The organism is Nonomuraea sp. NPDC050404 (assembly GCF_040655495.1).
Taxonomy (GTDB): Bacteria; Actinomycetota; Actinomycetes; order Streptosporangiales; family Streptosporangiaceae; genus Nonomuraea.
Map to the genome: position 1 here is coordinate 452,737 of NZ_JBFAKB010000007.1, position 98,352 is coordinate 551,088.

The 98,352-nt window shown below is 69.8% G+C and carries 174 protein-coding genes, 3 pseudogenes and 1 riboswitch (2 of these 178 cut by a window edge); of the genes and pseudogenes, 155 read left to right on the forward strand and 22 right to left on the reverse strand.

Translation table 11 applies throughout. The annotated features are described in order from the left end of the window. On the forward strand, positions 1-542 hold the 3' portion of the coding sequence (locus tag AB0I81_RS22280; RefSeq protein ID WP_360659437.1) for an oxygenase MpaB family protein. 268 nt of this gene lie to the left of the window's left edge; 542 of the gene's 810 nt are visible here — the last part of the coding sequence; its start codon lies beyond the left edge, outside the window; it ends in the stop codon at positions 540-542. Between the two features lie 87 nt (positions 543-629). Continuing rightward, positions 630-760: riboswitch (FMN riboswitch) on the forward strand. 109 nt (positions 761-869) lie between these two features. Further along, positions 870-1,520: pseudogene (ribD, locus tag AB0I81_RS22285) on the forward strand (bifunctional diaminohydroxyphosphoribosylaminopyrimidine deaminase/5-amino-6-(5-phosphoribosylamino)uracil reductase RibD); the annotation flags it as partial. A 57-nt stretch (positions 1,521-1,577) separates the two neighbouring features. Here the strand turns inward: ribD and AB0I81_RS22290 are convergent. After that, a pseudogene (locus tag AB0I81_RS22290) lies at positions 1,578-1,700 on the reverse strand (pentapeptide repeat-containing protein); the annotation flags it as partial. A gap of 222 nt (positions 1,701-1,922) precedes the next feature. On the opposite strand from AB0I81_RS22290, the pseudogene AB0I81_RS22295 reads away from it, so the two are divergent. The 6 genes and pseudogenes from AB0I81_RS22295 to AB0I81_RS22320 all read left to right on the forward strand — a co-directional run. Further along, positions 1,923-2,354: pseudogene (locus AB0I81_RS22295) on the forward strand (RibD family protein); the annotation flags it as partial. Continuing rightward, positions 2,354-2,944, forward strand: a complete 591-nt coding sequence (locus AB0I81_RS22300; protein WP_360659439.1) for a riboflavin synthase — start codon at positions 2,354-2,356, stop codon at positions 2,942-2,944. The pseudogene AB0I81_RS22295 and the gene AB0I81_RS22300, both read left to right, overlap by 1 nt. Further along, positions 2,941-3,600: a nicotinamide riboside transporter PnuC gene (gene pnuC, locus AB0I81_RS22305; RefSeq protein ID WP_360659441.1), complete on the forward strand. Its 660-nt coding sequence runs from the start codon at positions 2,941-2,943 to the stop codon at positions 3,598-3,600. Before AB0I81_RS22300 ends, pnuC begins: the two co-directional genes overlap by 4 nt. Positions 3,601-3,710: 110 nt before the next feature. Next, positions 3,711-4,934, forward strand: a complete 1,224-nt coding sequence (locus AB0I81_RS22310) for a bifunctional 3,4-dihydroxy-2-butanone-4-phosphate synthase/GTP cyclohydrolase II (RefSeq protein ID WP_360659805.1) — start codon at positions 3,711-3,713, stop codon at positions 4,932-4,934. Positions 4,935-5,065: 131 nt separating this feature from the next. Continuing rightward, on the forward strand, positions 5,066-5,533 hold the full coding sequence (gene ribH / locus AB0I81_RS22315; protein WP_360659442.1) for a 6,7-dimethyl-8-ribityllumazine synthase: 468 nt from the start codon (positions 5,066-5,068) through the stop codon (positions 5,531-5,533). Between the two features lie 19 nt (positions 5,534-5,552). Continuing rightward, the gene (locus AB0I81_RS22320) at positions 5,553-6,020 is read left to right on the forward strand and encodes a PH domain-containing protein (RefSeq protein ID WP_360659444.1); all 468 of its coding nucleotides are present in this window, start codon (positions 5,553-5,555) and stop codon (positions 6,018-6,020) included. 19 nt (positions 6,021-6,039) lie between these two features. Here the strand turns inward: AB0I81_RS22320 and AB0I81_RS22325 are convergent, their stop codons facing one another. Continuing rightward, positions 6,040-6,288, reverse strand: coding sequence for a hypothetical protein (locus tag AB0I81_RS22325; protein ID WP_360659446.1), 249 nt, complete (start codon positions 6,286-6,288; stop codon positions 6,040-6,042). 124 nt (positions 6,289-6,412) lie between these two features. Here AB0I81_RS22325 and AB0I81_RS22330 point away from each other — a divergent pair, with 124 nt between their 5' ends. The 4 genes from AB0I81_RS22330 to AB0I81_RS22345 are packed head-to-tail and all read left to right on the forward strand — an operon-like array spanning position 6,413 to position 10,013. Further along, a complete protein-coding gene (locus tag AB0I81_RS22330) occupies positions 6,413-7,279 on the forward strand; it encodes a MoxR family ATPase (protein WP_360659448.1) in 867 nt (288 codons plus the stop codon). Next, on the forward strand, positions 7,272-8,348 hold the full coding sequence (locus AB0I81_RS22335; protein WP_360659450.1) for a VWA domain-containing protein: 1,077 nt from the start codon (positions 7,272-7,274) through the stop codon (positions 8,346-8,348). The genes AB0I81_RS22330 and AB0I81_RS22335 overlap by 8 nt, the downstream gene beginning before the upstream one ends. Continuing rightward, complete coding sequence (locus AB0I81_RS22340; protein ID WP_360659452.1) at positions 8,341-9,447, forward strand: XdhC/CoxI family protein; 1,107 nt, start codon at positions 8,341-8,343, stop codon at positions 9,445-9,447. The genes AB0I81_RS22335 and AB0I81_RS22340 overlap by 8 nt, the downstream gene beginning before the upstream one ends. After that, positions 9,444-10,013 carry a nucleotidyltransferase family protein gene (locus AB0I81_RS22345; protein WP_360659454.1) on the forward strand — a complete coding sequence of 190 codons (570 nt, stop codon included), beginning with the start codon at positions 9,444-9,446 and terminating at the stop codon, positions 10,011-10,013. The genes AB0I81_RS22340 and AB0I81_RS22345 overlap by 4 nt, the downstream gene beginning before the upstream one ends. Here AB0I81_RS22345 and AB0I81_RS22350 read toward each other — a convergent pair. Beyond that, positions 9,999-10,886: an endonuclease/exonuclease/phosphatase family protein gene (locus AB0I81_RS22350; protein WP_360659456.1), complete on the reverse strand. Its 888-nt coding sequence runs from the start codon at positions 10,884-10,886 to the stop codon at positions 9,999-10,001. The two genes, AB0I81_RS22345 and AB0I81_RS22350, sit on opposite strands and share 15 nt — an antisense overlap. Before the next feature lie 90 nt (positions 10,887-10,976). On the opposite strand from AB0I81_RS22350, the gene AB0I81_RS22355 reads away from it, so the two are divergent. The 3 genes from AB0I81_RS22355 to AB0I81_RS22365 all read left to right on the forward strand — a co-directional run bounded on the left by AB0I81_RS22355 (position 10,977) and on the right by AB0I81_RS22365 (position 15,131). Then, complete coding sequence (locus AB0I81_RS22355) at positions 10,977-12,020, forward strand: LLM class F420-dependent oxidoreductase (RefSeq protein ID WP_360659458.1); 1,044 nt, start codon at positions 10,977-10,979, stop codon at positions 12,018-12,020. Positions 12,021-12,236: 216 nt separating this feature from the next. Continuing rightward, positions 12,237-13,523 carry a dicarboxylate/amino acid:cation symporter gene (locus tag AB0I81_RS22360; RefSeq protein ID WP_360659460.1) on the forward strand — a complete coding sequence of 429 codons (1,287 nt, stop codon included), beginning with the start codon at positions 12,237-12,239 and terminating at the stop codon, positions 13,521-13,523. 60 nt (positions 13,524-13,583) lie between these two features. Beyond that, positions 13,584-15,131: a recombinase family protein gene (locus AB0I81_RS22365; protein WP_360659462.1), complete on the forward strand. Its 1,548-nt coding sequence runs from the start codon at positions 13,584-13,586 to the stop codon at positions 15,129-15,131. On the opposite strand, the gene AB0I81_RS22370 is transcribed toward AB0I81_RS22365, so the two are convergent. The 3 genes from AB0I81_RS22370 to AB0I81_RS22380 form a co-directional block, all read right to left on the reverse strand. Further along, the gene (locus AB0I81_RS22370; protein WP_360659464.1) at positions 15,066-15,893 is read right to left on the reverse strand and encodes a hypothetical protein; all 828 of its coding nucleotides are present in this window, start codon (positions 15,891-15,893) and stop codon (positions 15,066-15,068) included. The genes AB0I81_RS22365 and AB0I81_RS22370 overlap by 66 nt on opposite strands. Next, on the reverse strand, positions 15,890-16,312 hold the full coding sequence (locus AB0I81_RS22375) for a hypothetical protein (protein ID WP_360659466.1): 423 nt from the start codon (positions 16,310-16,312) through the stop codon (positions 15,890-15,892). The genes AB0I81_RS22370 and AB0I81_RS22375 overlap by 4 nt, the downstream gene beginning before the upstream one ends. Positions 16,313-16,420: 108 nt before the next feature. Next, a complete protein-coding gene (locus tag AB0I81_RS22380; RefSeq protein ID WP_360659468.1) occupies positions 16,421-17,113 on the reverse strand; it encodes a helix-turn-helix transcriptional regulator in 693 nt (230 codons plus the stop codon). A 191-nt stretch (positions 17,114-17,304) separates the two neighbouring features. Here AB0I81_RS22380 and AB0I81_RS22385 point away from each other — a divergent pair, with 191 nt between their 5' ends. The 92 genes from AB0I81_RS22385 to AB0I81_RS22840 all read left to right on the forward strand — a co-directional run bounded on the left by AB0I81_RS22385 (position 17,305) and on the right by AB0I81_RS22840 (position 56,454). Beyond that, a complete protein-coding gene (locus AB0I81_RS22385; RefSeq protein WP_360659470.1) occupies positions 17,305-17,574 on the forward strand; it encodes a helix-turn-helix transcriptional regulator in 270 nt (89 codons plus the stop codon). Between the two features lie 1,401 nt (positions 17,575-18,975). Continuing rightward, positions 18,976-19,596 (forward strand): hypothetical protein, encoded by a 621-nt coding sequence (locus AB0I81_RS22390; RefSeq protein WP_360659472.1) that lies wholly within the window; start codon positions 18,976-18,978, stop codon positions 19,594-19,596. Between the two features lie 124 nt (positions 19,597-19,720). Next, positions 19,721-20,149 carry a hypothetical protein gene (locus AB0I81_RS22395; RefSeq protein WP_360659474.1) on the forward strand — a complete coding sequence of 143 codons (429 nt, stop codon included), beginning with the start codon at positions 19,721-19,723 and terminating at the stop codon, positions 20,147-20,149. Beyond that, positions 20,146-20,313 (forward strand): hypothetical protein, encoded by a 168-nt coding sequence (locus AB0I81_RS22400; RefSeq protein WP_360659476.1) that lies wholly within the window; start codon positions 20,146-20,148, stop codon positions 20,311-20,313. Before AB0I81_RS22395 ends, AB0I81_RS22400 begins: the two co-directional genes overlap by 4 nt. Before the next feature lie 11 nt (positions 20,314-20,324). Further along, entirely contained in the window at positions 20,325-20,525 is a 201-nt protein-coding gene (locus tag AB0I81_RS22405; RefSeq protein ID WP_360659478.1) for a hypothetical protein, read from the forward strand. 83 nt (positions 20,526-20,608) lie between these two features. Beyond that, the gene (locus AB0I81_RS22410) at positions 20,609-21,154 is read left to right on the forward strand and encodes a hypothetical protein (protein WP_360659480.1); all 546 of its coding nucleotides are present in this window, start codon (positions 20,609-20,611) and stop codon (positions 21,152-21,154) included. A 96-nt stretch (positions 21,155-21,250) separates the two neighbouring features. Beyond that, complete coding sequence (locus AB0I81_RS22415; protein ID WP_360659482.1) at positions 21,251-21,472, forward strand: BldC family transcriptional regulator; 222 nt, start codon at positions 21,251-21,253, stop codon at positions 21,470-21,472. Between the two features lie 29 nt (positions 21,473-21,501). After that, positions 21,502-22,128 (forward strand): hypothetical protein, encoded by a 627-nt coding sequence (locus tag AB0I81_RS22420; protein ID WP_360659484.1) that lies wholly within the window; start codon positions 21,502-21,504, stop codon positions 22,126-22,128. Continuing rightward, a complete protein-coding gene (locus AB0I81_RS22425; RefSeq protein ID WP_360659486.1) occupies positions 22,128-22,496 on the forward strand; it encodes a hypothetical protein in 369 nt (122 codons plus the stop codon). The genes AB0I81_RS22420 and AB0I81_RS22425 overlap by 1 nt, the downstream gene beginning before the upstream one ends. Further along, the gene (locus tag AB0I81_RS22430) at positions 22,496-22,888 is read left to right on the forward strand and encodes a hypothetical protein (RefSeq protein ID WP_360659488.1); all 393 of its coding nucleotides are present in this window, start codon (positions 22,496-22,498) and stop codon (positions 22,886-22,888) included. Before AB0I81_RS22425 ends, AB0I81_RS22430 begins: the two co-directional genes overlap by 1 nt. Next, the gene (locus AB0I81_RS22435; protein WP_360659490.1) at positions 22,885-23,250 is read left to right on the forward strand and encodes a hypothetical protein; all 366 of its coding nucleotides are present in this window, start codon (positions 22,885-22,887) and stop codon (positions 23,248-23,250) included. The genes AB0I81_RS22430 and AB0I81_RS22435 overlap by 4 nt, the downstream gene beginning before the upstream one ends. Further along, complete coding sequence (locus AB0I81_RS22440; protein ID WP_360659492.1) at positions 23,247-23,714, forward strand: hypothetical protein; 468 nt, start codon at positions 23,247-23,249, stop codon at positions 23,712-23,714. The genes AB0I81_RS22435 and AB0I81_RS22440 overlap by 4 nt, the downstream gene beginning before the upstream one ends. Beyond that, positions 23,714-23,887 (forward strand): hypothetical protein, encoded by a 174-nt coding sequence (locus AB0I81_RS22445; protein ID WP_360659494.1) that lies wholly within the window; start codon positions 23,714-23,716, stop codon positions 23,885-23,887. Before AB0I81_RS22440 ends, AB0I81_RS22445 begins: the two co-directional genes overlap by 1 nt. Positions 23,888-24,319: 432 nt before the next feature. Beyond that, positions 24,320-24,715 carry a hypothetical protein gene (locus AB0I81_RS22450; RefSeq protein ID WP_360659496.1) on the forward strand — a complete coding sequence of 132 codons (396 nt, stop codon included), beginning with the start codon at positions 24,320-24,322 and terminating at the stop codon, positions 24,713-24,715. Then, complete coding sequence (locus AB0I81_RS22455) at positions 24,715-25,023, forward strand: hypothetical protein (RefSeq protein ID WP_360659498.1); 309 nt, start codon at positions 24,715-24,717, stop codon at positions 25,021-25,023. Before AB0I81_RS22450 ends, AB0I81_RS22455 begins: the two co-directional genes overlap by 1 nt. Further along, positions 25,020-25,421 (forward strand): hypothetical protein, encoded by a 402-nt coding sequence (locus AB0I81_RS22460; protein ID WP_360659500.1) that lies wholly within the window; start codon positions 25,020-25,022, stop codon positions 25,419-25,421. Before AB0I81_RS22455 ends, AB0I81_RS22460 begins: the two co-directional genes overlap by 4 nt. Next, on the forward strand, positions 25,418-25,789 hold the full coding sequence (locus AB0I81_RS22465; RefSeq protein ID WP_360659502.1) for a VVA0879 family protein: 372 nt from the start codon (positions 25,418-25,420) through the stop codon (positions 25,787-25,789). Before AB0I81_RS22460 ends, AB0I81_RS22465 begins: the two co-directional genes overlap by 4 nt. Then, positions 25,786-26,079 (forward strand): hypothetical protein, encoded by a 294-nt coding sequence (locus AB0I81_RS22470; RefSeq protein ID WP_360659504.1) that lies wholly within the window; start codon positions 25,786-25,788, stop codon positions 26,077-26,079. The genes AB0I81_RS22465 and AB0I81_RS22470 overlap by 4 nt, the downstream gene beginning before the upstream one ends. Next, positions 26,076-26,654 (forward strand): hypothetical protein, encoded by a 579-nt coding sequence (locus AB0I81_RS22475; protein WP_360659507.1) that lies wholly within the window; start codon positions 26,076-26,078, stop codon positions 26,652-26,654. Before AB0I81_RS22470 ends, AB0I81_RS22475 begins: the two co-directional genes overlap by 4 nt. Continuing rightward, the gene (locus tag AB0I81_RS22480; RefSeq protein WP_360659509.1) at positions 26,651-27,526 is read left to right on the forward strand and encodes a PD-(D/E)XK nuclease-like domain-containing protein; all 876 of its coding nucleotides are present in this window, start codon (positions 26,651-26,653) and stop codon (positions 27,524-27,526) included. Before AB0I81_RS22475 ends, AB0I81_RS22480 begins: the two co-directional genes overlap by 4 nt. Next, on the forward strand, positions 27,523-28,467 hold the full coding sequence (locus AB0I81_RS22485) for a hypothetical protein (RefSeq protein WP_360659511.1): 945 nt from the start codon (positions 27,523-27,525) through the stop codon (positions 28,465-28,467). Before AB0I81_RS22480 ends, AB0I81_RS22485 begins: the two co-directional genes overlap by 4 nt. Then, on the forward strand, positions 28,467-28,745 hold the full coding sequence (locus tag AB0I81_RS22490; protein WP_360659513.1) for a hypothetical protein: 279 nt from the start codon (positions 28,467-28,469) through the stop codon (positions 28,743-28,745). Before AB0I81_RS22485 ends, AB0I81_RS22490 begins: the two co-directional genes overlap by 1 nt. Beyond that, positions 28,735-28,899, forward strand: a complete 165-nt coding sequence (locus tag AB0I81_RS22495; protein ID WP_360659515.1) for a hypothetical protein — start codon at positions 28,735-28,737, stop codon at positions 28,897-28,899. Before AB0I81_RS22490 ends, AB0I81_RS22495 begins: the two co-directional genes overlap by 11 nt. Continuing rightward, positions 28,883-29,110 carry a hypothetical protein gene (locus tag AB0I81_RS22500; protein WP_360659517.1) on the forward strand — a complete coding sequence of 76 codons (228 nt, stop codon included), beginning with the start codon at positions 28,883-28,885 and terminating at the stop codon, positions 29,108-29,110. Before AB0I81_RS22495 ends, AB0I81_RS22500 begins: the two co-directional genes overlap by 17 nt. Further along, entirely contained in the window at positions 29,103-29,318 is a 216-nt protein-coding gene (locus tag AB0I81_RS22505) for a hypothetical protein (RefSeq protein WP_360659519.1), read from the forward strand. The genes AB0I81_RS22500 and AB0I81_RS22505 overlap by 8 nt, the downstream gene beginning before the upstream one ends. After that, on the forward strand, positions 29,315-29,839 hold the full coding sequence (locus AB0I81_RS22510; RefSeq protein ID WP_360659521.1) for a hypothetical protein: 525 nt from the start codon (positions 29,315-29,317) through the stop codon (positions 29,837-29,839). The genes AB0I81_RS22505 and AB0I81_RS22510 overlap by 4 nt, the downstream gene beginning before the upstream one ends. Continuing rightward, the gene (locus AB0I81_RS22515; protein ID WP_360659523.1) at positions 29,836-30,300 is read left to right on the forward strand and encodes a hypothetical protein; all 465 of its coding nucleotides are present in this window, start codon (positions 29,836-29,838) and stop codon (positions 30,298-30,300) included. Before AB0I81_RS22510 ends, AB0I81_RS22515 begins: the two co-directional genes overlap by 4 nt. A gap of 178 nt (positions 30,301-30,478) precedes the next feature. Continuing rightward, positions 30,479-30,952 carry a hypothetical protein gene (locus tag AB0I81_RS22520; RefSeq protein WP_360659525.1) on the forward strand — a complete coding sequence of 158 codons (474 nt, stop codon included), beginning with the start codon at positions 30,479-30,481 and terminating at the stop codon, positions 30,950-30,952. Beyond that, entirely contained in the window at positions 30,949-31,503 is a 555-nt protein-coding gene (locus tag AB0I81_RS22525; RefSeq protein WP_360659527.1) for a hypothetical protein, read from the forward strand. Before AB0I81_RS22520 ends, AB0I81_RS22525 begins: the two co-directional genes overlap by 4 nt. Beyond that, positions 31,500-31,721 carry a hypothetical protein gene (locus AB0I81_RS22530; protein WP_360659529.1) on the forward strand — a complete coding sequence of 74 codons (222 nt, stop codon included), beginning with the start codon at positions 31,500-31,502 and terminating at the stop codon, positions 31,719-31,721. The genes AB0I81_RS22525 and AB0I81_RS22530 overlap by 4 nt, the downstream gene beginning before the upstream one ends. Beyond that, a complete protein-coding gene (locus AB0I81_RS22535; protein ID WP_360659531.1) occupies positions 31,718-32,056 on the forward strand; it encodes a helix-turn-helix transcriptional regulator in 339 nt (112 codons plus the stop codon). The genes AB0I81_RS22530 and AB0I81_RS22535 overlap by 4 nt, the downstream gene beginning before the upstream one ends. A 332-nt stretch (positions 32,057-32,388) precedes the next feature. Further along, positions 32,389-32,670, forward strand: a complete 282-nt coding sequence (locus tag AB0I81_RS22540) for a WhiB family transcriptional regulator (RefSeq protein WP_360659533.1) — start codon at positions 32,389-32,391, stop codon at positions 32,668-32,670. Then, complete coding sequence (locus tag AB0I81_RS22545; RefSeq protein ID WP_360659535.1) at positions 32,670-33,008, forward strand: hypothetical protein; 339 nt, start codon at positions 32,670-32,672, stop codon at positions 33,006-33,008. Before AB0I81_RS22540 ends, AB0I81_RS22545 begins: the two co-directional genes overlap by 1 nt. Next, positions 33,005-34,219, forward strand: a complete 1,215-nt coding sequence (locus AB0I81_RS22550) for an HNH endonuclease (RefSeq protein ID WP_360659537.1) — start codon at positions 33,005-33,007, stop codon at positions 34,217-34,219. The genes AB0I81_RS22545 and AB0I81_RS22550 overlap by 4 nt, the downstream gene beginning before the upstream one ends. Next, positions 34,219-34,800, forward strand: coding sequence for a GIY-YIG nuclease family protein (locus AB0I81_RS22555; protein ID WP_360659539.1), 582 nt, complete (start codon positions 34,219-34,221; stop codon positions 34,798-34,800). The genes AB0I81_RS22550 and AB0I81_RS22555 overlap by 1 nt, the downstream gene beginning before the upstream one ends. Next, positions 34,797-35,090 carry a hypothetical protein gene (locus AB0I81_RS22560; RefSeq protein WP_360659541.1) on the forward strand — a complete coding sequence of 98 codons (294 nt, stop codon included), beginning with the start codon at positions 34,797-34,799 and terminating at the stop codon, positions 35,088-35,090. Before AB0I81_RS22555 ends, AB0I81_RS22560 begins: the two co-directional genes overlap by 4 nt. Then, positions 35,077-35,331, forward strand: coding sequence for a hypothetical protein (locus tag AB0I81_RS22565; protein WP_360659543.1), 255 nt, complete (start codon positions 35,077-35,079; stop codon positions 35,329-35,331). The genes AB0I81_RS22560 and AB0I81_RS22565 overlap by 14 nt, the downstream gene beginning before the upstream one ends. Continuing rightward, positions 35,331-35,966, forward strand: coding sequence for a hypothetical protein (locus tag AB0I81_RS22570; protein ID WP_360659545.1), 636 nt, complete (start codon positions 35,331-35,333; stop codon positions 35,964-35,966). Before AB0I81_RS22565 ends, AB0I81_RS22570 begins: the two co-directional genes overlap by 1 nt. Continuing rightward, the gene (locus AB0I81_RS22575) at positions 35,966-36,337 is read left to right on the forward strand and encodes a hypothetical protein (RefSeq protein ID WP_360659547.1); all 372 of its coding nucleotides are present in this window, start codon (positions 35,966-35,968) and stop codon (positions 36,335-36,337) included. Before AB0I81_RS22570 ends, AB0I81_RS22575 begins: the two co-directional genes overlap by 1 nt. Next, positions 36,337-36,543 (forward strand): hypothetical protein, encoded by a 207-nt coding sequence (locus AB0I81_RS22580; RefSeq protein WP_360659549.1) that lies wholly within the window; start codon positions 36,337-36,339, stop codon positions 36,541-36,543. Before AB0I81_RS22575 ends, AB0I81_RS22580 begins: the two co-directional genes overlap by 1 nt. Further along, on the forward strand, positions 36,536-36,928 hold the full coding sequence (locus AB0I81_RS22585) for a DNA-directed RNA polymerase subunit alpha C-terminal domain-containing protein (protein WP_360659551.1): 393 nt from the start codon (positions 36,536-36,538) through the stop codon (positions 36,926-36,928). Before AB0I81_RS22580 ends, AB0I81_RS22585 begins: the two co-directional genes overlap by 8 nt. Further along, entirely contained in the window at positions 36,925-37,470 is a 546-nt protein-coding gene (locus AB0I81_RS22590) for a hypothetical protein (RefSeq protein ID WP_360659553.1), read from the forward strand. The genes AB0I81_RS22585 and AB0I81_RS22590 overlap by 4 nt, the downstream gene beginning before the upstream one ends. Beyond that, a complete protein-coding gene (locus AB0I81_RS22595) occupies positions 37,463-38,737 on the forward strand; it encodes a DNA methyltransferase (RefSeq protein ID WP_360659555.1) in 1,275 nt (424 codons plus the stop codon). Before AB0I81_RS22590 ends, AB0I81_RS22595 begins: the two co-directional genes overlap by 8 nt. After that, positions 38,734-39,225, forward strand: a complete 492-nt coding sequence (locus AB0I81_RS22600; protein ID WP_360659557.1) for a RusA family crossover junction endodeoxyribonuclease — start codon at positions 38,734-38,736, stop codon at positions 39,223-39,225. Before AB0I81_RS22595 ends, AB0I81_RS22600 begins: the two co-directional genes overlap by 4 nt. Beyond that, on the forward strand, positions 39,222-39,926 hold the full coding sequence (locus AB0I81_RS22605; protein WP_360659559.1) for a hypothetical protein: 705 nt from the start codon (positions 39,222-39,224) through the stop codon (positions 39,924-39,926). Before AB0I81_RS22600 ends, AB0I81_RS22605 begins: the two co-directional genes overlap by 4 nt. Then, the gene (locus AB0I81_RS22610) at positions 39,926-41,020 is read left to right on the forward strand and encodes a hypothetical protein (RefSeq protein WP_360659561.1); all 1,095 of its coding nucleotides are present in this window, start codon (positions 39,926-39,928) and stop codon (positions 41,018-41,020) included. Before AB0I81_RS22605 ends, AB0I81_RS22610 begins: the two co-directional genes overlap by 1 nt. Continuing rightward, positions 41,017-41,277 carry a hypothetical protein gene (locus tag AB0I81_RS22615; RefSeq protein WP_360659563.1) on the forward strand — a complete coding sequence of 87 codons (261 nt, stop codon included), beginning with the start codon at positions 41,017-41,019 and terminating at the stop codon, positions 41,275-41,277. The genes AB0I81_RS22610 and AB0I81_RS22615 overlap by 4 nt, the downstream gene beginning before the upstream one ends. Next, positions 41,277-41,591: a hypothetical protein gene (locus AB0I81_RS22620; protein WP_360659565.1), complete on the forward strand. Its 315-nt coding sequence runs from the start codon at positions 41,277-41,279 to the stop codon at positions 41,589-41,591. Before AB0I81_RS22615 ends, AB0I81_RS22620 begins: the two co-directional genes overlap by 1 nt. Then, on the forward strand, positions 41,588-42,031 hold the full coding sequence (locus tag AB0I81_RS22625; RefSeq protein ID WP_360659567.1) for a helix-turn-helix transcriptional regulator: 444 nt from the start codon (positions 41,588-41,590) through the stop codon (positions 42,029-42,031). Before AB0I81_RS22620 ends, AB0I81_RS22625 begins: the two co-directional genes overlap by 4 nt. Beyond that, entirely contained in the window at positions 42,028-42,195 is a 168-nt protein-coding gene (locus AB0I81_RS22630; protein ID WP_360659569.1) for a hypothetical protein, read from the forward strand. Before AB0I81_RS22625 ends, AB0I81_RS22630 begins: the two co-directional genes overlap by 4 nt. Then, entirely contained in the window at positions 42,192-42,695 is a 504-nt protein-coding gene (locus tag AB0I81_RS22635) for an HAD domain-containing protein (protein ID WP_360659571.1), read from the forward strand. Before AB0I81_RS22630 ends, AB0I81_RS22635 begins: the two co-directional genes overlap by 4 nt. After that, complete coding sequence (locus AB0I81_RS22640) at positions 42,695-43,156, forward strand: hypothetical protein (RefSeq protein ID WP_360659573.1); 462 nt, start codon at positions 42,695-42,697, stop codon at positions 43,154-43,156. The genes AB0I81_RS22635 and AB0I81_RS22640 overlap by 1 nt, the downstream gene beginning before the upstream one ends. 3 nt (positions 43,157-43,159) lie before the next feature. Then, the gene (locus tag AB0I81_RS22645) at positions 43,160-43,687 is read left to right on the forward strand and encodes a hypothetical protein (RefSeq protein ID WP_360659575.1); all 528 of its coding nucleotides are present in this window, start codon (positions 43,160-43,162) and stop codon (positions 43,685-43,687) included. Continuing rightward, entirely contained in the window at positions 43,684-43,881 is a 198-nt protein-coding gene (locus AB0I81_RS22650) for a DUF397 domain-containing protein (RefSeq protein WP_360659577.1), read from the forward strand. The genes AB0I81_RS22645 and AB0I81_RS22650 overlap by 4 nt, the downstream gene beginning before the upstream one ends. 16 nt (positions 43,882-43,897) lie before the next feature. Further along, positions 43,898-44,251: a hypothetical protein gene (locus AB0I81_RS22655; RefSeq protein ID WP_360659579.1), complete on the forward strand. Its 354-nt coding sequence runs from the start codon at positions 43,898-43,900 to the stop codon at positions 44,249-44,251. Then, positions 44,244-44,591, forward strand: coding sequence for a hypothetical protein (locus AB0I81_RS22660; protein WP_360659581.1), 348 nt, complete (start codon positions 44,244-44,246; stop codon positions 44,589-44,591). Before AB0I81_RS22655 ends, AB0I81_RS22660 begins: the two co-directional genes overlap by 8 nt. Then, positions 44,584-44,862, forward strand: a complete 279-nt coding sequence (locus AB0I81_RS22665; protein ID WP_360659583.1) for a hypothetical protein — start codon at positions 44,584-44,586, stop codon at positions 44,860-44,862. Before AB0I81_RS22660 ends, AB0I81_RS22665 begins: the two co-directional genes overlap by 8 nt. After that, a complete protein-coding gene (locus AB0I81_RS22670) occupies positions 44,855-45,109 on the forward strand; it encodes a hypothetical protein (protein ID WP_360659585.1) in 255 nt (84 codons plus the stop codon). The genes AB0I81_RS22665 and AB0I81_RS22670 overlap by 8 nt, the downstream gene beginning before the upstream one ends. 82 nt (positions 45,110-45,191) lie before the next feature. After that, positions 45,192-45,326 carry a hypothetical protein gene (locus AB0I81_RS22675; RefSeq protein WP_360659587.1) on the forward strand — a complete coding sequence of 45 codons (135 nt, stop codon included), beginning with the start codon at positions 45,192-45,194 and terminating at the stop codon, positions 45,324-45,326. After that, positions 45,319-45,726: a hypothetical protein gene (locus AB0I81_RS22680; protein ID WP_360659589.1), complete on the forward strand. Its 408-nt coding sequence runs from the start codon at positions 45,319-45,321 to the stop codon at positions 45,724-45,726. Before AB0I81_RS22675 ends, AB0I81_RS22680 begins: the two co-directional genes overlap by 8 nt. Continuing rightward, positions 45,719-45,952: a hypothetical protein gene (locus AB0I81_RS22685; RefSeq protein WP_360659591.1), complete on the forward strand. Its 234-nt coding sequence runs from the start codon at positions 45,719-45,721 to the stop codon at positions 45,950-45,952. The genes AB0I81_RS22680 and AB0I81_RS22685 overlap by 8 nt, the downstream gene beginning before the upstream one ends. Then, entirely contained in the window at positions 45,952-46,128 is a 177-nt protein-coding gene (locus AB0I81_RS22690) for a hypothetical protein (protein WP_360659593.1), read from the forward strand. Before AB0I81_RS22685 ends, AB0I81_RS22690 begins: the two co-directional genes overlap by 1 nt. Continuing rightward, a complete protein-coding gene (locus tag AB0I81_RS22695) occupies positions 46,121-46,333 on the forward strand; it encodes a hypothetical protein (protein WP_360659595.1) in 213 nt (70 codons plus the stop codon). The genes AB0I81_RS22690 and AB0I81_RS22695 overlap by 8 nt, the downstream gene beginning before the upstream one ends. Then, a complete protein-coding gene (locus tag AB0I81_RS22700; protein WP_360659597.1) occupies positions 46,323-46,841 on the forward strand; it encodes a winged helix-turn-helix domain-containing protein in 519 nt (172 codons plus the stop codon). Before AB0I81_RS22695 ends, AB0I81_RS22700 begins: the two co-directional genes overlap by 11 nt. Next, positions 46,838-47,293 (forward strand): hypothetical protein, encoded by a 456-nt coding sequence (locus AB0I81_RS22705; RefSeq protein WP_360659599.1) that lies wholly within the window; start codon positions 46,838-46,840, stop codon positions 47,291-47,293. The genes AB0I81_RS22700 and AB0I81_RS22705 overlap by 4 nt, the downstream gene beginning before the upstream one ends. After that, entirely contained in the window at positions 47,290-47,463 is a 174-nt protein-coding gene (locus AB0I81_RS22710; RefSeq protein WP_360659601.1) for a hypothetical protein, read from the forward strand. The genes AB0I81_RS22705 and AB0I81_RS22710 overlap by 4 nt, the downstream gene beginning before the upstream one ends. Next, on the forward strand, positions 47,460-47,873 hold the full coding sequence (locus AB0I81_RS22715; protein ID WP_360659603.1) for a hypothetical protein: 414 nt from the start codon (positions 47,460-47,462) through the stop codon (positions 47,871-47,873). The genes AB0I81_RS22710 and AB0I81_RS22715 overlap by 4 nt, the downstream gene beginning before the upstream one ends. Further along, positions 47,870-48,073, forward strand: a complete 204-nt coding sequence (locus tag AB0I81_RS22720) for a hypothetical protein (RefSeq protein ID WP_360659605.1) — start codon at positions 47,870-47,872, stop codon at positions 48,071-48,073. The genes AB0I81_RS22715 and AB0I81_RS22720 overlap by 4 nt, the downstream gene beginning before the upstream one ends. Beyond that, on the forward strand, positions 48,070-48,282 hold the full coding sequence (locus AB0I81_RS22725; RefSeq protein WP_360659607.1) for a hypothetical protein: 213 nt from the start codon (positions 48,070-48,072) through the stop codon (positions 48,280-48,282). The genes AB0I81_RS22720 and AB0I81_RS22725 overlap by 4 nt, the downstream gene beginning before the upstream one ends. Beyond that, on the forward strand, positions 48,279-48,521 hold the full coding sequence (locus tag AB0I81_RS22730; RefSeq protein ID WP_360659609.1) for a hypothetical protein: 243 nt from the start codon (positions 48,279-48,281) through the stop codon (positions 48,519-48,521). The genes AB0I81_RS22725 and AB0I81_RS22730 overlap by 4 nt, the downstream gene beginning before the upstream one ends. Further along, positions 48,518-48,757: a hypothetical protein gene (locus AB0I81_RS22735; protein WP_360659611.1), complete on the forward strand. Its 240-nt coding sequence runs from the start codon at positions 48,518-48,520 to the stop codon at positions 48,755-48,757. The genes AB0I81_RS22730 and AB0I81_RS22735 overlap by 4 nt, the downstream gene beginning before the upstream one ends. Next, positions 48,754-49,050 carry a hypothetical protein gene (locus tag AB0I81_RS22740; protein ID WP_360659613.1) on the forward strand — a complete coding sequence of 99 codons (297 nt, stop codon included), beginning with the start codon at positions 48,754-48,756 and terminating at the stop codon, positions 49,048-49,050. Before AB0I81_RS22735 ends, AB0I81_RS22740 begins: the two co-directional genes overlap by 4 nt. Then, positions 49,047-49,238, forward strand: coding sequence for a hypothetical protein (locus AB0I81_RS22745; RefSeq protein WP_360659615.1), 192 nt, complete (start codon positions 49,047-49,049; stop codon positions 49,236-49,238). Before AB0I81_RS22740 ends, AB0I81_RS22745 begins: the two co-directional genes overlap by 4 nt. Continuing rightward, a complete protein-coding gene (locus AB0I81_RS22750; protein WP_360659617.1) occupies positions 49,235-49,546 on the forward strand; it encodes a hypothetical protein in 312 nt (103 codons plus the stop codon). The genes AB0I81_RS22745 and AB0I81_RS22750 overlap by 4 nt, the downstream gene beginning before the upstream one ends. Next, on the forward strand, positions 49,543-49,743 hold the full coding sequence (locus tag AB0I81_RS22755) for a hypothetical protein (RefSeq protein WP_360659619.1): 201 nt from the start codon (positions 49,543-49,545) through the stop codon (positions 49,741-49,743). The genes AB0I81_RS22750 and AB0I81_RS22755 overlap by 4 nt, the downstream gene beginning before the upstream one ends. A gap of 95 nt (positions 49,744-49,838) precedes the next feature. Beyond that, complete coding sequence (locus tag AB0I81_RS22760; RefSeq protein ID WP_360659621.1) at positions 49,839-50,459, forward strand: hypothetical protein; 621 nt, start codon at positions 49,839-49,841, stop codon at positions 50,457-50,459. Next, positions 50,456-51,238, forward strand: a complete 783-nt coding sequence (locus tag AB0I81_RS22765) for a hypothetical protein (RefSeq protein WP_360659623.1) — start codon at positions 50,456-50,458, stop codon at positions 51,236-51,238. The genes AB0I81_RS22760 and AB0I81_RS22765 overlap by 4 nt, the downstream gene beginning before the upstream one ends. After that, positions 51,235-51,399, forward strand: a complete 165-nt coding sequence (locus AB0I81_RS22770) for a hypothetical protein (RefSeq protein WP_360659624.1) — start codon at positions 51,235-51,237, stop codon at positions 51,397-51,399. The genes AB0I81_RS22765 and AB0I81_RS22770 overlap by 4 nt, the downstream gene beginning before the upstream one ends. Next, positions 51,396-51,533, forward strand: a complete 138-nt coding sequence (locus AB0I81_RS22775; RefSeq protein ID WP_360659626.1) for a hypothetical protein — start codon at positions 51,396-51,398, stop codon at positions 51,531-51,533. Before AB0I81_RS22770 ends, AB0I81_RS22775 begins: the two co-directional genes overlap by 4 nt. A 1-nt stretch (position 51,534) precedes the next feature. Continuing rightward, positions 51,535-52,164, forward strand: coding sequence for a hypothetical protein (locus AB0I81_RS22780; protein WP_360659628.1), 630 nt, complete (start codon positions 51,535-51,537; stop codon positions 52,162-52,164). Continuing rightward, positions 52,161-52,355 carry a hypothetical protein gene (locus tag AB0I81_RS22785; protein ID WP_360659630.1) on the forward strand — a complete coding sequence of 65 codons (195 nt, stop codon included), beginning with the start codon at positions 52,161-52,163 and terminating at the stop codon, positions 52,353-52,355. Before AB0I81_RS22780 ends, AB0I81_RS22785 begins: the two co-directional genes overlap by 4 nt. Next, entirely contained in the window at positions 52,352-53,167 is an 816-nt protein-coding gene (locus tag AB0I81_RS22790) for a tRNA(His) guanylyltransferase Thg1 family protein (RefSeq protein WP_360659632.1), read from the forward strand. Before AB0I81_RS22785 ends, AB0I81_RS22790 begins: the two co-directional genes overlap by 4 nt. Beyond that, positions 53,164-53,463, forward strand: a complete 300-nt coding sequence (locus tag AB0I81_RS22795) for a hypothetical protein (protein ID WP_360659634.1) — start codon at positions 53,164-53,166, stop codon at positions 53,461-53,463. The genes AB0I81_RS22790 and AB0I81_RS22795 overlap by 4 nt, the downstream gene beginning before the upstream one ends. After that, complete coding sequence (locus tag AB0I81_RS22800) at positions 53,460-53,693, forward strand: hypothetical protein (RefSeq protein ID WP_360659636.1); 234 nt, start codon at positions 53,460-53,462, stop codon at positions 53,691-53,693. Before AB0I81_RS22795 ends, AB0I81_RS22800 begins: the two co-directional genes overlap by 4 nt. After that, a complete protein-coding gene (locus AB0I81_RS22805) occupies positions 53,690-53,917 on the forward strand; it encodes a hypothetical protein (protein WP_360659637.1) in 228 nt (75 codons plus the stop codon). The genes AB0I81_RS22800 and AB0I81_RS22805 overlap by 4 nt, the downstream gene beginning before the upstream one ends. Continuing rightward, positions 53,914-54,519, forward strand: a complete 606-nt coding sequence (locus AB0I81_RS22810; RefSeq protein ID WP_360659639.1) for a hypothetical protein — start codon at positions 53,914-53,916, stop codon at positions 54,517-54,519. The genes AB0I81_RS22805 and AB0I81_RS22810 overlap by 4 nt, the downstream gene beginning before the upstream one ends. After that, complete coding sequence (locus AB0I81_RS22815; protein WP_360659641.1) at positions 54,512-54,793, forward strand: hypothetical protein; 282 nt, start codon at positions 54,512-54,514, stop codon at positions 54,791-54,793. Before AB0I81_RS22810 ends, AB0I81_RS22815 begins: the two co-directional genes overlap by 8 nt. Then, complete coding sequence (locus AB0I81_RS22820; protein ID WP_360659643.1) at positions 54,786-55,046, forward strand: hypothetical protein; 261 nt, start codon at positions 54,786-54,788, stop codon at positions 55,044-55,046. Before AB0I81_RS22815 ends, AB0I81_RS22820 begins: the two co-directional genes overlap by 8 nt. Continuing rightward, a complete protein-coding gene (locus tag AB0I81_RS22825) occupies positions 55,039-55,398 on the forward strand; it encodes a DUF6221 family protein (protein ID WP_360659645.1) in 360 nt (119 codons plus the stop codon). Before AB0I81_RS22820 ends, AB0I81_RS22825 begins: the two co-directional genes overlap by 8 nt. Continuing rightward, a complete protein-coding gene (locus AB0I81_RS22830; protein ID WP_360659647.1) occupies positions 55,395-55,793 on the forward strand; it encodes a DUF6221 family protein in 399 nt (132 codons plus the stop codon). Before AB0I81_RS22825 ends, AB0I81_RS22830 begins: the two co-directional genes overlap by 4 nt. After that, complete coding sequence (locus tag AB0I81_RS22835) at positions 55,790-56,149, forward strand: hypothetical protein (RefSeq protein ID WP_360659649.1); 360 nt, start codon at positions 55,790-55,792, stop codon at positions 56,147-56,149. The genes AB0I81_RS22830 and AB0I81_RS22835 overlap by 4 nt, the downstream gene beginning before the upstream one ends. Then, positions 56,143-56,454: a hypothetical protein gene (locus AB0I81_RS22840; protein WP_360659651.1), complete on the forward strand. Its 312-nt coding sequence runs from the start codon at positions 56,143-56,145 to the stop codon at positions 56,452-56,454. Before AB0I81_RS22835 ends, AB0I81_RS22840 begins: the two co-directional genes overlap by 7 nt. Positions 56,455-56,461: 7 nt before the next feature. Here AB0I81_RS22840 and AB0I81_RS22845 read toward each other — a convergent pair whose 3' ends face one another. Next, on the reverse strand, positions 56,462-57,031 hold the full coding sequence (locus AB0I81_RS22845) for a helix-turn-helix transcriptional regulator (protein WP_360659653.1): 570 nt from the start codon (positions 57,029-57,031) through the stop codon (positions 56,462-56,464). Positions 57,032-57,187: 156 nt separating this feature from the next. Between AB0I81_RS22845 and AB0I81_RS22850 the strand changes: the two genes are divergently transcribed. The 8 genes from AB0I81_RS22850 (at position 57,188) to AB0I81_RS22885 (ending at position 60,492) form a co-directional block, all read left to right on the forward strand. Beyond that, complete coding sequence (locus AB0I81_RS22850) at positions 57,188-57,592, forward strand: hypothetical protein (protein WP_360659655.1); 405 nt, start codon at positions 57,188-57,190, stop codon at positions 57,590-57,592. Between the two features lie 184 nt (positions 57,593-57,776). After that, positions 57,777-58,112, forward strand: coding sequence for a hypothetical protein (locus AB0I81_RS22855; protein WP_360659657.1), 336 nt, complete (start codon positions 57,777-57,779; stop codon positions 58,110-58,112). A gap of 26 nt (positions 58,113-58,138) precedes the next feature. Continuing rightward, a complete protein-coding gene (locus AB0I81_RS22860; RefSeq protein ID WP_360659659.1) occupies positions 58,139-58,405 on the forward strand; it encodes a hypothetical protein in 267 nt (88 codons plus the stop codon). Further along, the gene (locus tag AB0I81_RS22865) at positions 58,402-58,668 is read left to right on the forward strand and encodes a hypothetical protein (protein ID WP_360659661.1); all 267 of its coding nucleotides are present in this window, start codon (positions 58,402-58,404) and stop codon (positions 58,666-58,668) included. The genes AB0I81_RS22860 and AB0I81_RS22865 overlap by 4 nt, the downstream gene beginning before the upstream one ends. A 308-nt stretch (positions 58,669-58,976) precedes the next feature. Further along, entirely contained in the window at positions 58,977-59,537 is a 561-nt protein-coding gene (locus AB0I81_RS22870) for a hypothetical protein (protein WP_360659663.1), read from the forward strand. Then, positions 59,534-59,773, forward strand: coding sequence for a hypothetical protein (locus AB0I81_RS22875; RefSeq protein WP_360659665.1), 240 nt, complete (start codon positions 59,534-59,536; stop codon positions 59,771-59,773). Before AB0I81_RS22870 ends, AB0I81_RS22875 begins: the two co-directional genes overlap by 4 nt. Positions 59,774-59,788: 15 nt before the next feature. Continuing rightward, on the forward strand, positions 59,789-60,067 hold the full coding sequence (locus tag AB0I81_RS22880) for a hypothetical protein (RefSeq protein ID WP_360659667.1): 279 nt from the start codon (positions 59,789-59,791) through the stop codon (positions 60,065-60,067). After that, the gene (locus tag AB0I81_RS22885; protein WP_360659669.1) at positions 60,064-60,492 is read left to right on the forward strand and encodes a hypothetical protein; all 429 of its coding nucleotides are present in this window, start codon (positions 60,064-60,066) and stop codon (positions 60,490-60,492) included. Before AB0I81_RS22880 ends, AB0I81_RS22885 begins: the two co-directional genes overlap by 4 nt. On the opposite strand, the gene AB0I81_RS22890 is transcribed toward AB0I81_RS22885, so the two are convergent. Continuing rightward, a complete protein-coding gene (locus AB0I81_RS22890) occupies positions 60,493-60,933 on the reverse strand; it encodes a hypothetical protein (RefSeq protein WP_360659671.1) in 441 nt (146 codons plus the stop codon). It abuts the gene before it with no gap. A gap of 51 nt (positions 60,934-60,984) precedes the next feature. On the opposite strand from AB0I81_RS22890, the gene AB0I81_RS22895 reads away from it, so the two are divergent. The 30 genes from AB0I81_RS22895 to AB0I81_RS23040 all read left to right on the forward strand — a co-directional run bounded on the left by AB0I81_RS22895 (position 60,985) and on the right by AB0I81_RS23040 (position 84,411). Continuing rightward, on the forward strand, positions 60,985-61,278 hold the full coding sequence (locus AB0I81_RS22895) for a hypothetical protein (protein ID WP_360659673.1): 294 nt from the start codon (positions 60,985-60,987) through the stop codon (positions 61,276-61,278). A gap of 36 nt (positions 61,279-61,314) precedes the next feature. Further along, on the forward strand, positions 61,315-61,818 hold the full coding sequence (locus AB0I81_RS22900) for an AAA family ATPase (protein ID WP_360659675.1): 504 nt from the start codon (positions 61,315-61,317) through the stop codon (positions 61,816-61,818). Between the two features lie 290 nt (positions 61,819-62,108). Further along, positions 62,109-62,378, forward strand: coding sequence for a hypothetical protein (locus tag AB0I81_RS22905; protein WP_360659677.1), 270 nt, complete (start codon positions 62,109-62,111; stop codon positions 62,376-62,378). After that, a complete protein-coding gene (locus AB0I81_RS22910) occupies positions 62,317-63,777 on the forward strand; it encodes a terminase family protein (protein ID WP_360659679.1) in 1,461 nt (486 codons plus the stop codon). Before AB0I81_RS22905 ends, AB0I81_RS22910 begins: the two co-directional genes overlap by 62 nt. A gap of 8 nt (positions 63,778-63,785) precedes the next feature. Continuing rightward, a complete protein-coding gene (locus AB0I81_RS22915; protein ID WP_360659681.1) occupies positions 63,786-64,019 on the forward strand; it encodes a hypothetical protein in 234 nt (77 codons plus the stop codon). Next, positions 64,012-64,410, forward strand: a complete 399-nt coding sequence (locus tag AB0I81_RS22920) for a hypothetical protein (protein WP_360659683.1) — start codon at positions 64,012-64,014, stop codon at positions 64,408-64,410. Before AB0I81_RS22915 ends, AB0I81_RS22920 begins: the two co-directional genes overlap by 8 nt. Next, a complete protein-coding gene (locus AB0I81_RS22925; protein WP_360659685.1) occupies positions 64,410-65,807 on the forward strand; it encodes a phage portal protein in 1,398 nt (465 codons plus the stop codon). The genes AB0I81_RS22920 and AB0I81_RS22925 overlap by 1 nt, the downstream gene beginning before the upstream one ends. Positions 65,808-65,810: 3 nt before the next feature. Continuing rightward, a complete protein-coding gene (locus AB0I81_RS22930; protein ID WP_360659687.1) occupies positions 65,811-66,896 on the forward strand; it encodes an HK97 family phage prohead protease in 1,086 nt (361 codons plus the stop codon). A 7-nt stretch (positions 66,897-66,903) separates the two neighbouring features. Next, positions 66,904-68,172 (forward strand): phage major capsid protein, encoded by a 1,269-nt coding sequence (locus AB0I81_RS22935; protein ID WP_360659689.1) that lies wholly within the window; start codon positions 66,904-66,906, stop codon positions 68,170-68,172. A 131-nt stretch (positions 68,173-68,303) separates the two neighbouring features. Then, positions 68,304-68,717 (forward strand): hypothetical protein, encoded by a 414-nt coding sequence (locus AB0I81_RS22940; protein WP_360659691.1) that lies wholly within the window; start codon positions 68,304-68,306, stop codon positions 68,715-68,717. An 11-nt stretch (positions 68,718-68,728) separates the two neighbouring features. Beyond that, positions 68,729-69,052 (forward strand): hypothetical protein, encoded by a 324-nt coding sequence (locus AB0I81_RS22945; protein WP_360659693.1) that lies wholly within the window; start codon positions 68,729-68,731, stop codon positions 69,050-69,052. Continuing rightward, positions 69,049-69,291 (forward strand): hypothetical protein, encoded by a 243-nt coding sequence (locus tag AB0I81_RS22950; RefSeq protein ID WP_360659695.1) that lies wholly within the window; start codon positions 69,049-69,051, stop codon positions 69,289-69,291. The genes AB0I81_RS22945 and AB0I81_RS22950 overlap by 4 nt, the downstream gene beginning before the upstream one ends. A gap of 8 nt (positions 69,292-69,299) precedes the next feature. Beyond that, positions 69,300-69,962, forward strand: coding sequence for a hypothetical protein (locus AB0I81_RS22955; protein ID WP_360659697.1), 663 nt, complete (start codon positions 69,300-69,302; stop codon positions 69,960-69,962). Continuing rightward, complete coding sequence (locus AB0I81_RS22960; RefSeq protein WP_360659699.1) at positions 69,962-70,222, forward strand: hypothetical protein; 261 nt, start codon at positions 69,962-69,964, stop codon at positions 70,220-70,222. Before AB0I81_RS22955 ends, AB0I81_RS22960 begins: the two co-directional genes overlap by 1 nt. Further along, positions 70,222-70,725 (forward strand): hypothetical protein, encoded by a 504-nt coding sequence (locus tag AB0I81_RS22965; protein ID WP_360659701.1) that lies wholly within the window; start codon positions 70,222-70,224, stop codon positions 70,723-70,725. Before AB0I81_RS22960 ends, AB0I81_RS22965 begins: the two co-directional genes overlap by 1 nt. Positions 70,726-70,727: 2 nt before the next feature. Beyond that, positions 70,728-71,858 carry a LamG-like jellyroll fold domain-containing protein gene (locus AB0I81_RS22970; protein ID WP_360659702.1) on the forward strand — a complete coding sequence of 377 codons (1,131 nt, stop codon included), beginning with the start codon at positions 70,728-70,730 and terminating at the stop codon, positions 71,856-71,858. After that, positions 71,855-72,697: a hypothetical protein gene (locus tag AB0I81_RS22975; protein WP_360659704.1), complete on the forward strand. Its 843-nt coding sequence runs from the start codon at positions 71,855-71,857 to the stop codon at positions 72,695-72,697. The genes AB0I81_RS22970 and AB0I81_RS22975 overlap by 4 nt, the downstream gene beginning before the upstream one ends. Positions 72,698-72,774: 77 nt before the next feature. Next, on the forward strand, positions 72,775-73,239 hold the full coding sequence (locus AB0I81_RS22980; protein ID WP_360659706.1) for a hypothetical protein: 465 nt from the start codon (positions 72,775-72,777) through the stop codon (positions 73,237-73,239). Further along, complete coding sequence (locus AB0I81_RS22985; protein ID WP_360659708.1) at positions 73,239-73,679, forward strand: HK97 gp10 family phage protein; 441 nt, start codon at positions 73,239-73,241, stop codon at positions 73,677-73,679. The genes AB0I81_RS22980 and AB0I81_RS22985 overlap by 1 nt, the downstream gene beginning before the upstream one ends. Before the next feature lie 13 nt (positions 73,680-73,692). Next, entirely contained in the window at positions 73,693-74,196 is a 504-nt protein-coding gene (locus AB0I81_RS22990; protein WP_360659710.1) for a hypothetical protein, read from the forward strand. Between the two features lie 323 nt (positions 74,197-74,519). After that, a complete protein-coding gene (locus tag AB0I81_RS22995) occupies positions 74,520-75,005 on the forward strand; it encodes a hypothetical protein (RefSeq protein WP_360659712.1) in 486 nt (161 codons plus the stop codon). Further along, positions 75,002-75,499, forward strand: coding sequence for a hypothetical protein (locus AB0I81_RS23000; protein WP_360659714.1), 498 nt, complete (start codon positions 75,002-75,004; stop codon positions 75,497-75,499). The genes AB0I81_RS22995 and AB0I81_RS23000 overlap by 4 nt, the downstream gene beginning before the upstream one ends. Beyond that, positions 75,472-75,807 (forward strand): hypothetical protein, encoded by a 336-nt coding sequence (locus AB0I81_RS23005; protein ID WP_360659716.1) that lies wholly within the window; start codon positions 75,472-75,474, stop codon positions 75,805-75,807. The genes AB0I81_RS23000 and AB0I81_RS23005 overlap by 28 nt, the downstream gene beginning before the upstream one ends. After that, the gene (locus AB0I81_RS23010; RefSeq protein ID WP_360659718.1) at positions 75,794-79,339 is read left to right on the forward strand and encodes a hypothetical protein; all 3,546 of its coding nucleotides are present in this window, start codon (positions 75,794-75,796) and stop codon (positions 79,337-79,339) included. Before AB0I81_RS23005 ends, AB0I81_RS23010 begins: the two co-directional genes overlap by 14 nt. Continuing rightward, positions 79,321-81,174 (forward strand): hypothetical protein, encoded by a 1,854-nt coding sequence (locus tag AB0I81_RS23015; protein ID WP_360659720.1) that lies wholly within the window; start codon positions 79,321-79,323, stop codon positions 81,172-81,174. Before AB0I81_RS23010 ends, AB0I81_RS23015 begins: the two co-directional genes overlap by 19 nt. Positions 81,175-81,182: 8 nt before the next feature. Further along, positions 81,183-81,617 (forward strand): hypothetical protein, encoded by a 435-nt coding sequence (locus AB0I81_RS23020; RefSeq protein WP_360659722.1) that lies wholly within the window; start codon positions 81,183-81,185, stop codon positions 81,615-81,617. A 1-nt stretch (position 81,618) separates the two neighbouring features. After that, positions 81,619-82,134: a hypothetical protein gene (locus AB0I81_RS23025; protein ID WP_360659724.1), complete on the forward strand. Its 516-nt coding sequence runs from the start codon at positions 81,619-81,621 to the stop codon at positions 82,132-82,134. A gap of 64 nt (positions 82,135-82,198) precedes the next feature. After that, a complete protein-coding gene (locus AB0I81_RS23030; protein ID WP_360659726.1) occupies positions 82,199-82,555 on the forward strand; it encodes a hypothetical protein in 357 nt (118 codons plus the stop codon). A 761-nt stretch (positions 82,556-83,316) separates the two neighbouring features. After that, entirely contained in the window at positions 83,317-84,087 is a 771-nt protein-coding gene (locus AB0I81_RS23035) for an N-acetylmuramoyl-L-alanine amidase (protein WP_360659728.1), read from the forward strand. A gap of 84 nt (positions 84,088-84,171) precedes the next feature. Then, on the forward strand, positions 84,172-84,411 hold the full coding sequence (locus AB0I81_RS23040) for a hypothetical protein (RefSeq protein WP_360659730.1): 240 nt from the start codon (positions 84,172-84,174) through the stop codon (positions 84,409-84,411). A 196-nt stretch (positions 84,412-84,607) separates the two neighbouring features. On the opposite strand, the gene AB0I81_RS23045 is transcribed toward AB0I81_RS23040, so the two are convergent. Together AB0I81_RS23045 and AB0I81_RS23050 are read right to left on the reverse strand one after the other, a co-directional pair. Then, positions 84,608-85,150, reverse strand: coding sequence for an endonuclease VII domain-containing protein (locus AB0I81_RS23045; RefSeq protein ID WP_360659732.1), 543 nt, complete (start codon positions 85,148-85,150; stop codon positions 84,608-84,610). 124 nt (positions 85,151-85,274) lie between these two features. Further along, positions 85,275-85,589 (reverse strand): hypothetical protein, encoded by a 315-nt coding sequence (locus AB0I81_RS23050; RefSeq protein ID WP_360659734.1) that lies wholly within the window; start codon positions 85,587-85,589, stop codon positions 85,275-85,277. A 237-nt stretch (positions 85,590-85,826) separates the two neighbouring features. Between AB0I81_RS23050 and AB0I81_RS23055 the strand changes: the two genes are divergently transcribed. Further along, complete coding sequence (locus AB0I81_RS23055) at positions 85,827-86,069, forward strand: winged helix-turn-helix domain-containing protein (RefSeq protein WP_360659736.1); 243 nt, start codon at positions 85,827-85,829, stop codon at positions 86,067-86,069. 446 nt (positions 86,070-86,515) lie between these two features. Here the strand turns inward: AB0I81_RS23055 and AB0I81_RS23060 are convergent, their stop codons facing one another. The 4 genes from AB0I81_RS23060 to AB0I81_RS23075 all read right to left on the reverse strand — a co-directional run bounded on the left by AB0I81_RS23060 (position 86,516) and on the right by AB0I81_RS23075 (position 88,163). Next, entirely contained in the window at positions 86,516-87,178 is a 663-nt protein-coding gene (locus tag AB0I81_RS23060) for a hypothetical protein (RefSeq protein ID WP_360659738.1), read from the reverse strand. Further along, the gene (locus AB0I81_RS23065) at positions 87,179-87,427 is read right to left on the reverse strand and encodes a hypothetical protein (protein WP_360659740.1); all 249 of its coding nucleotides are present in this window, start codon (positions 87,425-87,427) and stop codon (positions 87,179-87,181) included. It lies immediately after the preceding gene. A 152-nt stretch (positions 87,428-87,579) separates the two neighbouring features. After that, the gene (locus AB0I81_RS23070; RefSeq protein WP_360659742.1) at positions 87,580-87,873 is read right to left on the reverse strand and encodes a hypothetical protein; all 294 of its coding nucleotides are present in this window, start codon (positions 87,871-87,873) and stop codon (positions 87,580-87,582) included. Next, positions 87,870-88,163 carry a hypothetical protein gene (locus tag AB0I81_RS23075; protein ID WP_360659744.1) on the reverse strand — a complete coding sequence of 98 codons (294 nt, stop codon included), beginning with the start codon at positions 88,161-88,163 and terminating at the stop codon, positions 87,870-87,872. Before AB0I81_RS23075 ends, AB0I81_RS23070 begins: the two co-directional genes overlap by 4 nt. Positions 88,164-88,251: 88 nt before the next feature. Here AB0I81_RS23075 and AB0I81_RS23080 point away from each other — a divergent pair, with 88 nt between their 5' ends. Continuing rightward, a complete protein-coding gene (locus tag AB0I81_RS23080) occupies positions 88,252-88,506 on the forward strand; it encodes a winged helix-turn-helix domain-containing protein (protein WP_360659746.1) in 255 nt (84 codons plus the stop codon). 23 nt (positions 88,507-88,529) lie between these two features. On the opposite strand, the gene AB0I81_RS23085 is transcribed toward AB0I81_RS23080, so the two are convergent. The 6 genes from AB0I81_RS23085 to AB0I81_RS23110 all read right to left on the reverse strand — a co-directional run bounded on the left by AB0I81_RS23085 (position 88,530) and on the right by AB0I81_RS23110 (position 91,455). Beyond that, on the reverse strand, positions 88,530-88,928 hold the full coding sequence (locus tag AB0I81_RS23085) for a hypothetical protein (protein ID WP_360659748.1): 399 nt from the start codon (positions 88,926-88,928) through the stop codon (positions 88,530-88,532). After that, complete coding sequence (locus tag AB0I81_RS23090) at positions 88,925-89,497, reverse strand: hypothetical protein (RefSeq protein ID WP_360659750.1); 573 nt, start codon at positions 89,495-89,497, stop codon at positions 88,925-88,927. Before AB0I81_RS23090 ends, AB0I81_RS23085 begins: the two co-directional genes overlap by 4 nt. Positions 89,498-89,523: 26 nt before the next feature. Then, the gene (locus tag AB0I81_RS23095) at positions 89,524-90,177 is read right to left on the reverse strand and encodes a helix-turn-helix transcriptional regulator (protein ID WP_360659752.1); all 654 of its coding nucleotides are present in this window, start codon (positions 90,175-90,177) and stop codon (positions 89,524-89,526) included. 74 nt (positions 90,178-90,251) lie between these two features. Beyond that, positions 90,252-90,629 carry a hypothetical protein gene (locus AB0I81_RS23100; protein WP_360659754.1) on the reverse strand — a complete coding sequence of 126 codons (378 nt, stop codon included), beginning with the start codon at positions 90,627-90,629 and terminating at the stop codon, positions 90,252-90,254. Further along, a complete protein-coding gene (locus tag AB0I81_RS23105) occupies positions 90,626-90,928 on the reverse strand; it encodes a hypothetical protein (protein WP_360659756.1) in 303 nt (100 codons plus the stop codon). Before AB0I81_RS23105 ends, AB0I81_RS23100 begins: the two co-directional genes overlap by 4 nt. Then, the gene (locus AB0I81_RS23110) at positions 90,925-91,455 is read right to left on the reverse strand and encodes a hypothetical protein (RefSeq protein ID WP_360659758.1); all 531 of its coding nucleotides are present in this window, start codon (positions 91,453-91,455) and stop codon (positions 90,925-90,927) included. Before AB0I81_RS23110 ends, AB0I81_RS23105 begins: the two co-directional genes overlap by 4 nt. Before the next feature lie 93 nt (positions 91,456-91,548). Here AB0I81_RS23110 and AB0I81_RS23115 point away from each other — a divergent pair, with 93 nt between their 5' ends. Next, complete coding sequence (locus AB0I81_RS23115; protein ID WP_360659760.1) at positions 91,549-91,707, forward strand: hypothetical protein; 159 nt, start codon at positions 91,549-91,551, stop codon at positions 91,705-91,707. A 37-nt stretch (positions 91,708-91,744) separates the two neighbouring features. Here the strand turns inward: AB0I81_RS23115 and AB0I81_RS23120 are convergent, their stop codons facing one another. Both AB0I81_RS23120 and AB0I81_RS23125 read right to left on the reverse strand, forming a co-directional pair. Further along, positions 91,745-91,954 carry a helix-turn-helix transcriptional regulator gene (locus AB0I81_RS23120; protein ID WP_360659762.1) on the reverse strand — a complete coding sequence of 70 codons (210 nt, stop codon included), beginning with the start codon at positions 91,952-91,954 and terminating at the stop codon, positions 91,745-91,747. Next, positions 91,954-92,559: a hypothetical protein gene (locus AB0I81_RS23125; RefSeq protein ID WP_360659764.1), complete on the reverse strand. Its 606-nt coding sequence runs from the start codon at positions 92,557-92,559 to the stop codon at positions 91,954-91,956. Before AB0I81_RS23125 ends, AB0I81_RS23120 begins: the two co-directional genes overlap by 1 nt. A gap of 109 nt (positions 92,560-92,668) precedes the next feature. Between AB0I81_RS23125 and AB0I81_RS23130 the strand changes: the two genes are divergently transcribed. The 7 genes from AB0I81_RS23130 to dinB all read left to right on the forward strand — a co-directional run. After that, complete coding sequence (locus tag AB0I81_RS23130) at positions 92,669-94,414, forward strand: protein kinase (protein ID WP_360659766.1); 1,746 nt, start codon at positions 92,669-92,671, stop codon at positions 94,412-94,414. Positions 94,415-94,563: 149 nt separating this feature from the next. Beyond that, positions 94,564-95,601: a Xaa-Pro peptidase family protein gene (locus AB0I81_RS23135; RefSeq protein ID WP_360659768.1), complete on the forward strand. Its 1,038-nt coding sequence runs from the start codon at positions 94,564-94,566 to the stop codon at positions 95,599-95,601. Positions 95,602-95,627: 26 nt separating this feature from the next. Continuing rightward, complete coding sequence (gene efp / locus AB0I81_RS23140) at positions 95,628-96,188, forward strand: elongation factor P (RefSeq protein ID WP_360659770.1); 561 nt, start codon at positions 95,628-95,630, stop codon at positions 96,186-96,188. 1 nt (position 96,189) lies between these two features. After that, positions 96,190-96,600, forward strand: a complete 411-nt coding sequence (gene nusB, locus AB0I81_RS23145; protein WP_360659772.1) for a transcription antitermination factor NusB — start codon at positions 96,190-96,192, stop codon at positions 96,598-96,600. A 249-nt stretch (positions 96,601-96,849) separates the two neighbouring features. Continuing rightward, complete coding sequence (locus tag AB0I81_RS23150; RefSeq protein ID WP_360659774.1) at positions 96,850-97,188, forward strand: MmcQ/YjbR family DNA-binding protein; 339 nt, start codon at positions 96,850-96,852, stop codon at positions 97,186-97,188. Positions 97,189-97,553: 365 nt separating this feature from the next. Continuing rightward, on the forward strand, positions 97,554-98,273 hold the full coding sequence (locus AB0I81_RS23155) for a methyltransferase domain-containing protein (protein WP_360659776.1): 720 nt from the start codon (positions 97,554-97,556) through the stop codon (positions 98,271-98,273). 70 nt (positions 98,274-98,343) lie between these two features. After that, positions 98,344-98,352: the beginning of a DNA polymerase IV gene (gene dinB, locus AB0I81_RS23160; protein WP_360659778.1), read on the forward strand. Its footprint extends 1,233 nt past the window's final position; the window shows 9 of its 1,242 coding nt (coding positions 1-9); the start codon lies at positions 98,344-98,346; its stop codon lies off the right edge, out of view.

Consider the following 98,352-nt stretch of genomic DNA (forward strand, 5'->3'; position numbering starts at 1 on the left):
TGCTGACCGCGCACGACCCCGACACCGGCCTCACCTTCCGCCTCGACGAGCCCGACGCGCTGCGCTGGGTGCATGTGGGCGAGGTCGACTCCTACCTGTCGGTGGCCCGCCGTGCGGGGGTGCGGCTGAGCGACGAGGAGGCGGACACGTTCGTGGCCGAATGGCAGCGGGCGGCCGAGGTTGTGGGGCTGGTGCCGCAGGACGTGCCCGGCTCGGTGGCCGAACTGCGCGACTACATCGAGGCCGAACGCCCGGGGCTGCGTTTCGTACCAGAGGCGGCCCATCCGTTGCGCTTGTCGCTGAACGCCCCGCTCCCGCGCCTGCTGACGCCGCTCAAACCGGCCATGCCCGCACTGACGCTGCTGGCCTTCGCCACGCTGCCGCGCTGGGCCAGACGCCTGTACGGGCTGCCCGCCACGCCGGTCGGCGACCTGTGGGCCACCGCGACGCTGCGTACCCTGCACACCGGGATCGGCCTGGTTCCCGGGCAGGTCCGGTACAGTCCGGCGGCGCGTCGCGCGCACCGGCTCATGGCCGCGTGAAGCTGATTAGAAGCGAGCGCTTGGTCAAATAAGGAGGGGTGGTCGCGCGCTCCGTTGTCGGCATGGCAGACTGGTAATGAAGAGAGCTAGCGTGCTCCGGGGTCGGTGAAAGTCCGAACCGGCGGTTACAGTCCGCGACCCGGCCGATGCCATCGGCCGGTTGACCTGGTGAAATTCCAGGACCGACGGTTAAAGTCCGGATGGGAGGAAGCGCGCGAGGTGTCCGGTGTCCCAGCCGGGCGCCTGCCGTGGTGCATGAGTATGCGCCATGGCGAGATTCCCCGGGGCCCGCCGTGGCTTGCAGCTACTGGCGAGTAGGAGACCCGGGTGGAGATACCCCCGCAGGACGCCGCCCACATGGCGCGCGCCGTCGAGCTGGCCGGGCACGGTCATGGCACCACCAGCCCCAACCCCGTCGTGGGCTGTGTCGTGCTCGACGCCGCCGGGCAGGTCGCGGGCGAGGGCTTCCACGCGTACGCGGGCGGGCCGCACGCCGAGGTCGTCGCGTTGGCACAGGCGGGGGAGCGGGCCAGGGGCGGCACCGCGTACGTGACACTCGAACCCTGCGACCACACCGGCAGGACGGGGCCGTGCAGCCTCGCGTTGCTGGAGGCCGGGGTGGCGCGCGTGGTGATCGCCGTGTCCGATCCCAACCCGAAGGCTGCCGGGGGCGCCCGGCGGCTGCGGGCCCATGGCGTCGCGGTCACCTCCGGGGTGCTGAGCGAGGCGGCGGAGCGGGTCAACGAGGAGTGGCTGACCTGCGCGCGGCTCGGGCGGTCCCACGTGACATGGAAGTTCGCCGCCACTCTCGATGGCAGGTCGGCCGCCGAGGACGGCACCAGCCAGTGGATCACCTCGCCGGAGGCGCGGGCCGACGTGCACCGGATGCGGGCCGCCGCCGACGCGATCCTGGCCGGCATCGGCACGGTCCTGGCCGACGACCCCCACCTCACGGCCCGCCCCGCTGCCGCCACGGCCCCTCACGCCCCACAGGCTGGCGTCCCAGAAGTCGGCATCTCGCAGGCGGGCGTCGCACAGGCGGGTGTCCCAGAGGCGGGTGTTCCGCAAACGGGCGTCCCGCAAACGGGCGTCCCGCAAACGGGCGTCCCGCAAACGGGCGTCCCGCAAACGGGCGTCCCGCAAACGGGCGTCCCGCAAACGGGCGTCCCAGGGGCGGGCCTCCCACAGGTCGGCTCCGAGGCCGTGCCTGCCCGGCCCGGCTTCCTGGGTGCTGGCTTCGGCAGCGGTGCGCGGTCCGGGGCGGAAGACCGTGGCGGTGCTGGGGTGGAAGGCTACGGCGGTGCTGGGGCCGGGGTGGAGGGCCGCGGTGAGGCTGGGGTGCGGGGTGGTGGGGTGGGTGGAGGTGCGCGGGTGCCGGTGCGGGTTGTGGTGGATGCCGAGGGTAGGACGCCGCAGGAGGCCCGGGTTCTCGATGAGTTGGCGCCCACGATCGTCGCCGTGGCCGAAGACGCCGAGACCGCGCTCAAGGCCGACCTCCTGCGCCTGCCCCGCCGCGACGGCGGCCTCGACCTGGACGTCCTGCTCCGTGAGCTGGCCGCGCGCGGGATTGTCAGCGTGTTCCTGGAGGGCGGGCCGACGCTGGCCGGCGCGTTCGTCAGGCAGGGGCTGGTCGATCGGGTGGTCGCGTACCTGGCCCCGGCCCTGCTCGGCTCGGGGCGGACCGCGCTCGGCGCGGCGGGTGTGGGCACGATCGGCGAGTTGCATCGCCTGACCTTTGACGAGATTTCCCCCATCGGGCCGGATGTACGGCTGATCGCCCGGCCCGCGATCCAACCAGGCAGGGAGAAGTGATGTTCACCGGAATCATTGAGGAAAAAGGCGGAGTGGTGGCCATCGAGCGGGCGGGCGGCGGAGCCCTGCTGTCGGTGCGCGGGCCGGTCGTCACCTCCGACGCGCGGCACGGCGACTCGATCGCGGTCAACGGCGTGTGCCTCACGGTCGTGGAGGTCAAGGACGAGGTGTTCACCGTGGACGTGATCAGGGAGTCGCTGGACCGCAGCTCCCTGGGCGGCCTGGCCGAGGGCTCGGCGGTGAACCTGGAGCGCGCCGTACGCGCCGACCAGCGCCTTGGCGGCCACATCGTACAGGGCCATGTGGACGGCACGGCCGTGCTGCTGTCCCGCGACCCCGGCGAGAGCTGGGACGACCTGCGCTTCTCGATGCCGGAGGCGCTGGCCCCCTACATCGCGGAGAAGGGCTCGATCGCCATCGACGGAATCAGTCTGACGGTCACGACGGTTGACGACGAAAGCTTCGGCGTGAGCCTCATCCCGACCACGCTGAAGCTCACCACGATGGGTGAGCGTCAGGTGGGCGACGTGGTGAACATCGAGGTCGACGTGATCGCGAAGTATGTGGAGAGACTGGTGGTCAGACAATGAACTGGGCAGAGGCCGGATTCGCGGTGTTCGGCACCCACGTGCTCTGGACCGACCTGGTGGGCAACATCGCCGCGCTGGCCACGGTACTGCTGGCCATGCGCAAGTCGATGTGGACGTGGCCGGTGCAGTTCACCGGGGCGGTGTTGTTGTTCATCGCCTCGATCAGCGCGCACATCACCGGCAACGCGCTCAAGCAGGCGTTGTTCGCCGGACTGGCGATCTACGGCTGGTGGGCGTGGCGGCGCGGCACGCAGGGCGGCAAGCAACTGGCCATCAGGCCCGCCGCGATGGGGGAGCGGCTGACGCTGATCGGCGTCATGCTGCTGGGCACCGTCGTGATCGCGTTGTTGTTCTACGCCACCGGGCTGTCGTGGGGCGCGAGCGTGCCGCTGCCGGAGGGCGCGTTCCTGGTGGCGGCCGACGCCTACATCTTCGTCGGCAGTGCCATAGCGACCTGGGCACAGGGGAGGGCCTTGGTGGACTTCTGGATCATATGGGTGGCCGTGGACCTGGTGGGGGTGCCGCTGGCGTTCAGTTCGGGGCTGGTGGTCTCCGGGGCCGTGTACGGGGTGTTCCTGGTGCTGGTCCTGATCGGGTTCGCCAAGTGGCTGCGGGAGTACCGCGCCACGGGCGTGGGAGTGGCGGTGGCGCAGTGAGCGACGACAACATCAAGGCAGCAGTGAGCAACGGCATCAAAGCAGACGACATCAAAGCAGACGACATCAAAGCAAACGGCATCACATCAGACGGCATCAAGGCAGACGGCATCGAAGCAGACGACATCAAGCTCGATCCGATCGAGCGCGCGATCGAGGACATCCGTGCCGGCAAGGCCGTGGTGGTCGTGGACGACGAGAGCAGGGAGAACGAGGGCGACCTCATCTTCGCCGCGGCCAAGGCCACGCCGGACCTGTGCACGTTCACGATCAGGCACACCAGCGGCATGATCTGCGTGGCCATGGAGGGCAAGGAGCTCGACCGGCTCGGCCTGCCGCTCATGGTCTTCAACAACAAGGAGCGCATGCGCACGGCGTACACGATCACCGTGGACGCCCGCGACGGCGTCTCCACGGGCATCTCCGCGGCCGACCGGGCCCAGACCATCCGCACGCTGGCCGACTCGGCCACCGAGCCCAACGAGCTGGTACGCCCCGGGCACGTCTTCCCGCTGCGCTACCACGAAGGAGGCGTGCTGGCCCGGCGCGGTCACACCGAGGCGGCCGTGGACCTGGCCAAGCTGGCCGGGTTGTCGGGGGCGGGCGCGCTGGCCGAGGTGGTCAACGACGACGGCACGATGTCCCGGCTGCCCGAGTTGCGCAAGTTCGCCGATGAGCACGATCTCGCGCTGGTCTCCATCGAGCAGCTGGTCAACTACCGGCGGCGGGCCGAGAGCATGGTCACCAGGGTCGCCGAGACCCGGCTGCCGAACACGTACGGGATGTGGCGGGTCTACGGCTACGCCAGCGCCCTGGACGGCGGCGAGCACGTCGCGCTCGTCTTCGGCGACCTGGACGACGGCGAGAACATCCTGGTCAGGGCGCATTCCGAGTGCCTGACCGGCGACGTGTTCGGCTCGCTGCGCTGCGACTGCGGAGTGCAGCTCGATCACGCCATGTCGGCCATCGCGCAGGAGGGCCGCGGCGTGGTCGTGTACCTGCGCGGGCACGAGGGCCGGGGGATCGGCCTGCTGGCCAAGCTCAAGGCCTACAGCCTGCAGGACAACGGCAGCGACACCGTGGACGCCAACGTGGAGCTCGGGCTGCCGGTGGACGCGCGGGAGTTCTCCAACGCGGGCCAGATCCTGGCCGACCTCGGGGTCAAGTCGGTCCGGCTGCTCACCAACAACCCGGCCAAGCTCAAGGGCATGGACGGGTACGGCATCAAGGTGCTCGGCCGCGAGCCCATGCCCGTCGCCATGAACCCCTACAACGAGCGTTACCTGAAGGCCAAGCGCGAGCGCCTCGGCCACGACATCTCGGAGGCTTCATGAAAGCGCGATGCGGGGAGACCGCATGAGCGGCATGGAAGCCCGATGCGGGGAGACCGCATGAGCGGCATGGAAGCCCGATGCGGGGAGAGCGAGCGCGTGAGCGGCATGGAAGTGCGATGCGGGGAGAGCGCATGAGCGGCGAAGGACGGCCGGGCGTCACGGCGCCCGACGCGGCGGGGCTGACGGTGGGAGTGGTGGCGGCGAGCTGGCACGCCAAGATCACCGACCAGCTCGTCTCCCGCGCCGTGCAGGCGTGCGACGACAGCGGCGCCACCGCGACCGTGGTAAGGGTGCCGGGCTCGCTGGAGATCCCGGTCGTCGCCCAGGCCCTGGCCCGCAGGTGTGACGCGGTGGTCGCGCTGGGCGCGGTGATCCGCGGCGAGACGGCGCACTTCGAGTACGTGTGCGACTCGGTGACGGCCGGCCTGACCCGGATCTCGCTGGACGAGCGCACGCCGGTCGGCAACGGCGTGCTCACGTGCGAGACGATGGATCAGGCACTCGACCGCTCGGGCCTGCCGGGGAGCAAGGAAGACAAGGGTTACGAGTCGGCCGTCGCCGCGCTCGAGACCGCACTCCTCCTGAGAGACCTCCCCTGACCTACGGTAGGTTTCCCTCGTGTCAGAGCCTGTGTCCCCTCCGCCCACCGCCGCGTCCCTGCCCATCGTCTGGCGTCCGCGCCGGGGAAGGATCGTCGCCTACGGTTTCGCCGTCGTGCTCGTACTCGGGGCGGTGGTGATGGCGATCTACATCGCCGAGCCGTTCAAGCTGCCCGACCGGGTGGCGATCGTGGCGTTCGGCTGCGCGCTGGCGTGGATCCTGCACCGGCTGGGACGGGTGCGGGTGGAGGCGGACGAGAGTGGCCTCACGATCGTCAACGTCGGCCGCACCCACCAGGTCACCTGGCCGGAGGTCATGGACGTGACGCTGCTGGTGGGGGATCCGTGGCCGCGGATCGACCTGTCGGACGGGAGCACCGTGGGGGCGATGGGCATCCAGGGAGCCGAGCGGGAGCGCGCCCGCCAGGCCACGGACGAACTGGAGGCACTGATCCGTGAGCGCGGCGAGGCCCACCAGGAGGGCTAGAAGAGGCCCGCCAAGAGGGCTAGACCGGCTCGATGAAAAGGTCGTCCACTGTGTCGACCGTGAGGATGCGGATCAGCCACTGCTGGAGAAGTTCGAGGTCGTCGCAGGTGGAGATGGCTTCGCGCTTCTCCTGGCTGATCCACAGGAAGCGCGTCTGCAGGGCGATGTCGATCGCTCTGCGGGCCGCGGTGATCTTGCGCTGCTGTCTGGCCTCCGGGGACACGTGGTGGTCGTCCCAGGATTCCGGCATGCCGGGGGGAATGGGCATCAGTCCTCTCGCCTTCTCATTGGGTGAGCAGGATCTTACATGGCGTGACGGTCACTCCGGGTGAATATCGCCGAAGCGGGTGTCGACGTAGCCTGAAGGCGTGCTGCGGCGGACAATCAGGGCAATGGACATCGAGTCGCCGGACAAGCTCATCGAGCTCCTCGACCGGCACACCTACCTGGCCGACGAGGGGCTGGCCACGGCCGCCTTCCTGGCGCTGCGGATGGGGCGGCCGCTCTTCCTCGAAGGCGAGGCGGGTGTCGGCAAGACCGAGCTGGCCAAGGCGCTGGCCGCGCTGCTGAAGGCGCCCCTCATCAGGCTCCAGTGCTACGAGGGGCTGGACGCCGCCCAGGCCCTGTACGACTGGGACTTCGCCCGCCAGCTCCTGCACCTCAAAGCCGCCGAGGCCGCCGGGATCACCGACGTGAACCGGCTCGAAGGGGAGATCTACGACCGGCGGTTCCTGATCGCCAGGCCGCTGCTGAAGGCGATCGAGACGCAGCCCAGCGTGCTGCTGGTGGACGAGATCGATCGCGCCGACGACGAGTTCGAGGCGTTCCTGCTGGAGGTGCTGTCCGACTTCACGATCTCCATCCCCGAGCTGGGCACGATCAAGGCCAGGAGGCCGCCGGTGGTCGTGGTGACCTCCAACAGGACGCGCGAGGTGCACGACGCGCTCAAGCGGCGCTGCCTGTACCACTGGCTGGAACACCCGAGCTTCGACCGCGAGGTGGCGATCCTGCTGCGCCGCCTGCCCGGCTGCACCGAGACGCTGGCCACGCAGGTGGCGCGGGCGGCCGAGCGGCTGCGGCAGGCCGGCCTGGTCAAGCCGCCGGGCGTGGCCGAGACGCTGGACTGGACCGAGGCGCTGCTGACGCTGGGCGCGAAGGAGCTCGACCCCGGCAGGGCCGCCGCCACGCTCGGCGCGGCGCTGAAGTACCGGGAGGACGTGGCGGCGGTGATCGGCAACGGGCTGCTGACCCATGGATGAGCTGGCCGCCACCATGACGGGATTCGCCAGGACGCTGCGCGCGGCGGGCGTCGCGGCCGACCACGAGCGCACGCAGAACCTGATGCGGGCCCTGGACCACCTCGACGTGACCGACTCCGGCGAGGTGTACTGGGCCGGGCGGCTGACGTTGTGCGCCACCCCCGACGACCTGCCCCGGTACGACCGCTGCTTCGCCGCCTACTTCGGCGGCATGAAGGCGGCCAGGGCCCCCGCGGCGACCACGAACGTCACCCGCCACCTGGCCGAACGCGACGGCGACGGCGACGCGGGCGAGGACGACGGGACGCCGGCCCCGGCCACCGCGAGCCGGATGGAGGTGCTGCGCCACCGGGACGTGGCCCGGCTGACCGAGGCCGAGCGGGCCGAGGTGCACCGCATGCTGGCCCTGCTGAGCGGCGGCCGGGCGCGGCGGCGGTCGAGGCGGTTCGAGAGCGGCCACCGGGGGCGGCTGGACCAGCGCCGCACCATCCGCGACGCGCTCAGGAAGGGCGAGGTGGCCAGGCTGCGCCACCGCAGGCACACCACCAGGCCGCGCGCGGTCGTGCTGTTCGTGGACGTCAGCGGTTCGATGGCGCCGTACGCCGAGACCCTGCTGCGCTTCGCCCACGCGCTGGTCAGGAGCGAGCCCAGGGCCACCAGGGTGTACTCGGTCGGCACCAGGCTCACCCCGATCACCGCCGAGCTGCGCCACCGCGACCCGGGAACCGCGCTGAACGAGGTGTCCAAGGCCATCCCCGACTGGAGCGGCGGGACCCGGCTGGGTGAGGAACTGCGGGAGTTCCTCACCCGTTACAGCGCAAGGGGCGCGATAGCGTTGATCGCCTCGGACGGGTGGGAACGCGGCGACCCCGGGCTGCTTGGCCGGCAGATGGCCAGGCTGGCACGGCAGGCGTACCGCGTGATCTGGGTCAACCCGCACAAGGGGTATGACGACTACCAGCCGCTGACCGGCGGCATGCGGGCCGCCCTGCCCTATCTGGACGACCTGGTGGCGGGCCACAGCCTCGCCGCCTTCGAGCGACTCACTGAAAGGCTGGCCCATGCGTGACGTGCTGCCGGAGATCATGAAGTGGTGGCGGTCGGGGCTCAGGTTCGGGCTGGCCACCGTGGTCGGCACCTGGAGCAGCGCCCCCAGGCAACCGGGCGCGGCCATGGCGGTGCGCGGCGACGAGGTGGTCGGCAGCGTCTCCGGCGGCTGCGTCGAGGGCGCGGTGTTCGAGCTGGCCGCCGAGACCGACAAGCCCGTCCTGCAGCGGTACGGCGTGAGCGACGACGACGCCTTCTCCGTCGGCCTCACCTGCGGCGGCATCATCGACATCCTGGTCGAGCCCGTCTCGATCGAGACCTTCCCCGAACTGGGGGAGATCGCGGCCTCGGTGGAGGCGCACGAGCCGGTCGCCGTGGCCACGATCATCTCGGGGCCCGGCCAGATCGGCGCCCGGCGCATCATCTGGCCCGATGGCCGCGCCACCGGCAGCCTCGGCCTCGAACGCCTCGACGACGCCGTGGACGACGACGTCCGCGGCATGCTCGCCCAGGGCCTGACCGGCATCCGGCACTACGGGGAGCAGGGGGAGCGGCGGCTGGACGACCTGGCGGTGTTCGTGCACTCCTTCACGCCGCCGCCGCGGATGCTGGTGTTCGGGGCGATCGACTTCGCCGCGGCGGTGGCCAGGGTGGGCAAGTTCCTCGGCTACCACGTCACGGTGTGCGACGCGCGGCCGGTCTTCGCCACCGCCAAACGTTTCCCCGACGCCGACGAGGTCGTGGTCAAGTGGCCGCACGACTACCTGTCGACGGTGCAGGTGGACGAGCGTACGGTGATCTGCGTGCTGACTCACGACCCCAAGTTCGACGTGCCGCTGCTGGAGGTGGCGCTGCGCACCGACGCCGGCTACGTGGGCGCCATGGGCTCGCGCCGCACCCACGACGACCGCGTCGCCCGGCTGCGCGAGTGCGGCCTCAGCGAGGAGGAGCTGGCCCGGCTGAGGTCGCCGATCGGCCTCGACCTGGGCGCGCGCACCCCCGAGGAGACGGCCGTGTCGATCGCCGCCGAGCTGATCCAGCTGCGCTGGGGCGGCTCGGGACGCCCGCTGTCGGTGACCGAGGGCCGCATCCACCACGAGTCTCACCACGGGGCGATATGAGGGCGTCCAAGGTGGCGGGGCTGCTGCTGGCCGCGGGCGAGGGCTCGCGGCTGGGCAGGCCCAAGGCGCTGGTCGAGTACGCGGGCGAGCGGCTGGTGGACCGGGGCGTGCGCCTGCTGGAGGAGGGCGGCTGCCACCCGGTCGTGGTCGTGCTCGGCGCGGCCACGCTGCAGGTGCGCGGCGCGGTGACCGTGCGCAATCCCGACTGGGCCTCCGGCATGGGCTCCTCCCTGCGCCTGGGGCTGGCCGCGCTGCCCGAGGCGGCCGAGTCCGTCGTGGTGGCGCTGGTCGACCAGCCGCTGATCGAACCCGGCGCGGTCCGCGCGCTGATCGGCTCGGGCGCCGCCGGGCTGGCGGTCGCGACCTACGGCGGGCTGCGCAGGAACCCGGTGCTGATCTCCCGCGCGCACTTCGCCGGGGTGGCCGGGCTGGCCGTGGGGGACGTGGGGGCGCGGCCGTACCTGAAGGCGCATCCTGAGCTGGTCACGGAGGTGCCGTGCGATGGGCACGGTGACCCCTCCGACGTGGACACCCCCGAAGACCTGGCCCGGCTACAGGCGCAGTGAGGCGATGGCGGCCCGGTGGTCGCTGCCGGTCGCCGGGGCCACGCCCGCCTTGGTCGCCGTCATCCCCCTGTACAGGATGTGGTCGGGGCGGGTGACCGGGAACTCGGCCGGCCAGGTGAAGCCGAACCCGTCGCCCGCCGCGCTCTGCGCGTCGGTCAGCGGCGGGGTCAGCCCGCGCATGCCGCGGTCGGTGGTGGCCGTGTTGAGGTCGCCGAGCAGCAGGATGCGCTTGCTGGAGTCGTCGTCGATGAGGCTGCGCGCCCGCGCCAGCGACGCGTCGCGCGAGGTGGTGTGCCCCGGCCTGGCCGAGGCCAGGTGCATGACGTAGACGGTCACCTTGCCCTTGGGGGTGCTGACGACCGCGCGCAGCGCCCGCGGCCAGCCCATGCCGACGTCGAGGGGCTCGGTCTTGCTGATCGGATAGCGGCTCCACAGGCCGACCGTGCTGACCGGGTAGTGGTAGCGGAACATCTTGTTGAGCTGCTTGGCCGCGGGCCCGCCCGCGGTCAGCTCCTGGGCGGCCAGCACGTCGAGGTCCTTGGCGATCGCGCGTACGGCCTCGCCCGAGGCGCTGTTGCGCACTCCCACGTTGACGGTGCCGACGGCCAGGTCGCTGGCGCCGCCCGGCGGCGTGCGGAACAACGTGGAGCCGAACATGAGCGCCCACACCAGCCCCGGCACCAGCGCTGCCACGGCGGCGGCGGTGGAGCGTGCCATCGCTGCGGCGGCCAGCAGCAGCGGTACGACCAGGCCCATCCACGGCAGCAGGCTCTCGTAGACGGGGGTGAACCCGCCGAGCGCCGGGATCAGCCCGTGCCCCGCCAGGGCCAAGGCGACCACGGCTGAGAAGATGATGACGACCCGGCTCAGCACCTGAACCAGGCTAGCGGCTCCCGGCCTCCGCACCGGCGCGATAGCATGTTCCCGAACTAACAGAACATCATTCGGTCGGTGGGAGCCCGCATGCGCATCGGTATGGCACTCAACTACTCGGGTGGCTTCAAGGAGTCGGTGGCCGAGCTGGCCGACTTCGAGAAGACCGGTCTCGACATCGTGTTCGTCGCCGAGGCCTACTCGTTCGACGCCGTCAGCCAGATGGGTTACATCGCGGCGAAGACCGAGCGGCTGCAGATCGCCTCCGGCATCCTGCCGATCTACTCGCGCACGCCGACGCTGATGGCCATGACCGCCGCGGGGCTCGACTATGTCTCCGACGGGCGCTTCACGCTCGGCATCGGCGCCTCGGGGCCGCAGGTGATCGAGGGGTTCCACGGGGTGCCGTACACCGCTCCGCTGGGGCGTACCAGGGAGGTCATCGAGATCTGCCGCCAGGTCTGGCGGCGTGAGCGCGTGACATTCGAGGGCCGGCACTACACGGTGCCGCTCCCGCCGGACCAGGGGACCGGCCTGGGCAAGCCACTCAAGCTCATCAACCATCCGGTACGCCCCCGCATCCCGATCGTGGTGGCCGCCATCGGGCCCAAGAACGTCGAGCTGACCGCCGAGCTGGCCGAGGGCTGGGAGCCGATCTTCTACGTGCCGGAGAAGGCCGCCGACGTCTGGGGCCCCTCGCTGGCCGCGGGCAGGGCCAGGCGGGATCCCGAGCTGGGCGAGCTGGACGTGATAGCCCAGGCCACGCTGGCGATCGGCGACGACGTGGCGGGGCTGCTGGAGTTCGGGCGGCCGATGGCGGCCCTGTACATCGGCGGCATGGGCGCCAAGGGCAGGAACTTCTACAACGACCTGGCCAGGCGTTACGGCTACGAGAAGGAGGCCGAGCGGATCCAGGACCTCTACCTGGAGGGCAAGAAGGACGAGGCCGCCGCCCTGGTGCCCGCCGAGTTGCTGGAGCGGATGTCGCTGGTCGGCAGCGAGGGGTTCGTGCGCGATCGCGTACAGGCGATGAAGGAGTCGGGCGTCACCACCCTGAACGTCACCCCGCTCGGCAGGACGCACGAGGAGCGGGTGCGGCTGATCGAGAAGATTAAGGAAATCGCCTCAGAGTGATGTAAAGCACACTTCGGTGGGGAATGTTCCTTTCGGCGCGGCTGTTGACGGAGCTCGTGAGGTTCTCCCTGGTGGTCGTGTGGCTCGTCGAGCGGCTGCACATCGATCTGTGCCGGTTGCACGGATCGCTGTGTAGCTGACGGTCGTGTCCGCGTTCGTCCATTCCCCCCACTAGGTGTGCCTCCGGCATGCCCTTCTTGCGAAGGGTCTTCTTCCGTGAAGAGATTCTCCTTTTCCCTGCAGCTCCTGCTGGGACTCGTCGCCGGCGTCGCGCTCGGTTTCGTGGCCAGGATCTGGGACGTCACCTGGCTGACCGAGACGCTGACCCAGGTCGGCGCGATCTTCGTGCAGCTGCTCAAGCTCGCCGTGCCGCCGCTGGTCTTCACCGCGATCCTGGTCAGCGTGGCCAACCTGCGCAACGTCAACGGCGCGGCCCGGCTGGCCTCCAAGACGTTGTTGTGGTTCCTGGTCACCGCGCTGGCCTCGGTGGTCCTGGCGATCGGGCTCGGCCTGCTGATCAACCCCGGTCAGGGCGTCACCCTGGACACCGGCGCGGCCAAGGCATCCGAGACGCAGGGCACCTGGCTCGACTTCGTCACCGGCATCCTGCCGACCAACGTCGTCACCGCCTTCACCGAGGTCAACGTCCTGCAGATCGTCTTCCTCGGCATCGTGGCCGGTGCGGCCGCCATGGCGGTGGGGGAGAAGGCCGAGCCGTTCCTGACCCTCGCCCGCTCCGTGCTGGAGCTGGTGCAGAAGGCGCTGTGGTGGGTCATCCGCCTGGCCCCCATCGGCACGGCGGGGCTGATCGGCAAGTCCGTGGCCACGTACGGGTGGGACCTGCTGGCGCCGCTGGCCAAGTTCAGCGCCGGGGTGTACATCGGCTGCTTCATCGTGCTGCTGGTCATCTACCCGACGCTGCTGGCCGTGTGGGGCAAGGTCAGCCCGGTCAAGTTCTTCCGCAACGCCTGGCCCGCGATCGAGCTGGCGTTCGTCTCGCGTTCCTCGGTCGGCACACTGCCGCTGACCCAGCGGGTCACGATCGAGCGCAACGGCGTGAACCGCGACTACGCCTCCTTCGCGGTGCCGTTCGGGGCCACCACCAAGATGGACGGCTGCGCCTCGGTGTACCCGGCGCTGGCCGCGATCTTCGTGGCACAGGTGTTCGGGGTGCCGCTCGGGCTGGGCGACTACCTGCTGATCGCGTTCGTCTCGGTGGTCGGGTCGGCCGCCACGGCGGGCCTGACCGGCGCGACGGTCATGCTGACGCTGACGCTCAGCACGCTGGGCCTGCCGCTGGAGGGCGTCGGGCTGCTGCTGGCGATCGACCCGATTCTCGACATGATCCGCACCGCGACCAACGTTGCCGGACAACTGACAGTATGTGTCTTGGTGGCCGCCAGCGAAAGGCGTTTGGACCGAGAAGTTTTCAACGCGCCGCCCCAGCCGCTCGACAACGAGCCGGTCGGGACGCTGCGGGCACCGGAGCCGGCCACAGCCTGACCTCCGGAGGCGGGGCGGGAAGCGGACGGCTTCCCGCCCTCGTGCTGTCTGGAGGACCTCGTGCCGACCGCCTGGATCTACGCCCGCAAGTCGAAGTACCGTCGCCGTAAGAAGGACCCCGAGCATCTCGGGTCGTCGGTAACTGCTCAGCTGGAATGGGCGCGGGGGCAGGCAGCCGAGCACGGCTGGCCAGTGGGCGACCAGTACGTGGACGACTCCCAGTCCGCCTCGCGCTACCGCACTGACGACCGCGAGGACTTCGAGCGCCTGGTGGCCGATATCGAGCGCGGCCGGGTGCGCCGCGGCGACGTCGTCATCTGCCGCGAGTCGTCCCGGCTCCAGCGCGACCTGGCCGTCTACGTGCGACTCCGAGACACCTGCTGGGCGGGCGGGGTGCTGTGGTGCTGGGGCGGCCGCGTCTACGACCTGTCCCGGCGCGAGGACCGGCTGATGACCGGCCTCGACGCGCTACTCGGCGAAGACCAGGTCGCCCAGAACCGCGAGGGTGTCCTGATCACCATGCAGACCACCGCGATGAAGGGCAGGCCGCACAGCAACGGCACCTACGGGTACAAGCGGCTCTACCACCCGGAGACCGGCGAGCTGCAGACGGTGGCGGCCGTTGAGGAGGAGGCTGCCATCGTCCGGGAGATCGTGCGCCGGGTCGCGGCCGGCCAGACCCTGACCGAGATCGCCAGGGACCTCACAGGCCGGGGCATCCCGTCGCAGAGTGGCGGACGCTGGCACCGGTCAGGCGTGCGCCGGGTGGCCACCAACCGCGCCTACATCGGCGAGCGCAAGCACGAGCCGAAGGGCGGCGACACGGTCAGCTACTACCCGGCCATCTGGGAGCCGATCATCGCGAGCGACGCAGACCGTACGGCGTGGAACCGCGCCCAGGTGATCCTCACGGACCCGAAACGCAAGTCGTACAAGGACGGCGCGGTCAAGCATCTCAACAGCGGGATCGCGATCTGCGACGTGTGCGAGTGCACCGTCAAGACTCTCAAGAACGGCGGCTACCACCTGTATGCGTGCGCCGCCCCCGGGGACGACGGCACGAAGGGCTTCCATGTCGGCCGGGCCACCTGGAAGGTTGACGAGGTGGTCGAGAAGGTCCTGTTCTACCGGCTCTCGCAACCAGATGCCCGCCAGTGGGCCGGATCCGAAGATGTGGCCCTGGCCGAGCTGGAGCAGCTCCACGGCGAGCTGGCGGAGAAGAACCGGCACCTCAACGAGCACTACGAGCAGGCAGCCCAGCAGAAGCTGAGCGCCCGCGGCCTGGCCGCCGTGGAGGCTCGCATGCTGCCGGACATCCAAGCCCTGGAGCGACGCATCGAGAACATGAGGGTGCCGCCGTCCGTGGCCCGGCTGATCCGGGAGACGCCCGAGGAGGTCGAGGAAGCGTGGAGGGAACTGTCGATTCCTGAGCAGCGGGACATTGTCCGCGGGCTTCTTGAGGTCCGGATCCTCCGCGTCGGCAAGGGCCAGAGGGCCGTGGCGCCGCAGGACTCGGTGATCGTGCGGCGCCGGGCCCGTCCGTCAGCCGAGCAGGCAGAGGTCAACGCCGATGAGCTCACCGACCCCGAGGCCCAGGTCGATCCCTGAGCAGTCGTCCGCGGCAGCCGGTGGCGGGTCGCTCGTGGGCGGCGGCTCGTCAGGCTCGCTCGTGTCTGGCTCCTCCTCTGGCGGCTCGTCGGTCGTCGCCAGGTCATCGGCGGAGGGCGGCGAGCTCGTCGGCTCGTCAGCGATCTCAGCGACGTTCGTCGAGGGTGCTGGCGTGTCTGCCGCAGGCGCGCTGGACTGCGTGCGCCGGGGCGTCCGGGAAGGCCGCGCGGTGGGGGTGCGGTCCGCTTGTGGCGGGGCCGCGGTGCGCGTCGGCCGGGCGGGGGTCTCTCCGACGACGTCTTCACGGCTTGGCGGCGGCGTGGGTGGCCGGGTGCGGGTAACGCGCTCCGAGGGGGTGGGGGAGCGGGTACTCGATGCGACAGGCGGCGGTGCCTCCCGGACCGTGACCACTGTCGGTGGCGCGGCGGCAGGAGGCTCTTCGCGCCTGGCCTCGCTGACGCCGTACACGACCGCGCCTGTCATGGCGCTGGCGGCGACGGCGGCTCCAATGGGCGTGCGGGCCCATCCGCGTACCCGCTCGGTCGCCCAGGCCGCGGCGCCGGTGAGCAGTAAGAGCACTCCAGCTGTCATGCCACGGCGGCGGCGCGCCTCAGCGAAGGCGGCCTTTCTGGCCCTTCTGCGGCCCGGCTCGTCGAGCGCGGCGCTGACGATGATGAGCGGCTGGTCGTCTTCCTCGGTCAGGGACCAGGGCTGCCCCTCGGGCAGGTCCCGGTAGACGATCCGAGGTAACCGGGCGATCATGCGGTGACCGCGCCGGCGCGCGCCTCACGCACGGCCGTCACGAGCATCTGCCAGCAGGAGAGTTCGCGCAGCGGATCTGGTGCCGCCTCGGCGTGCGAGCTCAATCCCACACTCCAGTCCTGGCCGTCGATCTCGACGACGATGCTCCGGTACGGTTCGCGCTGGGCGGTGCGGAGCGCCTCGACGTACGCCGCCGGCGGCGTCTCGCCGGGTTCGAGGCCAGCCGTACTGGCCGCCCATCGCCGCCAGTAGGTCACCTCCTCTTGGAGCGCGGCGCACTCGGTGAGGAGATGCCGGATCTGCTCGGCGGAACGCTCCACCCAGGCCGCGGCGGTGCTGGCACGCCGCGTTCCGGCGATGGCGATGAGGTCTGCTGCTGCGGGCTCGCCCCCTGCGAGCTCTTGGTGCGTGTCGTGCATGAGACAGAGCGCCTCCCCGTTGAGGTGTGTGCGTCCCAGGCGTCGGCATCCATAGCACGCTCCACGGGCGTCACTTTCCAGCCCTCACATGCAGTTGTGACGCGTTTGTTACCCCGTGCGACGCTCCTCCGTTTGTGCGGGTTTACCTGCCGTTTCTGGGGATTGGCTGAGAAGCTGCTCCAGCACGCCGACCACAGAGTTCTTTTGCCACTGTTGCAGTCGCGGCCAGGCGTCGATGATCTGGCGGAGCTGGGGGTCGTCCGCGACGGCCGACGTCGGTTCGGTCAGCGTTGCACTGACGGTGGCATCCCTAAAGATCCGGGCCGCCTGCGTCTGTCCAGCGTTGGCGAGTTGTTCGGCCGTGATGCCGAGGTAAATGGCGACGCGGGCCAATTCGGCTGCCAGGGAAGCTTCCTCACGGCGTGCCTCGGCGATCGTGGCTGAGCCATCAGTGAGCCTCGCCCAGGCATACTCGCCGATGCCCGCGAAGCTGCGGACCTGCTCGGGGGTGATGTTACGTCGTCGCAGGGCGTCGTCGATCAGTTCTGCGCGGGTGGGGAACTGGTATCCGGTCTCCCTCTCAGGGCCTTCGGTGAAGGCTTCGAGGCTGCCCATGGTCCAGCCGAGCGCCTTTTCGATCTTTGCGCGCGTCCCTGCCTGAGGCCAGCGCTCGCCCGACTCCAGGTTGTAGATCGTCTTGATATCAACTTCGGCTGTCATGGCGAGCTCTCGCTGAGTCATCCCGAGTTCACCTCGACGCGCGACTACCTGCGCTGCCGCTCGTTCGCGCCCTTGACTCATGGCCCCATCATGCCGGGAACATCTGGGAACATCCAAGCCACCTTCCCGAAAGTTCCATAACGAGTTATACGACGCTGGCAAGCAGGTCAGGGCACATGTGTTCGGTTGGACCGATTGAAGTTACGGATTCTTCCAGGTAATTGCATGTTCCTCCCTTGATTTCTTCCCTACTCTTCCCTACTCTTGCCGCTATGACAGACAGCGCGGAACTCGACCCCGAGGCCGTCCGAATTGGGGCGACCATCCGGGCCCTGCGCGAGGCGCTCGGGTGGAAACGAGGCCCGCTGGCGGAGGTGGTCGGCAAGTCGTACGCCTACCTCTGCAACATCGAGGCCGGCCGCAAGCGCTGTACCCCGCAGCTTGCCCGCCAGATCGCCGATGCCCTCGGCGTACCCGTGGGCGCCATTGTGAGCCCCGCCTACGACACCGAGGCACTCATGGAGGAGGCGAGGTCGGCATGATGACTCGCTCCCCGCAACCGCCACGTGAGCCGATGCTGAGTTGCCCGCATTGCGGATCGCAGAATGAGCCGCATCGGATGGTGTGTCGCAACTGTCACAAAGCCATGTCGGGTCGTCTCCTGGCCTCCGGCTCCGCAGACTTCCAGGGCTCGGCATGGCTGGGCGCGGCAGGTCTAGGCGCGTCCTGGTGTGGCATGGTCCGGCAGGTAAGGCTGGGCAAGGCGAGTCCCGGTTCCGCATGGCTCGGCTCGGCAGGCGTGGCAAGGCTGGGCAAGTCCCGGCAGGTCACGGCTTGGCCCGGCACGGCAGTCCCGGTTTGGCGGGTTCAGGTTGGGCGCGGCTCGGCTTGGCAGGTGTGTCTCGGCACGGCGGGTTCCGTCCAAGCATGGCGCGGCACGGCAGGCATGGCTTCGCAGGGCTCGTCGCGGCGCGGCTGGTCATGGCTTGGTGAGGCAGTCTCGGCACGGCGGGGCAGGGCTCGGCACGGTGCGGTCTGGCATGGCCCGGCCAGGCCAGGCAGTCAAGGTTTGGCAGGTCGAGGCGGGTCACGGCTCGTCTTGGCAGGTCGGGGCCAGGCAGGCAAGGCAGGTCGCGGCGCGGTCTGGCTGGGTGAGGCAGGCGGGGCGTGGCGCTTCAAGGCTGGGCACGGCGTGGCATGGCAGGTGGGCCAGGTTTGGCGTGTCAGGGCTAGTCACCGCATGGTGCGGTACGGCCAGGTTTCGCAGTCATGGTACGGCGCGGCATGTCTCGGAGCGACAGGTCTAGTCGCGGCGCGGCAAGGCCGGGTGTGGCAGGCCAGGTGTGGCGAGTCTCGGCTTGACGGGGTGCGGCACGGCTTGGCAGGCGTGGCGAGTCGAGGTCCGGCGAGGCGCGGCCAGGTTTGTCCAGGTCCGGCAGGCCCGGTTAGGCGTGGCAATGCTCGGCACGGTTCCGCATGGCGTGGCCCGGCACGGCAGTCCTGGCATGGTCGGGTGCGTCTAGGCGCCGCATGGCCCGTTTGGGCATGGCAGTCGGGGCATGGCAGGGCAAGGTCAGGCGCGGTGCGCCAAGGCTGCACTCGGTGCGGCTGGGCAGGCGCGGTAAGTCTAGGCGCTGCATGGCCCGTCCCTGTTCGGTGCGGCTGGGCTGGGCGAGGCGTGGCAGTCGAGGCTCGTTTCGGCATGGCGCGTTCAGGCGCGGTGCCGCAAGGCGCGGCACGGCAGGCCAGGCGGGGCTGGGTCCGTTTGGGCCAGGTCAGGTGTGTCCCGGCACGGCATGGTTTGGCAGGCGCGGCTGGGCATGTCCCGGCTCGGCGAGGCACGGCGTGGCTTGCCTTGGCAGGCACCGCCCACATGAAGAAGGGCCCGGTCGTCTGCAGAACGCCGGACCCCATCACTCACTTCTCATCGAAAGGTTAGCGCAATGTGTGCTGCCAAAAAGTCGGACGACGCGATCGTCCAGATTGACCGAATCGCGGCGGAAACGATCTCTGTCCCGATCGTGGGCACGACGCCCCTGATCGTCCACAGATTCTCCGAAAAGGCCAAGCGGCAAATGCTCGACGCGATGCAAGGCCGCAAGACCCCGAAGGAGCCGAAGAACCCCGAGGCGGAGTACGAGGCCGCCTACTACCGGCTCAAGGACGGCTCGCCCGGCTTCCCCTCCATCGCCTTCAAGGCGGCGACGATCGGCGGCGCCCGCTTCTACTCCGGCGTCACCATGACCGCCCTCAAGCAGTTCCTGTTCTTCGGCGGCGACGACGGCCGCGCCCTCACCCGCATCGACGGTGAGGCCCAGTTGCGCGAGGACGTCGTCACCGTCGGCCGGGGCGGCACCGACCTGAGGTACCGGCCCGAGTTTCGCGAGTGGTCCGCCCTCCTGGAGGTCACCTACGTCACCTCCGCCCTCACCCGTGGCTCGGTTCTGTCGCTGATCGACGCGGGCGGCATGGGCGTCGGGGTGGGGGAGTGGCGACCCGAGCGTGACGGCGACTTCGGAACTTTCAAGATCGACAGCACGCGTGATGTCGAGGTGATCAAGTGAGCAAGACGGGCATGGTGTGGTGCGGATGGGCACGGCAGGTTAGGGCGAGGCGGGTTGCGGCAGGCCAGGCTCGGCAAGGTCGGTCTTGCCTGGGCAGGGCGGGGCTGGGTCTGGCAGGTGCGGCATGAGCAGCAGCCTGCGCGAGTCCCTGCAGCGGGTCTACGACCAGCACGGGCAGCTCACGCCCAAGCTGGTCGTGGACATCGCCCGCGACCCGGCCCACGAGCTGCACCGGTTCTTCGAGTGGGACGACGCCACGGCCGGCGAGGCGTGGCGGCGCGAGCAGGCGCACCGGCTGATCCAGAAGGTCAAGGTCGTCTACCGCGAGGCTGACGAGAAGAACCCCGAGCAGAGCGTGCGAGCCTGGCACGCCGTCCGGTCGGAGCAGGGCCACGTGTACGAGCCGGTGGCGAAGGTTGCTGCCGACCCGTTCACGCGCCAGCTGGTCCTCAAGGACATGGAGCGCGACTGGAAGGCACTCAAGCGCCGGTACGCCGACTTCGCCGAGTTCCTCGACCTGGTTCGCAGTGACCTCGACCAGGACGCCGCGTGACCTGGGCCGAGGCGGTGGACGCCTACGCCCGCCAGGTGGCCGAGGAGTGGGGCCCGTGGTCGGCCGAGGAGATCGAGTTGCTCAACCGCGTCATGGCTCCTGCGATTCGCGCGGTTCGCCAGCGGCGCGCCCAGAACGCCGGCCCCGTTCAAGAAGCCGCCTGAGAGGACTCCCGATGCTCGACGACATCGCCCGCGTCACCAACTACTTCGAGCAGACCGGCCGCTCCCGGCTGACCGCTCGTCAGCACCGCCGGGTGAACCGGAAGCGCGCCCATCAGTCGCAGGAGGCGCAGGACCGCCGCGACAGCGTGACGCGGGCCCGCATCGCTGCCGCGCTGGCCGGTGCCCGCCGCCGCGACCCCTTGCCCGCGTGATGGGCCGCCACAGACGTCCGTCCCGCGCATGGGGCGGCACACCCGGCGGGGTCACCCGCCGCAACTCCAACAGAAAGATCAAGATGAAGAGAACCATTCTCGCCCTCGCGGGCGTCCTGGCCCTGATGCTCGGCGGCATCGCATCCGCCGTGCCGGCCTCGGCCGCTGCGCCGGACAACAACGATCTCAAGATCGTGCAGGTCGGCACCGACGCCATGGGTGCGGACAGCTTCAGCAACCGCAACCGCGAGTTCGTGAAGTTCGAGAACGTGTCCAGCGCCGACCTCGACATCGCGAACGTGATCGTCGAGGACAACTGGGCGCGCACCAACAGCTCGCACACCTGCAACACGTACAAGATCACGGACCTGCCGGGTAACGACACCACCGTGATCGCGGCGGGCGCGACCGTGACCGTCTACAACGGCAGCCGCTGGGGTGGCGACCGCAGGGACGGCAACGCCTATCACCTGTACGCCAAGAGCGACGTGGACTGCGGCACCTTCGGCCACTTCTTCAACAACGACGCCGACACGGCCTGGGTCGTGCACGGCAACACCGTGCTGGCCAAGAAGTCGTGGGACTGGAACGGCGGTTACCACGTCGCCGGGTCCGACCCGCTGCCGTAGCACGTAAATGCCCGGAGCTGCGCGAACAGCTCCGGGCCGCCGGAAGGACACCGGCGCTTCAACCCTATCCCTCACCTCTCATTTGGAAGGACACCAATGGCCAGCAAGAGGGAGCACGAGAAGCTCCTCACCCCTGGCGAGGTCGCCACGATCTTCAGGGTTGACCCGAAGACTGTCACCCGCTGGGCCAAGGCGGGCAAGATCGGCTGCATCTGGACCGTCGGCGGCGTGCGACGCTACCGCGAGTCGGAAGTCATGGCGCTGCTACGTCGTGGCGAGCAGCTCGCGCGGCCCGTCCAGTCGAAGGCGGGTGCGTGATGCCCTGCCAGACCGTGACCGATGAGGCAGTGGCTAGGCCCACGCCCAACGCCGTGCTGCTCCGCGAGGTGCTGCACCAGATCGAGACGCACCCCGAGATGTGGGTTCAGAAGGAATGGCGCTGTCGGACCGGCATGTGCTTCGCGGGCTGGGCCGCTGACCTGTCCGGCGGCCGGTGGCTGACCCACGCCACCCACTACCTGAGCACCAACCTGGCGCCTGAGTCTGGTGACGATCCGGCCGACGTCCATGAGCGTGACGGCATCGGGCCCTCCGTCGATGTGGAGGTCCGGGCAACACGGGTTCTCGGTCTCAGCATGGTGCAGGCCGACGAACTGTTCTCGGGCGGCAACGACCTCGACGAGATCCGCCAGATGGTCACAGAGCTGATCGGCCAGGTCCGCCACGTCACCATCAGGATCGTCCCTGAGAGTGAGCTGCTCATCGGTGAGGCGCTGCCGGACGGTCGCGCGCCACTGGAGGTCATGGAGTGGCGGCCCGACGAGCCCGCCATGTTCCACGGCGGCGAGCGGGGGATCGCGACCAAGCGGCTGCGGCAGCACGCCCGCGTGGTCGCGGACCGGCTCGGCGTCCCGTACGTGGACCCGATCGATCCGGCCGCGATGGAGCGCCTGGTCAGGGCGGAGGCCGCGTGATGCCCAACGTGACCTTGCTGAAGAGCACCTTCGCCCACGTGGTGCAGCACCCGGAACGCTGGGACCAGGGCGACTGGCGGGCGTGCATGGCCGCTCACGTCGTGATGGCGTCCGGCGGCCGGTGGGTGACCACCGACGCCACCGAGGAGACGAGCCTCGCCGTCCTGGCCACCGCCGATGAGCGCGAGATGTGCCAGGGGCGGGCGATGCGCCTGCCCGCCGGAACGGTCGTCGAGGGCGTGTGGGTGTGGGAGCGCGCCGTGCGCCTGCTCGACATCACGCCGCGCCAGGGTCGGCAGCTCTTCGCTCCGACCAACACGCTGGACGACCTCCGCCAGATCATCCACGACCTGTGCGAGGCGGCGTGATGGCGATCAACACCGAGCTGCTGACCGGAACGCTCCAGCACATCGACGCGAACCGTGGCGACTGGTACCAGGGCTGCTGGCGGAGCTGCATCGCAGGGCACGCCGTCGCCCTCGCGGGCGGCAAGTGGGCGACCGACGCCGTGCACCCGCTGCACTTCGTGCTCGTGCCGGAGGACGACGACCTCACGAAGGATGTGCGCACGTACGGGCCGGCCGACGGCTGGGACGGCGAGCCGCTCCAGGCGGTGCCGGTGCAGGCGCGGGCCAAGCGGGTGCTGGGCCTCGACGACGACCAGGCGTTCCGCCTCTTCGCCTCGACGAACGACCTGCCCCGCCTCTACACGATCGTCAGCGACCTGTGCGAGCAGGCCGACCGGGAGGCAGCGGCATGACGATCAACGTGGCGCTGCTCAAGCAGACCCTCGCCCACATCGAGGCCCACCCGGACGAGTGGAACCAGGCCGACTACCGGTGCGGCTCGGGCATGTGCGTCGCCGGATGGGCCGCTCAGTTCGCGGGCGGCAAGTGGTACGCCGACGATCCGGACGCGGGCTTCGGTGATGCGCTGATCGCCGAGCCGGACGAGCCGAATAGCTTCCGGATGGACGACGTGCGGCTCGTCTACGCCGACCACCGCGCCCAGCGGGTGCTCGGCCTCGATGGCGAGCAGGCTGACCGGCTGTTCGAGGGCAGCAACTCTCTGCCTGACCTCCGTCGTATCGTCGCCGAGCTGGTCGAGGAGGCGGCGGCATGAGCGTTCTCCTGACCCGCTCCCAGGCCGGGTATCTACTCGGCACCGGCAAGCGCGGCATCACGAACCTGGCCCGCGCTGGGCGACTGCCGTCGGTTCAGTGCGTGCACGGCCACCGCTCCTACCCGCTCGCTGCCGTCGTCGCCCTTGCGGTGCGGCGGCGGCCGGGCGGCCCGATCACCACCTGGAAGGCCGGGCGGATCGTCGTCGGCGTCGCCGAGACGTACCGGGTCGAGTACGTCGGCCACCGGCCCGGCGGCGGCATCGACGTAGTGCTGTCGGCCACCCCGCACGACCACCGCTCGCCCGCCTACCTGGCGTTCCGCTGGGACGGCGTGTGGCGTCCGCTGGCCGGCCTCGACCGCGACCTGGAGTCCGCCGTTCACCGCGCCGAGCACGAGCACCGGTACGCGGGCTGGGACAGCGCCGAGCTGGCCGCCGTGCTCGGCACGCTGGGGGTGGCGTGATGTTCATGCGCATCCTCGCCACCATGTGCGCTGTGCTCGCGGCGGTCGCTGCGACGGCCGCCATGGCGGCCGTGCTGACCGGCACGGACTGGCGCTACCTGGTGCTCGACGCGATCGGGTTCGGTGCCGCTGCGCTCGTGCTCACGCACTTCATCCGGCGGGGTGAATCGTGAGCCGCCGCTTCTGGATATTGACGGCCTTGTACGTGGCCGCGCTCGCTGCGGCTCTGGCGGGCACCGCGTTCACCGAGAGGCCGTGGTCCCTCGTGGCCGCCTGGGGCGGCGTCGCGGTCCTCGCGGTCCTGTACATCGCGATCGTGCGCACTGGTCGGCGTGACCAGGCCGCGCGGGAAGCGACTGTCGAAGCGCAGTCGGACCCGTGGGCAGTGATCTCCGCGAACGCTCGCGAGCTGTCCACTGACGAACTGCTCGCCATGCACGACGACATGACCGCGTACGCCAACGCAGGCACCCGGGTCCAGCTCCACAACGTGCTCACGCCCGTCATCGAGTCGGAGCTGATCGACCGCAAGATCCCTCTCTGCCGTCGCTGCGGCGCGCCCCTCCCGCACGGCCTTCACACTCTTCGATTGCCAGGAGTCCTGAATGGACCAGCCCATAGCACTGCCCCTCACGGGCCACACGTACCACTCGATCACGCCCGACCAGGTCAACCACAAGCTCACCGACGACGGCTGGTCCAGCTTCGACTATGGGCCCCTCCGCGTCTCCGTTCGCGCCGCCGACCTGACCAAGATCCGCGCTGCCCGGCAGCTCGCCGCCAAGATCTCGGCGGCGGCCGGCTTCTGGGACGGCGACCTGAAGATCCTCGAAGAGCGGCTGACCGCCGAGGAGAACGAGCGCATCGCAGACCCTCCGGCGCCGGAGCCCACCCTCGCCGAGCAGATCGCCGCGCCCGACCCGGCTATGGACAGGTCCGTCGCCCGCGTCGCCGATCTCGCTGAGGCGCACCGCGACCCCGAAGAGGAGGGCGACCTCTGATGGCTGGTAAGCACCGTGCAACTGGCGCTGTCACCGAGCCCATGCAGCCCGTCCGCCGGGACACCCCACCGGTCAACCCTGAGCCGGAGACGGCCACCATGCCCGCGATCACCAGCGACTGGGACGACTGGGACCCCAAGCGGGAGACCGATCCCGACCGCCACATGGAGCCGCTCCGCCACGGTGGTCGGCGCGTCGAGGCCCGCATGCGCCAGACGTTCCGCCAGCGCGGCCTGATCCTGGCCAAGCGCGTCGGACGCCAGGCGCTGAGGCTGCGCCAGGCCCTCGCGAAGGGCGGCGACCGATGAAGCGGCACATCCTCCCGCTGGTGCTCTGGCTCGTGGGCTTGGCCACTGGCCTGGCGACGATCGTCCAGGGCATCACCGGATGGTCTGGTGGCAACGGCTGGGACATCGCGATGGGTGCCGGGTTCGTCCTCATCTACGGCCGTTGGTTCGTCCGCGAGCTGCGTGATGCCCGTGCCGCAGGCGAGCCGCGCCCCATCGTGCTGGACCGGCCCGAAGAGGTGGGCCTGCAGTACGACGATGGTGGCGACCTGCTGGTCATGGCCGCTGGCGGCGTGCTCTTCGTGGCGCGCGGTTGCGACCAGTACTGGATGGATGCCAATGAGGCCCGCGATTGGGCCGCCCAACTCGCCGCCATGGCCGACGCCCTGGATGCCGCAGAGAAGGGCGGCCGGTCATGAGCGAGCACCGCAAGCTGACCCAGGCCGAGCTGCTGGCCGAGGCCCAGGAGCGCTTCGGCGATGACCCGCTCGACTTCGCCTTCAAGTGCCCGCACTGCGGCGACGTCGCCACCATTCGCGACTTCCCCGAGGACAAGCGCGAAGCGGCCGGACAAGAGTGCATCGGCCGGTCCCTCGGCGCCACCCGAGGCGAGCGGCACTGGGACTCCAAGGGGGTCCAGCGCGGCCAGGCTAAGCGCGGCTGCGACTGGGCCGCCTACGGCCTCCTTCGGGGTCCGTGGGAGGTCGTCATGGAGGACGGGCGCAGCGTGTGGGGCTTCCCCCTCGCCGACGCCCCCGCCGCTCAGCCCGCAGGCGGTGCGGAATGACGTACGCGCCGCCCTGGCCCGGTTGGGCCGACCTTACTCACACCGCGATCGCCGAGGCGCTCGCCGACCTCGACCCGGACCAGGCCAAGCTCGCACGCACCGTTGGGGCGATCATCGGCGACGACCTGCGCGGCGAGTTCGTCGACGTCGACCCCGACATCGTCGCGTGGGTCGCCATGCGCACCGCCACCCACCTCGGCGGCATCGCCCGCGAGGCGGACGCCGACGGCCCCACCCTCGCACTCGTCGGCATGCTCGCCGGCCAGCACGTACAGGCAGGTGAAGCATGACGTACCAACCTGGCGAGATCATCGACATCGCCATCAGCCACGCCCGCGTCACCGAGTGCCAGGACGGCGTGCTCGCCTACGCCTACTCCGAGGGCGAGGGCGTGGTCCTGCCCAAAGGGGACGGCGTCAGGATCACGCGGCTCGTGCCCGCCGATGGTCCGCCCCAGGCCGGCGAGCTGTGGGAAGACGCCCACGGCGTCCGCTACCTTGCGGTCGAGTGCGCCGGGGGAGTCCGCCTGCACTCTGGGACGCCGGGAGGGTCTGGCTACGACGCGGCATACGTCCACCACAACTACGGGCCAATCAAGCGCATCCTCGCCGCCCGCGACGACGAACTCGGCACCGAGGAGATCACGCCGACGATCGCCCACCACGTGCTGTGGCACTACGGCGAGCCCGGCATGGAGCCAGGGTCGTTCACCAAGGACCTGATCGCGCTCATCGCCCGCGCCGACCCGCACAACCGGCGCAGGCTCGCCGCCGAGTATCCCGGCTACGTCGCCGCCTGCAACTGGGCCGAAGCCGCGGACAGCGGCATCGCCGACCTCCAGCAGATCGCGGAGCGTGCGACGTGAGCGGGACCTGGCCCGAATGGGCGGAGAAGGTCAGCGAGGCCGGCCTCTACGACATGCCCGACGAGCTGTACCACCTCGACCCTGTCGAAGGCGGCTCACTGTCGTCCAGCGGCGCCCGCAAGCTCCTGCCGCCCCACTGCCCCGCCATCTACAAGCACGAGCGCGACAACCCGCCCGCGCCCAAGAAGCAGTTCGACCTCGGGCACGCTGCACACAAGCTCGTGCTCGGCAGCGGCCCGGAGCTCGTGCGCATCGACGCGGAACGGTGGGACACCAAGAAGGTCAAGGAGGCGGTGGCCACCGTCCGTGCCGACGGCGGCATCCCACTGAAGCCGGGCGAGTACCAGCAGGTGCACGACATGGCCGACGCCATCCGCCGCCACCGCATCGCCAGCGCCCTCTTCGATCCCGAGCACGGCCAGCCCGAGCAGACCCTCATCTGGCAAGACCGGCCGACTGGCGTGTGGCGGCGCGCCCGCCTCGACTGGCTGCCGAACCGCAGCGACGGCCGGCTCATCATCCCCGACTACAAGACCAGCCACTCCGCTGACCCGGGCGCCATCGCCCGCACCGTCTACCAGTTCGGCTACTACCAGCAGGCCGACTGGTACATGGACGGCGGCGAGACCCTCGGACTCGGCGAAGACCCGGCGTTCCTGTTCGTCGTGCAGGCGAAGGACGCCCCCTACCTGATCACCGTCGTCGAGCTGACGCGCAGCGCCATCCACATCGGCCGCGAGCGCAACCGGCAGGCCCTGGAGGTCTACGCCGAGTGCACCGCGGCCGGCCACTGGCCCGGCTACAGCGACGACATCGAACTCATCTCCCTGCCCGGATGGGTGGAGAACCAGCACCTCCAGGAGGTTTCGTGAGCGCCACGCGCGACATCGCCCCCATGCAGCAGCGCCTCGCCGCGCCCGGCCGCGTCGGGCAGGGTACGGCGGTTGAGCAGTCCCGGGCTGTTGCCGAGGTTCAGGCCGCGGTGGTCGTCGCCCAGCAGTGCCCGCGCGACATTCAGGCCGCGCAGCGCGAGATGCGCCAGTCCTGCGCGCAGAAGGGCCTCGCTGACCGGGCGTTCTACAGCTACCGGCGCGGCGGCAGCACCGTGAACGGCCCGAGCGTGCACATGGCCCGGGAGCTGGCCCGCTGCTGGGGCAACGTCCAGTACGGGATTGTCGAGCTCCGCCGCGACGACGAGTACCACCAGAGCGAGATGCAGGCGTGGGCGTGGGACGTCCAGACCAATTCGCGCAGCTCGACGACGTTCATCGTTCCGCACAAGCGCGACGTGTCCGGCGGCCCCAAGGCGCTCACCGACATGCGGGACATCTACGAGAACAACGCCAACATGGGCGCCCGCCGCCTGCGTGAGGTCATCTTCAGCATCCTGCCGCCCTGGTTTGTTGAGGAGGCCAAGGAACTCACCCACAAGACGCTCACCGACGGCGGCGGCAAGGCGCTCCCGCAGCGGATCGCCGACGCGGTCGCGATGTTCGAGGGCCTCGGCGTCACCGCCGACCAGCTCGTCACCCGCGTCGGGCGGCCGGCCGCGAAGTGGACCGAGTACGACGTCGCTCAGCTCGGCATCACATTCAACAGCCTGCGCCGCGGCGAGCTGCGCGTCGAGGAGGAGTTCCCGCCGCCGCGCGTGAGCACTGAGGAGATCGTCGGCAAGACGGCGAAGACCAAGGCGAGCAAGGGCGACCAGGCCCCGGCGGCGCCTCCCGCCGCACCGGAGCCGCCTGCCGACGCCCCGCCCACCGAGGGCGACGACGGCTGGCCGGAGGTCGCGCGCCCGGGTGGGGGCTCCTGATGGCCGTGGACGTGCGCGCCAAGGCGTGCTCCTACCTCCGGGCTGGCGCGGTCAAGGTCCACGTGGCCATGCCGCCGGCGGGCGCCAGGCTGGCGACCCACATTGAGGCCGATGTGGAGGGCCACAGCTCCACGTACGTCGTGCGCCTGACCGAGAACGGCTGGACGTGCACGTGCGGTCGCGCGGAGGAGTGCGCCCATGCCGCCGCCGTTCAGATCTGCACTGGCTGGCCGTCGCTGGCCCGCAAGGAGCCGAAGGGGGCCCGTCGTGCCGCGTAAGAACCGCCGTGAGCAGACCGACCGGCTGATCCGCGACGCCCGCAAGGCGGATAACCGCGAAGACCTGATCGACACCCTGTGCCACATCGCTGAGGAGATCGCGCCCGAGGTGGCCGAGGACCTGAAGGGCGGCGGCGATGGCGACCGGACCTGAGCACTACTGCGAAGCCGAACGCCTCATCACCGAGGCCAACCACGTCGCCCACCGCGACGCGCAGCGCGGCGACGGCATGCTCGCCGCCGCCCACGTCCACGCCACGTTGGCCTTGGCCGCCGCGACCGCGCTCAACAGCCACATGGCCGTTCATCACGACGACCCGGAGATCGCGGCGTGGCGCGAGGCTGCGGGGGTGGCCGATGTCTGAGATCGGCCGCGTCCTGGCCTTCCTGTTCATGTGCGGCGTGGTGGGTCTGCTGGAGTACGCCGTGATCAAGGCGTTCGCGGGTGCCTTCCGCGCTGTCCGCCGGGATGCCCGCGCCTGGCGTGAGCGGCGGCGGGACCAGCGTGCGCTCCGCGAGTACGAGTCCGACTTCGCCCACATCGACGAGCGCGCCTGGCGAGGTGAGCCGTGAGCGTCATCGGCCAGACCGAAGGGATCAAGCACGGCACGTGGGGCGGCTACAAGCAACACCTCCACCGCAAGGTCCCGATGTGCGACGAATGCCGCGAGGCGAACCGCGTGCGCAAGGCCGCAGCGAGGAAAGCGAAGGCGGCCAACCGCCCTGCCACCGAGGGTCAGAAGGCGTGGAACGCCAGCCCCCTCACCTCAGAGCAGATGGAGACGGCCCACCGGCAGCGCCACGCGAAGAAGGCGCCGGCGCCGATGCCGCGCATGTACACGCGGCAGTACCCGCCGTACCCGCCCGGCTGGCAGGACCCCGCGTGGGGTGTGCCGGTCAAGGGCCGGGACCTGGCCGTCGGAGACACGATCGTCCACCTCGGCAAGTGCTACAAGATCGACCGCTTCGAGCCGTACAAGGGCTCACTCGACGCCGAGCTCGGCAAGGGAGCCCGCACCGCCTACTCCGGCACGTGGGACATGGCCGTCGGCCCCGACCGCACCATCCGCATCCGGCCCCGGGAGGGGAGATGACCTACACCTACACCGACGTTCAGGGCCGTGGCCTCACGATCGAACCCGCTCACGCGAGGGCGAACACGGTCTTCGTCGAAGCTGGAGTCGGTGCCAATGTGCACGCCCGCGACCTTCCGAAGATCGTTCGTGAGCTCTATATGGGCACCGGGCAGGAACCGCCCATCGTCCTGTCTCGCTACGTGCCACAGGACGCCATGACGCGGGCTGGCAAGGTGCGCGCGGGGATCCGGCCCGACGGCAAGGACCTGGACCCCGCTGGCGCTCGCCACATCGCCGCGTGGTACGCCACCGCCGCCGACCTGGCCGAAGCAGAGACGGAGGCTGAACGCGCCCGCGAACGAGAGCAGGTCGACCAGCTCACCGCAGTCGTCAAGCGCGCTGACCCCCGGATGGCGGCGAGTGCGGAGGCCATCGCCCGCGCCGTCCTGGCCGCCGGATACACCCGGAGCGAGTCATGAGACCGCAGGACGCGCGCGTGTGGCGGAAGGCCCACCGGGTCGCCCTCAAGGGTGTGCCGACCGGCCGCCGCGCTACGCACCGCGTTGAGACGCAGGACCCCATCCCAGGGTCCTCTTGGTGCCGCCGCCACCCCGGCGAGTGGCCGCCCCACCTGCGCTACCTGATCGGAGGCCAGCCATGACCCGGCACGTCATCATCGACCTCGACGGCGAGCTGCACGTCGCGATCGGCGATTGGAAGGCCCGGTTCCGGCCGCACGCTCCCGGCCGCGTCACCATCCCCACCCTCGGCGCGCTCGGCGAGTGGGCCGGATGGATCAACGACGACAGCCACCCGCTCGGCCTGCCGCGCAACCCGATCGGCGGCCTGGTCCTCACCGGCCTCGGCGCGAACGTCATCCCGTACGCCGGGCCGATCGTCATCACCGGCTGGAACCCCCACGGGCCGACCGAGGTGTGCGACCTCACCGAGGCCCAGATCGCCACCATCGCCGACTGCCACACCGACGCCCGCGCCGCCATGAACGGCGAGGAGGGCGCGCTCTACGACCGGGGCCGGGCGGTCGCCGAGCAGATGCGTACCGCACCCACACCCACCGTCCAACTCCTCACGGGCGAGGAACTCCTCGCCAGGATGCGAGGCCGGTCGTGAGGGGAAAGAAGGCGGCCGGGGCCGCCATCCGGAAGGACCGCGCCGAACTGGAGGCGCGGGCGGTCCGCGCCGAGCACGCCGAAAGGCGACTGACGGGCGAGCTCGCCGAGCTGAAGGCCAGCAGCGAGCGGGAGATCCACGCCCTTCGCACCGCGCTCGCCGAAGCGAAGAAGCAGCGCGACGACACGGTCAACCCGCTCCTCCTTGACGCAGAGGAGCGCATCCGCCGCCTGTCCGCCGAACTGCTGGAGCTGAAGGCAGCCCACGAACGCACCGAGCAGGCATACCACGCGCTGTGCAGCGGCATCATGCAGGGCGCGCTCAAGGACGGGCTCACCCCCGCCGAAGGCACCCGGCGCATCGCGAACCTCTCCGGCGAGAACTTCCACGTCCAGCCCACTGAGGAGGCGGAGAGCGACCCGCAGCGAGCCGCGTTCGAGCACGCCATGCACGCCAAAACGATCAACACCAACCGGCGGCTCCTGGCCAGCGGCGGCAAGGTCCGCACCAGGGCCACGATCAGCGACGCGCCTGCGGACGGTGACGCATGACCCGCGAAGAGGTCGTCCGCCGACTGCGTGAGATGGCAGACAAGCCACCCACCTACATCACGCATGCGGTGCTCCGGCTCGCTCAGGACCTCGAACAGGGTCCCTGGCCGCTGCCGGAGACGGTCCCGGTCGCTGACCTGGAGGCGCTCGTGCGCGCCACACAGCCGCCCACCCGGCGGCCCGGCCTGATCGGCGCCCTCCTCAGGAGGCTCGGATGAGACTCACCGTGACGTTCGAGCTCGGCGTGACGTCCGTAGAAGCGGCCATGAAAGCCATCGACGAATGGGCCGCCAGCCGCTTCAACGGGCGCGGCCTGCACGTCCTCAAGGTCGAAGCCGCGGGCGACGGAGACCCGCACATCCGCGCCCTCACCGCCGGCCACCGGCTCGCCGAACGGCGCCGCCGGCTCGGCATCAGTCAGCACGACCTCGCCAAGCAGGCCCGCGTCCCCAAGGCGTCCATCAGCCGCGTCGAACTCGGCTACCGAGGGCCGCACAGCGCGACCGCGATCGCCATGGAGCGTGCCCTCGACGCTGCGGAGGCATCCCGATGACCACCAGACTCGCCGCCGCCGTCGAGCGCCCCACGGGCAGCTCCGGCCGCGGCGAAGCCCGCGCACCGCACTTCCCCGCGGTGGCGTGGGCACCCGGCAGCCCATGGCGGCGGGCTGCCGGACAACCGGACGGTGATGCACCACCGTCCGGCGGCCCGTCCTGCCCCGGCTGGGGGGTGGGGGCAGGACGGGCCACAGACGCCCGGGCCAGGGAGCTGGGGGGTGCCCTGGCCCGGGTCCACACGCCTCTCTCCGCCCGGGAGCGGAGAGGGGCCATGGCCCCGGCCGGGAAGCGCGAGCCCGGCCGGGGCCACCCGACACGGAGGTGCACCATGCCCCGCAGCGACCACGGACTCGACACCCCGCGCGCCGGCCACTGGACCGACCGCGCCTACTGCCGAGAGCTCGTGCGGCGCGGCGTCGACCCGGATACCTGGTGGCCCATCGGCCAGGACGCCGACGGCCCCGAGGTCACGAAGGCGAAGCGGTACTGCGTCGCGTGCCCCGCCCGGCAGGAGTGCCTCGACTACGCGCTGCGGACCGGTCAGGACCACGGGGTCTGGGGCGGGCTCACGGCGCGCGAGCGGCGCGACCTGGCCAAGGCGGTGGCGTGATGCCCATCAGGCCAGAGGAGCGGCACAGGTACCCCGCGGACTGGAAGCAGATCAGCCATCGGATCCGGTTCGAGCGCGCCGGCGGCCAGTGCGAGTGCGTCGGCGAGTGCGGCCACGACCACGGGATCCGGTGCCAGGCACGCCACGGCGAGCCACACCCGACCAACGGCAAGACGACCGTGCTCACCACCGGCCACCGCGACCACCAGCCGGAGAACTGCGCCGACGACAACCTCGCGGCCTGGTGTGCCCCCTGCCATTTGTCGCACGACGCCGAGCACCACCGGCAGAACGTGGCCCGCACCCGCGAGGCGCGAAGACGGGCGGGTGCGGCATGACCATGACGATCGAGAGGCTGGGGGAACAGTTGGCACGAATCCGCACGATCAAGCCCGACTTCTGGGACGACGATGCCGTCGGAGCTCTCAGTCGGGACGCCCGACTCATGTTCATCGCGACGTGGAACCTGGCTGATGACGAGGGCCTCGTGCGGTGGACGGCCGCGTACCTCAAGGCGCACGTGTTCATGTACGACGACGACATCACGACCGCCGACGTCGAGGCCCTCATGCAGGAGCTCGTCGAGCGGGACATGGTGTTCCCGTACGTCGCCGGTAAGGCCCGCCAGAAGCTCGCCTATGTTGTCAACTTCCGCAAGCACCAGCGGATCAACCGGCCGCAACCCTCGAAGCTGGCGCCACCGTCGATCCAGAGCGGCGATGTCCTCCAGATGTACGTGCGGCGCGACAAGGGCGTCTGCCACCTGTGCAAGTTCGAGGTGACCACCGAACACGATCAGCCGCGCCTGTGGCCGTCGCTCGACCATCTGACGCCTCGCGTGCAGGGCGGTAGCGACTACCCGAGCAACATTGCCTTGTCGCACACCTCGTGCAACAAGTCCCGCCGCGACCGGCCCACTGAGGACTTCAAGAGCTCGCCTGGAAGCCGTTCACTGAGCGATTCACTGAATGGCGCAGTGAACGATGTGGTGAATGAGTCCGGAAATGGAGCAAGGAGCGATTCACTGCCGGAAGGGAAAGGAAGGGAAGGGAAAGGGAAGGTAGATCTTCCCGCCGTAGGCGGGCTTACGGACCGTAACGCGCGCACGAGCGGTGAGGCGCCTCCGGCGCAAGCAGGACGATCTTCCACGGCTACCTCGCTGACGGCCCGTTCCCTGATCGCCGCGATCCCGCGCTACCGCGACCCCGCGCTCAAGCCGTGGTTCCGGCGGCACCTCATCGAGATGGCCGACGTGGCGCTCGCCGCCGGCTTCCACCGTGACGCCATCGCGTACTACGCCGGGATGGTCATCGACGAGCGGAGCTTCGCCGAACACCAGCACATCCGCGAATTCCGGCATGCCCTCCGGCGCCTGAGCCAGGACGTCGGCAACGGTCACGCCTGCCGAAGATGCGCGGGCGATCCCACGGCGGGCCTGTGCTGCGTGCCGGACACCGACCGGGCCTGGACCGATGACGACCAGGCCGCGCTGGAACGCGCCCTCGACGCGCTGAGACCCACCGACGACGAACTCGCGCAGGAGGCGTGATGGGCGACTCCAGCGCCTACGACGACACGCTGTTCCACCTGGACCTGATTCGACGGAAGCTTGAAAAGCTCCAGGCGGCCCAGCTTGATGCTGAACGGCAGGTGCTGCACCGGATCGGCCGCGACTATGTGGCCGGCCTGCTCACCGAAGACGATCTCCACGGGCTCTGCCAGCGCTATCGGGAGACGGTTGTTCACCTCAAGAGGCCCGGGTGGTCGAAGCTGTGGGATGAGGCGGTCCCCTTCAAGAGCTCGACGCTCACGAACTTCTGGGTTATCAGGCGCTACCGGCAGAACGAGGACGGCGCCTGGTCCGGGGAGGGGCACCTGGATCAGCGCGCCCCTCGGCCACGGGACGGGCAAGCCGTGGTCTACGTCCTCTTCGATGACGAGAACGTGCCCTGTTACGTCGGCAGCACCGAGAAGTTCAAGCAGCGCATCGGCACCCACCGTCGCGACGATGGCAAGTCCTTCGTTCGCTGGATTGCGTACCCCTGTCCTGACCGTGAGGCCGCCTACGTCCTTGAGGATCGGCTGCTCAAGGAGCACAAGCCGTACCTGAACCGAAGGGCGGCGCGATGAGCGACCCGTTCGCCGCCGCGTCCAGCCGCCTGCAGTCGGCGATCGCCCGCTGGCTCACCGACCACGGCGTGGCCGACCCGGCGAACGGCGCCGTCGAGATCGCCCACATCGTCCGCGGGCACGGCTGGCGGCCCATGCCCGGCCTGCAGCGGCCGTCCGCATCAGGCGACGCCGTGGCCGCGCCGTCGGAGCGGCCAGAGATCGCCGAAGTGCGTGCCCGATGCGCTGCCGCGGGAGAGCGGCTGCGCGCTGGAACCAACCCTGAGAGGAACCCTGATGAACATTTCTGATCTTGAGACCGTCACGATCGTCCGCGCTGGCGACGGCCGGCTGGCCACGGCCTGCCTGGTGCTCACCTCCGCCGACGCTGACGCGGTCACCGACGACATGCTGACGTCGGCCGACGGCGCGGGCGAGGACATGATGCTCCTGCGCGCCGACGGCAACCGCCTGGTGCGCGTCGAGGTGTCCGTGCTGCCGGCCGACGCCGACCGGATCGTGGCCGAGGCCCTCGCGGTGAGGGCTGTCTGATGGCCCGGCTCTGTTTCGTGGACGTGGAGACGACCTCGCTCGACGATGAGCGCGGCGAGGTGTGGGAGATAGCCGCGATCGTGCGCGACCCCGGCCAGGACGACGCGGAGTACCTGTGGCAGATCCGACCGGATCTGACCACGGCCGACCCCATGTCGTTGCGGATCGGCCGCTACTACGAGCGGCGCCGCCTCAGCATCCACGAGGTTGGCGAGGCGGTCACCGTTGCCAGCCCCGAGTTGTTCGAGGAGTACGGGCCGAAGGCGTCGCCGGAGCACACGGGCGCGAACGATGTGGCCCGCACGCTGGCCCGCATGCTCGACGGCGCTCACGTCGTCGGCGCGGTGCCCGACTTCGACTTCCGGTTCCTGCGGCGCTTCCTGCGCAGGTACAACGAGTGCTGGACCGCGCACTACCACCTCATCGACATCGAGGCGCTCGCCGTCGGCTACTTGCAGGGCAGGGCGAAACGCGACGGCGGCGACAGCTGGGTGAAGCCCGCGGACTTGCCCTGGCACTCGAAGGACATCTACCGCGCGCTCGGGCTCGATTGGAGCCGCGGTGATGAGCACACCGCCCTGGGGGACGCCCGTCTGGTCAGGTCCGTCTTCGATGCGATCACGGGCGGTGCGTGATGGCCGCCCGCATCGCCGTGCCGGTCCGTCTGGTCGAGGGCGGCCACCAGGCGATCTGTGAGACCGCCAACTGCACAGCGGGCCTGGCCGGCGGCCCGTGGCGTTCCGAGATCCACAGCGTCAAGGCCGGCGCCCTGGAAGAGGCCCGCGTTCACCGGCAGTGGCATCGCGCTCAGCGGCCGGTGCCCGCCGAGCCGCTGCCCACCTGGGCGAAGCTGACCACCCTCGGCGGTAGCTGGCGGATCGAGTTCTTCGTCACCGCCAACGGTGTGCACCTCGCAGGCACCGCGACCGGCCATGGCCCGGATCCCGCACACCAGTTGCTCACCGCGATGGAGACGCTCGCCGCAACCCCTGAGAGGAGCACCTGATGGCGCGCGTCGCGATTGAGCTGGCGAACGGCGGCAGGTACCAGCCGGTGTGCCGCGTCGAAGCCTGCACCGCCGGTGAGGACGGCGGCCCCTGGGTTGGCCGGGCGTGGCTGCACGTGGACTCCGCCCGTGTCCAGCAGCAGGCGCACCGCGAGTGGCACGACGAGCAGGACGCCAGGCGCAAGGCGGAGGTGTCCCGTGGCTGACACCTGGCCCGAGTGGGCCACTCTGACGGACATCGGCGGCGGCCGCCACCGGCTCGACCTCGACGGCACCCTGAACGGCACCCGCATGCTGGGCCACGCCATCGGCTCCCTGGAGGGGATGCGGAAGCTGGTCGCCGCGCTCACCGCGTTCGAGGCCGCGCACGAGTCCGTCGCCGCCCTGATCGCCCGCGCCGGGTTGCCTGGTGACGATGCGATCTCTGCGCTGCCAGGGCTGACCTGGCACGTAACGCAGCCCCTCAACCAGGAGGGCATCGCCACCATCGGCGACCTGGTGGATCAGACCGACGCGCAACTGCTGGACGTGCCGAACTTCGGTGAGCGCCGCCTTGAGGCACTGAAGGCCGCACTTCGGGAGGCGTCGTGAGGTCCATGACCCTGGCCCGGCTGCGCGCGATGGCTCGCGCCGCGTCGGGTGATCGGCGGCGGCTGACGATCGTGTCCGGCCCGGACGGCCGCCGGTGGATGGCGTGGCCGTACGGCTGCATCGAGCTGGACGACCGGCGGCAGGCGTGGCTGGACCGGCCAGTGGACGGGTGCTTCCGGTGGACGGCCCAGGGCCTGGCACTGGCGCACTGCGAGCCGGTCTGCAACCTGCCGATCCTGCGCCGGGAGATGCTGCCGCTCCTCACCGCGACCAACCGCGTGTCCGTGGTGCCGACGCGGTGGATGTACGAGGACGGCCTGCTCACCCGCCGCCTGCTGGAGCGTTCCGACAGCCAGCACATCGTGGTCGACGCGGACCTATGGCACGCGTGGCACGTCCCGATCGGCGGCCAGGTGTGGCAGATCGGCGGACGGCACGGGGCGCTCGTGTGGGCCAGCGCCGAAGACGAGCCGAGCGTGGCCCTGCTGCTGCCGGTCCGCGCGGAGGTCGCGCCCGTCCCGCCGGAGGTGGCCGGTGCCTGAGCCGTACTACACCGACGACATGGTGACCGTGCACGTCGGCGACTGCCGCCAGGTCCTGCCCCGTGTGCTGGCCGACGATTCGGTGGACGCCATCTGCTGCGACCCCCCGTACGAGCTGTCCTTTATGGGCCGGGGCTGGGACGCGTCCGGTGTGGCGTTCGACCCGGTCACCTGGAGCGAGTGCCTGCGCGTGGCTAAGCCAGGCGCGCACCTGCTGGCGTTCGGTGGCACCCGCACCTGGCACCGGGTCGCGGTCGCGATCGAGGACGCCGGGTGGGAGCTTCGCGACACGATCATGTGGATCTACGGGTCCGGCTTCCCGAAGAGCCTCGACGTGGGCAAGGCCATCGATAGGGCGGCCGGGGCGAAGCGGGAGGTCATCGGCAACACCGCCGACTTCTCCGGCAGGACGGTCGGGCGCGGCACGTCGGCTGGCTATCACGGCGACCTCGTCTCTGGGCACTGCCGCGACATCACGGCGCCCGCGACGGAGGAGGCCGCCCGCTGGGACGGCTGGGGGACGGCCCTGAAGCCTGGCTGGGAGCCGATCATCCTCGCCCGCAAGCCGTTGGCCGGGACGGTCGCTCAGAACGTCCAGGCGTACGGCACAGGCGCGCTGAACATTGATGCCTGCCGAATCGAGGCTGGCCCTCGGCCGCTCAGGCTCTCCGATCGAACGAACGGCAACGACGTGTACGGCGATGGCTTGCACGGCTCGTATGCGGCCGGGGAGACGAGCATCGGCCGCTGGCCCGCCAACGTGGTGTTCACCCACCACGCCGCGTGCGTCGAGGACGGGCCGTGCGAGCCGGACTGCCCGGTCGCCGACCTCGACCGCCAGAGCGGGAAGGTCGGCGGCCACAGTGTGGGCCGACTTTCTAGGACATACCAGTACGCCCAGCGCTCGCAGGTTCCCTCTGACCAGCCCTTTGATTATGGCGATTCCGGCGGCGCGTCCCGCTTCTTCCCGGTCTTCCGCTACGAGGCCAAGGCCCCAGCGTCCGAGCGCCCCAAGCTCGACGACGGCACGGCACACGCCACGGTCAAGCCCCTCGACCTGATCCGCTGGCTCACCCGGCTCATCACCCCGCCCGGCGGGCTCGTGCTCGACCCGTTCGGCGGCTCCGGTACCACCGCAGAGGCCGCCACCATCGAGGGCTTCCGATCCGTCCTGGTCGAGCTCGAACCCCCGCACGCCGAGCTCATCAAGGCCCGGCTGTCCAAGCCCGTCCAGCCGGTGCTCGACTTCGGCGGAGGTGCGTCGTGACGGCCCCGCGATTCCAGTTCACCGTGTACGGCGTCCCGGCTGGCCAGGGCAACCTGAAGGGCACCCGGCACGGCAAACTGCGGCACGCCAACGGCGACGAGCTCGCCGAGTGGCGCGGCAAGGTCCGCCAGGCCGCCGTCCTCGCCACCGGCGTGCACGAGCGTCAGCCGTTCGGCACCCAGGACTGCGTGCTGTGCGACCAGCCGGCCAAGGTGCACGCCGCGCTGCTTGGCCCGGTCCGGCTGGAGGCGGTCGTCACGGTGGCCCGACCGAAGACGGTCACCGCCCGCTGGCCGATCACCCGCTCCACCTCGGACTACGACCACTACGCCAGGGCTCTGGGAGACGCCTTGATCGGCGTGGCCTATGCCGACGATTCGCAGATTTGTGACGGCAGAGCCATCACGACCTACCCCCACATCCACCCCGACGCCCTCGACGAGCCGGGCGTGCTCATCCGCATTTGGCCCATGGACGGAGACCAGTGACCAGAATCGACCTCACTACCCGCGACCTGCACCAGCTGATCGCCCCCGTGCTCCCGCACGCCTGCACCAGCGCGGACCTGCCCGAGCTGAACGCGGTCCGGCTGGAGACGAGCGGCACCACCATGCACGCCGTCGCCACCGACCGGACGACGATGGCGGCCACTCGACAGCCGGTCGGGTTCACCGACGACGTCGTCATCCACATCGATCGGACCGATGCTGCCGCGCTGCTGAAGCTGTTCACCTTCACCAAGGAGGAGGACCCCGACCTGACGCTGATCCTCGATCAGGTCAGCGTGCCGGTCGGGAACACGTCCCTGTCGGCGCTCGCGCTGCGCATCGACTCCCAGGACGGCACCCGGCTCGTGCTGCACGACCGGCGCATCCCGGGCCAGCCGACCGCGCTGGACGGCTGGCGGAAGGTCATCGGCAAGATCCTGCACCGCCAGCAGACGGTGGGCGCCCCGGCGATCCTGCTGTCCCCGGCGACGCTGCCCCGCTGGTCCAAGGCCGCCGGCAAGGGGGAGAGGCTGTCGGTCTTCTGCGGTCCGGACCCGTCCGACGCGCTCCTCATCGCCGTCGAGCAGCACTTCATCGGCGTCTGGACCCCGGCTGGACACCTCGACGCGGGCGGTGACCTCCTGGAAGACAACCCGTGGCGTCGTGAACTGCCGACGCCCTTCGCATCGGAGGAGGAGTGATGCCTCGCATCGAGGACCTCTTCGACCTCGCGCACCTGGAGCGGCGGATCGCGGACGGGTACGTGCGGGTCCAGCAGCATCCCACGGAGCCGTTGAAGATCTACAACTACACCGAGAAGACCCAGTATGAGGGTGCGACGGCGTGGGACGTCGTCACGATGACCTGCCGTGGCCTGATCGTCGGTCCTGATGGCCTGGTGATGGCGAGGCCGTTCGGGAAGTTCTTCAACTACGGCGACCCGCTGGCAGGTGAACTGGATCTGTCGGCTCCGGCCGAGGTGGTCGACAAGGTGGACGGGTCGCTGGGCATTCTGTACCCGACGATGAGCGGGTACGCCGTCGCGACACGTGGCTCGTTCACCTCCCCGCAGGCGCTTCACGCGACGGGCCTGCTGCGGGCGCGGTACGGCGACTTCACGCCGCCGCCCGGCATGACGGTCCTGGTCGAGATCGTGTACCCGGATAACCGGATCGTGTGCGACTACGGTGGCGCGGACGACCTGTTCCTGCTTGGTGCGGTGGACATCGCCACCGGGACCGTGGTTGGGCCCGACTGGGTTTCGGGCTGGGACGGTCCGCAGGCGCTCGTGTTCTCCGTCCGCACTCTGGCTGATGCGCTGGCGATGCCACCCCGGCTGGGCGCGGAAGGACTCGTGGTCCGGCTGCTGGACTCCGGGCGGCTGGTGAAGCTGAAGCAGGCCGACTACCTGGCATTGCACAAGGTCATCACGAGCCTGAACGCACGCGGCGTCTGGGAGGCGCTCGGCGAAGGCAAGACGGTTGCCGACATCTGCGAGCCGCTGCCCGACGAGTTCCACCAATGGGTGCGCGACCTCGCCGGAGGGCTCCAAGCGCAGGCGGCCATGCTCAATGACGCGACGCTGACCCTCCACGACGAAATCTTGAAGCGACTGGGCCAAGAACACCCGGAGGGCTGGGACCGGAAGCACTACGCGGACTGGGCCACCCGCGCCCCACACCCAGCATGGCTGTTCAACCTCCTCGACGGTCGCGATCCGCGCCCGGCCATCTGGAAGACGCTGCGCCCGGCTGGCGACATGCGTCCCGTCAACCTCTCGGAGGACGCATCATGATCCCCCTCGACATCCGCCCCAACCTGGAGCTCAACCCTTGGGAGGGCACGGGCCGCGAGACTGCTGTGGCGTCGTTGGCGAGCGTCGGGCTGCTGCCGAACGGCACCAGCCAGGGGCGTCCCGTGTTCGCCATGCTCGTGCGACTGGAGGACGGCAGCACGGTCGTGGTCCAGACGACCTGGGCGCTCATGTCGGCCGCCGTGCGGGCGCTGGCCGCGTCGCCGGTAGCTGAGCTGGACCGGCGGGAGCACGGCTGATGGGCAACGTCCGCCTCCTCGCCGCGCTTCTGGCCGCCGTGCTCGCCGTGGCGGCGTGCGGCCCGCCGCCATCCGGCGTCGTGGTCGGCCGCGAGTACGACGCCCCCACGGTGAAGTCGAAGAAGGTCTGCACGACCTCCGGCGCTGGCGCGGCTAAGCGCTCCACGTGCACGAACAAGCCGATGTACGAGCCGGCCGAGTGGGAGCTGACGCTCCGCGTTGGCCAGGATCTGATCGAGGTGGACGTGTCCCAGGCCGCCCACGAAGCGTGCGCCGAGGGCGAGACGTACCCGGCCTGCGCGGAGGGGTCATGATGCGCATCGTCTGCGGTGTGTCGATGCTCGGCGCGGCCGTCTACGGCTACGCACGCGACAACGCCAGCATGGGCCTCGCCGCGCTGATCGCCGGGCTGACGCTGCTGGCCTGGGCCGTCGAGCAGGGCGACTGGACATTCCGCGTGCACGAGGTGGACGGGATCCCGGCGACCAAGGCGATGCGCCGCGTGGTGGCCCTGCTGCTCACGGGCGCTGACCGGCTGTCCGGCCTCGCGATCGGCCGTCTATCCGGCGTCGGCTCGGCCGCCGTGTACGTCTGCCTGGACCGGCTGGAGACGGCCGGCTGGATCGTGGGGGAGTGGGAGCGGCCCGAGCAGGAGGACCGGCGGGGCCAACGCTTCTACCGGCTCACCCCACGTGGGCGGGACCACGCGCTCGACCTGCTCCGGCTCGCCGAGCGACCTGGGAGGGCGCAATGAGGCGGTTCCTCAAGGGCGTCGGTGTCGGGTTCGCCGCCCTGGTGTTGCTCGTGTTCCTGTTCACCCGCCCAGAGTCGCTCGGCGACCTGATTGGCGCGGCCATCGGCGGCGTACTCAAGGGGGCCGACTCGATCGTGATCGTGATCGTGGAGGCGACGTCATGACCCCGCTCATCCTCATCGACGTGGACGGAGTGCTCAACCCGTGGTCTAAGCAGGGCCCGCGCTGGGAGAAGCATCAGGCGGTCGCCGACGGCACGACCTGGAACGTCATCCTCAACCCGGACCACGGGCCCATGCTGCTCACGCTGGCCGCTGAGACCGGCGCTGAGCTGGTCTGGGCGACCACCTGGGACCACGACGCCAACGCGGAGATCGGCCCCCGGATCGGCCTTCCTGAGCTGCCCGTCATCGAGGTCAGGACGCACCCGGGCGAGCCGGGCGTGCACCCGAAGACGCCGCCGGTCGCCGAGTACGTGGCCGGGCGGCCGTTCGTCTGGTTCGACGACGACCTGCGGCGGCCGGACCGCGACTACCTGAAGGCCCACCCGGGCGTCGGCGACTTCCTGATCGTGGACGTCGGCCCGCGCGTCGGCCTCACCCCCAAGCACCTGGAGAAGGCCGCCGAGTGGCTGGCCAACCTCCCGACCCTCAAGGAGACCTGATGGGCACCTCAACCGACGCGATCCTCGCCTACGGCTACGACCTCGGCGAGTGGGACAAGATCCGCGAGGCGGGCGAGTTCGGGGAGCTGGCGCTGCCCTGGCTCGACGACGACAGCGACGACGGCTACCGCGAGCAGGCCGAGCGTCACCTGCTCAACGCCTCTGGCTTCACCGAGGAGTGGACGCCGAAATCTGGCTACTTCGAGCGGGAGGAGGCGGCGAAGGCTGCTCTCGGCGTGCAGTTCGAGACGTACTGCTCGGACAGCGCGCCGATGGAGATCCTCGCCGCGAAGGTCGTCACGGTGGCGCGCGGTTACTGCGAGGTCCTCGACCTGCCCGCGCTCATGACCGAGCCCGCCGAGCACGGCTGGGACGACAAGCTCCGCTGGGCGTGCGAGGCGCTCGGCATAACACCGACCCAGGAGCGCCCCGGCTGGGTGCTCGTCTCGTACTGGGGGTAGGTCGTGCGACTCGAACTCGACCTGTCCGGCGAGGCGTGGCCGGAGTACGGCTCAGACTCCGCCGTCGTGAAGCGTGCCGGCGTCGTCGCCGGGGACATCCCGCACGTCCGGCTCGCCGCCACCACCGGCCAGGGCCCGGCCACGCTCACTCTGCCGTGGCCGCTCTGGCAGGCCGCCCACCGCAAGCTGGCCGAGCACTTCGGCGAGCAGTCCGGCGCCACCGCGTCCACCGACCGGTCGCCCGTGCTCGACGCCATCGAAGAGGCCATGCGCGAGCACGAGCACCGCTGGGGCCTCGGACCAGACCACCCCGACGGCACCGACTCGGAGGAGTGGACCGACACCGCAGAGCAGAGCCTCAAGGCCGCCATCGACGCCGCCATCGAGGGCGAGTTGACCTGGGCTCACGCCTTCGTCGAGGCCGCTGACGCCGTCATGGCCACCGACGACCCCACCGAACTCATCGCCGCCCTCGCCCGTGTGGCCGGCGCGGCAGCCACCTGGATCGAAGCAATCAAGGAGAGATCATGACCTTCCGTAAGAGCAGCTACAGCTACGGCAACAGCAACTGTGTCGAGGTCGAGCCCCGGCCCGACGGCGGCGTGACCGTCCGCGACAGCAAGGACCCGTCCGGGCCTGTCCTGGAATTCACGAGCCAGGAGTGGGAGGCGTTCCTCGCGGGCGTCAAGAACGACGAGTTCGACCTGGGCCGCCTGCATGGCTGACCAGCCCGTTGAGGAGATGCGCGCAGCCGCTCTGTGGCTGCGCGACGCCTACGACCCGCGCGCGGTGGCCAGCGTGGTGGACGGGACGTTTGTCCGCGTGTGCGCCCGGCATGACGAGCCCGCGCTGATCTGCAAGGGCTGCGACTACTTCGACACGGGCACGCCCGAGCTGGCCGCGCTCATGGTGGCGCTGCTCAACGCCCGCGGCCCGCTGCGGACAATGCTGGAGGTCCTGGCCACGATGCTCGCTCAGGGAGGACCTGAGCCCACCGGTGCCCTCGCCTACTCGTACGCGCTCACGACGGCCCGCGCGATCAACGGCAAGCCGCAGGCCGGAATGCAGATCGTGAACTGGGGGGCCGATGTCTGACAACCTCACCCTCTTCGGCGGGCCCGCGCCGGAGCCCGTGCCCGAGGAGTCCGACCACCGGAAGCTGACCCGCCGCCAGCACCGGCTTCTCGACGCGGGCCTGCACCCGCTGACGGTGGTGCTGTCCGGGTCGCTGCGCCTGCACGAGGAGGCCGCGCCTGCGAAGGACCGGCAGGCCGACGGGAGGCGCTGCGGCAACTGCGCGTTCCGGCAGCGCAGCGCGTGGGGCTACCCGAAGTGCACCTTTGGCGACGGCGTGCGCGCCACCCGAGGCACCGCCACCGACGTCCGGGCGTTCTGGAGCGCCTGCGTGGACCACCAGTGGAGGAGCGATGCCTGAGCAGGTGCACGAGACATGCGAGCCGATCCGTCCCGAGGACCTCCCGGACGACCTGGTGGAGCTATTCTCCCGCTCCTACCTGGACGCCGACCCCCGGTGCGGGGCTGTGCGCGCTGGCCTGGCTGCGCTGCTCACCGAGGTGTGCGAGCGGATCGCCCAGGCGGTCGAGGCGCGCTGCATCGACCCGGACTGGCCCAGCGACGAGGTGTCCGTCAACGGCGAGCTGGCCGCCGCCGTCATCCGCTCATGGCCGGAGGACCTCAATGCCTGATCTCCTCCTGCTGGCGCTGGGCGCCCTGTCGCTGCTGGCCGTCCAGGCGGTCGGGATGTGCTTGCTTCTCCTGATCGGCGAGCGCCCCTATGAGGTCGTCGGCTGGTGGGTCGGGTTCACCGGCTGGCTTGTCTGGCTGGGCCCGTACATCGTGCGCCAGCGCCGCCGACACCGCGCCTACCTGGCCCGTCAGGAGCGCATGCCCGCGCCGGAGCTCGGCGAGAAGTGGCTGAACCGCGATGGATGAGCGCTGCAACCTCACCGAACTGATCAAGGCGCAGTGCGCGCACTGCCGGAACGTTCCCGACTCAACCCCGAGGAGGACCACATTGACCCCGAGGACCACCGCCCAGTGGCCCGGCTTCTGCGCCCGCTGCGGCGAGGAGTTCGCCTCAGGCGAGCTGATCAGCTCCGACGGCGCGGGCGGCTGGATCGCCCCGTGCTGCGAGGACAACGATGAGTGAGCGCATGCGGGCCGCCGAAGAGGCCGTGGAGAAGGCGCTGCAGCGCCACCTGCTCAACGGCAACGACACGCTCCTGGCGAGCGCCGCCGTGAAGGCCGCCGCGCCCATCCTGATGGCGGACGTCGATGCGCTCGCCGCCCGCATCCTCGACCTCCACCGTGGCCCCCGCACCGAGCGTCACGGCTCCTGCTGTGCGGACTGCGGTCGGGTCTGGCCCTGCCCCAGTCGGCAGGCGCTCGACGGCCACGAGTACCCCGGCCAAGTGACCGTGCGCCGCGCAGACCTGCGCCGAATCGTTGAGGTGGCCGCGGCCTACCTCGACATGTGCGAGCCGCCGCCAGCCGACGACCTCGCCACGCTGGAACGACTCCGGCTCGCAGCGGGAGGCGACGATGCCTGAGATCCGCCTGCACTGCATCAGCGGCGAGTCGGCCGCCGCCGTGGTGGCCGAGGCCGACCGGCCCGGCGACACCGTGCACACCGTTCGCCAGGACGGCCACGACGTGGTGATCGGCTACCACGACATCAGGTGGCCGATGGACGTCGCCGAGTGGGCGTTCGAGAACGGCCACTGCCACGATGACGACGCCGCCCGGGTCATCGGTGACGTGCAGGTGGGTGCGTGATGGCCCAGCCCATTCGCGTCACGGTGTTCGACCCGGAGACCGGCGAGACGGAGACCCGCGACGTCCAGCCCGGCGACTACGCCGTCGTCACGTGCCTGCCCTGCCACCAAACCGAGGTGCAGGCGTTCGCGTCCGGTACCCACATCATCACCGTCATGGGAGTCCGCCGTGGCTGACTACACCCGCCGCGAGCGCACCACCGTGCACGTCGAGTACGTGCTGCCCAGCCCCACCAACTGGGGCGAGGTCGCCAAGCTGACCGCCGCCATCAGGAGTGAGCTCGGCCAGGAGCTCGCGAGCTGGGACGACATCGTCCAGGTGGTCGCTGCCGACGACGAGATCATCTACCGCTTCGACAAGGAGGACCTCCGTGGACGCTGAACTGCCCCCCATCCGCATCGACGTGGAGGCGCGCCGCGCGTGGCACGGCAGCCAGCTGCTCGACCTTCCCCGCCGCCAGTTCGACGTGCTCGTCTACCTGGCCAAGCGGGCGGGCAGCGTCGTCACCCGGAACGACCTGCTCGCCGCCTTCTGGGGACCCAACTACGTCGGCAGCGGCAAGACGCTCGACATGCACATCTCGTACCTGCGTCACCACCTAGGCGACGACCCCACCGAGCCGCGCTACATCTCCACCGTCCGGTGCGTCGGCTTCCGCCTGGAGGCCGGCACCGCGGAGATCCTCCAGTCGCAGGCCGTCCCAGACGACCCGGGCACGCGCGTCGTGACCGTCAAGGGCGGCGAAGTCCTGATCATCGGGAACGTCGGCGACGTGCCCGCCTGGGTCCACGCCACCGCCGTTGCCCTGCGCGACCAGCTCGGCCTGGCCGGTGTCCTGCTGCTGCCCGGCGACATCGACACGGCCACCCTGCCCAGAGGTGCGCTATGACCGTGATCCAGACGACCGAGGGGAAGCACCTGCGGATGGTGCTGCCCGTGCTCGTGGACTACGTGAACCACATCGGGCAGGGCGTGGACCTGTACGGCCTCAGGGACCAGGCCGCTGAGATCGGCGCGGTGGAGCACCTCCCGCTGATCGACGCGCTGATCGCGGCATGGACGGCAACGGACGGGAAGGCGGGCACCACAACCCCGGACTGGCGGGAGCCCGGCGAGGACATGGCCGCGTACAAGCGCCGGCTGCAGGTGCTCGCTGAGGACGCGATGGTGGAGGTGGTGAAGCGGCCGAACCACCCGGATGTTCCGCTTGCGACGCGGGAGGCCATGGCGGAGGCGGTGGTCGATGCGCTGACCGCCAACGGCTATGTGGTCACGTACGTCGGAGGCGCGGCTGCCCGTCCACCCACCGCCACCTCCTCTTCCACTGCCGAGGGATCATGACCGCCAAGTTCATCGCCAGCCTGGCCGCGCTCGTGCTGCTCGCGGTTCTCTGGCTCGGCTTCGCCTACCTGATGCGCGACACTGGCCTCGCGCCGAGCATCCTCGGCTGGGGCCTGATCGGCTACCTCCTCACCGCCTACTGGGCGCTCGCCTCGGCGGTGGAGAAGTGAGCGAACTGCGAGAGCGTCCCGGCGATCAGCCGCTGCCCACACCTAACGAGCACGCCGACATCCAGTCGCAGGTGATCGCCGACATCGAGGCCCGGCGCGACCTCGGCATTCAGCGGTACGGCACCGCGCTTCAGCCGCACAACGGTCGCGACGCGCTCAGGGACCTGTACGAGGAGCTGGTCGACGGCGCGATGTACGTCAAGCAGGTGATGGTGGAGCGTGCCACGGCCGCCACGCCGGTCGAGCACGGCCGCCGCATCCACGCCGTCATCTTCAACGCCGTGACCGAGGAGTCGCGGGCGCTCGACCGGTTCCTGTCGCTGACCGACCGGGACAAGGTGACGGCCGCCGTCGTGGCCGCGCTTGCTGCGCACGGCTACGCGATCAAGCAGGTCGGGGGTGCGGAATGAGCATCCAAACCGCGACCCGCTACACCGTCACCTGCGACGGCAAGGACTGCGCCGCCGAGCACCACGACCCGGCCTCGGACAGCAACATGTCCGCTCGCATCGCGGCGGGCGTCGCCGGTTGGAAGCACGCCAGCTCCTACCCGAACCGTGCGGGCCGCCGCTCGTACGACTACTGCCCGAACTGCGAGGTGCCGAAGTGAAGCGCCGCCGCAACCTCAAGCCGCGCGATCGGTGGCGCGAGGGCGAACCCTGGGGTGAGTACGTCCGCAGACTCCTCGGATCGAAGCTGATCAACGCCGCACTACAGCGCCGGAACCGTGACCTGCTGCTCTGGCGCTGGCCCGCCGTCGTCCGCGTGAAGTCCGAGTACGACCGGCGCCGCCGCGCCCGAATCAGGAGGAACCGATGACCACTGTCCACGTCGCGGGCCCACCGCAGATGGGCGGTCTCTACCAGGAGTGCTCCCGCTGCGGCTACGTCCTGCAGAACTTCACGGGCGGCATGATCATGGTGCCCGAGGGCCAGGACACCGAGATCCCGACTTTCCCGGAGGGGCGGCGCATCGTCATCTCTGGCAAGGCCGCCTGGGTGCTGGCTGACGACCGTGAGCTTGAGGACGGCGAGACCGAATGCAGGCCCGCGTCATGACCGCGCCGAAGCTCACGCCCGAGCAGCGCCGCCAGGTCGAGCACCTCGTGGCCCGCGCCAGTCGTACGGCGCAGGTGTCGTTCGTGCTCGTCTTCGCTGGCCTGCTGGCCGCGATCTGGCTCGGCGACTGGCGGTTCGCCGCGACGGCCGCGCTCGTGCTCCCGGTCGGCGTCGTCATGGCGGCGCTGGCCGGTCGTCTCCGGCGGGGGCTCGCCGCGAACGAGGAGGAGACGTGACCAGCGACGACACCCTGGACCAGAGAGGGAAGGTCGTGGCCCGGTACGCCCGCCGAGACTGGCGCGGACGCATCGCTCGCTGCCTTCCGTCCAAGGCGGAGCTGAGCGGGGCCAAGCGCCGCCGCGAGTCCACGGGCAGCGACCGGAAGGTCATCTACGCTGACCTCGCGACCGCCGAGACGGCAGCGCGCGAGCTGGAGAAGCTCGGCGCACCGCCGCTGCGCGCCTACCTGTGCAACCGGTCGAAGCGCGGCCACGCACACCTGACGAGCATGCCGTGGGGTGGCCGATGATCCGCCGCCTGATCCGCTGGGTCTACCCCGACATCAAGGTCGCCGAGGACGCCGCCGCCAAGCTGGCCGCCGTCATCAACGAGATGCCGATGGACCAGCAGGCCGAGATGTTCACCCGGCACGCTGAGCTGTGGCACCACGCCTGCGCGGTGGCCACCTGGTCCGACATCCGGCGAGGCCGTCGATGAGGTGTTCGCACGCCGGCGCGGTGCTGGTCGAGTCGGTGGTGACGGGCGAGGTGCTGGCCATGCTCTGCCCTGAGTGCGACCGGCAACTTCCGCCAACTTTCGCCAACTGCCCGCACGACAACGTCATCGACACGCCCGAGTTCGGCGAGCCGCCAGGGCTCGGGATCTGCAACGACTGCGGCGTGTCGGCCTGGTACCCGTCGGAGCTCGATCGTCGGACCCGCGTCCTAGCCGCGCGCTATGGCGTTCAGTACATGCCCTACGTGGCCAGCCTCGACGCGCCCACTCGCGGGGAGCTGAACGCATGACGGTCAAGCGCGTGGTGTGGCTGGCGATCCCAATGGTGGTGCTTGGGCTCGGTGGATACGCGCTGGTCTGCTCGCTCACCGACACATGGCGCGCAGAGTCACCGAGCGTACACGTCATGTGCATGGCACTTGTCGCCATCGGCGAGGCCATGGCCGCGATCGTCATCTCCTCCATGGAGGGCGACCGTGACGCCTGATCCCATCCCGGACCACGACGACCCCGAGCACTACGACCCGGCGTACGAACGGTGGGTCACCGACCACGCCAGCCCCGACCACGAAGGATAGCACCGTGAACAACGAACACCTGCGCCAGAGGTACCCGGAGCTCGCCGAGCTGGTGGACGGCCCGGAGTTCGTGGCCATCGCGCTCGCCTACCAGGCGAAGGACCGCGAGCTCGACCGGCTCCGCACCGAGCGCCGCATCGACGCCGACGCGGAGGCTCTCGCCGACCAGACCCTGATGAAGGGCCTCACCGTCGGGAAGGGCAAGCTCGAACTCAGCCTCATCCCGCCCCGGGAGATCGTTGCCGGCTGGGTGCACACCGCCCGCGAGTTGCTCGGCGAGGCCACCAACTACGTCGAGATGGAGATCAAGCTCGCGGGAGAGGTCGAGCGGTTCGCGTTCGTCCTCCAGCGCGTCGGCAAGCTCACCCCGCACGAAGCCCGGCAGAAGGCCGAAACTGAGCGAGACGAGTGGCGGGAACGCACCGAAACCGCCGAGCGCGACGTTGCCCGCCTCCGTGCTCTCTTCCTGGAGCGATGTGGGGCGATCGAGCGCGTGCGCCATGTCTGCCAAAAGGCCAAGGCGAAGAGGGATGCGCCCGGTATGTGGCTGGTGGCGGGTCAGGTGCTCGCCGCCCTCGACGCCACCGAGGCCCAGTCTGACCACACCCCCAAGGAGGACCAGTGATCATCGAAGACGAGAATGGCCGCGAGTGGACCACCGAGGAGCTGCGCGACTGGGACCGCGAGCCCGGCGAGCCTGAGCAGCGCGAGCCGCTCGACCTCGACTGGGTGCGTGAGCTGATCGCCAAGCGCAACGTGGTGCACGCGGACATGAAGGAACAGCGCGAGGCGGAACGGCTCCTCCTCGACCAAGTGCTGCCCGAGCTGGTCGGCGAGGTGAGCGACTTCCGCGAGGCTGAGGACGTGTGGGCGGACCTGCCCACCCGCACCGAGTGGGCCATGACCGCCAGCGCCAACGAGCCGCCCGGCAACAACGCCCTCTGGCGGATCAGCGCCGAGGCGGCAGAGCAGGCGTACGGGCGTCCCGGCGTCCCGGCCAGCTCTGGTGCCGCAACCTCACCATCGGCGCGCCCGTGGCCATCAGCAACGAAGCGCCGTTTTGAGGCCGCCGTGACCGCACTCATCGTGATCGCCGCCATCGTGACGTACCTCGCCATCGGGCTCGGATACATCGCCCCCCGCTTCGTCGCCCGAGACATGGAGAACAACCTCCGCGACTTCGAGCGCATCGCCACCCCAGAGCGCATGCGGCAGTGGCGCAGAGAAGCGGCAGGGTTCGCCATCCCCATCGCGCTCATCTGGCCCTTCTACCTGACCGGGCGCTGGCTCATTAACCGCATCGTCGCCGCGAGCCCACTGACCACCAAGGAGCTGAAGCTCAAGAACGAGGAGCTAGAGCGGCGCATCGCCGATCTGGAGCGCGACACCGGGATCGGCCCATGACCGATGACCGGCCGCACCCGCACCCGCTCAAGCCAGAGGACCTGGAGCCCGGCGACCACTGGACCCGAGCCTGCCCGCACTGCCCGGCCTACGTCCAGGGCGGCCGGGCCGGGCTCGGCGCGCACATCGGAGTCGTCCACCCCAAGGAGGGGCCAGCTTGAAGAGCATCAAGATCACCGTTCAGTCCTACTCGGACTACGGGCTCTTCTACACCTACCGCGACCACCGAGGCTGGTTCTTGCGGCTCTGGCCACTCACGATCTCGTACGGCGGCGAGCCCGACGGGAGCTTCTGACGTGACTCCAGCCGAAGAGGTCGAGACGTTGGCCGGCGAGCTGCGCGCGCTGCTGCCCCGCCTGAAGGCGCTGCTGACCGACCCCGTGGGCGACCCGACCAAGGGGACGATGAGCCACCACCGCATCGTCGGGTCGCCGGCCCCGTGGCACCCGGAGGCCGGCCCGCTGCTCATGACCATCCACGCCGGAGTGCGAGAGCTGGAGATCGACCTCCGGCACCACGTGAGCGGACGCCTGGGGGAGGACCGCGGCGGCTCGGACGGCAACACGGCGGCGGCGCTGGACGCGATCGTGCGGCTCGTGCACGGGGTGGACGACGACATGGCCCGGGACGCTCGCCGCCGCCTCGACCGGTGGATTGAGCAGGGGCGGCAGATCCGCGACATCGGCGAGTCGGAGAAGTGGATCCCGATCCGCGTGTCGAAGGGCCTGCCGCCCGCGTGCCTGTACTGCAACACCTACAGCTTGCGGGTGGCGCAGCAGTCCGGCCGGGTCCGCTGCGTGAACCCGAAATGCACCGACGAGAAGGGCAACAGGCCGCACGCCAACATCGACAAAAACCGGCTGGACGGGTCCGCGATGCTGGTCTGGGAGGACGGGCGGACCACCTACTACGGAGAGGCGTCATGAAGGTCTCGGACCTCACCGGGGCGCACTGGGAAGCTCTGCGCACACAGGCCCTGCTGGGCGGCTGGGTGGAGGCCCGCCAACGCGGCATCTCGGTGGGCGACTGCGACGCTATCGCGGACGCCGCTTTTGCCGCTGTGCGCGAGCGTATCGAGTTGTGGGCGAGTCAGGTTGATGAGGGGAAGGCATCGTGAGCGACAAGACGTCCCTGGGCGACCGGATGAAGAGCTACGAGGCGGTCACCCGCACGCTGCTTCCGCGCCGCACCTACGCCGTGGTGCGAGTGGACGGCCGGGCCTTCCACAGCTTCCTGAAGCACGCCGACCGGCCGTTCGACGGCGCGGTCATGCGAGCCATGGACCTGGTGGCGGAGGCCCTGTGTGCGGAGATGTCCGGGAGCGTGTTCGCCTTCACTCAGTCGGATGAGTGCTCGGTGCTGCTGACGGACTTCGAGTCCACCGGCACCCAGCCGTGGTTCGGCGGCGTCATTCAGAAGGTCGTGTCCATCGCCGCCTCGACGGCCACCGTGGCGTTCAACCGGTCGTATGGCGTGCGCTTCGAGCCGTCCTACGCCGGCGGCTACGCCACGTTCGACGCCCGCGTGTTCACGATCCCCGACGTGGTCGAGGTCGCGAACTACTTCCTGTGGAGGCAGCGGGACTGCGTACGCAACAGCATCACCATGGCGGCGCAGGCGAAGTTCTCCCATCGGCAGCTCCACGGCAAGTCCACGGGCGACATGCAGGAGATGCTGTGGTCCCAGCATGGCGTCAACTGGAACGACTACCCGGCCGGCGCCAAGCGCGGCAGGGTGTGCGTCCGCCTCGCCGATGAGCAGGACTTCACCTGGACCGACCCGCACACCAGCGACGTGATGAAGTCCACAGCGGTGCGCTCCCGCTGGACGTCGGAAGCTGCGCCGCACTTCACCGCGAAGCCGGACGGGTGGCTGGCGTCGGTCATCCCGCCCATGCCGTCCCTCGTGGCCGACGTGGAGGCATCGTGATCAACACGATCATCACCGCCGTGTCGGTCGTGGTCATGGTGGCCGCGCTGGTCGCGTCGTGGATCACGCTCCGGAGCGTGCGGATCACCAGGCTCTTCGAGGCGGTCACGCATGCCCACAACCAGCGGGCCGCCGCCAACCGGGCGCTCACCGCCGCCTACGTTGCCCGCGCCGACCCGAGCCCGGCGCTGGCCAGCGTGGCCGCCGCAGAGGGGGCCGTCCGCGTGGCCGAGGCGCGACTACCCCGGCGTCACCGGCTCGTGCGCCACTACTTCGCAAGCAAGGAGGCATCGTGATCGTCGTGAGCGGCCCATCAGACCCGTACGTGGCCGCCGGCGAGGTGCTCCGCGCCTACCAGCGGCAGTCCGGCGTGCTCGCCGCCTGGGACCACCTGGTCAGCCTCGACGGCCGCCCGGCAGTGATCGGGACGCTGCTGCTGCGCTGCGACAACGACGGACCGGCCAGAGGAGACAAGGTCGCGGCGGCCATCCTGCGCGCCGTCGGCAGGGAACGGAGGAGGGCGTGAGCACGGTCGAGGAGATGAAGGCACACCTTCGGGCGCGCCTCGACGCGGCAGGCGTCCGCGAGCTGATCGACCTGGACGAACGGAGCGAGGAAGAGCGGCTACTGGAGTACGGACAGTGCCTGCTGTGCTGGGTCGCGTTCACGCCTCGCTTCAGGATCTGGCTGGACGGCAACGACAACATCCATGCCGCCTGCGACGCGGTATGCGGATGCGGGGGAACATGAACCACGACGACATCCGGCAGCGCCTGGCCGCCGTCGAGCGCATCGACTGGAGCAAGACCAAGCGCGAGCAGTGGGACCGGGAGGTCTACGGCACCTTCGTGGACGTGGGCCCGGTCACGATGCTCGGCGCGGATCGGCACGACCCGCCAGCTGAGCACGCCCAAGAGGCGGCGATCGTCGCGTTCCTGCAGAACGCCGCCGCCGACCTGCGCCGCCTGCTCGCCGACCTCGACCACGCCACCACCACGAGAGGGGCCATCATGCCCACCACCAACCCCGTCTACGGCCCGCCCCCGGACCCCGAGCGCGGCGAGCCCACCCGCTACCTCGCCGACGCCGTGGAGGTACAGCGGCCGAACGGCGACGTCGTGCGCATGGACCTCGTGGCCCTGGCCGACGCCGCCATCAACGCCGACCGCGCCGTCGCCGAGCTGCGCAAGGAGAACGCCGAGTTGCGCCGGAAGGTGGCCGCGCTGGAGGAGAGGGCGGACAACCCGAGGTCGGCTCTCACCAGAGCCGCTGACGCGGTAGAGGCGCGCCTGAACCAGCTGGAGCGCGACCTTGAGGAAGTGGAGCGCCAGCGGGGGCGCCGCGATGGGTAACCAGATCATCCGGCAGCCGACTGGCAAGTTCGCGATCTTCTGCTCGGTCACGGACACGATCATCGTCTTGGATGCCACCAAGCGGGAGGTCGTCGAGTGGTTCGCCAGGCGGGCCGCCGAGGCCGCCCGGCGTGACGCCCGCCGGAACGTCGAGCACGTCGCCGCCGGCGAGCCGCGCACGGCGTACTTCCAGTTCGCCATGAGCTGGGAGGAGGCGCTTGCCCAGGACCGCAAGCACCAGGGCGACGCATGGAAGGAGTTCCGGGATGGATGAGTGGACCGTCACCTACCTCCGGTACGGCTCCGAGGGTACGGCCGAGTTCGGCTCGTTGAGGAGCGCCGTCGGCTTCGCCTGCGGCGGTGAGGAGGATTGGAAGTACTCGGCCACGAAGATCACCGGCCCTGGCGGCGTGGTCCTCGATGGTGACGCCCTCGACCAGGCCAAGCGCCGCTTCGAGCTACCTGAGGTGCACGGCGACCTCGACGACATGCCGCTGCCCGACAGGACGGAGGGCGACGATGGATGACCTGGCCGCCTTCCTGCGGGCGCGCCTCGACGAGGACGAGCAGCTGGCGCGAGAGGCGGGCAACCGGCACTGGCTCGTGCAGGACAACACCATCGAGCTGTACCCCGAACACGAGGACGACGGGTACATGCGCTGGCCAACCCGCGCGGACGCCCGCCACGCCGCGAACTGGGAGCCCGCCCGCGTGCTGCGCGAGGTCGAGGCCAAGCGGCGGATCGTTGAAAGGTGCGAGCGCGACCTCCAGACCTATATCGGCACAGGCGTCCACGTCGCCACGTCGTACCTCGTGCTGCGCATGCTGGCGCTGCCGCACGCCGAACACCCCGATTACCTGGAGGCTTGGAAGCCGTGAATGATCTCGTCGCGTTCCTCCGGCAACGCTTCGATGAGGAGGAGCGGATCGCCCGCGACGCCGACGGCATCTCGCGGGACGCGTGGATGGCCCTGTACGGGGACCTCATCACGTCCCGGTCTCTCGACGACCAGCGACGGGTGTTCGGCATCTTCATCGGCACGTTCACCAGCGGCCGGACGCTGGACGACATCGCGGCTAAGCGGCGGATCTTGGAGCTTCATCGGGCCGTGCCGTACCGCCAGTACGACCCGCCCGTGCACATCTGCCTCGAATGCTCAAGCAGACACGATGATCACTACCACGTGACCGACGCGCCGTGCGAGACGGTGCGCCTGCTGGCCATGCCGTACGCGAGCCACCACGAGCACCGGAAGGAGGAGTGGATGCCGTGAGCTGGCCACCGGCAGGCGGCAACTGGGAAGGCGGTGGGAAGGACCGCCAGGGCCGCCGCTGGGTCCACGAGCCGAACAAGGGATGGCGGCCCGACGACAGCCCGCCGCCGTTCCTCGACGTCCCAGAGGTCCAGTACAAGGTGCGGAAGATGGCCGCCCACGTCCCGATCTCCGAGGAGATGGCGATGGACCTCGGGCTGATCCCGGACACCCGGCCGGCACCGCCCCCGCCGACATTGCGGCAGCGGGCCCGCGCGAAGGTCCGTGGAACGATTCGAGAGGCGCGTTGGCGGCTCGCCGCGAAGATCGGCGGCATGAGCCGCGAAGCCGTCGAGGAAGAGAGCTGGCTATGGTGACCGACCCGAACGCGCGGGTGTTCACTCCATGGCCGCACGAACCGACCGACGCCTGCACGCTGGTCCACTGCCACACGCACAACGTGGACGAACCCGAGTACGACGCCTACCGGGTGTGCGGCGAGTGCAGCCACGTCTTCCCGACCGCCGCCGCGCTACTCGCCGACCAGGCCGCGCTCGTCAAGCGGCTCAACGCGAACCCGATCGCCGACCCGAGATCCCCGGACGCGCCGCCCGTGCTCATGGAGGCAGCGACGGACCCGGACACGATCTGGTCGTGCCCGCACTGCGCGCACGACTTCTGAGGGGTGCTCAGTTGTCGTCTGTTGAGTTCAGAGCGTCTGTGAGTCGCAGGTAGTCCAGCAAGACGCGGAAGGGCACGCCCGCCTGCTCGGCCGCCCGGGCAGCGCGGGCCACCGGCTTCAGGTCCTTCAGGTGAGCGGCGATCTCCTGTTCAAGCACGCTCAGGTTCGTCGAGGCGTGCGGCCGGTTCGCCGCCATGAACTTCACTACGTCGGCCGCCGGCGTCGGGGCATCGAGCGGGAAGAGGGCGTACTCGCCGACGGCCCACCGCCACGCCGCGTCCTCGGTGGGCGCGGTCACGGCCGGTGTCAGGTCCACGCCCTTGTCGGTGCCGGCCTCGGGTGGGAGCAGCAGGCGGTTCGGGGTGACGTCGAGGGCCAGGGCGAGCGCCACGAGGTCATCGACGTCCACGCGGCGCGTGCCGTCCTCAATCTTCATGATGCCCGTGGACAGGGTCGGCCGCCCGAGCTTGCCCATCCGCTCAGACATCTCGCGCAGCGATAGGCCCCGCGCAGCGCGCAGCTCGGCGACGTTGCGGGCGATGCGCTTCCCGATCGGTCCCTGCTGCGGTGCTGGCATGGTGCAAACGGTATTCACCAGAACGCGAACGCGCAACCTGGTGCCACCTGCCCGCGAGTCGTTTTTCAGGATGCCAACGGCTGTTAGGATCATACAACCGCTGCGGTTCGGCGGATGGCGTCTCCTCTGCGGAAAGGGTGTCGGTGACTCGAACGCATGCGGTTCGCCGGTGAGCGCACCGCAGCTCCACAGGTTCCGGGCGGCCTGATGGGAGCACAGCTTGTCGCCGCCGTCCTTGCGAACTGGACCCACGTGAGCGACATCGAGTTCCGCATTCTCGTGCGCATGGCGCTCACCGCGCTCGACCACCCCAAGGGCGACAAGCCCGCGAGCCTGTACTTCGGCGGTCACGAAGCGCTCGCCCTCGCCCTGCGCCGACCCTTCCCGACCGGCGACGACGAAGCCTCAGAGAAGGCCCGCAGCAACATCCTCCGCGACGTCCGCCGCGCCATCGCATCCCTGATCAAACAGGGCGCGATCGAGTCCATCGGAGGAGGTCGCGCCGGTCGCCGATCGGAGTACCGACTCCTCCTCATGCCCACCTCCAGGAGGGGTTCATGACCCCTGCACAGCAGGGGCCAATAACCCCTACAGAGGAGGGGTTCACAGCCCCTGCAAGGAGGGGTTCACAACCCCTCCCAAGGAACCACAGAGGAACCACGGATGAGCTACCTAAGGAACCCAGATGGCTTGTCTGAACACGTCAGTACAGGTCCGCGCGCGCACGCGCGAGGCAGGAGGAGTCATGGCTGGTAAGCCGCTCTACCGATACGTGCTCACCTGCGACGGCGGATGCGGAGCAACGCTTGGAGCCAACGGCGAGCTGGAGAACGCCATCGTGGCCCGCACCGTCGCCGCCGGATACGGCTGGGCGCTCGTGCCCAAGCTCCGCGCCAACGGCACGCCAGGCAAGGCCATGCGCGCCGACGGGAACATCGCCAACGCCTACGACGTGTGCCGCGACTGCCAGCCGACCTTCCAACCAGAGCAGATGACCCCGCGCGGCAACACCTACGTCCGCGACCTCCAAGAGGAGAACAAGCGGCTACGCGCAGCGCTGGACAAGCGAGGTGGCCAGTGATCACCCCGGCGCGGCATCATGGAGTCATGGCACGGTGCGCGTGTGAGACCCGATTCGACCGCTGCATCCGGCCAGCCACCGGCGACGACGGCCACTGCGACGCCTGCCGAGACGTCCGGCCCAACGGCGGCACCCGAGAACACCGCATCAAGCTCGTCACCGAAGCCGAGCTGGCCCCGATGACCGCCGACCCAGCGACCGTCTGGGCCGACGCCCACTATGCGATCGTCACCGTCGACCAGATCGCCACGGCCGACCGGCTGGCCGTCCAGTGGGCCGGACGGTGGCCATGATCATCACCGTGAGGCAGCACGAGGGGGCGGCGCGGCCAGATAGCAACTGGACGCTCAGCGATGCGGCAGCACTGCTCAACCCCGAGCTGACCGCCGATCAAGTACGCGCCATGATCGAGCTCTTCGCCATCGAGCCCAACGGGAAGCGCCTCACCGGCCGCCGAGGCAAGCCTCTGCCGACCTACGACCCCGACCTCATCCAGAGGGCTCACGCCATCCTCGTGCGCGCCCGTGTTGACCTTGGAGCAATTGGGGCAGCATAATTCGCCGTAGAGAAGTGTCTCCAAACCCGGCCACGTGCCGGGTTTCGTGCTTTCAGGCCCCGGCCTCAGTGCCCGGCCAACTCCCAGGATCGCCCAGCGTCGGGAGGTGGCATGGCGCGCTTCCGCCCGTCCGGCAAGCCCGTCAAGCCCGTCGTGCCCACCAAGAGCAACCGGCAGATCAGCCGCCTCTGCCCCGAGGAATGGGGCACAGGCTGCCCCGAGCATGGCGGCAAAGCGTGCCGATGCACCGTCACCAAGCGACACACCCGCCCCCACGAGTGCGAATGCGGCAACGAGAAGGGGTGCACGTGCTGACCTGGCCAGACCGCCCGACGTGCCACGACCACGACGGCCATGCCGCCCAATTTGGCCAGCCATCCTGGCGCCCGCCCCGCCCCCGCCGCGGTCGTGAGGACCCGTACGCGGCGACCTACCGCACCTGCTCCTACTGCGGATCCATCAACCCCGAAGACCTCATCGCCGCCGCCTCCCAGCACGCGCTCACCCTTGAGATGGCCGACTGGAAGTACGGCTGGCCGCACAAGTACTACGTGAACGGCGTACCCAACCCCGCGGCTGGCCAGGAGTACCACTCCTACACCTACGGCCAGCGCGAGCACCTGGCCCGGTACGCGGCGCCCGGGTTCGAGGCGGAGCCGTACGACAACGGCATAGGCCGGCAGGGCTGGCGTGTGGTGTCCCGTGTCGACGCCGCCCCAGCAACGATGACCGCCAAGTGGTACAACGCTCACCTCTGCGACCTCGATGGCGATGCGTTCACCACCGTGGCCGACCTGATCGCCGCGCTCGGCGGAGTCCGCTTCGACCTCGACGGCAGCCGACTCCGCTACCACGTGCTCGCCGGATGATCCCCGAGTGGATGTGGATCGCCTGGCTCGCCATCGCCGCGGGAGGGTTCGCCGTGCTGGAGACAGTGGCCCTGATCAACCGGCGCCGCGGCGACACCCTGAGCGAGAACATCAGGCGCTGGCTCGGCATCACCCCGCCGTCCGTTCAGCGCCGGATCGCCGTGCCCGTGTTCGTGGCCGTGCTCGTGGCCTTCATCTGCTGGTTCCTGCCCCATATCGTGTTCGACATCCTCTGACCGGAGCTGCGACCCATGATCGGCATGCACGTCCCCAAGCCCACCCTCGGACGGATCGTCCACTACCGAGGCAAGCAGGGCCGCATGGCCATGCGCGCTGCCATCGTCACCGGCACCGTTGACAGCCTCGACCCCGACGGCATCGCATCCGGAGACGTCCCCGCCCTCGACAGCGAGCTGCACGTCCACCTGTGGGTGTTCACCCCGGGCAGCTCGGGCGGCTTCCCCGAGTTCAACGTCGGACCCGGCGACGAGCCGGGCCAGTGGACCTGGCCGCCGAGGGTGAGCGCATGATCCCCACCGTGGGCCAGACCGTCCACTACGTCTCGCATGGCACGCCCGGCGGCGAGTACAAGAGCGAGTGCCGCGCCGCGATCATCACCGAGACGAACACCTCGGACACGGTCGGGCTGTGCGTGCTCAACCCGACCGGGATGCTCTTCAACCGCACCGTCACCTACCACGACGGAGCCGAGACCCCAGGCGACCCCGCATGCGAGGGCCTCCACGCCGCCGGCCCGCTCCGCTACTGCGCCTGCGGATGGATCGAGGCGTCCTACAAGGGCGGCACCTGGCACTGGCCCGAGCGCACTCCCACACGAGAGCACCCCATCGTGGTCAACATCCCAGGCGTCTCGGACGCGAACCACGCCGACATCGGCCGCCAGGTCGTCGAGGCCATCAAGAAGTACGAGGGCCGCGGCGACAACTTCGCCTGATCAGCCGATCGACAGCTCCACCGGCGCGGCCAGCTGCGCCGCCGTGTACTGCACCCGGCCACGGTGGCTCACCTCGACCCCGTAGAAGTCGAGGCCGCCCGGCACGTCGGCCACGGTGAACAGGAAGATGCAGCCCACGCCCCGCTTCCACGACCCGGCGCCGAGTTGCCCAAGCGCGATCGTCTTCCCGGCCGCGTCCGACACCACCACCTGAGCACCCTCGCGCAGATCGTCGAACCCGCCGCCGCCCCGGCACGTCAGCTCGTTATCGGTCAACACGGCTGGCGGCTCACCCCGCACCGTCACCTGGCCGTCCACCGACAGAGACCCGGACGGCACGCCCGCCACAGACTCCGGCCGCAACCACACCGTCGCCACCACGGCCAGGCCGGCCAGCGCCACCAGCAGGACCACCGAGGCCATCAACACCTTCGCCTTCACGCGGGCATCCTGCACCGCTCCACACCCCCAGCACCAGACCCAAGGAGCGGCATGCCACGCAGCCACGGCCGCAGCGGCTACCGCTGGCGCAAGGCCAGGGCCACGCTCATGCTCGAAGCGCCAGACGTGTGCTGGATCTGCGGCCACTCAGGTGGGGCGAACGAAGCCGACCACGACCCGCCGCTCAAGCAGCTCGAAGCGCTCGGCCTCGACCCGTGCAACCCGGCCTACCTGCGCAGGGCGCACGGCACCTGGTATCGCTGCCCCACCTGCGGCCGGGCCTGCAACCAATCCAAGGGGGACCGGGAACTACCCCCACCCCCTCGCGCATCCCGAGCCTGGTGAACAGGAAAGAGATGCTTTCAGGTTGAGGGCGCTCAGGTGTTGTGGGTCTTGACTGGCCCTCCCGCAGGGGGGAAGTCAACATGGGTCCGGGGGAGAGCTCAACCGGGGGACGTGGTGGTGGACTTCGACACCCTGGCGGTCGCTCTCTCGGGGCCACGTGAGGGCGACACCCACGGGCACCCCGAGGCCGTACGGCAGGTCACCCACCGAGCCCGCATCGCCGCCATCCGCGAGGCCCTGCGCCATGTGCGTGACGTCGATGTGTACGTGATCCACTCCATGCCATCGGCTGAGTGGCTGGCCACGTACGCCGAGCACAGTGCAGAGATCATCACCATCGATCCTGGACGTGACGTGGTCATGGAACGCATCGCACGCGAGCGACCAGCCAGCGCCAAGGGTGTAGCCACACGCTGGTACAACCAGGCGGCCACACAGGGGACCAGGGGACAGGGCAGGGGTGGCCGCCCCCAGGGTGCAGGCGCCCCTACCCCTCACCCACCGTGCACCCCACCACCTAGGACCTCACGGTCATGGTGACGATGAGTGACAACATCATAGTTACATAGTGTGACGAAGATCAATAACATCGCATAGCGTGACATCGACCTGAAAACGGACATAATCCATGTTTGCGCAGGTAAAGAGGGGTGGGGGGCGCCCTCGACATGCAAGATCAACGATCATGGGGTGATCCGCGCCCGATCGCCGTTTTTTTGTGTGGCGCTTGCGGGGGGCTCTCCGTAGTCGGACACCGAGAGTGACCATCCGGACGTAGCGGTCTGTAACCGTCGAAGTGTGACGCATCGTGACGATACGCGGGGTGAGGGATGGCGGAGCCCGAGATTGGCCCAGTCGAGGCGGCCGTGCGCGGCGACGTGGACGCGATGGACGTCACGGGGTCGGTGGCACGGTCGATGGCGGCAGCGGCGTTCAACCTGGCCCGAAAGCTGGACCAGGACGCGGGGATGGCGACGGCCGCGGTGGCGCGGGAGCTGAGGGAGACGTTGAAGGCGTTGGCGGAGGCTGCGGGGGACGATGACGGATCCGATCTCGTCGCTGAGCTGTCCTCCCCGGTGGGGGACGCGCCGGCATCCTGACCGGCAGACGCTCGGGCCGGCGCTGGGCATCATCGCGGCGCGTCTCGGCACGCCGCTGATGCCGTGGCAGCAGTATGTGGCGGACGTGGTCCTGGAGATCGACCCAGCCACGGGCAGGCTGGTGTACCGCGAGTACAACATCACGGTGCCGCGCCAGTCAGGGAAGACGACGTTCCTGCTGGCGAAGATGGTGCATCGGGCGCTCGGGTTCAAGGACGGCCGGCAGCGGATCCTGTACGCGGCGCAGACGCGCGGCGCGGCCCGCCTGAAGTGGGAAGACGAGCATGTCGCCACGCTGGAGACGAGCCGATACCGGAAGCTGTTCACGGTCCGCCGCCAGCTGGGCCAGGAGGCGATCCGGTGGAAGAACGGCTCCCGGCACGGCATCACCTCCAACACGGAGAAGGCCGCGCACGGTGAGACCCTCGACGAGGGCGTGATCGACGAGGCGTTTGCCCAGGAGGACAACCGGGTCGAGCAGGCGTTCAAGCCCGCCATGATCACCCGGCCGCAGCCGCAGCAGGGCGTCGTCTCCACGGCGGGAACGCTGAAGAGCGTCTACCTGCGGGAGAAGGTCGACGCGGGCCGCGAGCGGTGCGAGGCCGGCGCCATGGACACGGTGGCCTACTTCGAGTGGTCGGCGCCGGACGGCGCGGATCCGGCCGACCCGGCGACGTGGTGGGGATGCATGCCCGCGCTGGGCCACACCGTGACCGAGTCGGCCGTCCGGGCGGACTTCGAGTCGATGAAGCTGCCGGAGTTCCGCCGGGCTTACTGCAACCAGTGGCCGGACACGTCGCCGGACCTGTGGCTGGTCGTTCCGGAGGAGAAGTGGCGGCCCCTCGCTGACGAGCACTCGCAGATGGTCAGCCGGGTGGCGTTCGCCATCCACGTCGCTCTGGACCGTTCGTGGGCGGCGATCGCCGTGGCCGGCCGGCGCGCCGACGGACTGTTGCACGTCGAGCTGGTCGACTACCGGCTCGGCACGAACTGGGTGCCTGAGCGCGCCAAGCAGCTGCGCGACCGGTGGAACCCGTGCGCGACCGTCGTGGACGCAGGGTCGGCGGCGGGTTCGCTGATCGCCGACCTTGAGGCCGTCGGGCTGGACATCACGAAGCCCTCGGCGCGCGACGTGGCCGCGGCGTACGGGCAGTTCGTGGACGCCGTGGCCCCCAAGGAGGGGGAGCCCACTCTGCGCTACGTGCCCCACCCTGCGCTCGACGTGGCGCTGGCCGGCGCGGCGACCAGGCTGCTGAGCGACGCGAAGGCGTGGGACGCGAGGGCGGCCACATCAGAGAGCAGCCCGCTCATCGCTGTGACGAACGCCGCCTGGGGCTACGTCACCAAGGGCCATATCGAGGAACCGCCGCCGGTCATGCCGTTCGCGGTCTACGCGTAGGAGGAGCGATGGCGTTGACGGTGCCGCTGGAGCGGATCACTCAGGAGGCTCGGCGGGTGGACGTCCGCAAGGGCTTGCTCGCGCTGGTGCGACTGCTCGGCAACCTCGTGCTCGGCGTCCCGTACGTGGTCGCTTGGTGCCTGCGCACTCTGGTGCTCGGCGTGACGCTGCTGTGGATCGCCGCGGCGAACGGGTGGCGGGACGCGGGCGAACCGCGAGCGAAGGGTGGCTCTGGTGAGTGAGACGCTGGCGGCGCTGGTTGACCGGCTGGAGGTCGCGTACGAGACCGCGCGCCGGGTGCTGGCGGAGTCGAACGCCCGCTACGGGGTGCCGCACGAGCCGGAGGAGATGCGGGAGGAGTCCGGGCGCTACATCCTGCTCGACGCGCTCACTGCGCTTGTGCAGGCCAAGGCGGCGCTGGAGGTGGCGCGCCCCACGGAGGGCGTGGTGGCGCGGCCTGGTGACACGCTGATCTTCAGGGTGGAGAAGGGGACGTCGCCCGAGACCTTTGAGCGGTTCATCAAGAAGGCTGAGCCCGGCATCATGGAACGCCTCCCTGGCGTGCGAGTCGTCTGGCTCGCTGGCGTCGATGAGGTCGCCGTCTACCGGCCCAGCGAGGACTTCCAGACCTGATGGGTCTGCTTGATCGGGTCGCGGCTGAGGCTCGCGACCGGCGCCAGCGTGCCTCGGGCAAGAAGGACTGGTCTGAGCCGCCGTTCTGGGATCTGGAGAGGCTGCGGTGGCCGTTCATCGGCTCGTCGTCGATGACGTCCGATCGCGAGCAGATCGAGAACGACTTCCCGGGCTATGTCCAGGGGATCTACAAGCGGAACGGGCCGATCGCGGCGTTGATGCTCGTGCGCCTGGCCGTGTTCAGCGAGGCTCGGTTCACGTTCCGGCGGATGCGGAACGGCCGCCCGGGCGACCTGTTCGGGACGCAGGCGCTGGCTCCGCTGGAGAAGCCGTGGCCGGGCGGGACGACGGGTGACCTGCTGGCCCGGATGATCCAAGACGCGGACCTGGCGGGTAACGCGTTCATCGCTCGCGTGCCGGGGACGGATCGGCTGCGGCGGCTCCGGCCGGACTGGGTGACGATCGTGTCCGCGTCGAGGTCGGAGCCCGAGCTGTACGGGGCCGCGTTGGACGCTGAGGTGATCGGCTACTACTACTCGCCGCGGGCACCGGGTGTTCGTACGGACACGCTGCTGCTGCCGTCGCAGGTGGCGCACTTCGCGCCGATTCCGGATCCGGAGTTCTCGTGGCGCGGGATGTCGTGGCTGACGCCGGTGTTGCGGGAGATCAGCTCGGACTTGGCCGCGACGACACACAAGCTGAAGTTTTTCGAGAACGGCGCGAGCCCGGCACTCGCGGTCAAGCTCGATGCCAGCGTCACGCCGGAGATGTTCGCCCGCTTCAAGGCCTTGATGGATGAGCAGCACAAGGGCGCTGACAACGCGTACAAGACCTTGTACTTGGGCGGCGGCTCGGACGTCACGCCGCTGACGATGGACCTGCGCCAGCTCGACTTCAAGAGCACCCAGGGCGCGGGAGAGAGCCGCCTCGCGGCAGCGGCCGGTATCCCTTCGACGATCGTCGGGTTCTCCGAAGGACTTCAGGGATCCAGTCTCAACGCGGGCAACTACGGGAGCGCGCGCCGGCGCATGGCGGACGGCACGATGCGGCCGCTGTGGAGGAACGCGGCTGGGTCGCTTGCGTCGCTGATCGACGTCCCACCTGGCGCGGAACTGTTCTACGACGACCGCGACATCGCGTTCTTGCGCGATGACCGCCGCGATGCTGCCGAGATCCAGCAGGCCAAGGCCGCGGCCATGCGCCAGCTGGTCGATGCCGGGTTCAAGCCGGAGAGCGTGGTCGCGGCGATCGAGGCCGAGGACATGACGCTGCTCACTCACACGGGGTTGTTCAGCGTCCAGCTCCAGCCACCGACCACGGCCACACCGGCTGAGCCGACCGCGGGCGGTCCTACGCCGCCTGCTGACCCATCCGGACCCGATCCGGCAGAGGAGTGATACATGGACACCAAGGCGCTCCGCGTCGAGATCAAGGATGAGGCCAAGGGTCTGGTCAAGGCCGTATTCGCGACCTTCAACAAGATCGACAGTCATGGCGATGTGACGCTGCCCGGTGCTTTCGAGGACGGCGCTGAAGTGCCGATCAGCTCGTACGGCCACACGTCGTGGGACGGCGCGCTTCCGGTCGGCAAGGGCACGATCCGGCAGACGCAGAAGGAAGCGATCTTCGAGGGTCAGTTCTTCATGGACACGACCCACGGCGCCGATACCTTCCGGACGGTCAAGGCTCTGGGATCGCTCGGGCAGTGGAGCTACGGCTACGACGCCCTGGAGTACAGCTTCGGCGAGCACGACGGCCAGCACGTGCGTTTCCTGGCCAAGCAGAAGACGCACGAGGTCAGCCCCGTGCTGCTCGGCGCTGGCGTCGGCACGCGGACCTTGGCCACGAAGTCCGGGCCGCCCGCGGCCAAGACCGGCAGGCCGATCGCGCCGCACGAGTGCGAGGTCACCCTGAGGTCATGGGACGGGGCGAAGACCCTCGCTGGCCTGGCCGATGATCTGCGCCCGAGCGAGCTCCGCTCCGTGTTTGCCTGGCAGGACGCCGGCGCGGACCCGGAGCTTAAGAGCTCCTACAAGCTGGCCCACCACCACGGCGTGGGTGGCCCTGCGAACGTCCGGGCGTGCCTCATGGGCATCGCCCGGCTGAACGACGGCAAGAGCGGCATCCCCGATGGGGACCGCCAGGCCGTGTACGACCACCTCGCCGCGCACCTCCGGGATGCGGACGTCGAGGCTCCGGAGCTCAAGGCCGAGGCCGGCGGCTCCATGAAGTTCCACGAGGAAGGCCAGGCGGTCATAGCCGCCGTCTCCTCCTATATCGATCGCGCATCGGGGGTCCTAGCTCTCCGCGCGCGTAAGGGCAGGACGGGGCTCGCCCCGTCGTCGGCTGAGCTCCTGGGCTGGCTGGACGACGAGATGCGCCGCCTGAAGTCCCTGCTCTCCACGCCCACGGGGCCCGAGGACCCGACCGAGGCCGATATCGCCTCTCTGGTCGCCAGGTCCATCGCCCAGATGCAGAACCTGTGAGGGAGATATGACTGCTGAAGCACCCGAGAGGGTCATCGAGTTCCCTGCGCTGAAGGAGGCGCAGGAGGGGCTCGACGCCAAGCGCGCCGACCTGAAGAAGATCTTCGATGAGGCCGGCGCTGATTACGACATGGGCAAGGTGAAGTCCGTTCCGGGCGACACTCACGCCAAGGTCGACTTCATCCGCCAGCTCAACGACGAGATCACCGAGCGCAAGGCCAAGGTCGACGAGCTGATGGTTCTGGCTCGCGCCGCAAGCGCGGTCCAGGAGGCGGGCCAGGCCGAGACGGGCGATCGGGATGTGAAGGACGACGACCGGGCGCGGCGCACGAAGGACGGGCGGGAGCGGTCCTTCGGCGAGTCGTTCATGAGCAGCCAGGCCGTGAAGGGCTACGTGCGCGGCAGCGGCGGTGGCCCGCAGGCCACGGTCGAGGTGTCGCTGAAGTCGCTGCTGAACACGGGTGGCTGGGTGCCGGAGACGACCCGGACGGGCCGGATCGAGGACCTGCCGACGCGGCCGGCTCCGCACATCGCGAACATGATCCCGCAGACGACCACCACGCAGACTGCGGTCGTCTACATGGAAGAGACGATCTTCAACAACACTGCGGCGGAGACCTTCGAGGGCGAGCAGTACCCCGAGGCTCAGCTCAAGCTGGAGGAGAAGAGCGTCCCGGTCCGCAAGATCGCCGTCTACCTTCCGGTGACGGACGAGCTGTTCGAGGACGAGCCGCGCGCTGAGGCGTACGTCCAGAACCGCCTCCCGTTCATGATCCGGCAGCGCCTGGACCTGCAGATCCTGCGCGGGAACGGCACCGCCCCGAACCTGCTGGGCACCGAGAACGTGCCGGGGATCATCTCGCAGGCCAAGGGTGCCGACCCGGCGATGGACGCCCTGTACAAGGCGATGAACCGGATCCGCACCGAGGGCTTCGCTGAGCCGAACGTGGTCTTCATGTCGCCGCTGAAGTGGGAGCCGATCCGGCTGCTGCGGACGGCCGACGGCGTGTACATCTGGGGCCACCCGAGCCAGGTGGGGCCGGCCACGATCTGGGGCCTGCCGGTTGTGGAGACCACCGCCGCTCCGCCCACGAAGGCGCTCATGGGCGACTACGCGAACTTCGCCGAGCTCGCGGTCCGCAGGGGTATGGACGTGCAGATCAGCAACAGCCACGCCGACTTCTTCATCAACGGGAAACTGGCAATCCGGGCCGATCTCCGAGTGGCGGTTGTCCATTACCGCCCTCTCGCGTTCGCCGAAGTCACGAATCTCTGATTACTGGCCTCTAGCCGTTCGCGGCAGCGGTCAGGTATTTGCAAAGAGATCCCGGACGTGGCGTAAGAGAAGCGAATCCAGAAGGGGAGGGCATCGCGCCCTCCCCTTCTGCGTGCAAGGAAGGAAAAGGCATGCCTTACAAGGGCGGATACCCGCGGGCGACCGACTGGCGCGTGGTGCGGGGCCGATACGACTTCGCTGTCGACGGCGGCGCGGTTGGGGACATCGATCTGACGCTGGACGCGCAGATCCCGGCCAACGCAGTGATTCTCGGCGGCTTCGTCGAGGTGGACACGGCCGTGGTCGGCACGGGCGCGAGCGTCGCGGTGAAGGTCGAGGGTGCGGGCGACATCGTGGCCGCGGCCGCGGTCTCGGGCGCGCCGTGGTCCACCACGGGCCGCAAGAGCGTGGTCCCCGCGTTCACCGGCGCGACCACCGTCAAGACGACCGCAGCTCGCAAGATCCAGGCGACCGTCTCCGCCGCGGTGCTCACCGCTGGCGTGTTCGATGTCGTCCTGTTCTTCGTCCAGCTGCCGGACGCGTAAGGAGGACAGGCATGGCGATCATCGAGGGTGTGACTCCGCGCCCGGGTGCGGTGCGGGTGCTGGCGGCCAACGCCGCTGTGACGCTGGCCCGCGACGACGGCGCGGTCATCCTGTCGTCCACCAACGCGTCGGCCAAGCCTGTGACCATGACGGCGACCCAGGCCGGCCACCAGGTGACGGTGTGCCTGCGGACGCTGTCGTCAACTGGCTCGTACACGCTGGCCGTGAGCGGCGGCACGGTCACGCTGGACGCGGCGGGGGAGGGCTGCCTGCTCGCCTACGACGGGTCAGCGTGGCAGCTGGCCGGCCTCACGGGCGGGGCGACGGTCGCATGAGTGGGGCGGTCAAGATCGACCGGCGGCTGTATCTCGTGGAAGACAAGAGTCGGGTCGTCGAGGCGGGCGACCCGGACGCCCGCTGGCTGCTCTGCGCAGCCGGCGGCGAGGTGTCCCGGGCGGACGCTGAGCGGTACGGCCTGCTCGACGAGCCCAAGCCGGAACCCGAGCCCGAGCCGGAAGAGAAGGCCGCGACCGCGCCGGCGAACAAGTCCCGTCGGCCGTCAGCGAATAAGTAGGAGGGTCCGTGCCGTTCAACACCGCCGGCCAGAACGACGCGTTGTCGGGCGGCATCGGCAACGCGATCACGCACATCGGCGTGAACACGCTGGTGACGGCGCCGCCGACTGACACGAGCCCGGGGACGGGTACGACGGCCGCGGCCACGGAGGCGGCGGGTGGCTCGTACGCCCGGGTGGCGGTGTCCTGGGGGGCCCCGGCTGGTGGCCAGCGGTCGAACTCCGGCCTGCTGACGATCGACGTGCCCGCTGGGACGTTCGGCTTCCTCACCTTCTGGACGGCGTCGACGGGCAACAGCGGCACGCAGTACCGCGGCTGGGTGCCGATCAACGGTGCGGTGAGCGGGTTCGGGACCGTCGATGCCGCGGACCTGACGGCGAACACCGTCACGAGCCCTGCGCATGGCCTGGTCAACACGGATCGGGTGATCTTCCTGAACGTGCTGGGCGGGACGCTGCCGGGCGGCCTGGTCGAGGGTGCCGCGTACTACGTGGTGGGTGCGGCGACGGACACGTTCCAGGTATCGCTCACCTCGGGGGGCGCGGCGGTCGACCTGGCCACGACGCAGGGCGAGCTCTACTTCATGAAGGTGGTCCCGGAAACCTTCGGCAGCCCCGGCCAGCTCACTGTGCAGGCGGGCGCCCTGGTCCTCGATGGGACGGGCGTCTGATGGCGTTGCTGGACGCCACGGGGCGTGCGCGGGTGGCGGCTCAGTGGATGCGGGAGAACGTCATCTCGTGTGCGTTCACCAAGCCGGATCTGGTGGCGGCGGTGGCGGCGGCGGATCAGTGGGTTGAGGACAACGCCGTCTCGTACAACCAGGCGTTGCCGCAGCCGTTCAGGTCGTCGGCGACCGCTGAGCAGAAGATCGCGATCCTGGCCTATGTGCTGTGGCGGCGGATCGGCCGGCTGAGGGCTCGGGAGGACTGATGGCGACTGTCCGGCAGCTCATCAATCCTGATGAGGGGCGTTTCCTGGCGTCGGGATCTGCGACGCCGTGGCAAGAGAATGGCGCGAACCTTCCTGTCCCGGGCCGGGCGTTCGACGCTTCGGTCACGTCGTCGATCTTTTTTCTTCGCCGTCTGGCCAGCTACGGCAGCGGCTCTCTCACCCTGAACATCACCTGGTACGCCGCCGCGGCGTCCACGGGCGTGGTGCGCTGGTCCGGAGCGGTTGCGAAGATCAAGCCCAACACTGACAGCCAGGACCCGCTGACGAAAACTTTCGCGACCAGCACGGACACCGATGACACGCACCTCGGTACGGTCGCCACGCGGGTGCACGGGCACGACATCGTCATCTCCGCGACCGACTCGGCGGCGGCCGGCGACCTGGTCTGGGTTCGGCTCCAGAGGCTCGGCGCGCACGCGAACGACAACATGGCCGGCGCCGCGATCCTGCTCGACGCCGAACTGTCCTACTCGGACACGTAGGCATGGCGGTCCGCTACGATGCCGCGTCCGAGCAGCACACCGCCACTAACGGCCTGCCAGGAAACGTCTACACGCTGACTGCGTGGATCTGGCCCGCGGCGGTGGGCAGCAGATTTCGGACGATCTACTGGCTGAGGACCTTCGCCGACCAGTTCTCTGGCGTCACCATCCGCGACAGCACCAGCGAACTCCAGCTCATCGACTCGGGCTCGCACGCGTTCAATGGCGTGGCCCCCCTGGTTGCGACGGCAGCGACGTGGTATCGGATCGGCGTCGTGGTCTCGGGCGCCGACGCGACGTTCTACAGGGCCGCGGCGGGCGATCCGCTGGGCAGCGGATCGGTCGCTGACTTCTCGCCGCCGGCCGCTCCGCAGCAGTGGACGATCGGTGACGACCCTTATGACGATTGGTGGGACGGCCGCCTGGCTGCCCTCAAGGTCTGGGACGCGGCTCTGTCAGCAGTCGAGGTTGAGGATGAGCTTGCCCAGCACGTGCCGCGCCGTACGAGCAACCTTCTGCGGTTCCATCCGTTCCTGAACGCCGAGCTGACGGACTACAGCGGCAACAACAACGCCTTGTCCGGCGGGACAGGGACGACCACGGAGAGCGGCCCGCCGATCCCGTGGGCGTCAGCGATTCCGACCATCATCATCCCGCCTGCGGTCCCGAGTGGCGTGGACGCTGCCGGTGCCAGCGCGATCGCGGTGTCGTCGTCGGCGATCGCGCGGAAGGTCGTCGCCATATCGGCTCGCTCCTGCCTGGCAGTCGCTGGCGCGGGGGCGGCCCGCAAGGTGGCGCCGGTCGCCAGCGTGACGATGGCGGTGGCCCGCGCCAGTGCCGCGGCAACGCATGTGGGCGTGGTGTCAGGTCAGGCCGGGGCCGTGCTGGCTGGCCGCGCGCAGGTGACCCACATCGGTGCGGCGACCGGCCACGGGCTGCTGGCGCTTTCGGCCGCGGCGTCCCCTCGAAAGCTGGTGGGCGCGCAGGGCCTGGCCCTCGCGGTGGTGACGGCGTCGCACCGTACGCCGGAGGCGGCGCCGCGGCCGGGCTCGATGGGGCTGCGGGTCAAGCGTGGGCCCGAGATGGTGGGCGGGCTGCGGCGGACGGCGTCGATGAGGGGAGGGCGGTCATGAGCTATGACCTCGGGGACCCTGCGGCGCTCAGCATCACGATCACTGATGAGCAGCGCGCGCCGGCCAACGCTGGCAACGTCAGGTTGACGATCACGCTGCCGGACGGCACGACCGACGTGCATGATCCGGTGGCGCCGGTCGAGACGGGCGTCTACGAGTACGTCTACGCGACGGTGCAGGCCGGGATCCACCGGGTGCGCTGGGTGGCCACCGGCGCGAACGCCTCGTCGATGACGGACGTGATCGACGTCGAGCCGGCCGAGGGCTGCCCGTTCATCTCGCTGGTGGACGCCAAGGAGCACCTACGCAAGGACCAGATTCTGACGGAGGACGATGAGGCGCTGCGCCGGTTCATCGGCGCGGCCTGCGGAGTGATCGAGGACCGGATGGGCCACGTCACCCCGACGACCATTGTGGCGGATCGATCGGCTCGCCGAGGCGTGGTGGTGCTGCCAGAGCGGCCGGTCATCTCGGTGACGTCGGTGGTGACGTTGCCGGGCGGCACGGTGGTGGCCGCGGCCGACGCGCTGGCCGGGACATCCGGCTGGACGCTGGAGAACGCGGAGGGCGTGCTGAGCGTGCCCGCCTCGTGCAGCTCGGTGCGGGTGACGTACCGGGCGGGCCGGAGCCCGCTGCCGCGCAACTTCCGCCTGGCCGCCCTCGACCTGGTCAAGCACCTGTGGCAGGGCTCCCAGCACAACAACGGCGGCGGCCGCCCGGCGCTGGGTGAGTCGGACTCGATCGCCGCTCTGGGGAGGCCGTACGCGCTGCCGTACAGGGTGAGCGAGTTGCTGGGGCTGAAACGCCACCAGGAGCGCGACGAACCGCTCGTCGGCTGACTTCCTCGGGCCGCCTGTGCCCGCGATTCCAGGGTCAGGTTCAGCCTGACCTCCAACGACCTGGGAGAACGTGACCGGTGTCCACCATCCCTGCGGCGCTCGACGCGCTCGTGGCGCTCGCTGAGCGCGCCTGGCCGGAGGACGTCATGATCCTCGACGGCCCGCCGACGGTCGATGTCGAACCCGACGTGATCGCGATCGGGTACAGCGGCACGCCGAGCGAGCCCGACGTCCGGAACACGCTCGCGCAGGAACAGCTCGACATGGAGCCGGACCGCGAGTCCTACGACGTGATGTGCATGGCCAGCTCCTGGCGGGGCGACGCGCACCGCCGCGGCCGACCGGACACGCGTACCGTGCGCGCGCGGGCGCTGGAGCTGATCGCCGGGTTCCGCGATGAGCTGGGCCGGGATTCGCGGCTCGGCGGGACGGTGATGCTGGCGCGCATGTCGACGCTGGACATGATGACGGACCAGACAAAAGCCGGGCCGGTCGCGACCGTCAGGTTCGTCGTCCATATCGACGCGTTCGCGGTGGCGTGATGGCGACCTTCAGCGACCCGCAGGACCCGTCGGCCGCGCTCAGGCTTTTGTCGAAGCAGCTGCAGGGCATCCCGAAGGAGCTGCGCCAAAAGCTGAGGCCAGCCTTGAGGGCGGCTGCTGAGCCGGTCGTCGCGGACGCTCGGGGCCGGGCCAGCTGGTCGACGCGGATCCCGCGGGCGATCTCGATGTCGGTCCGGTTCAGCCGGGATCCTGGCGTGATCATCCGGGTTCGTCGGAGCGTCGCGCCGCACGGTCGCGCCTACGAGGGGATCACGGGCGCCAGCCACTTCGTGCACCCCGTGCACGGCCACCGGGATCGCGAGGTGGCGGAGGAGACCAAGCCGTACCTGGAGCCTGCGGTGCGGGCGGCGGCGGACACGGTGCTGGCCAAGGGGGTCGCGGTCGTGGATGAGGTCGCGAGAGAGAACGGCTTCCGATGAAAGGGGAGTGCTGATGGCCTTCAGGCTGCAGAGTTTCTTCGAGCTGGAGGCCGAACTGACCTCGCCGCTCGATCTGACCACGCCGACGTCGAATCTGCGGCTCGCCCGCCAGCTGGCGCTGGCCACGGGCACGGGTGCGGGCCAGGCGGACATGATCTGGTCGGACAGCTTTTCGATCACCGCGTCGAGCACGCAGGCGATCGACCTGGCGGGTTCGCTGGCCGGGCCGCTGGGCGGCACGCTGACGTTCGCGAAGATCAAGATGGTCGTCGTGGCCGCCTCGACCACCAACACGAACAACGTCAACGTCGTGCGCGACGGCTCGGCCGGCGTGCCGCTCTTCCTGGCGGCCAGCGACGGCATCCCGGTGAAGCCGGGCGGGCTCTTCGTGTGGTTCGACCCGTCGGCCGCCGGCGTCGCGGTGACGGCCACCACGGGCGATCTGCTGAACCTGGTCAACAGCGCGGCGGGCACGCCGGTCACGGGCGACGTCGTCATCGTCGGCGCGTCGGCGTAGGGGGCGCTCATGGACACCGTGTGGATCTCGCACCCGCGCCTCGGCGACCGTGACCCGGTCGAGGTGCCCGCCAGTGCGCTGCAGGAGCACCAGCGGTCGGGCTGGGAGCTCGTGGACGCGCCGGATCGGCGGCCGGAGACGATCGCCGCGCTCGTCGCTGGCGGCTGGGACCCGGAGGAGGCTCGCGCCGCTGTGATGGCGGCGATGCCTGACCCGCCGCCTGACGGATCTGGCCAGCCAGACCAAGCCCCGGAGGACGCCTCCGGGGCTTCTTCTTTGCCCGAATCGCCGAAGGGTCGGCGCTCTACCAGGGGGGATAGCTAATGCCCGCAACGCCGATCACTCCGGCTTCTCGATTCTTCAGGCCCGGCATCACGAAGGTGTCGTGGATCGTCTCGATCGCCAACATCGCGGCCCCGTCGCGGGCCGAGCTGAATGCGGGCAGCGACCTGTCGAAGGATGTCGCCGACATCAGCGGGTGGATGGTCTCCGGTCAGAAGATCGACACCCCGGACCTGAACTCCAGGTTCGTGTCGAACATCCCGGGCCTGACCAGCGCCGATGAGTCTGCGATCACGTTCTACGCGGGCGAGACGGGCGCGGACGTGCGCACCCTGATGCCGCGCGACACGGCCGGGTACATCGTCTGGCTCGACGGCGGAGACGTCGCCGGCCGGAAGATGGACGTGTTCCCCGTCCGCGTCTTGTCGGTCGGCAAGGTCCGCAGCATGGGCGCTGAGGCCGCGAGGCTGACGATCCAGTACGCAGTCACGTCCGAGCCCAGCGAGAACGTGACCATCCCGGCATGACGGACCGCCTGCTCAGCCGGAAGCGCCTGGGCGCCGAGCATCCGATCCGGATCGACGACGACACGGAGGCTCGGCGCGAGGTTGAGCGGGCGAGCTGGGAGCTTGCACTGCTGCGGACAGCGGGCAACGCGGACGACGCTGCGATCCGGAAGGCCAAGGCCGCCCTCAAGCGCGCCGAGAAGCGGCAGCGGGACTGCTACGAGTTCATCCCGCTGCGGGCACTCCCGGCCGATGACTTCGAGGCGCTGATCGGGCAGCACAAACCCAGGCCGGACACCACGGACGACGTTTGGAACGGCGACACATTCCCGCGCGCCCTGCTGCTGGCGTGCGACGAGTCCGGCCGGTCGGTGGAGGACTGGGAGCACATCTTCAAGTACGTCCTGTCGGGCCCGGAGCAGCTCCTGCTCTTCAACACGGTGGTCCGGCTCAACGCCAGGACGCCGGATGAGTCGCTCCCAAAAGGTTGGGCGCAGATCGAACCCTCCGACTAGAGCTGGACGTCTGCGCCGCCTACGGCATCCCGCACTCGGAGTTCCTGCGATGGGAGGACGCCGACCGGGACAAGGCGATCTGGCACCACATCTGGCAGCGCGAGACGTGCCGCACGTGCGGCACCCGCGAGGAGGAGTGGGATCCGGCGCGCGGCGGCCACCACTGGGCGTATGTCGGCGAGAAGCGGCGCTGCCGCGGCTGCGAGATCAGAGAAGCGACCCAGGAGACGGTGACGGCCGATGACGGCCGCGGAGTCCACATCGTGATGATCCGGAACGAGGAGGCGCGCTCGCATGCCCACCCGTGACCTGATCCTCGCGCTGAAGTCGAAGTTCGACGACTCCGGTACCACCAACGCGCAGAAGGGCCTAAAGCAAGCCGAGGACGCTTCCAAGCGGTTTACGCGCGAGCTGGAGAACCTGGAGAAGCAGGCCAAGCAGCAGGGCACGACCCTCACGAAGGCCGCAGCCGACGCTGGTCGTTTCGGCGACCAGCTCGACGATGTCGGCCGGACCGCGATCAAGACCAGGCGGCTGCTGGAGGATGCAACCCGCCGCCTGCCGGAGATCGAGATCACGGCGGACTCCAGCGATGCCGAGCGCGAGGTGGCGGATCTCAAGAAGCGCTTGAGTGAACTGTCCGGCAAGCGGATCGGCATCGACCTCGACGCCAGGGCGGCTGCGGATGAGGCGGAGAAGATCCGCCGCCAGTTGACCGCGCTGGCCGCGATGCATCCCGAGGTCCTGGTTGGCGCGAACGTGGACAGGGCTGTCCGCGACCTGGACCGAGTGGAGCGGGAGGCGCGCGACCTCGACCGCCGGGTGACGGTGGACGTGAACGTGGACGGCGCCGCGGCGGCGACTGCAGGCCTCGGTCTGGTCCAGTCCGCGTTGACGCTGATCCGTTCGACCGGTCCGACGACGTGGGCGGCGGTCGCGGCTGGCATGGTGTCGCTGCCGGCGTTGTCGGCGGGTGTCGCGGGCGCGGTCACGGTGGTGCTGGGCGGCGCGCTGGCTGGGATCGGCCTGGCGGCGGCCCACGGGAGCGATGCCGCGCAGGACGCTATCGGCCAGCTCAGGGCGACAGCCGAGCGCGAGGCGGCCGTGATGGGCCAACCCTTTGAGGCCGTCTGGACGCGGATCGTGCAGGTCGCGGAGCGAGAGCTGGCCGAGCTGTCGCCGGTGATCCGCCGCAACCTCGACGACCTCGCGCCGGTCGTCGAGGATTTCGTCGACGACGCTGGCGACAGCCTCGACGAGCTGACCCCGGCCATTGATGCCGTGCAGAGAGCTTTCGCTGCGGTGCTCGCTGATCTGGGCCCGAAGATGCCGCAGATCATGCAGCATCTGGCGAACGCGATCTCGGCTGTAGTGGGGGCCATCGAGCGGGACCCCGCCCTCGTGAGCGATTTCGCGGTCAACCTGGCCAAGATCGCCGAGTGGGCGGGTAACGCAGTCGCGTCGCTGGCCAAACTGGTGCGGACGGTGCAGGAGAACGCGAACGCCTTCAAGGCAATCGCGACCGTGGTCAACCCGGCCGCCGGCGTGCTGAGCCATTTCGGTGTGGAGGCGGCGAAGGTCGAGCGGCAGAACATCGCGATGGGCCAGTCCAGCGGGCCAGCGGCCTCTGGCCTGATGTCGATCGCTGCGAGCGCTGATGAGGCGTCGGGCACGATGCGGACGGCGTGGGCCGACGCCTACGCGTCCTTCGTCGATCTTGCCGGGGTGATGGCGTCCGCCCAGCAGCGCACGTCCGGCGTGAACACCATGGCGCAGGCGCAGGCCCGCGCGGCTGAGGCGGCGCGGCAGGGCGCCGAGCGGATCGCGCGCGCGGAGCGGGACCTGGCCGACACGCAGGAGCAGAGCGCGGAGCGGGTGGCCGCGGCCAAGCAGCGCGTGAAGGACGCGCACCGGCAGGCGGCTGAGGCGGTGGAAGCCGCCCAGGAGCGGGTGCGTGATGCCCAGGCTGCCGTCACGGCAGCCGTTGAGCAGGGCGCGGAGCGTGAGGCAGCAGCCCAGCGCCGGGTGGAGGATGCGCGTCGGCGACTGGCGGACGTGGCTGAGGATGGGGCGCGGCGGATTGCGGACGCTCAGCAGCGGCTGGCCGATGCTCAGCAGGACGCTGCGGCCAGGCAGGTGGATGCTGAGCGGCGGGTGCAGGATGCCCATCGGCGTACGCAGGAGGCGGTTGAGGATCTGACGGCCGCGCGGGAGCGGGCTGCCGAGCGTATCGAGGATCTGATTGCGGCGGAGTCCGGCGCGGCCCTTGATGAGGAGGGTGCGCAGCTCGCGATCGACCGGGCCCGGCAGCGCCTCGATGAGATCGGCTCAGATCCTGAGGCGACCGACCTCGACCGCAGAGAGGCTGACCTGGCGTACAGGCAGGCGCTGGCCCGGTTGGAGGAGGTCCGCCGCCGGAACGCCGAGCTTCGCGAGGATTTGGCGGATGCGCAGCGGCGCGGTATCGATGGCAGCACGGAGGTCGTCGATGCCATCGGCCGTATCGAGGACGCGCGGCGCGCCGAGTCGGAGGCGGAGGAGGCGGCGGCCCGGCAGCGGGAGGAGAACGCCCGCACGGTCGCGGACGCCGAGCGGGCGGTCTCTGACGCGCACGCTGAGGCAGCCCGCCAGCGGGAGGACGCCGCACGCCAGCTGGCCGACGCCGAGTCGGAGCTGGACCGGACGCGGGTCGAGAATGCGAGAGCGGTTCGGGAGGCGCAGCAAGACGTTGCCGCTGCTCAGAAGGACGCCGCGCAGGTGGCCAAGGACGCTGCACGTCAGGTGTCGGAGGCGCAGGCTGAGGCGGCCAAGGCGTCGCGCGACGCGGCCCGCGACGTCCAGGATGCCGAGCGGGCGGTTCGGGAAGCCCGGCAGGAGGCGGCGAGGGACGCGGCGGCGGCGGTTGACAACGTCACGGGGTCGTACGGCCGGTTGCGCGGCGAGGCCAAGCTGACCTCGGAGGAACTCCTCCGCGAGCTGGAGAAGCAGGTCCGTGACCAGGAGGCGTGGCAGGACAACCTGATCAAACTCAGCGCCCGGGTGCCGCCTGCCATGCTCGATGAGCTGGCGAAACTGGGGCCCGGCGCCGCGAACATCGTGGCAGCCGCGGCGGACATGAGCGACGAGGAACTGTCCAAGTTCATCAGCCTTCACGGCCGCAGCGGCAAAGAGGCGGGCGAGGTCTTCGCCCAGAACTTGCAGGACGCCGGGCCAGCGTTGCGACACATCGCTCAGACGCGTGGTCAGGAAGTCGCGGACAAGGTGCGCGAGGGCATGGACGGCGGCCGCCGCAGCGTGTTCGAGTCGGCGCAGAAGCTCGGGATCGAGATCGATAACGGCATCGGCAAGGACAGGACGGTCCGGGTTTTCGTCAAGACGGAGTACCAGGATGACCTCAGCCGGGAGGCGCTGCGGGCAGCGGTTGGGATGGCCGACGGCGGCATCCTGACCTACGCGAACGGAGGCATCCGCAGCTTCGCGGGCGGCGCCGAGAACCACATCGCGCAGATCGCCAGCGCGAACACCATCCGCATGTGGGCCGAGCCCGAGACGGGTGGTGAGGCGTACATTCCGCTCGCGATGAGCAAGCGGGCCCGCAGCGAGGACATCTTGTCTGAGGTGGCGGAGCGTTTCGGCGGCAGGTTCTTCAAGACCATGCCGGTCAGCCGTACGCCTGCGTCGGCGGGTGGCAGCAGCGGCGGCATGTACCGGCCGGCCCCGGTCTACAACATCAGCGTCAACGGCGGGCTGGACTCGGGCCCGGAGATCGGGCGTCGGGTCGTGAGCGCGATCCAGGAGTTCGAGCGGCGCTCCGGTGCTGGTTGGCGGCGTTCGACGTGAGCCTGCCGACGATCAGCGTCGAGGTCATGTTCGACAACGCGTTCCCGGCCGGGAACGCGAAGGTCAACAGCTTCGATGGTGGGACGAACGGCGTCACGATCAGCACGGGCAACTCCGGCGGGGCGAGCGGGTCGGCATTCAACGCGATCGTTGGGTCGCCGCGCTTCTCGAACTCACCGGTGTTCGGGTCTGGCTTGTCGGCGTTCAATCCCACGTCGGGCGCGGACTGTCACATGGACTGGACGGGCCTCACGCAGACCGGGGATGTTTTCTGCGCCCGGATGTACGTGTATCTAATCAGCGCGACCGGGACGCAGCGCCTGTTCATGCTGAATGGGCCGTCCGGCCAGGTCAGCGGCGTGTGGATCTTCTCGAACCGGATCATCCGGCTCTACCAGGGCTTCAGCACGGCGATCGCAGCTCCGCTGACCACGCCGCTGCCGATCGGCCAGTGGTCGCGGCTGGAGATGCGCTGGACGATCGACAGCGGCGGCAATGGCACGGGCGAGATCTGGCGGTACGACGACCCGAACAGCGCGATCGCCACCGATTACGCCATCTCCAGCGTGATCGCCTGGCCGAACGGCAAGCCCAACTCGTGCGAGTGGCATCTCCAGCGGGACGTCAACGGCTACTGGCACATGGACAACATCGCCGTCAGCGACCAGCGCCTCGGCCCGGTGCAGGGCACGTGGACGGACGTGACCCTCACCGGTCAGGGTGGGATTTCGACCAGGCGCGGCTCTGACCGTGTGGTGTCGCCGGTGGTCCGGTACAACGCTGGCACGGCGAGCGCGACGCTGAAGAACGCCGACCGGCGGTACGACCCGACCTTCTTGGACGGCCCATACGCGACCGGTGCCCGCAGCAAGGTCACGCCCATGCGGCCCCTCAGAATCCGCGCCGAATGGGATGCGGTCACGTATGACGTGTTCCGGGGCTACATCGATCAGTGGGACGTCGATCATGTCGCCGACATCTGGTCCGAGGTGGTGGTCACTGCCAGCGACGGGTTCAAGGTGCTGGCCAACCGCAAGAGGGCGGCCGTCGGCGCGGTCGGCGCGGGGGAAGATGCCGGGGCGCGGGTGGAGCGCATCCTGACCAGCGCCGGATGGCCTGCCGCCGACCGGTCGATCGCCATCGGCGACAGCACGTTGCAGGCGACGACGCTGGAAGGCGAGGCGCTTGCGGAGTTGCAGGCGGTCGCCGAGTCGGAGATCGGCGAGCTGTACATCGACGCGGGCGGCAACGTCGTGTTCCGCAACCGGCAGGCCCTTCTCCTGGAATCGCGGTCGAACTCCGTGCAGGCGACGTTCGGCACGAACGGGGAGTTCACTCCTGCCGTTGCGCGCTTGGTTACGGACGATGCGACCCTGTACAACGAAATCAGAGCCCAACGCGAGGGCGGCGTCGAGTATGTCGCCAATGACGAAGCCAGCCAAGACGAGTTCCTGATCAAGACGTTTCCGGCCACCTCTCTGATGCTGGAAACGGATACCCAAGTTGAGGCGTACGCGGGCTGGATTCTGTACGTATCGCGTGAGCCCGAGGTGCGGTTCGATCAGATCGAGATCCACGCGCACGCCGATCCTGACACGCTTTTTCCCATAGTTTTGGCCAGGGAGATCGGCGATCGGATCCGCATTCGCCGTCAGCCAGCCGGTGGCGGTGGCGAGATTGTCCGCGATGTCTTTATCAGGGGCGTCAGCCATGTCACGACCGGCGCGACCTGGATCACTACGTGGAACTTGCAGAGCGCTACCAAGTACGGATCGTTCTTCACGCTCGACAATGCGGTGCTTGGCGTGCTCGACTCCAACGCGCTCGGATATTGAGGAGAGGCATGCCGGTTCGTTCTCCGCTGCGTTTCGCCGAGCACATGCTCCCGGCTCCGACGCCCATCCTGGAGTGGGCGCACTTCTGGGAGTGGCTGGACTCGCAGCGCCCCCAGCCCGCGCCCCGGCCCACCGGCCACAACCCGGACCTGACGGTCATGGCACGGGTGGATGAGGGCCGGTGGATTGCAGACTGCCCGTGGGGGTGCGGCGTCTCCTTCAACCTGCCCCGCAATGCCACCACGTTTTGGTGCACCGAGTGCGCGGGCGGCGGCTGGGGCAATACCGCCGAGCTGGCCTGGCCGGACAGGATGCCCGAGCTGACGGTCAACCTGGAGTCGTTGCCCGCGATTCTCCAGTTCTGGCCGTGCGCGTCCTGCCTGCTGAGACCCGCCGTCGGCCTGTGCGCGACGTGCAAGGGAATGCACGGGGAGGCGACCTGACATGGCAACGGTGCCGAACCCCCGCACATGGACGGTGGGCGAATTGTTGACCGCATCGAAGCTGAACACTGACCTTAGGGATGGCCTGAATTTCTTGCTGTCGCCACCCCTCGCGTCGCTGATCAAGGGCAACTCCCAGAGCATTCCCAACAACTCCACTCAGACTGTCACCTGGGTCAGCGAAGAGATTGACCGTGACGGCGGGCATGACAACGTGACCAACAACTCGCGCTATACGGCCCAGAGCGCGGGATGGTACAAGTTCACGCTGACGCAAACGTGGAACTTCGGAACGACGGGGATTCGCCAGTCGATCATCCGCAAGAACAACACCACCAACCTGATCGTCCACTTGTACGTGCCGATCGGCGGCGGCGGTGGCGCCAGCGGGGCGCTGTCGGGGATCGCGTTCCTGGCCGTGAGCGACTACTTGGAGGTCCGGGCCTTCCAAGACTCAGGCTCAGCGCTCGACTTGCAGAGCACCGACCGCTGGTCGCTGCTGTGGGTCAGCAAATAGCCCGGCCCTGCCGTAATGCCGCAACACAGTCCGCCAAAGAGGCCCACTCTTGCGAGGGAGCGATGTGACCGATGAGCCCTCCCCGGGTGAGCTGTCCCGCCGCCTCGACGGGGTGGTCATGAGCCTCGCCCAGCTCATCCAGCGCGCCGAGTACGCCAGCGACCAGCGGCTGATCGAGCGCCGGTTCACCGAGGTCGAGGGCGACGTCAACGAACTGCGCCAGACCCTCCTCGACGAAGTTCGGGCTCTGCGGGGCGACCTGGCCGCCGCCGTGACCAGGCTCGAAGCGGCCGACGAGAAGCGCGAGGAGAAGCGTGGCGGCAACGTCAAGCAGATGATCTACTCCGGGATCCTGCCCACCCTCTTCATCCTGATCACCATCGCCGTCCAGATCTGGCTCGCGCCCGGGGGCGGAGGGTGATGGGCCAGCACGTGCGCAACATCCGCCGCAACTGGGTGCTGATCGCCGGTGTCGCCGTCGTCGCAGTCCTCGGGCTGTGGGTGTCGCTCCAGATCGGATCGCTCGGCGACCGCGTACGGCAAGCCGAGGACGACCGCCAGGTCCTCGTTGATCAGGTCAAGAAGCTCGGCGGGGTACCGCTGGTGTCGCCCTCGCCGGGGCCGCCCGGGGAGCGCGGCGCGATCGGACCATCCGGGCCGCCCGGCCCATCGGGGAAGCCGGGGCCATCCGGGCCACCAGGCCCACAAGGCGACGACGGAGACGACGGCCAGCCCGGCACCCATGGCCCCGCCGGCACGGAGGGAAGCCCCGGACCGCGCGGCGAACCCGGCGCCACCGTCACCGGGCCGACCGGACCACGCGGAGAGCAAGGACCGGCGGGTGAGGATGGCCGACCCGGACCGCAAGGCAGCCCGGGGCCTCAGGGCGAACGAGGGGTCACAGGAGAACCAGGTCCGCGCGGTGAGCCCGGCCCGGCGCCATCGTCGCTGACCATCCCCATCGGCGAGACCACCTACCTGTGCAGACCTGACCCTGCTGGCTCGACTACCTACACCTGCACGCCACAAGCAGAAAGCGGGCAGGATCCCTGACCCTGCCCGCTTCCCTATGCCTGCCGAGCCCAGCCATGCCTGGCCCAGACGAACCGCACCCGGACATGCCAAGCCATGCCAAGCCAAACCGTGAACACCGCGACTCTAGCCCACCGGAAAGGGGCTGACGTGGCCATCGACCTCATCACACGCCAGGAGTGGAAGGCCCGCGCCCCGAAGGGCGCCTACGACCATCTTGCGCGGACGCGAGGCTGCAAGATCCATTATGTCGGCTCGCGGGTCGATCCCAAGCTGGCCGAAGACCATGACCTCTGCTTCGCCACCGTGCGCGGAATCCAGAAGGCCCACATGAACCAGGGCTGGTTGGACTTCGGGTACACGGCAGCCGTCTGCCCACACCGGAAGGTGTTCGTCGGCCGAGGACTCCACCACCTGCCTGCCGCCAACGGTAGCGGCTTGAACGCCAACCACTACGCCGTGCTCGGGCTGGTTGGCAACAGCGGCCTGACCGTCCCGTCCGACGACATGCTGCACGGCATCCGCGACGCGATCGAGTGGCTGCGTGCCGAGGGCGGCGCCGGGCCGGAGATCAAGGGCCACCGCGACGGTTACGCCACCGACTGCCCCGGGCCGAAGCTGTACGCCTGGGTGAAGGCCGGAGCGCCACGGCCCGGCAGCAAGCCGGAGAAGGCACCGCCATTCCCTGGCCGTCTCCTCCGTTACCCGCCCTCGACGCGTGGTGCCGACGTCTACTCCTGGCAGGCCCGGATGCGGGATCGCGGCTGGGACCTGATCCCGGACGGCGACTTCGGGCCGCGTTCGGCGGAGGTGTGCCGAGCGTTCCAGCTCGACTCGACGGCGCAGGGCTGGCCGCTCGACGCTGACGGCATCGTCGGTCCCGCCACCTGGCGGGCCACATGGGAGCGTCCCGTCTCCTGAACTGGAAAGAGTTGCTTTCCAGTTCAACCCCTGACCAGGCATACCGCCGGGCAGGTCCAAGAATCCGACCTCCAAGGAGGGGTCATGCTCGCATCCATCATCCGTACCGTCGTTCCGGTCGTCGTCGGCGTGCTGCTCGGCTGGGCGGCCAAGGTCGGCCTGGATTTGCCCGAGGGCGCCGTCGCCGAGCTGGTCACCGTCGCCATCACCGGGGCCTACTACGCGCTCGGTCGGTGGGTCGAAACGTGGTGGCCGGCGGGTGGCCGGATCCTGCTCGCTGCTGGGTTGACGGGCAAGAAGCCGAACTACGACTTGGCTGCCTAGACCACGGCGTGAGGGTGCCGTGCAGGTGGCCCGCCGCGTACCTGAGGGTGCGCGGCGGGCCGTTTTCCGCATGCCCTGAACGCCCGGCGTCGCTACGCTGGACGTGGCCGGTGACAAGAGGTCCAGGGGACCTCTTCCTTCGGGATAGCCGGTTCACCCGCCTCTGCCACGGGACGCCGTGGCACGCGCTCAACTATCAACTCTGCGTGCGCTCGATGTATTGGATCGCCTTGCGAAAGATCTCAACGTCCTCGCGAAGGACTCCGAGCGTGTGATTACACCTCCAGCAGAGGAGCGCACGGACGCACTTGCCGCACGTCTTCTTGCCTGGGCAGCAAGAGTGGTCATGATCGACAGCGAAGGCGCGTCCGGAGGAACACGCCGGAGCCTGGCAGATGGCGCACCCTCCGCCCTGCTGAGCCAGCAGGTTCGCATAAGTGGCAGGCGACAGTCCGTACTTAGCCAGGCGGTGGGTGTCGCCCTGGCAGGCTTTGCAGAGACCCTGAAGCTTGTCGGGGGATGAGCTATTTGCGTTGAACGCCGATGCGGGCAGGATGCGCATGCACTGCCGGCAGGTCTTCTCGGCGGGAGCAGAGTTGAGCTGATAGCTGGCCTTCAAAGCGGCCTTTTGGGCGGAGATGCATCCCTTGCACTTGCTCTGGCGCCCATCCTTCAGCGCCCGGTTTGTGCCGAAGCTGTCCAGAGGGAAGGTTTCGCCGCACGCGGTACACGCCTTCATCCCGTGATCCCCACTCCGTGAATGCCGCTACTAAACCATCAGCATTCTAGGGGCGTTGAGTGATAGTTCGCGGCATAGCGGCGCAACGAGCAGCCCACCTTCTTTGGGAGGTGGGCTGTTTTCGTCATGCGAAGGAGAGCATGTACCAGGGCTCTCGGTTGCAGCGGTCGCACACCTTGCCGGGGATGCCGGATGAGTCGCGGCGGTGGTGAGTTGCCCCGGGCTGGTCGCAGTTGACGCACGCCGCCGGGGCGAGGTAGCCATAAACCATCGGCTGGCCGCCTACGTCGAATGGCGCGCCGACTCGCTCGATGACCTCTTCGACGGTGGTGCCGTCCTTCTTGCTGACGACGACCGGGCCCGGCTTGATCAGTTCGGCGGGGCCGTAGGCGACCCATTCGCCGCTCTTGGTCTTGCGGAAGGTGATGGTGGCGCTCACGCTGCCAGTGTCTCTCGTGCGGCTGGGCGTGTCAGGGGCGCGGCGGCGGACGCCTGGGAAGGGGTACGCCGCCGCGCCTGGCTCATTTCGGCATGGCCGAAATGAGCGCATATCAGACCATAGGATCTTTTTGTCCGTAGGCCAAGAGATTTCCTCGAATTTCTGTGCTAGACGTTCTCTACGTTCTAGACGTAGATGACGTCGAGGTCGTCGGGCACGTGGTTTACGTTCACGAGCGTGACAGTGGATCATCACGACCCCACGCCGATCTACCGGCAGATCGCCGCCATCCTGAAGGCCAAGATCCTTTCCGGCGAGTACCAGCCGCGCCAGGTCCTGCCGTCCGAGCTCCAGCTCCAGCAGGAGCATGGCGTGGCCCGCGCCACGGTACGGCACGCCATCGAGGCGTTGCGCGATGAGGGCTTGGTCTACACGCTGCCACAGCGCGGCACGTACGTGTCCCCGCGCGACCAGACGTAGCGCTCACGAGATGCAGGCGTGAATCAGTCGCGATGGGGGCGCGCATATCTTCTCCTTCGGCTCGGTGGTGGTCACCGCCCTCGGAGGGAGGATTGCCCTCCGCTGCGACGGCCAGCCTGATGGACCTGGCCGGCGCGGAGCACCCTCCGAGGGCGGCTCTTGTGTGGCCCCGCCCTTGCGCCTCCACGTGGGCGGGGCCGAGCCCGGCGGACTGCTAACGCCGGGCCGTCTGGCACCGGCCCCCCGGTGGGACGTGTGCGAGGCTCGCCGGGGGGCCGGGCGTCTTCAGTTGTTCACTGCGGGGTGGCCCCAGGCCGCCTCTCCATGGGCCTGAGGCCACCCCTTGCCCTCCTCTGGGCTAGTGGTGCTCGCCCGGCAAAGGCGTCCAGAGAAGGGGTCTTGCGCCCGGCTCCCGGCCCGCAGCAGCCGTCCGGGAGCCGGGACGTCTATGGCGGTTCCACCACCGGCCTAATCCCGTGCAGCTCAACCACCTGGGCGACGGCGAACGACCGAGAGTGCCAACTATGGTTGGTCCACGAGATGAAGATGTTGCGGGCGTGCGGCGTCGGCTGGCCGGTGATCGGTGTCGGCTCGTACAGGTCGGCCAGTACACCCGCCGATGTCACCCCGGTCGCGGTGCAGACCATGACCGGTTCGTCCTGCAGCATCCGGCACTCGGCGAGCGCCTTCGGCATGCACGCCCAGCAGCACGGCGGCGCGTTCGTCCGGCCCGAGTCGAGCCCGGTTCGCTCGAACACGCTCTTGACCAGCAGCCACGGGAAGCGCCCCGTCTCCAGGTCCACGGCCGGGTAGCCGCACACCTGGCACAGCAGATCGTCCATGCACTTCCACTGGCGCAGCGTGTTCAGCTTGCGCATCCGCTCGTGGCCGCGCACATCCGACGGCTGGTCGCGCAGGTCGAGGACGCGGGCACGAAGGATACCCAAGGCGTTACGCCGCACCCCGCCGGGACCGACCCAGTCGTTCTCTCCCGGAGGCTGATAGGACAGCCGCGGCCCACCGCAAGGAGTGTCCTCGAACCAGATCGGGTCCTTGACCAGCTCGTTCGAGTAGGCGATCACGTACGGGACTGTCGTGTAGCCGGTCATTCACACCACCGCCCCAGCGTCAACCTGGTACATAGCCAGGTTGATCACTCCGGCGTTCTCGTTGAAGAGCGAGCTCTGGTTGGCGGTCCACTCGACGCGGCGGGCAACCCATATCGGTGCGGACTGGAACGACCTGGCGGTCGGGATCCGCCGCACCAGCCATCCCGGATGGGCGCCCATCAGCATGTCGCACATCGCCGCGGCGTTCTCCGGGATGTCGTAGTAGGCGCGCGTCTCGGCCTCGTTCACGCCCCACCTCCTTGGCAGCCCTTGAGTGCGGCGGCACAGCCCGGGGCGGCGAACCTTGGGCCGTGCCGCCATTGCCGCGCCCGCCCTGAGCGCGACGGCGTGGCGGCGAACGTCCAGGACGAGTCGCCGCCGCCACGCCTGCCTGTGGGGGTTCATGGCTGCCCGCCCCCCAGCAGCCCCAGCTCGATCAGCAGCCACCCGACGCGGATGGCTTTCGCCGGATCGAGCTGCAGGATCGGCATCTCATCGAGATCGATGTGCACCAGGGGTGCCGCGTCATCCGGGCCCTGCCGGAGGTCTGCGAACAGGCGCGGCCCGAGCACGTCGGCGCCCACCGGCTCCAGGTGCACGCAGTGGATCTCGGCGACGTGACGCCGATCGCGCGCATAGTGGGGCGCGGTGCACCAGGACGGGCACTCATCGTGCGGGTCGCTGGTGCAGTTCATCGCGGGCCGCCCGTCAGCCGGACCACCCCCGGCGCATGGTGCCGCGCCAGGATGAGCGGGCCCGCGGTCAGGTAGTCCAGCGGCTGCTCGTGGTCCAGGCGCACGTGCCGGAGGTGGCCAGTCGCGCCTGGTGGCAGTCGCAGCATCGCCAGGAGAAGGTCCGCCGTCGCCTGGTCGCCGCTGCCAGCGACACCGCCGGAGCCGCGGCCCGGACCGCCCTGCGCCGTCCACTCGAAGATCGGGGGCAGCACGGCATTGACGACCGGGATCACCTGGGGGAGTGAGTCCATGGCAACGCAGTGTACGCAACTAGGCCACGGCTGGCCAGGCCCGGCCCTGCCTATGTCTTGTTTGGCCTGGTCAGCTAGGTTCTGACGTGTGAAGATCGATCCGGACGGGCTCCGCGCGCCCTACCTCCAGCTCGCCGACGCGCTACGTGCCCGCATCGAGGCCGGCGAGTTTCCGCCGGGCACCCGGATCCCTTCACAGACACAGCTTGAAGAGGAGACCGGTCTCAGCCGCAACACGATCAAGAAGGCGCTCGACGTGCTCAAGCGCGAAGGGCTGCTTGTCACCGCGCCGGGTCGCGGCCTGTTCGTCGTCGAACATGGCGACGCCCCGCCGACCAGATGATCAGCGGGGCGTGACAGCGTGGATCAGCCTGCCTTGCCCTTGCGGCCCACGGGGAGGAAGCCTCGCCGTCGCGCTTCCCGAACCCATCGGTAGACGGCCGACACGGGCACGCTGGCCTCCCTGGCAAGGAGCGTGGCGGGCGCCTGCGTGATCGCTGCCGCCGCGCGATAGGCGTCGGCCACCTCCGCATAGAACGTGTCGGGATCGGTGCCGCCCGGTCGGCGTAGTGGCTGGCGCTGGCATCCTTCCCCATTGGCTGCCGCCTCGATGCGTGCGAGGCGCAGCGATCGGAGGATATCCGCCGTGATCGCTCCTTCGAGATGCAACCCGGTCACGACCCGGCGACCGTCGTCGCCATGCTCAAGCCGTACAGAGACCGTCACGCCCTCGGGGCCGGGCACGGTCGTCCAATTGCCGCTCACTGGCCATTCTCCGCGAGATGGTGGCGCAGCTCAGCCATGAGCTGACGCGTGAGGTGGCCTCGGGCCGTGCGTGCCCTGGTTGGCTGGCTCAGGTCGGTGTCGGACTCCCGGAGTCGGCGCTCCCGCTCGGCGCGCAGGGAACGGACATCCCAGAGTTCGGTCATGGCGTCGGAGAGGGCCTCGGGGGTCACTCCTAGCTCTGCGGCGCGGTCGTACAGGTCGGTGTCCCCGCCCTGCGTCTCGGCCGCTCGCTTAGAACACTCGACGGCCTTCCGCGCGAGATCAGGAATGGCCTCGACCGCAAGGTGCGCGACGCCCGGCTCTGCGAGAAGCGCCCACGTCTCGGAGAGGCTCCCGGTGCCGTCCGCGAGGAGTGTAACGAGGGTGGTTGGCTCACAGAGGGCTGCGGTCATGATCCGGGGCAGCGTCAGGAACTCGTCAAGGGTCAGTTGCCGGGCGCCGGTCTCGATCCGGGAGACGGCTGAGGCATCCCAAGACAGCCCGACCGCCCGCGCAGCTCTTGCGACGTCGGCCAGGACGACGGCGCGTGCCTCGCGCAGGCTGCGCATGTTCTGCCCCACGATCCGCCCGACACTCACGGCGCGGCCTCGTCGTCGAGCGCGGCCAGGACGGCGGCGGCGAACGCGCCCACCTCTCGCGACACCCAACCGCCCTCGGCGCCCCTGACGGCCTCCTCGCAGAGCTGCCAGGCGCTTGCCCCGACTTCGGCCTGCGACGGCGGTTCGGCGTGGTTCGGGTGGTCGCCGAAGAGGACGCACACGGGAACGCCGTAGCACGCGGCAAGCTGTTCGATCTCGTCAGCCGTGAAGCTCTTGGTCCGCCCGCTGTCGGGTGATCGCTCGGCGGCGCTGTAAGTCGGTTCGGTCCAAGCGGGTCCACCGATCTCCGTCAGGCGGGCCACGGCATCCGCCTGCTTCATGCCCGCGAGCCGACGTAGGCGGCGAAGGTTCAGCGCGACGCGATGGCGCGCGGGGCGCTGCTCGTGATCCTCGGCAGGTCCACGCAGCACGGCCACGAGCGTTGCGGTGGACCATTCCAGCGCCTTGGCGATCGCTTCGAGGCTTTCCATGCTGACGACCTTGCCGTTCTCCAGAGCGTTCCACGTGTTGACGTGGACGTCCGCCCTGGCCGCCGCAGCCCTCTGGTTCACTATCCCGAGTTGGATGCGTCTCTCCCGGACTACGCGCGCCAGCGCGGGCCAATCGCGGTCGCTTCCTGCGGTGCTCACAACTCCTGCCCTTCACGTCGGGGGTTGGGAAAGGGTAGCCCCGCCACCCGGCGAGGGGTGACGGGGCGACGACCTCAGCTCGCGCGCCGGTCCGGAACGCCCGCGGCCTCCAGGCGCGCCCGGCGCCGCTCCCGCAGGCTGACGACGCCCAGGCGCTGCCGCTGAGCCTCCAGCAGCGCGCGGCCCTTCTGGATCAGCTCGTGGACGCTCTGCTTCCGGATGCCGAGGATCGCGACGATCTCGCCCAACGTGTAGTCGCCGCCTTCGCGAGCAGAGCGGGCCGCGCGCGCGATGGCACGCAGCTTGGTCCGGCGCAGGTCCTCCATCAGCTCATCGATGAGCACCAGGTTCGCCGGGTCCCCGGCGGCGTGGTCCTCCAGCCGCTTGAAGAACCGGCTGAGGTTGGCGGCGAGCTCGGCGGGCTCGGTCACGTGGTCACGGCGGCGGCTCACGGAGTCACCTCCCTGAACTCCTGGAGCGCCTTCTCCCTTCGGACGGCACGGAGCCGCGCCCCGCCCTCGATGCGGGCCAGCGCGCGGCGGGCCTCCTTGAGTGGCTTCTCGATCTCGTCGAGGATGCCGCGTGCCTCAGCGATCAGCGCCGGTACGTCGCCCCGCTCAGCCCAAGGTGTCCAGCAGTCGCCGATCCGGTGGAAGCCGATGTCCTGGATCTTGGCCATCAGTGGGTAGACGGCCTCGGTGGCGTTCTCCCAGTCCCACTCGCCGAAGTCGGCGCGGGTGATCTCGGTCATGACCCCGCCTCCTCGCCGTCGAGGGCCGCGGCGGTGGCCTCCAGGGCGTCGGCGATGTCGGTGCGGCCGTGGTCCTGGTCCCACCAGACGAACGCGGTCAGCGGGCTCTCCACGGGCGTCAGCGTCAGGCGCTCGGCGACGGCGCGGATCGCGCGGTTCGGCAGGCCGTCGCCCGTCTGCCCGGCGGGTAGCACCTGAGCGACGGCGGCCAGGACCGCGTTCCCGGCGCGGAGCTCCTCCCCGGACCGGATGAGGGCGGCGGCGTGTCGGAGGACGGCCGGGCGGAGGTCAGGCTGAACCTGACCCTGGATCGCCGAACGGAGTTTCCGCAGGACTCCGTGAAGGCTGGCCCGCGGGAAGACGCCCAGAGGCCACTCAGCCATCCGGCCCTCCAGCCACGCGGCCGGGTCTGCGAGGTCGAATGCGACGGTGAACGCCGAGACGCGCACGCCCGGCTCGGGGGAGCGGTCGAGCACCGCGAGGAGGGCGGCGCGCTGGCCGTCGGTGATGTGGATGCGGACCCGCATGACTTCGAGGATCGCTGCAGAACTTCGGCGCGCGGAACCCTCCGGGGAGATGATGGGGGGAGGAGCGGTCATCAGACCCTACCTTCACATGATGTGCAACGTCCCCTTACGAACGTGGCGGGCCAGATGGTCGTGCCGGTGCTGGTGGCGCGCTCGGAGGACGGCCTGGACGAGGAGGTCTTCAACGCGCCGCCGCGGCCGCTGGACGGCCCCGCGCCCGCCGCGCGCGTGCCCGAGCCGGCCACGGCCTGATTTCCCGCAGGTGAGGGGGCGGTCCCGGACCGCCCCCTCATTCGTATGTCAGCAGGTCTCCCGGCTGGCAGCCCAGTGCCCGGCACAACCGCTCCAGGGTGGAGAAGCGGATCGCCTTGGCGTGGCCGTTCTTCAGGATGGACAGGTTGACGACCGTGATCTCGACGCGGTGCGACAGTTCGGTGAGCGTCATGCCGCGCTCCTTGAGCAGCTCGTCGAGCCGTACCCTGATGACCTGATCGGCCATCAGATGGTGGCCTCGACCTCTTCGAGCAGGGCCAGGCCCCGGCGTACGATCTCCGACACGCCCAGCGCGGCGAACCCCGCCACGACACCGGCCGGCAGCAGGCCGGAGGGCTGGTAGATCGGATAGTTCTCGGTCAGCAACATGGAGGAGAGTATGACCTCCGCCGCCGTCCCCAGCACGCCCGACGCGAGCGAGCCGGCGATCAGGATCCAGCCGAGGCCGCGCAGATGGCCGGCCGTGACCGCGGAGAACAGCGCCCGGTCGCCGGAGCGTGCCCGGCGCAGCGCGCGGACCAGCGTGAGGAGTGCCAGCAGCGCCGTGGCGGCGCCCGGTCCCCACATCAGCAGGTAGAGCAGCCCCGCCAGCGGTGCGGCGCCATCGGGACGGACGATCACCTCGGCGGTGACGTCGCCCACGGAGGCGCCCTGCGCCGCCATCCCGGCCGTCGGCACGTCGTACACGCGCAGCGGGATGCCCAATCCGTTCGGCGTGTCGAAGAACGCGATCATGGCGTTCGCGGCGAGGGCGGCCAGGGCGCCCAGCAGGCCGAGAACCAGGGCGATGCTCAGCAGGGTCTCAAGCCGGATGATCCATCGAGTTGGCATAACGATAATCGTAAATAACGAAAGTCGTTATGTCCATCGGTTGTTGGGGCGGTTGGGGCTGTAGGGCCCTATCGTGGAGAGAAATCTGATACGAGCTATTGGCGGGGATATGTCCGACGCAGAGCCGTCTGTGGTCGCTGACCGGTACCGGCTTGACGAGCGCATCGGCGGCGGGCCGATGGGTGAGGTGTGGCGGGGGTACGACACGCGGGCAGACTGGGTCGTGGCCGTCAAGGTGCTCGGAGCCAGGGCCGCGGGGGCCGCCACGCGGGAGGTGCTCAGGCAGCACGCCCGTTCGGTGGCCAAGGTGATCCACCCGAACGTGGCCATGGTGCTGGACGTCGGCGAGCACGACGGAGCCCCGTTCCTGGTGATGGAGTACCTCACCGGGACCAGCCTGGGCGAGGAGCTGGCGGCGCGCGGGCGCCTGCGGATCGTCGAGGTGTGCGACCTGATCGGGCAGGCGGCGGCCGGGCTGGACGCCGCGCACCGGGCCGGGGTCGTGCACGGCCGGATCGGGCCCGGCAGCTTCCGGATGGCCTCCAGCGGGGTGCTCAAGGTCGTCGGGTTCGGCCTGGACGAGCACGAGCCGGTACGGGAGGACGACCCGTACGCGGCGCCCGAGCGGGCCGGGGGGCAGGCGGCGCGGGCTCCCGGGGATGTGTACGCGCTCGGGTGCGTCGCCTACGAGCTGCTGTGCGGGCAGCCGCCCTCCGAGACTCCGGACGGCCGCGCGCCGGGACAGGACGTTCGAGGGGGCGAGGGGAGGCTTGTCCCGCCCAGCGCGATCAGGGCCGAGGTGCCGCCCGAGCTGGACCGGCTGCTGATGGCCATGCTCGCGCCGGATCCGGCGCAGCGGCCCACCAGCGGGGAGGCGATCCGGCGGACGCTGGCGGCCATCGCGCGGCCGAAGCCCGCTCCTGCGGGGCCGCCCGTGACCGGTGTGTCCCTGCGCGACCCGGGCCTGCAGGCGGGCATGGCGGGTGCGGGCATGGCGAGTGCGGGGATGGCAGGTCCGGGGATGGCAGGTCCGGGGATGGCAGGTCCGGGGATGGCAGGTCCGGGGATGGCGGGCCCGGGGATGGCGGGCCCGGGGATGGCGGGCCCGGGGATGGCGGGTTCGGGCGTTGGTCCCGGGGGCGTTGGTCCCGGGGGCGGCGGCGTTGGAGGTGGGAACGGCGGGTCCGGGGCCACCGAGGTCCTGCCCGTCGGCGTGCCGACGGGTCCCGGGCACGCGCCGCGCGCCGGTGACACCGCCGTCTACGCGGCGGGCGACTACGAGCCGGAACCGGATCAGGGGCCGAACCGCAAGATGATCCTCCAGCTCGGCGTTGCCTGTGTGGTGATCGCGGCCGTGACCGTCGGCATGGTGATGCTGGCGGGGGCGCGGGAGGAGGAGCCGGTCGCGGTGCCCACCCCGGACGCCAGCCCCACCGCCCTGGTGACCTTCCCGACGAGCCCGTCGCCCTCCGCCACCGAGGATGAGAACCCGTTCGATGACTTCGCGACCACCCTCGACCCCGAGGCGGAGCCGGACGCCCTGATCGGCACGGCCGCGCCCAAGGGCACGCTGGGGCAGGAGATCCCGCCCGGCGGGTACGGCGAGTGGCTGCGGAGGTTCGATGAGAACCTGACGCTCCAGCAGTCCATGGGCGGCATCGACCCCAAGGTCGCCGACAAGGCACGCGACCAGCTGCAGAAGGCGGCGAGGAGGCACTCCGACGGGAACGCGCGCTCCACTGTCCACGACATAGCGGGCGTCTACCGCGATCTGGCCAGGGCCCAGCAGAAGGGCGAGATGGGGGCCGGGCCCGCGTCGGAGTTCATGCAGGAGTGGCAGCTCCCGGCCGGCTAGCCGGTTCGTGGGAGTTGCCGGTCGGATGTGGCCGGCCGGTTCGTGGGAGCTCCCGGTCGGATGCGGCTGGCGGTTCGTGGGAGTTTCCGGCCCGGATGGGATGAGACGGGCAATAGTGACGTAACGGTCATGGCGCGTACATTGGGCGAATGACCTTCGACTACCCGGCGCGCAGGACGCGGCTCGCCGAGCTGTTGCCCGCCCGTGAGGTCCACGCCCTGCTGGTCACCTCCCCCGTCAACGTCCACTACCTCACCGGGCTGGTCAGCTCGAACGCCGCCGTACTGGTCAGGGCGGACGGGACGGCGCTGCTGGCGACGGACAACCGCTACATCGAGGTGGCGCGCACGCTGGACGTGCCCTCGGTCGAGGCGTCGGACGTGGCGGGCACGCTGGCGGCGCCGGGCGCCGGGATCGAGGCGGCGAGCATGAGCGTGGCCGCCTATCACCGGCTGGGCGAGGGGCTCGTGCCGCTGGGGCCGGTGGTGGAGCTGCTGCGGGCGGTCAAGGACGAGGCCGAGCTGGAACGGCTCCGTACCGCCTGCGCCATCACCGACCGGGCCTTCGCCGACGTGAGCGCCCGGATCGCGCCCGGGATCACCGAGCGGGGGCTGGCCCGCCTGCTCGACCACCGCATGACGGAACTGGGCGCCGACAAGCCGGCCTTCGACACGATCGTGGCCGCCGGCGAGCACGGCGCGATCCCGCACCACGCCCCCACCGATCGCGAGCTGCGCGCCGGAGACCTGGTCACCATGGACTTCGGCGCCCGCTACCAGGGCTACCACGCCGACATGACCAGGACGGTCAGCCTGGGCGAACCGGTCGCCTGGCAGCGCGAGATCTACGACCTCGTCGCCGCGGCCCAGCGGGCGGGCAGGCACGCCGTGACCCCGGGCGCGGAGTCCGGGAACGTGGACGCGGCCGCCCGCTCGGTCATCGAGGAGGCGGGCCACGGCGGCCACTTCAGGCACGGCCTCGGCCACGGGGTCGGACTGGAGATCCACGAAGAGCCGTTCCTCGGCCCTTCAAGGACCGGTAGACTAGAGGATCGAGTTCCGATCACCGTCGAGCCCGGGATCTACCTCCCGGGGCGGGGCGGGGTTCGCATCGAGGACACCCTCGTGACACGTGAGGGCGGGCCGGAACTCCTCACAAAGACGACCAAGGAGCTGCTCGTCCTCTAGAGCGGCCGCACGCGGGAGAAGAACGAGTGGCGACGACCAACGACCTCAAGAACGGCATTGTGCTGAAGCTCGACGGCGGGGAGCTTTGGGCCGTTGTGGAGTTCCAGCACGTCAAGCCGGGCAAGGGCGGCGCGTTCGTGCGCACCAAGCTCAAGAATGTGCTCTCGGGCAAGGTCGTCGACAAGACCTTCAACGCCGGCGTCAAGGTCGAGGTGGCCAACGTCGACAAGCGCGAGATGCAGTTCTCCTACCGCGACGGTGACGACTTCGTGTTCATGGACACCGAGACCTACGACATGGTCAACGTCTCCAGCGGCACGGTCGGCACCGCCGCCAACTACATGCTGGAGAACACCACGGCCACGGTGGCCTTCAACGAGGGCTCCGCGCTCTACGTGGACCTGCCCGCCGCCGCCGAGCTGATCATCTCCGAGACCGAGCCCGGCCTGCAGGGCGACCGCTCCACCGGCGGCACCAAGCCCGCAAAGCTGGAGACCGGCGCCGAGATCAAGGTGCCGCTGTTCATCACCACCGGCGAGAAGGTCAAGGTCGACACCCGTAGCGGCGAATACCTCGGCCGGGCCTGAGGTGTCGGCACGCGGCAAAGCACGCAGGCGGGCGCTCGACATCCTCTTCGAGGCCGAGTTGCGCGACGAGGATCCGCTGAAGATCCTCACCGAGCGCGTGGAGCGGCAGGAGCCGCCGGTCAACGAGTACACCTCGGCGATCGTCGAAGGTGTGGCCAGGCACCACATGCGCATCGACGAGCTGATCACCACCTACGCCGAGGGCTGGACGCTCGACCGGATGCCCGCCGTGGACCGCAACCTGCTGCGCGGGGGCACCTACGAGCTGCTCTGGATGCCCGGCGTGCCCGAGGGCGTGGTCATCAGCGAGTGGGTGCACCTGGCGGGGGAGTTGTCGACCGACGAGTCCCCGCAATTCGTCAACGGCCTGCTGGCCCGCTTCAAGCAACTCAAGCCAAGCCTCACCCTTTAGACAGCCTTTCCGGCGGGCCGGGAGCGCGCGTTCGGGGTACGTTCCAACCACGCCGGGCCGCACGGCTACACGGTTGCACGGCTCGCGAGGCGAGGAACGTGTCGTCGTCGCGCGGTCAGGCGTCCGCACCGTCTGCCGGGCCGCACCGCGACCGTACGAGAAGGGGCGCGTCACCAGCCGCGACGCGCCCCTTTTTCCGTGCCCGGAGCCCGGTGGCTATCGTGAGTGACCGGTGGCTATCGTGAGTGAATGGTGACGGAAGACGACGTGCGCCGGCTCGCGCTGGCGCTGCCCGAGGCCACCGAGAAGCCGATGTACGGGACGCCCGCCTTCTACGTGCGGGGCAAGTGGTTCGCCCGGGTCCGGGAGGAGGGCGACCTGCTGGCGCTTCCCGTGGCCTCGCAGGAGGACAAGCAGGAGCTCATCGCGGCCGAGCCCGGCAAGTTCTGCACCACGCCGCACTACGACAGGTCCGCCATCGTGCTCGTGCGGTTCGGGGCGGTGGACGCGCGGGAGATGGGCGAACTGCTGGCCGACGCCTGGCGGCTGCGCGCCCCCAAGCGGCTGACCGCCGAATCCGGGGGATGAGCCTCCGGAGCGTCACCCGGCGCGGCGGCTCCAGCGGATGATCTTCATGTGCCTCAACCGCGGTGCGGCGGCTTCTGCGGATGAGCCGCCGGTGCCCACCCCGGCTTCGTGGATTGACCGGGATGGGTCTGGCCGGTGGGGAGCGGGAGTCGTCGCGTACGGCGTAGGCTGGGGCCCGTCCACGAAGAGAGTCGTTCGCGAGGTGCACGTACGCGACGTGCACGTTCGCGCGGTGTGCGTACGCCGAGCGCGCGTCCGCGAAGGCCGCCCGCTGCCGGGGCGTCCCTCGCGCGGGCGCCCGTCGCGGCGGAGAGGGAGGCGAGCCGAGGGTGCGTGCTGAAGGCGTCACCACAAGGACCCCGGCGGTGCGGACCGCCGTCGTCTGGGAGGCGTTGCGGTCCATGCTGGCCGAGCGCACTGCGGCCACCGGCAGGGAGTCGCTCGACATCGTCGACGCCGGCGGCGGCACCGGCGGGTTCGCCGTGCCGCTGGCCGCCCTCGGCCACGCCGTCACCGTGGTGGACCCGAGCCCCGACTCGCTGGCCGCGCTGGAGCGCCGCGCCAAGGAGAAGGGCGTCGCCGTGCGCGGCCTGCAGGGCGACGCGGCCGACCTGGGCGAGCTGCTCAGCCGGGACGCCGCCGACCTGGTCCTGTGCCACAGCGTGCTGGAGTACGTGGAAGACCCGATCAGCGCGCTGACCGCGGTCGCGGCCCTGCTGCGCAGGGGCGGCGCCGTCAGCGTGCTGACCGCCAACCCCGTGGCCAGCGCCATCCACCGGGCGCTGGCCGGGCAGTTCGACGAGGCCAAGGCCGTGCTGGACGACCCCAGCGGCACCTGGGGCGATCGCGACCCCACGCCCAGGCGTTTCGCCGCGGACACGCTCGTCGAACTGCTGAGCGCGACCGGGTTCGCGGTCGGGGCCATCCACGGCGTGCGGGTCTTCGCCGACCTGGTGCCCAGCAGGCTCGTGGACGGTGAGCCGGGCGCGGCGCAGGCCCTGGTGGCGCTGGAGCAGGCCGCCGCGACCCATCCGGTGTTGCGCGACATCGCGACGCAGTTGCACGTGCTCGGGCACCGGGCCTGAGGCCGCCGGAAGGAAGAAACGATGACCGCTCCCCTCGGTATAGAACGCCTGTTCGGATAGACTCGAAGGCGTGTCTCGC

Excerpts from the sequence above, each read along its gene's own strand:
- AB0I81_RS22300 (WP_360659439.1), top strand. The coding sequence starts at position 2,354 with ATGTTCACCGGAATCATTGAGGAAAAAGGCGGAGTGGTGGCCATCGAG.
- pnuC (WP_360659441.1), top strand. The coding sequence starts at position 2,941 with ATGAACTGGGCAGAGGCCGGATTCGCGGTGTTCGGCACCCACGTGCTC.
- ribH (WP_360659442.1), top strand. The coding sequence starts at position 5,066 with ATGAGCGGCGAAGGACGGCCGGGCGTCACGGCGCCCGACGCGGCGGGG.
- AB0I81_RS22325 (WP_360659446.1), bottom strand. The coding sequence starts at position 6,288 with ATGCCCATTCCCCCCGGCATGCCGGAATCCTGGGACGACCACCACGTG.
- AB0I81_RS22330 (WP_360659448.1), top strand. The coding sequence starts at position 6,413 with ATGGACATCGAGTCGCCGGACAAGCTCATCGAGCTCCTCGACCGGCAC.
- AB0I81_RS22335 (WP_360659450.1), top strand. The coding sequence starts at position 7,272 with ATGGATGAGCTGGCCGCCACCATGACGGGATTCGCCAGGACGCTGCGC.
- AB0I81_RS22340 (WP_360659452.1), top strand. The coding sequence starts at position 8,341 with ATGCGTGACGTGCTGCCGGAGATCATGAAGTGGTGGCGGTCGGGGCTC.
- AB0I81_RS22345 (WP_360659454.1), top strand. The coding sequence starts at position 9,444 with ATGAGGGCGTCCAAGGTGGCGGGGCTGCTGCTGGCCGCGGGCGAGGGC.
- AB0I81_RS22355 (WP_360659458.1), top strand. The coding sequence starts at position 10,977 with ATGCGCATCGGTATGGCACTCAACTACTCGGGTGGCTTCAAGGAGTCG.
- AB0I81_RS22370 (WP_360659464.1), bottom strand. The coding sequence starts at position 15,893 with ATGATCGCCCGGTTACCTCGGATCGTCTACCGGGACCTGCCCGAGGGG.
- AB0I81_RS22375 (WP_360659466.1), bottom strand. The coding sequence starts at position 16,312 with ATGCACGACACGCACCAAGAGCTCGCAGGGGGCGAGCCCGCAGCAGCA.
- AB0I81_RS22380 (WP_360659468.1), bottom strand. The coding sequence starts at position 17,113 with ATGAGTCAAGGGCGCGAACGAGCGGCAGCGCAGGTAGTCGCGCGTCGA.
- AB0I81_RS22385 (WP_360659470.1), top strand. The coding sequence starts at position 17,305 with ATGACAGACAGCGCGGAACTCGACCCCGAGGCCGTCCGAATTGGGGCG.
- AB0I81_RS22390 (WP_360659472.1), top strand. The coding sequence starts at position 18,976 with ATGTGTGCTGCCAAAAAGTCGGACGACGCGATCGTCCAGATTGACCGA.
- AB0I81_RS22395 (WP_360659474.1), top strand. The coding sequence starts at position 19,721 with ATGAGCAGCAGCCTGCGCGAGTCCCTGCAGCGGGTCTACGACCAGCAC.
- AB0I81_RS22405 (WP_360659478.1), top strand. The coding sequence starts at position 20,325 with ATGCTCGACGACATCGCCCGCGTCACCAACTACTTCGAGCAGACCGGC.
- AB0I81_RS22410 (WP_360659480.1), top strand. The coding sequence starts at position 20,609 with ATGAAGAGAACCATTCTCGCCCTCGCGGGCGTCCTGGCCCTGATGCTC.
- AB0I81_RS22415 (WP_360659482.1), top strand. The coding sequence starts at position 21,251 with ATGGCCAGCAAGAGGGAGCACGAGAAGCTCCTCACCCCTGGCGAGGTC.
- AB0I81_RS22425 (WP_360659486.1), top strand. The coding sequence starts at position 22,128 with ATGCCCAACGTGACCTTGCTGAAGAGCACCTTCGCCCACGTGGTGCAG.
- AB0I81_RS22430 (WP_360659488.1), top strand. The coding sequence starts at position 22,496 with ATGGCGATCAACACCGAGCTGCTGACCGGAACGCTCCAGCACATCGAC.
- AB0I81_RS22435 (WP_360659490.1), top strand. The coding sequence starts at position 22,885 with ATGACGATCAACGTGGCGCTGCTCAAGCAGACCCTCGCCCACATCGAG.
- AB0I81_RS22440 (WP_360659492.1), top strand. The coding sequence starts at position 23,247 with ATGAGCGTTCTCCTGACCCGCTCCCAGGCCGGGTATCTACTCGGCACC.
- AB0I81_RS22445 (WP_360659494.1), top strand. The coding sequence starts at position 23,714 with ATGTTCATGCGCATCCTCGCCACCATGTGCGCTGTGCTCGCGGCGGTC.
- AB0I81_RS22450 (WP_360659496.1), top strand. The coding sequence starts at position 24,320 with ATGGACCAGCCCATAGCACTGCCCCTCACGGGCCACACGTACCACTCG.
- AB0I81_RS22455 (WP_360659498.1), top strand. The coding sequence starts at position 24,715 with ATGGCTGGTAAGCACCGTGCAACTGGCGCTGTCACCGAGCCCATGCAG.
- AB0I81_RS22460 (WP_360659500.1), top strand. The coding sequence starts at position 25,020 with ATGAAGCGGCACATCCTCCCGCTGGTGCTCTGGCTCGTGGGCTTGGCC.
- AB0I81_RS22465 (WP_360659502.1), top strand. The coding sequence starts at position 25,418 with ATGAGCGAGCACCGCAAGCTGACCCAGGCCGAGCTGCTGGCCGAGGCC.
- AB0I81_RS22470 (WP_360659504.1), top strand. The coding sequence starts at position 25,786 with ATGACGTACGCGCCGCCCTGGCCCGGTTGGGCCGACCTTACTCACACC.
- AB0I81_RS22475 (WP_360659507.1), top strand. The coding sequence starts at position 26,076 with ATGACGTACCAACCTGGCGAGATCATCGACATCGCCATCAGCCACGCC.
- AB0I81_RS22490 (WP_360659513.1), top strand. The coding sequence starts at position 28,467 with ATGGCCGTGGACGTGCGCGCCAAGGCGTGCTCCTACCTCCGGGCTGGC.
- AB0I81_RS22500 (WP_360659517.1), top strand. The coding sequence starts at position 28,883 with ATGGCGACCGGACCTGAGCACTACTGCGAAGCCGAACGCCTCATCACC.
- AB0I81_RS22505 (WP_360659519.1), top strand. The coding sequence starts at position 29,103 with ATGTCTGAGATCGGCCGCGTCCTGGCCTTCCTGTTCATGTGCGGCGTG.
- AB0I81_RS22515 (WP_360659523.1), top strand. The coding sequence starts at position 29,836 with ATGACCTACACCTACACCGACGTTCAGGGCCGTGGCCTCACGATCGAA.
- AB0I81_RS22520 (WP_360659525.1), top strand. The coding sequence starts at position 30,479 with ATGACCCGGCACGTCATCATCGACCTCGACGGCGAGCTGCACGTCGCG.
- AB0I81_RS22530 (WP_360659529.1), top strand. The coding sequence starts at position 31,500 with ATGACCCGCGAAGAGGTCGTCCGCCGACTGCGTGAGATGGCAGACAAG.
- AB0I81_RS22535 (WP_360659531.1), top strand. The coding sequence starts at position 31,718 with ATGAGACTCACCGTGACGTTCGAGCTCGGCGTGACGTCCGTAGAAGCG.
- AB0I81_RS22540 (WP_360659533.1), top strand. The coding sequence starts at position 32,389 with ATGCCCCGCAGCGACCACGGACTCGACACCCCGCGCGCCGGCCACTGG.
- AB0I81_RS22545 (WP_360659535.1), top strand. The coding sequence starts at position 32,670 with ATGCCCATCAGGCCAGAGGAGCGGCACAGGTACCCCGCGGACTGGAAG.
- AB0I81_RS22550 (WP_360659537.1), top strand. The coding sequence starts at position 33,005 with ATGACCATGACGATCGAGAGGCTGGGGGAACAGTTGGCACGAATCCGC.
- AB0I81_RS22555 (WP_360659539.1), top strand. The coding sequence starts at position 34,219 with ATGGGCGACTCCAGCGCCTACGACGACACGCTGTTCCACCTGGACCTG.
- AB0I81_RS22560 (WP_360659541.1), top strand. The coding sequence starts at position 34,797 with ATGAGCGACCCGTTCGCCGCCGCGTCCAGCCGCCTGCAGTCGGCGATC.
- AB0I81_RS22565 (WP_360659543.1), top strand. The coding sequence starts at position 35,077 with ATGAACATTTCTGATCTTGAGACCGTCACGATCGTCCGCGCTGGCGAC.
- AB0I81_RS22570 (WP_360659545.1), top strand. The coding sequence starts at position 35,331 with ATGGCCCGGCTCTGTTTCGTGGACGTGGAGACGACCTCGCTCGACGAT.
- AB0I81_RS22575 (WP_360659547.1), top strand. The coding sequence starts at position 35,966 with ATGGCCGCCCGCATCGCCGTGCCGGTCCGTCTGGTCGAGGGCGGCCAC.
- AB0I81_RS22580 (WP_360659549.1), top strand. The coding sequence starts at position 36,337 with ATGGCGCGCGTCGCGATTGAGCTGGCGAACGGCGGCAGGTACCAGCCG.
- AB0I81_RS22610 (WP_360659561.1), top strand. The coding sequence starts at position 39,926 with ATGCCTCGCATCGAGGACCTCTTCGACCTCGCGCACCTGGAGCGGCGG.
- AB0I81_RS22615 (WP_360659563.1), top strand. The coding sequence starts at position 41,017 with ATGATCCCCCTCGACATCCGCCCCAACCTGGAGCTCAACCCTTGGGAG.
- AB0I81_RS22620 (WP_360659565.1), top strand. The coding sequence starts at position 41,277 with ATGGGCAACGTCCGCCTCCTCGCCGCGCTTCTGGCCGCCGTGCTCGCC.
- AB0I81_RS22625 (WP_360659567.1), top strand. The coding sequence starts at position 41,588 with ATGATGCGCATCGTCTGCGGTGTGTCGATGCTCGGCGCGGCCGTCTAC.
- AB0I81_RS22630 (WP_360659569.1), top strand. The coding sequence starts at position 42,028 with ATGAGGCGGTTCCTCAAGGGCGTCGGTGTCGGGTTCGCCGCCCTGGTG.
- AB0I81_RS22635 (WP_360659571.1), top strand. The coding sequence starts at position 42,192 with ATGACCCCGCTCATCCTCATCGACGTGGACGGAGTGCTCAACCCGTGG.
- AB0I81_RS22640 (WP_360659573.1), top strand. The coding sequence starts at position 42,695 with ATGGGCACCTCAACCGACGCGATCCTCGCCTACGGCTACGACCTCGGC.
- AB0I81_RS22650 (WP_360659577.1), top strand. The coding sequence starts at position 43,684 with ATGACCTTCCGTAAGAGCAGCTACAGCTACGGCAACAGCAACTGTGTC.
- AB0I81_RS22655 (WP_360659579.1), top strand. The coding sequence starts at position 43,898 with ATGCGCGCAGCCGCTCTGTGGCTGCGCGACGCCTACGACCCGCGCGCG.
- AB0I81_RS22660 (WP_360659581.1), top strand. The coding sequence starts at position 44,244 with ATGTCTGACAACCTCACCCTCTTCGGCGGGCCCGCGCCGGAGCCCGTG.
- AB0I81_RS22665 (WP_360659583.1), top strand. The coding sequence starts at position 44,584 with ATGCCTGAGCAGGTGCACGAGACATGCGAGCCGATCCGTCCCGAGGAC.
- AB0I81_RS22670 (WP_360659585.1), top strand. The coding sequence starts at position 44,855 with ATGCCTGATCTCCTCCTGCTGGCGCTGGGCGCCCTGTCGCTGCTGGCC.
- AB0I81_RS22680 (WP_360659589.1), top strand. The coding sequence starts at position 45,319 with ATGAGTGAGCGCATGCGGGCCGCCGAAGAGGCCGTGGAGAAGGCGCTG.
- AB0I81_RS22685 (WP_360659591.1), top strand. The coding sequence starts at position 45,719 with ATGCCTGAGATCCGCCTGCACTGCATCAGCGGCGAGTCGGCCGCCGCC.
- AB0I81_RS22690 (WP_360659593.1), top strand. The coding sequence starts at position 45,952 with ATGGCCCAGCCCATTCGCGTCACGGTGTTCGACCCGGAGACCGGCGAG.
- AB0I81_RS22705 (WP_360659599.1), top strand. The coding sequence starts at position 46,838 with ATGACCGTGATCCAGACGACCGAGGGGAAGCACCTGCGGATGGTGCTG.
- AB0I81_RS22710 (WP_360659601.1), top strand. The coding sequence starts at position 47,290 with ATGACCGCCAAGTTCATCGCCAGCCTGGCCGCGCTCGTGCTGCTCGCG.
- AB0I81_RS22720 (WP_360659605.1), top strand. The coding sequence starts at position 47,870 with ATGAGCATCCAAACCGCGACCCGCTACACCGTCACCTGCGACGGCAAG.
- AB0I81_RS22730 (WP_360659609.1), top strand. The coding sequence starts at position 48,279 with ATGACCACTGTCCACGTCGCGGGCCCACCGCAGATGGGCGGTCTCTAC.
- AB0I81_RS22735 (WP_360659611.1), top strand. The coding sequence starts at position 48,518 with ATGACCGCGCCGAAGCTCACGCCCGAGCAGCGCCGCCAGGTCGAGCAC.
- AB0I81_RS22745 (WP_360659615.1), top strand. The coding sequence starts at position 49,047 with ATGATCCGCCGCCTGATCCGCTGGGTCTACCCCGACATCAAGGTCGCC.
- AB0I81_RS22750 (WP_360659617.1), top strand. The coding sequence starts at position 49,235 with ATGAGGTGTTCGCACGCCGGCGCGGTGCTGGTCGAGTCGGTGGTGACG.
- AB0I81_RS22755 (WP_360659619.1), top strand. The coding sequence starts at position 49,543 with ATGACGGTCAAGCGCGTGGTGTGGCTGGCGATCCCAATGGTGGTGCTT.
- AB0I81_RS22770 (WP_360659624.1), top strand. The coding sequence starts at position 51,235 with ATGACCGATGACCGGCCGCACCCGCACCCGCTCAAGCCAGAGGACCTG.
- AB0I81_RS22785 (WP_360659630.1), top strand. The coding sequence starts at position 52,161 with ATGAAGGTCTCGGACCTCACCGGGGCGCACTGGGAAGCTCTGCGCACA.
- AB0I81_RS22810 (WP_360659639.1), top strand. The coding sequence starts at position 53,914 with ATGAACCACGACGACATCCGGCAGCGCCTGGCCGCCGTCGAGCGCATC.
- AB0I81_RS22815 (WP_360659641.1), top strand. The coding sequence starts at position 54,512 with ATGGGTAACCAGATCATCCGGCAGCCGACTGGCAAGTTCGCGATCTTC.
- AB0I81_RS22820 (WP_360659643.1), top strand. The coding sequence starts at position 54,786 with ATGGATGAGTGGACCGTCACCTACCTCCGGTACGGCTCCGAGGGTACG.
- AB0I81_RS22825 (WP_360659645.1), top strand. The coding sequence starts at position 55,039 with ATGGATGACCTGGCCGCCTTCCTGCGGGCGCGCCTCGACGAGGACGAG.
- AB0I81_RS22840 (WP_360659651.1), top strand. The coding sequence starts at position 56,143 with ATGGTGACCGACCCGAACGCGCGGGTGTTCACTCCATGGCCGCACGAA.
- AB0I81_RS22845 (WP_360659653.1), bottom strand. The coding sequence starts at position 57,031 with ATGCCAGCACCGCAGCAGGGACCGATCGGGAAGCGCATCGCCCGCAAC.
- AB0I81_RS22850 (WP_360659655.1), top strand. The coding sequence starts at position 57,188 with ATGCGGTTCGCCGGTGAGCGCACCGCAGCTCCACAGGTTCCGGGCGGC.
- AB0I81_RS22855 (WP_360659657.1), top strand. The coding sequence starts at position 57,777 with ATGGCTGGTAAGCCGCTCTACCGATACGTGCTCACCTGCGACGGCGGA.
- AB0I81_RS22860 (WP_360659659.1), top strand. The coding sequence starts at position 58,139 with ATGGCACGGTGCGCGTGTGAGACCCGATTCGACCGCTGCATCCGGCCA.
- AB0I81_RS22865 (WP_360659661.1), top strand. The coding sequence starts at position 58,402 with ATGATCATCACCGTGAGGCAGCACGAGGGGGCGGCGCGGCCAGATAGC.
- AB0I81_RS22875 (WP_360659665.1), top strand. The coding sequence starts at position 59,534 with ATGATCCCCGAGTGGATGTGGATCGCCTGGCTCGCCATCGCCGCGGGA.
- AB0I81_RS22880 (WP_360659667.1), top strand. The coding sequence starts at position 59,789 with ATGATCGGCATGCACGTCCCCAAGCCCACCCTCGGACGGATCGTCCAC.
- AB0I81_RS22885 (WP_360659669.1), top strand. The coding sequence starts at position 60,064 with ATGATCCCCACCGTGGGCCAGACCGTCCACTACGTCTCGCATGGCACG.
- AB0I81_RS22895 (WP_360659673.1), top strand. The coding sequence starts at position 60,985 with ATGCCACGCAGCCACGGCCGCAGCGGCTACCGCTGGCGCAAGGCCAGG.
- AB0I81_RS22905 (WP_360659677.1), top strand. The coding sequence starts at position 62,109 with ATGGCGGAGCCCGAGATTGGCCCAGTCGAGGCGGCCGTGCGCGGCGAC.
- AB0I81_RS22910 (WP_360659679.1), top strand. The coding sequence starts at position 62,317 with ATGACGGATCCGATCTCGTCGCTGAGCTGTCCTCCCCGGTGGGGGACG.
- AB0I81_RS22915 (WP_360659681.1), top strand. The coding sequence starts at position 63,786 with ATGGCGTTGACGGTGCCGCTGGAGCGGATCACTCAGGAGGCTCGGCGG.
- AB0I81_RS22925 (WP_360659685.1), top strand. The coding sequence starts at position 64,410 with ATGGGTCTGCTTGATCGGGTCGCGGCTGAGGCTCGCGACCGGCGCCAG.
- AB0I81_RS22930 (WP_360659687.1), top strand. The coding sequence starts at position 65,811 with ATGGACACCAAGGCGCTCCGCGTCGAGATCAAGGATGAGGCCAAGGGT.
- AB0I81_RS22935 (WP_360659689.1), top strand. The coding sequence starts at position 66,904 with ATGACTGCTGAAGCACCCGAGAGGGTCATCGAGTTCCCTGCGCTGAAG.
- AB0I81_RS22940 (WP_360659691.1), top strand. The coding sequence starts at position 68,304 with ATGCCTTACAAGGGCGGATACCCGCGGGCGACCGACTGGCGCGTGGTG.
- AB0I81_RS22945 (WP_360659693.1), top strand. The coding sequence starts at position 68,729 with ATGGCGATCATCGAGGGTGTGACTCCGCGCCCGGGTGCGGTGCGGGTG.
- AB0I81_RS22950 (WP_360659695.1), top strand. The coding sequence starts at position 69,049 with ATGAGTGGGGCGGTCAAGATCGACCGGCGGCTGTATCTCGTGGAAGAC.
- AB0I81_RS22960 (WP_360659699.1), top strand. The coding sequence starts at position 69,962 with ATGGCGTTGCTGGACGCCACGGGGCGTGCGCGGGTGGCGGCTCAGTGG.
- AB0I81_RS22965 (WP_360659701.1), top strand. The coding sequence starts at position 70,222 with ATGGCGACTGTCCGGCAGCTCATCAATCCTGATGAGGGGCGTTTCCTG.
- AB0I81_RS22970 (WP_360659702.1), top strand. The coding sequence starts at position 70,728 with ATGGCGGTCCGCTACGATGCCGCGTCCGAGCAGCACACCGCCACTAAC.
- AB0I81_RS22975 (WP_360659704.1), top strand. The coding sequence starts at position 71,855 with ATGAGCTATGACCTCGGGGACCCTGCGGCGCTCAGCATCACGATCACT.
- AB0I81_RS22985 (WP_360659708.1), top strand. The coding sequence starts at position 73,239 with ATGGCGACCTTCAGCGACCCGCAGGACCCGTCGGCCGCGCTCAGGCTT.
- AB0I81_RS22990 (WP_360659710.1), top strand. The coding sequence starts at position 73,693 with ATGGCCTTCAGGCTGCAGAGTTTCTTCGAGCTGGAGGCCGAACTGACC.
- AB0I81_RS22995 (WP_360659712.1), top strand. The coding sequence starts at position 74,520 with ATGCCCGCAACGCCGATCACTCCGGCTTCTCGATTCTTCAGGCCCGGC.
- AB0I81_RS23000 (WP_360659714.1), top strand. The coding sequence starts at position 75,002 with ATGACGGACCGCCTGCTCAGCCGGAAGCGCCTGGGCGCCGAGCATCCG.
- AB0I81_RS23010 (WP_360659718.1), top strand. The coding sequence starts at position 75,794 with ATGCCCACCCGTGACCTGATCCTCGCGCTGAAGTCGAAGTTCGACGAC.
- AB0I81_RS23020 (WP_360659722.1), top strand. The coding sequence starts at position 81,183 with ATGCCGGTTCGTTCTCCGCTGCGTTTCGCCGAGCACATGCTCCCGGCT.
- AB0I81_RS23025 (WP_360659724.1), top strand. The coding sequence starts at position 81,619 with ATGGCAACGGTGCCGAACCCCCGCACATGGACGGTGGGCGAATTGTTG.
- AB0I81_RS23040 (WP_360659730.1), top strand. The coding sequence starts at position 84,172 with ATGCTCGCATCCATCATCCGTACCGTCGTTCCGGTCGTCGTCGGCGTG.
- AB0I81_RS23045 (WP_360659732.1), bottom strand. The coding sequence starts at position 85,150 with ATGAAGGCGTGTACCGCGTGCGGCGAAACCTTCCCTCTGGACAGCTTC.
- AB0I81_RS23060 (WP_360659738.1), bottom strand. The coding sequence starts at position 87,178 with ATGACCGGCTACACGACAGTCCCGTACGTGATCGCCTACTCGAACGAG.
- AB0I81_RS23070 (WP_360659742.1), bottom strand. The coding sequence starts at position 87,873 with ATGAACTGCACCAGCGACCCGCACGATGAGTGCCCGTCCTGGTGCACC.
- AB0I81_RS23075 (WP_360659744.1), bottom strand. The coding sequence starts at position 88,163 with ATGGACTCACTCCCCCAGGTGATCCCGGTCGTCAATGCCGTGCTGCCC.
- AB0I81_RS23090 (WP_360659750.1), bottom strand. The coding sequence starts at position 89,497 with ATGCGCAGCCTGCGCGAGGCACGCGCCGTCGTCCTGGCCGACGTCGCA.
- AB0I81_RS23105 (WP_360659756.1), bottom strand. The coding sequence starts at position 90,928 with ATGACCGAGATCACCCGCGCCGACTTCGGCGAGTGGGACTGGGAGAAC.
- AB0I81_RS23110 (WP_360659758.1), bottom strand. The coding sequence starts at position 91,455 with ATGCGGGTCCGCATCCACATCACCGACGGCCAGCGCGCCGCCCTCCTC.
- AB0I81_RS23120 (WP_360659762.1), bottom strand. The coding sequence starts at position 91,954 with ATGGCCGATCAGGTCATCAGGGTACGGCTCGACGAGCTGCTCAAGGAG.
- AB0I81_RS23125 (WP_360659764.1), bottom strand. The coding sequence starts at position 92,559 with ATGCCAACTCGATGGATCATCCGGCTTGAGACCCTGCTGAGCATCGCC.
- AB0I81_RS23130 (WP_360659766.1), top strand. The coding sequence starts at position 92,669 with ATGTCCGACGCAGAGCCGTCTGTGGTCGCTGACCGGTACCGGCTTGAC.
- AB0I81_RS23135 (WP_360659768.1), top strand. The coding sequence starts at position 94,564 with ATGACCTTCGACTACCCGGCGCGCAGGACGCGGCTCGCCGAGCTGTTG.
- AB0I81_RS23150 (WP_360659774.1), top strand. The coding sequence starts at position 96,850 with ATGGTGACGGAAGACGACGTGCGCCGGCTCGCGCTGGCGCTGCCCGAG.